This window comes from Phaeobacter sp. S60, from assembly GCF_000826845.1.
GTDB lineage: Bacteria > Pseudomonadota > Alphaproteobacteria > Rhodobacterales > Rhodobacteraceae > Phaeobacter > Phaeobacter piscinae.
Window position 1 is genome coordinate 1 of sequence record NZ_JSWJ01000017.1, and the last position, 110,871, is coordinate 110,871.

115 protein-coding genes, 1 tRNA gene and 1 pseudogene (1 of these 117 only partly in view) are annotated in these 110,871 nt (G+C 60.6%); 78 read left to right on the forward strand and 39 right to left on the reverse strand.

Annotation, left to right across the window (positions count from 1 at the left end; translation table 11 throughout):
• A pseudogene (locus tag OO25_RS15705) lies at positions 1-507 on the reverse strand (universal stress protein); the annotation flags it as partial.
• 206 nt (positions 508-713) lie between these two features.
• Between OO25_RS15705 and ccoN the strand changes: the two are divergent.
• The 9 genes from ccoN to ccoS all read left to right on the forward strand — a co-directional run bounded on the left by ccoN (position 714) and on the right by ccoS (position 9,920).
• Positions 714-2,324 (forward strand): cytochrome-c oxidase, cbb3-type subunit I, encoded by a 1,611-nt coding sequence (gene ccoN / locus OO25_RS15710; RefSeq protein WP_040174579.1) that lies wholly within the window; start codon positions 714-716, stop codon positions 2,322-2,324.
• A 14-nt stretch (positions 2,325-2,338) separates the two neighbouring features.
• Positions 2,339-3,067 carry a cytochrome-c oxidase, cbb3-type subunit II gene (gene ccoO / locus OO25_RS15715; RefSeq protein ID WP_040174578.1) on the forward strand — a complete coding sequence of 243 codons (729 nt, stop codon included), beginning with the start codon at positions 2,339-2,341 and terminating at the stop codon, positions 3,065-3,067.
• Positions 3,068-3,079: 12 nt separating this feature from the next.
• The gene (locus OO25_RS15720) at positions 3,080-3,277 is read left to right on the forward strand and encodes a CcoQ/FixQ family Cbb3-type cytochrome c oxidase assembly chaperone (protein ID WP_040174575.1); all 198 of its coding nucleotides are present in this window, start codon (positions 3,080-3,082) and stop codon (positions 3,275-3,277) included.
• Positions 3,274-4,143, forward strand: a complete 870-nt coding sequence (gene ccoP, locus OO25_RS15725; protein ID WP_040174574.1) for a cytochrome-c oxidase, cbb3-type subunit III — start codon at positions 3,274-3,276, stop codon at positions 4,141-4,143. Before OO25_RS15720 ends, ccoP begins: the two co-directional genes overlap by 4 nt.
• Before the next feature lie 152 nt (positions 4,144-4,295).
• The gene (locus tag OO25_RS15730) at positions 4,296-5,069 is read left to right on the forward strand and encodes a transglutaminase family protein (protein ID WP_040181095.1); all 774 of its coding nucleotides are present in this window, start codon (positions 4,296-4,298) and stop codon (positions 5,067-5,069) included.
• Between the two features lie 558 nt (positions 5,070-5,627).
• Positions 5,628-7,067 carry a cytochrome c oxidase accessory protein CcoG gene (gene ccoG, locus OO25_RS15735; protein WP_040181229.1) on the forward strand — a complete coding sequence of 480 codons (1,440 nt, stop codon included), beginning with the start codon at positions 5,628-5,630 and terminating at the stop codon, positions 7,065-7,067.
• Complete coding sequence (locus OO25_RS15740; protein ID WP_040181097.1) at positions 7,064-7,534, forward strand: FixH family protein; 471 nt, start codon at positions 7,064-7,066, stop codon at positions 7,532-7,534. The genes ccoG and OO25_RS15740 overlap by 4 nt, the downstream gene beginning before the upstream one ends.
• Positions 7,535-7,537: 3 nt before the next feature.
• The gene (locus tag OO25_RS15745) at positions 7,538-9,718 is read left to right on the forward strand and encodes a heavy metal translocating P-type ATPase (protein ID WP_040181099.1); all 2,181 of its coding nucleotides are present in this window, start codon (positions 7,538-7,540) and stop codon (positions 9,716-9,718) included.
• Positions 9,719-9,761: 43 nt separating this feature from the next.
• Positions 9,762-9,920, forward strand: coding sequence for a cbb3-type cytochrome oxidase assembly protein CcoS (gene ccoS / locus OO25_RS15750; protein WP_024095921.1), 159 nt, complete (start codon positions 9,762-9,764; stop codon positions 9,918-9,920).
• A gap of 85 nt (positions 9,921-10,005) precedes the next feature.
• Here the strand turns inward: ccoS and OO25_RS15755 are convergent, their stop codons facing one another.
• The 3 genes from OO25_RS15755 to OO25_RS15765 all read right to left on the reverse strand — a co-directional run bounded on the left by OO25_RS15755 (position 10,006) and on the right by OO25_RS15765 (position 13,022).
• On the reverse strand, positions 10,006-11,595 hold the full coding sequence (locus OO25_RS15755) for a D-alanyl-D-alanine carboxypeptidase family protein (RefSeq protein ID WP_040181100.1): 1,590 nt from the start codon (positions 11,593-11,595) through the stop codon (positions 10,006-10,008).
• A gap of 334 nt (positions 11,596-11,929) precedes the next feature.
• Complete coding sequence (locus tag OO25_RS15760; RefSeq protein WP_040181102.1) at positions 11,930-12,268, reverse strand: hypothetical protein; 339 nt, start codon at positions 12,266-12,268, stop codon at positions 11,930-11,932.
• A 40-nt stretch (positions 12,269-12,308) separates the two neighbouring features.
• Positions 12,309-13,022, reverse strand: coding sequence for an HAD family hydrolase (locus tag OO25_RS15765; protein ID WP_040181104.1), 714 nt, complete (start codon positions 13,020-13,022; stop codon positions 12,309-12,311).
• A gap of 88 nt (positions 13,023-13,110) precedes the next feature.
• On the opposite strand from OO25_RS15765, the gene clpS reads away from it, so the two are divergent.
• The 5 genes from clpS to OO25_RS15790 all read left to right on the forward strand — a co-directional run bounded on the left by clpS (position 13,111) and on the right by OO25_RS15790 (position 17,266).
• The gene (clpS, locus tag OO25_RS15770; protein ID WP_014875880.1) at positions 13,111-13,452 is read left to right on the forward strand and encodes an ATP-dependent Clp protease adapter ClpS; all 342 of its coding nucleotides are present in this window, start codon (positions 13,111-13,113) and stop codon (positions 13,450-13,452) included.
• 14 nt (positions 13,453-13,466) lie between these two features.
• The gene (locus tag OO25_RS15775) at positions 13,467-14,459 is read left to right on the forward strand and encodes a class I SAM-dependent methyltransferase (protein WP_040181105.1); all 993 of its coding nucleotides are present in this window, start codon (positions 13,467-13,469) and stop codon (positions 14,457-14,459) included.
• Positions 14,460-14,565: 106 nt separating this feature from the next.
• Positions 14,566-15,369 (forward strand): SDR family NAD(P)-dependent oxidoreductase, encoded by an 804-nt coding sequence (locus OO25_RS15780; RefSeq protein WP_040174557.1) that lies wholly within the window; start codon positions 14,566-14,568, stop codon positions 15,367-15,369.
• Positions 15,370-15,406: 37 nt separating this feature from the next.
• Entirely contained in the window at positions 15,407-16,300 is an 894-nt protein-coding gene (gene hemF / locus OO25_RS15785) for an oxygen-dependent coproporphyrinogen oxidase (RefSeq protein ID WP_040181106.1), read from the forward strand.
• Between the two features lie 126 nt (positions 16,301-16,426).
• A complete protein-coding gene (locus tag OO25_RS15790) occupies positions 16,427-17,266 on the forward strand; it encodes a GH25 family lysozyme (protein ID WP_040181107.1) in 840 nt (279 codons plus the stop codon).
• A 77-nt stretch (positions 17,267-17,343) separates the two neighbouring features.
• Here the strand turns inward: OO25_RS15790 and hemC are convergent, their stop codons facing one another.
• On the reverse strand, positions 17,344-18,306 hold the full coding sequence (hemC, locus tag OO25_RS15795) for a hydroxymethylbilane synthase (protein ID WP_040181230.1): 963 nt from the start codon (positions 18,304-18,306) through the stop codon (positions 17,344-17,346).
• A 110-nt stretch (positions 18,307-18,416) separates the two neighbouring features.
• On the opposite strand from hemC, the gene hemE reads away from it, so the two are divergent.
• Positions 18,417-19,451, forward strand: coding sequence for a uroporphyrinogen decarboxylase (gene hemE / locus OO25_RS15800; protein ID WP_040181108.1), 1,035 nt, complete (start codon positions 18,417-18,419; stop codon positions 19,449-19,451).
• Positions 19,452-19,550: 99 nt separating this feature from the next.
• Positions 19,551-19,718, forward strand: a complete 168-nt coding sequence (locus tag OO25_RS23000; RefSeq protein ID WP_014881143.1) for a hypothetical protein — start codon at positions 19,551-19,553, stop codon at positions 19,716-19,718.
• 1 nt (position 19,719) lies between these two features.
• Here the strand turns inward: OO25_RS23000 and OO25_RS15810 are convergent, their stop codons facing one another.
• Positions 19,720-20,820 carry a CaiB/BaiF CoA-transferase family protein gene (locus tag OO25_RS15810; RefSeq protein WP_040181109.1) on the reverse strand — a complete coding sequence of 367 codons (1,101 nt, stop codon included), beginning with the start codon at positions 20,818-20,820 and terminating at the stop codon, positions 19,720-19,722.
• A gap of 214 nt (positions 20,821-21,034) precedes the next feature.
• Here OO25_RS15810 and OO25_RS15815 point away from each other — a divergent pair, with 214 nt between their 5' ends.
• Positions 21,035-23,215: a heavy metal translocating P-type ATPase gene (locus OO25_RS15815; protein ID WP_040181110.1), complete on the forward strand. Its 2,181-nt coding sequence runs from the start codon at positions 21,035-21,037 to the stop codon at positions 23,213-23,215.
• 29 nt (positions 23,216-23,244) lie between these two features.
• Here OO25_RS15815 and OO25_RS15820 read toward each other — a convergent pair whose 3' ends face one another.
• A complete protein-coding gene (locus OO25_RS15820) occupies positions 23,245-23,439 on the reverse strand; it encodes a SlyX family protein (protein WP_014875870.1) in 195 nt (64 codons plus the stop codon).
• A gap of 205 nt (positions 23,440-23,644) precedes the next feature.
• Between OO25_RS15820 and hisS the strand changes: the two genes are divergently transcribed.
• From hisS to OO25_RS15840, 4 genes are all read left to right on the forward strand, one after another.
• Positions 23,645-25,132, forward strand: a complete 1,488-nt coding sequence (gene hisS, locus OO25_RS15825) for a histidine--tRNA ligase (protein ID WP_040174544.1) — start codon at positions 23,645-23,647, stop codon at positions 25,130-25,132.
• Positions 25,133-25,135: 3 nt separating this feature from the next.
• Complete coding sequence (locus OO25_RS15830) at positions 25,136-26,224, forward strand: ATP phosphoribosyltransferase regulatory subunit (RefSeq protein WP_040174541.1); 1,089 nt, start codon at positions 25,136-25,138, stop codon at positions 26,222-26,224.
• Entirely contained in the window at positions 26,221-26,913 is a 693-nt protein-coding gene (gene hisG / locus OO25_RS15835) for an ATP phosphoribosyltransferase (RefSeq protein WP_040174540.1), read from the forward strand. Before OO25_RS15830 ends, hisG begins: the two co-directional genes overlap by 4 nt.
• A 267-nt stretch (positions 26,914-27,180) precedes the next feature.
• Positions 27,181-27,843 carry a hypothetical protein gene (locus OO25_RS15840; protein ID WP_040181111.1) on the forward strand — a complete coding sequence of 221 codons (663 nt, stop codon included), beginning with the start codon at positions 27,181-27,183 and terminating at the stop codon, positions 27,841-27,843.
• A gap of 55 nt (positions 27,844-27,898) precedes the next feature.
• Here the strand turns inward: OO25_RS15840 and OO25_RS15845 are convergent.
• From OO25_RS15845 to OO25_RS15865, 5 genes are all read right to left on the reverse strand, one after another.
• Positions 27,899-27,975: transfer RNA gene (locus OO25_RS15845), tRNA-Pro, on the reverse strand.
• Positions 27,976-28,018: 43 nt separating this feature from the next.
• On the reverse strand, positions 28,019-28,975 hold the full coding sequence (locus OO25_RS15850) for a DMT family transporter (RefSeq protein ID WP_040174536.1): 957 nt from the start codon (positions 28,973-28,975) through the stop codon (positions 28,019-28,021).
• 213 nt (positions 28,976-29,188) lie between these two features.
• Entirely contained in the window at positions 29,189-30,292 is a 1,104-nt protein-coding gene (gene leuB / locus OO25_RS15855) for a 3-isopropylmalate dehydrogenase (RefSeq protein WP_040181112.1), read from the reverse strand.
• Between the two features lie 141 nt (positions 30,293-30,433).
• Positions 30,434-31,498 (reverse strand): endonuclease/exonuclease/phosphatase family protein, encoded by a 1,065-nt coding sequence (locus tag OO25_RS15860; RefSeq protein ID WP_040181113.1) that lies wholly within the window; start codon positions 31,496-31,498, stop codon positions 30,434-30,436.
• Positions 31,495-32,328 carry a hypothetical protein gene (locus OO25_RS15865; protein ID WP_040181114.1) on the reverse strand — a complete coding sequence of 278 codons (834 nt, stop codon included), beginning with the start codon at positions 32,326-32,328 and terminating at the stop codon, positions 31,495-31,497. Before OO25_RS15865 ends, OO25_RS15860 begins: the two co-directional genes overlap by 4 nt.
• A gap of 367 nt (positions 32,329-32,695) precedes the next feature.
• Between OO25_RS15865 and OO25_RS15870 the strand changes: the two genes are divergently transcribed.
• Positions 32,696-33,673, forward strand: a complete 978-nt coding sequence (locus OO25_RS15870; RefSeq protein WP_040181115.1) for a DUF2332 domain-containing protein — start codon at positions 32,696-32,698, stop codon at positions 33,671-33,673.
• A 69-nt stretch (positions 33,674-33,742) separates the two neighbouring features.
• Here OO25_RS15870 and leuD read toward each other — a convergent pair whose 3' ends face one another.
• Genes leuD through OO25_RS15885 form a run of 3 tightly spaced genes read right to left on the reverse strand, consistent with a single transcriptional unit; the run spans position 33,743 to position 35,918 of the window.
• On the reverse strand, positions 33,743-34,348 hold the full coding sequence (gene leuD / locus OO25_RS15875; protein ID WP_040181116.1) for a 3-isopropylmalate dehydratase small subunit: 606 nt from the start codon (positions 34,346-34,348) through the stop codon (positions 33,743-33,745).
• A 12-nt stretch (positions 34,349-34,360) separates the two neighbouring features.
• Entirely contained in the window at positions 34,361-35,764 is a 1,404-nt protein-coding gene (leuC, locus tag OO25_RS15880) for a 3-isopropylmalate dehydratase large subunit (protein ID WP_040174522.1), read from the reverse strand.
• 55 nt (positions 35,765-35,819) lie between these two features.
• On the reverse strand, positions 35,820-35,918 hold the full coding sequence (locus OO25_RS15885; RefSeq protein ID WP_241770621.1) for an isopropylmalate isomerase: 99 nt from the start codon (positions 35,916-35,918) through the stop codon (positions 35,820-35,822).
• A 152-nt stretch (positions 35,919-36,070) separates the two neighbouring features.
• On the opposite strand from OO25_RS15885, the gene OO25_RS15890 reads away from it, so the two are divergent.
• The 3 genes from OO25_RS15890 to rlmH all read left to right on the forward strand — a co-directional run bounded on the left by OO25_RS15890 (position 36,071) and on the right by rlmH (position 38,584).
• Entirely contained in the window at positions 36,071-37,432 is a 1,362-nt protein-coding gene (locus tag OO25_RS15890; RefSeq protein ID WP_040181118.1) for a mechanosensitive ion channel family protein, read from the forward strand.
• Between the two features lie 227 nt (positions 37,433-37,659).
• Positions 37,660-38,028 carry a ribosome silencing factor gene (rsfS, locus tag OO25_RS15895; RefSeq protein WP_024095960.1) on the forward strand — a complete coding sequence of 123 codons (369 nt, stop codon included), beginning with the start codon at positions 37,660-37,662 and terminating at the stop codon, positions 38,026-38,028.
• Positions 38,029-38,113: 85 nt separating this feature from the next.
• Complete coding sequence (gene rlmH / locus OO25_RS15900; RefSeq protein ID WP_040174860.1) at positions 38,114-38,584, forward strand: 23S rRNA (pseudouridine(1915)-N(3))-methyltransferase RlmH; 471 nt, start codon at positions 38,114-38,116, stop codon at positions 38,582-38,584.
• Positions 38,585-38,622: 38 nt separating this feature from the next.
• Here rlmH and OO25_RS15905 read toward each other — a convergent pair whose 3' ends face one another.
• Both OO25_RS15905 and OO25_RS15910 read right to left on the reverse strand, forming a co-directional pair.
• Positions 38,623-38,991 (reverse strand): hypothetical protein, encoded by a 369-nt coding sequence (locus OO25_RS15905; RefSeq protein ID WP_040181119.1) that lies wholly within the window; start codon positions 38,989-38,991, stop codon positions 38,623-38,625.
• Positions 38,992-39,027: 36 nt separating this feature from the next.
• On the reverse strand, positions 39,028-39,786 hold the full coding sequence (locus OO25_RS15910) for a DUF599 domain-containing protein (protein WP_040174514.1): 759 nt from the start codon (positions 39,784-39,786) through the stop codon (positions 39,028-39,030).
• Between the two features lie 90 nt (positions 39,787-39,876).
• On the opposite strand from OO25_RS15910, the gene OO25_RS15915 reads away from it, so the two are divergent.
• The 6 genes from OO25_RS15915 to OO25_RS15940 all read left to right on the forward strand — a co-directional run bounded on the left by OO25_RS15915 (position 39,877) and on the right by OO25_RS15940 (position 46,237).
• Positions 39,877-41,325 (forward strand): FAD-linked oxidase C-terminal domain-containing protein, encoded by a 1,449-nt coding sequence (locus OO25_RS15915; protein WP_040181121.1) that lies wholly within the window; start codon positions 39,877-39,879, stop codon positions 41,323-41,325.
• Positions 41,326-41,409: 84 nt separating this feature from the next.
• The gene (locus tag OO25_RS15920; RefSeq protein ID WP_040181122.1) at positions 41,410-42,510 is read left to right on the forward strand and encodes an FAD-binding protein; all 1,101 of its coding nucleotides are present in this window, start codon (positions 41,410-41,412) and stop codon (positions 42,508-42,510) included.
• 3 nt (positions 42,511-42,513) lie between these two features.
• Entirely contained in the window at positions 42,514-43,848 is a 1,335-nt protein-coding gene (glcF, locus tag OO25_RS15925) for a glycolate oxidase subunit GlcF (RefSeq protein WP_040181123.1), read from the forward strand.
• Positions 43,849-43,978: 130 nt separating this feature from the next.
• The gene (locus OO25_RS15930; protein ID WP_082035341.1) at positions 43,979-44,833 is read left to right on the forward strand and encodes a serine protease; all 855 of its coding nucleotides are present in this window, start codon (positions 43,979-43,981) and stop codon (positions 44,831-44,833) included.
• The gene (locus tag OO25_RS15935) at positions 44,830-45,645 is read left to right on the forward strand and encodes a serine protease (RefSeq protein WP_040181124.1); all 816 of its coding nucleotides are present in this window, start codon (positions 44,830-44,832) and stop codon (positions 45,643-45,645) included. Before OO25_RS15930 ends, OO25_RS15935 begins: the two co-directional genes overlap by 4 nt.
• Before the next feature lie 133 nt (positions 45,646-45,778).
• A complete protein-coding gene (locus OO25_RS15940; protein WP_040174502.1) occupies positions 45,779-46,237 on the forward strand; it encodes an Hsp20 family protein in 459 nt (152 codons plus the stop codon).
• A gap of 108 nt (positions 46,238-46,345) precedes the next feature.
• Here the strand turns inward: OO25_RS15940 and OO25_RS15945 are convergent, their stop codons facing one another.
• Both OO25_RS15945 and OO25_RS15950 read right to left on the reverse strand, forming a co-directional pair.
• Complete coding sequence (locus tag OO25_RS15945) at positions 46,346-48,535, reverse strand: esterase-like activity of phytase family protein (RefSeq protein ID WP_040181125.1); 2,190 nt, start codon at positions 48,533-48,535, stop codon at positions 46,346-46,348.
• Positions 48,536-48,667: 132 nt separating this feature from the next.
• A complete protein-coding gene (locus tag OO25_RS15950; protein ID WP_040181126.1) occupies positions 48,668-50,143 on the reverse strand; it encodes an NAD-dependent succinate-semialdehyde dehydrogenase in 1,476 nt (491 codons plus the stop codon).
• 198 nt (positions 50,144-50,341) lie between these two features.
• Here OO25_RS15950 and OO25_RS15955 point away from each other — a divergent pair, with 198 nt between their 5' ends.
• From OO25_RS15955 to OO25_RS16005, 12 genes are all read left to right on the forward strand, one after another.
• Positions 50,342-51,127 (forward strand): alpha/beta hydrolase, encoded by a 786-nt coding sequence (locus OO25_RS15955; RefSeq protein WP_040181127.1) that lies wholly within the window; start codon positions 50,342-50,344, stop codon positions 51,125-51,127.
• Between the two features lie 220 nt (positions 51,128-51,347).
• Positions 51,348-52,556 (forward strand): aminopeptidase P family protein, encoded by a 1,209-nt coding sequence (locus OO25_RS15960; RefSeq protein ID WP_040181128.1) that lies wholly within the window; start codon positions 51,348-51,350, stop codon positions 52,554-52,556.
• 307 nt (positions 52,557-52,863) lie between these two features.
• The gene (locus tag OO25_RS15965; protein WP_040174492.1) at positions 52,864-53,616 is read left to right on the forward strand and encodes a phosphatidylcholine/phosphatidylserine synthase; all 753 of its coding nucleotides are present in this window, start codon (positions 52,864-52,866) and stop codon (positions 53,614-53,616) included.
• 18 nt (positions 53,617-53,634) lie between these two features.
• Positions 53,635-54,261, forward strand: a complete 627-nt coding sequence (locus OO25_RS15970; RefSeq protein WP_040174489.1) for a class I SAM-dependent methyltransferase — start codon at positions 53,635-53,637, stop codon at positions 54,259-54,261.
• A gap of 218 nt (positions 54,262-54,479) precedes the next feature.
• Entirely contained in the window at positions 54,480-55,562 is a 1,083-nt protein-coding gene (locus OO25_RS15975) for a hypothetical protein (RefSeq protein WP_040181129.1), read from the forward strand.
• A 317-nt stretch (positions 55,563-55,879) separates the two neighbouring features.
• Positions 55,880-57,001, forward strand: coding sequence for a hypothetical protein (locus OO25_RS15980; protein ID WP_040181130.1), 1,122 nt, complete (start codon positions 55,880-55,882; stop codon positions 56,999-57,001).
• Between the two features lie 141 nt (positions 57,002-57,142).
• Complete coding sequence (locus OO25_RS15985) at positions 57,143-59,077, forward strand: ATP-binding protein (RefSeq protein WP_040181131.1); 1,935 nt, start codon at positions 57,143-57,145, stop codon at positions 59,075-59,077.
• Between the two features lie 125 nt (positions 59,078-59,202).
• On the forward strand, positions 59,203-59,463 hold the full coding sequence (locus tag OO25_RS23130; RefSeq protein WP_206778543.1) for a hypothetical protein: 261 nt from the start codon (positions 59,203-59,205) through the stop codon (positions 59,461-59,463).
• A gap of 81 nt (positions 59,464-59,544) precedes the next feature.
• Complete coding sequence (locus tag OO25_RS15990; protein ID WP_040181133.1) at positions 59,545-60,357, forward strand: hypothetical protein; 813 nt, start codon at positions 59,545-59,547, stop codon at positions 60,355-60,357.
• A 91-nt stretch (positions 60,358-60,448) separates the two neighbouring features.
• Entirely contained in the window at positions 60,449-61,834 is a 1,386-nt protein-coding gene (locus OO25_RS15995; protein ID WP_040181135.1) for a DUF6638 family protein, read from the forward strand.
• A complete protein-coding gene (locus tag OO25_RS16000; RefSeq protein ID WP_024095981.1) occupies positions 61,834-62,100 on the forward strand; it encodes a hypothetical protein in 267 nt (88 codons plus the stop codon). The genes OO25_RS15995 and OO25_RS16000 overlap by 1 nt, the downstream gene beginning before the upstream one ends.
• A gap of 10 nt (positions 62,101-62,110) precedes the next feature.
• Entirely contained in the window at positions 62,111-62,758 is a 648-nt protein-coding gene (locus OO25_RS16005) for a DUF1523 family protein (RefSeq protein ID WP_040174476.1), read from the forward strand.
• 54 nt (positions 62,759-62,812) lie between these two features.
• Here the strand turns inward: OO25_RS16005 and OO25_RS16010 are convergent, their stop codons facing one another.
• Positions 62,813-64,390 (reverse strand): DUF5928 domain-containing protein, encoded by a 1,578-nt coding sequence (locus tag OO25_RS16010; RefSeq protein ID WP_040181137.1) that lies wholly within the window; start codon positions 64,388-64,390, stop codon positions 62,813-62,815.
• Between the two features lie 141 nt (positions 64,391-64,531).
• Here OO25_RS16010 and OO25_RS16015 point away from each other — a divergent pair, with 141 nt between their 5' ends.
• Entirely contained in the window at positions 64,532-65,350 is an 819-nt protein-coding gene (locus OO25_RS16015) for a sulfotransferase family protein (RefSeq protein WP_040181138.1), read from the forward strand.
• A gap of 129 nt (positions 65,351-65,479) precedes the next feature.
• On the opposite strand, the gene OO25_RS16020 is transcribed toward OO25_RS16015, so the two are convergent.
• The 3 genes from OO25_RS16020 to OO25_RS16030 all read right to left on the reverse strand — a co-directional run bounded on the left by OO25_RS16020 (position 65,480) and on the right by OO25_RS16030 (position 69,232).
• Positions 65,480-65,947 (reverse strand): NUDIX hydrolase, encoded by a 468-nt coding sequence (locus OO25_RS16020; RefSeq protein WP_040181139.1) that lies wholly within the window; start codon positions 65,945-65,947, stop codon positions 65,480-65,482.
• 114 nt (positions 65,948-66,061) lie between these two features.
• Positions 66,062-67,906 (reverse strand): dihydroxy-acid dehydratase, encoded by a 1,845-nt coding sequence (gene ilvD, locus OO25_RS16025; protein ID WP_040174468.1) that lies wholly within the window; start codon positions 67,904-67,906, stop codon positions 66,062-66,064.
• 120 nt (positions 67,907-68,026) lie between these two features.
• The gene (locus OO25_RS16030; RefSeq protein WP_040181141.1) at positions 68,027-69,232 is read right to left on the reverse strand and encodes a benzoate/H(+) symporter BenE family transporter; all 1,206 of its coding nucleotides are present in this window, start codon (positions 69,230-69,232) and stop codon (positions 68,027-68,029) included.
• A 149-nt stretch (positions 69,233-69,381) separates the two neighbouring features.
• On the opposite strand from OO25_RS16030, the gene OO25_RS16035 reads away from it, so the two are divergent.
• From OO25_RS16035 to OO25_RS16060, 6 genes are all read left to right on the forward strand, one after another.
• Complete coding sequence (locus OO25_RS16035) at positions 69,382-69,936, forward strand: helix-turn-helix domain-containing protein (protein ID WP_040181142.1); 555 nt, start codon at positions 69,382-69,384, stop codon at positions 69,934-69,936.
• Between the two features lie 174 nt (positions 69,937-70,110).
• Entirely contained in the window at positions 70,111-70,974 is an 864-nt protein-coding gene (locus OO25_RS16040; RefSeq protein ID WP_040181143.1) for a DMT family transporter, read from the forward strand.
• A gap of 64 nt (positions 70,975-71,038) precedes the next feature.
• Complete coding sequence (gene smpB, locus OO25_RS16045; RefSeq protein ID WP_040174459.1) at positions 71,039-71,515, forward strand: SsrA-binding protein SmpB; 477 nt, start codon at positions 71,039-71,041, stop codon at positions 71,513-71,515.
• Positions 71,516-71,726: 211 nt separating this feature from the next.
• Positions 71,727-72,302: a hypothetical protein gene (locus tag OO25_RS16050; RefSeq protein WP_242407056.1), complete on the forward strand. Its 576-nt coding sequence runs from the start codon at positions 71,727-71,729 to the stop codon at positions 72,300-72,302.
• Between the two features lie 139 nt (positions 72,303-72,441).
• Positions 72,442-73,293 carry a 3-mercaptopyruvate sulfurtransferase gene (gene sseA / locus OO25_RS16055; RefSeq protein ID WP_040181145.1) on the forward strand — a complete coding sequence of 284 codons (852 nt, stop codon included), beginning with the start codon at positions 72,442-72,444 and terminating at the stop codon, positions 73,291-73,293.
• A complete protein-coding gene (locus OO25_RS16060) occupies positions 73,293-74,477 on the forward strand; it encodes an amino acid aminotransferase (RefSeq protein WP_040181146.1) in 1,185 nt (394 codons plus the stop codon). The genes sseA and OO25_RS16060 overlap by 1 nt, the downstream gene beginning before the upstream one ends.
• 159 nt (positions 74,478-74,636) lie before the next feature.
• Here the strand turns inward: OO25_RS16060 and OO25_RS16065 are convergent, their stop codons facing one another.
• Both OO25_RS16065 and OO25_RS16070 read right to left on the reverse strand, forming a co-directional pair.
• Entirely contained in the window at positions 74,637-75,980 is a 1,344-nt protein-coding gene (locus OO25_RS16065) for an ammonium transporter (RefSeq protein ID WP_040181148.1), read from the reverse strand.
• A 26-nt stretch (positions 75,981-76,006) separates the two neighbouring features.
• Positions 76,007-76,345, reverse strand: coding sequence for a P-II family nitrogen regulator (locus OO25_RS16070; RefSeq protein WP_040181150.1), 339 nt, complete (start codon positions 76,343-76,345; stop codon positions 76,007-76,009).
• A 271-nt stretch (positions 76,346-76,616) separates the two neighbouring features.
• On the opposite strand from OO25_RS16070, the gene OO25_RS16075 reads away from it, so the two are divergent.
• Together OO25_RS16075 and OO25_RS16080 are read left to right on the forward strand one after the other, a co-directional pair.
• Entirely contained in the window at positions 76,617-78,875 is a 2,259-nt protein-coding gene (locus tag OO25_RS16075) for a transglycosylase domain-containing protein (protein WP_040181237.1), read from the forward strand.
• Between the two features lie 63 nt (positions 78,876-78,938).
• A complete protein-coding gene (locus OO25_RS16080; protein ID WP_242407057.1) occupies positions 78,939-79,379 on the forward strand; it encodes a GNAT family N-acetyltransferase in 441 nt (146 codons plus the stop codon).
• Between the two features lie 58 nt (positions 79,380-79,437).
• On the opposite strand, the gene OO25_RS16085 is transcribed toward OO25_RS16080, so the two are convergent.
• Complete coding sequence (locus OO25_RS16085) at positions 79,438-80,046, reverse strand: phospholipid-binding protein MlaC (RefSeq protein WP_040174444.1); 609 nt, start codon at positions 80,044-80,046, stop codon at positions 79,438-79,440.
• Positions 80,036-80,815, reverse strand: a complete 780-nt coding sequence (locus tag OO25_RS16090; protein ID WP_040181154.1) for a VacJ family lipoprotein — start codon at positions 80,813-80,815, stop codon at positions 80,036-80,038. The genes OO25_RS16085 and OO25_RS16090 overlap by 11 nt, the downstream gene beginning before the upstream one ends.
• A gap of 185 nt (positions 80,816-81,000) precedes the next feature.
• On the opposite strand from OO25_RS16090, the gene OO25_RS16095 reads away from it, so the two are divergent.
• The 6 genes from OO25_RS16095 to OO25_RS16120 all read left to right on the forward strand — a co-directional run bounded on the left by OO25_RS16095 (position 81,001) and on the right by OO25_RS16120 (position 86,918).
• Entirely contained in the window at positions 81,001-82,731 is a 1,731-nt protein-coding gene (locus OO25_RS16095; protein ID WP_040174440.1) for a type I secretion system permease/ATPase, read from the forward strand.
• Positions 82,728-84,044: an HlyD family type I secretion periplasmic adaptor subunit gene (locus OO25_RS16100; protein WP_040181155.1), complete on the forward strand. Its 1,317-nt coding sequence runs from the start codon at positions 82,728-82,730 to the stop codon at positions 84,042-84,044. Before OO25_RS16095 ends, OO25_RS16100 begins: the two co-directional genes overlap by 4 nt.
• A 124-nt stretch (positions 84,045-84,168) precedes the next feature.
• Complete coding sequence (locus OO25_RS16105; RefSeq protein WP_040181157.1) at positions 84,169-84,627, forward strand: RidA family protein; 459 nt, start codon at positions 84,169-84,171, stop codon at positions 84,625-84,627.
• Positions 84,624-85,397 carry a glycerophosphodiester phosphodiesterase family protein gene (locus tag OO25_RS16110; RefSeq protein WP_040181159.1) on the forward strand — a complete coding sequence of 258 codons (774 nt, stop codon included), beginning with the start codon at positions 84,624-84,626 and terminating at the stop codon, positions 85,395-85,397. The genes OO25_RS16105 and OO25_RS16110 overlap by 4 nt, the downstream gene beginning before the upstream one ends.
• 46 nt (positions 85,398-85,443) lie before the next feature.
• Positions 85,444-86,631 (forward strand): GNAT family N-acetyltransferase, encoded by a 1,188-nt coding sequence (locus tag OO25_RS16115; protein WP_040174430.1) that lies wholly within the window; start codon positions 85,444-85,446, stop codon positions 86,629-86,631.
• Positions 86,628-86,918: a 4a-hydroxytetrahydrobiopterin dehydratase gene (locus tag OO25_RS16120; protein ID WP_040174427.1), complete on the forward strand. Its 291-nt coding sequence runs from the start codon at positions 86,628-86,630 to the stop codon at positions 86,916-86,918. The genes OO25_RS16115 and OO25_RS16120 overlap by 4 nt, the downstream gene beginning before the upstream one ends.
• A gap of 76 nt (positions 86,919-86,994) precedes the next feature.
• Here OO25_RS16120 and OO25_RS16125 read toward each other — a convergent pair whose 3' ends face one another.
• Positions 86,995-87,483: a peroxiredoxin gene (locus OO25_RS16125; protein WP_040174426.1), complete on the reverse strand. Its 489-nt coding sequence runs from the start codon at positions 87,481-87,483 to the stop codon at positions 86,995-86,997.
• 123 nt (positions 87,484-87,606) lie between these two features.
• On the opposite strand from OO25_RS16125, the gene OO25_RS16130 reads away from it, so the two are divergent.
• The 4 genes from OO25_RS16130 (at position 87,607) to OO25_RS16145 (ending at position 90,575) form a co-directional block, all read left to right on the forward strand.
• A complete protein-coding gene (locus OO25_RS16130) occupies positions 87,607-88,818 on the forward strand; it encodes an NAD(P)/FAD-dependent oxidoreductase (RefSeq protein ID WP_040181160.1) in 1,212 nt (403 codons plus the stop codon).
• On the forward strand, positions 88,815-89,369 hold the full coding sequence (rsmD, locus tag OO25_RS16135; RefSeq protein WP_040181161.1) for a 16S rRNA (guanine(966)-N(2))-methyltransferase RsmD: 555 nt from the start codon (positions 88,815-88,817) through the stop codon (positions 89,367-89,369). Before OO25_RS16130 ends, rsmD begins: the two co-directional genes overlap by 4 nt.
• 24 nt (positions 89,370-89,393) lie before the next feature.
• A complete protein-coding gene (locus OO25_RS16140) occupies positions 89,394-90,062 on the forward strand; it encodes an HAD family phosphatase (protein WP_040181162.1) in 669 nt (222 codons plus the stop codon).
• Positions 90,063-90,248: 186 nt separating this feature from the next.
• Positions 90,249-90,575, forward strand: coding sequence for a hypothetical protein (locus tag OO25_RS16145; RefSeq protein WP_040181163.1), 327 nt, complete (start codon positions 90,249-90,251; stop codon positions 90,573-90,575).
• Positions 90,576-90,659: 84 nt separating this feature from the next.
• Here the strand turns inward: OO25_RS16145 and map are convergent, their stop codons facing one another.
• On the reverse strand, positions 90,660-91,469 hold the full coding sequence (gene map, locus OO25_RS16150; protein ID WP_040174854.1) for a type I methionyl aminopeptidase: 810 nt from the start codon (positions 91,467-91,469) through the stop codon (positions 90,660-90,662).
• 157 nt (positions 91,470-91,626) lie between these two features.
• On the opposite strand from map, the gene OO25_RS16155 reads away from it, so the two are divergent.
• Entirely contained in the window at positions 91,627-92,541 is a 915-nt protein-coding gene (locus OO25_RS16155) for a mechanosensitive ion channel family protein (protein WP_052465689.1), read from the forward strand.
• A gap of 4 nt (positions 92,542-92,545) precedes the next feature.
• Here OO25_RS16155 and sfsA read toward each other — a convergent pair whose 3' ends face one another.
• The gene (gene sfsA / locus OO25_RS16160) at positions 92,546-93,244 is read right to left on the reverse strand and encodes a DNA/RNA nuclease SfsA (RefSeq protein WP_040181164.1); all 699 of its coding nucleotides are present in this window, start codon (positions 93,242-93,244) and stop codon (positions 92,546-92,548) included.
• A gap of 50 nt (positions 93,245-93,294) precedes the next feature.
• Between sfsA and OO25_RS16165 the strand changes: the two genes are divergently transcribed.
• From OO25_RS16165 to OO25_RS16180, 4 genes are read left to right on the forward strand one after another with little or no spacing between them, the layout of a single operon-like run.
• A complete protein-coding gene (locus OO25_RS16165) occupies positions 93,295-94,017 on the forward strand; it encodes a molybdopterin-binding protein (RefSeq protein ID WP_040181165.1) in 723 nt (240 codons plus the stop codon).
• Complete coding sequence (locus OO25_RS16170) at positions 94,014-94,757, forward strand: N-acetyltransferase (protein WP_040181166.1); 744 nt, start codon at positions 94,014-94,016, stop codon at positions 94,755-94,757. The genes OO25_RS16165 and OO25_RS16170 overlap by 4 nt, the downstream gene beginning before the upstream one ends.
• A 3-nt stretch (positions 94,758-94,760) precedes the next feature.
• Complete coding sequence (locus OO25_RS16175) at positions 94,761-95,336, forward strand: peroxidase-related enzyme (protein WP_040181167.1); 576 nt, start codon at positions 94,761-94,763, stop codon at positions 95,334-95,336.
• The gene (locus OO25_RS16180; protein WP_040181168.1) at positions 95,333-96,313 is read left to right on the forward strand and encodes an OmpA family protein; all 981 of its coding nucleotides are present in this window, start codon (positions 95,333-95,335) and stop codon (positions 96,311-96,313) included. The genes OO25_RS16175 and OO25_RS16180 overlap by 4 nt, the downstream gene beginning before the upstream one ends.
• Before the next feature lie 87 nt (positions 96,314-96,400).
• On the opposite strand, the gene OO25_RS16185 is transcribed toward OO25_RS16180, so the two are convergent.
• Complete coding sequence (locus tag OO25_RS16185) at positions 96,401-97,306, reverse strand: LysR family transcriptional regulator (protein ID WP_014875799.1); 906 nt, start codon at positions 97,304-97,306, stop codon at positions 96,401-96,403.
• Positions 97,307-97,503: 197 nt separating this feature from the next.
• On the opposite strand from OO25_RS16185, the gene OO25_RS16190 reads away from it, so the two are divergent.
• The 4 genes from OO25_RS16190 to OO25_RS16205 all read left to right on the forward strand — a co-directional run bounded on the left by OO25_RS16190 (position 97,504) and on the right by OO25_RS16205 (position 99,129).
• Entirely contained in the window at positions 97,504-97,959 is a 456-nt protein-coding gene (locus OO25_RS16190) for a DUF4399 domain-containing protein (protein ID WP_040181170.1), read from the forward strand.
• A gap of 98 nt (positions 97,960-98,057) precedes the next feature.
• Entirely contained in the window at positions 98,058-98,381 is a 324-nt protein-coding gene (locus tag OO25_RS16195) for an NIPSNAP family protein (protein ID WP_040181171.1), read from the forward strand.
• Positions 98,378-98,734 carry an antibiotic biosynthesis monooxygenase gene (locus tag OO25_RS16200; protein WP_040174402.1) on the forward strand — a complete coding sequence of 119 codons (357 nt, stop codon included), beginning with the start codon at positions 98,378-98,380 and terminating at the stop codon, positions 98,732-98,734. Before OO25_RS16195 ends, OO25_RS16200 begins: the two co-directional genes overlap by 4 nt.
• Entirely contained in the window at positions 98,731-99,129 is a 399-nt protein-coding gene (locus OO25_RS16205; protein WP_242407058.1) for a hypothetical protein, read from the forward strand. Before OO25_RS16200 ends, OO25_RS16205 begins: the two co-directional genes overlap by 4 nt.
• Before the next feature lie 69 nt (positions 99,130-99,198).
• On the opposite strand, the gene OO25_RS16210 is transcribed toward OO25_RS16205, so the two are convergent.
• Positions 99,199-99,750 (reverse strand): type 1 glutamine amidotransferase domain-containing protein, encoded by a 552-nt coding sequence (locus tag OO25_RS16210; RefSeq protein WP_040174849.1) that lies wholly within the window; start codon positions 99,748-99,750, stop codon positions 99,199-99,201.
• A 151-nt stretch (positions 99,751-99,901) separates the two neighbouring features.
• Positions 99,902-101,929, reverse strand: a complete 2,028-nt coding sequence (locus tag OO25_RS16215) for an NADPH-dependent 2,4-dienoyl-CoA reductase (protein ID WP_040181172.1) — start codon at positions 101,927-101,929, stop codon at positions 99,902-99,904.
• A gap of 158 nt (positions 101,930-102,087) precedes the next feature.
• Here OO25_RS16215 and OO25_RS16220 point away from each other — a divergent pair, with 158 nt between their 5' ends.
• Both OO25_RS16220 and OO25_RS16225 read left to right on the forward strand, forming a co-directional pair.
• On the forward strand, positions 102,088-102,570 hold the full coding sequence (locus tag OO25_RS16220; RefSeq protein ID WP_040174398.1) for an RNA pyrophosphohydrolase: 483 nt from the start codon (positions 102,088-102,090) through the stop codon (positions 102,568-102,570).
• Positions 102,571-102,609: 39 nt separating this feature from the next.
• Positions 102,610-103,125 carry a hypothetical protein gene (locus tag OO25_RS16225; protein ID WP_040181173.1) on the forward strand — a complete coding sequence of 172 codons (516 nt, stop codon included), beginning with the start codon at positions 102,610-102,612 and terminating at the stop codon, positions 103,123-103,125.
• Between the two features lie 23 nt (positions 103,126-103,148).
• Here OO25_RS16225 and OO25_RS16230 read toward each other — a convergent pair whose 3' ends face one another.
• A complete protein-coding gene (locus OO25_RS16230) occupies positions 103,149-104,018 on the reverse strand; it encodes an EamA family transporter (RefSeq protein ID WP_040181174.1) in 870 nt (289 codons plus the stop codon).
• Between the two features lie 81 nt (positions 104,019-104,099).
• Here OO25_RS16230 and OO25_RS16235 point away from each other — a divergent pair, with 81 nt between their 5' ends.
• Entirely contained in the window at positions 104,100-104,588 is a 489-nt protein-coding gene (locus OO25_RS16235; RefSeq protein WP_040181242.1) for a MarR family winged helix-turn-helix transcriptional regulator, read from the forward strand.
• Between the two features lie 109 nt (positions 104,589-104,697).
• Here the strand turns inward: OO25_RS16235 and OO25_RS16240 are convergent, their stop codons facing one another.
• A complete protein-coding gene (locus OO25_RS16240) occupies positions 104,698-105,687 on the reverse strand; it encodes an adenosine kinase (protein ID WP_040174395.1) in 990 nt (329 codons plus the stop codon).
• Complete coding sequence (gene nth / locus OO25_RS16245; RefSeq protein ID WP_024096028.1) at positions 105,684-106,328, reverse strand: endonuclease III; 645 nt, start codon at positions 106,326-106,328, stop codon at positions 105,684-105,686. The genes OO25_RS16240 and nth overlap by 4 nt, the downstream gene beginning before the upstream one ends.
• A gap of 177 nt (positions 106,329-106,505) precedes the next feature.
• Between nth and OO25_RS16250 the strand changes: the two genes are divergently transcribed.
• Complete coding sequence (locus tag OO25_RS16250) at positions 106,506-107,363, forward strand: methylated-DNA--[protein]-cysteine S-methyltransferase (RefSeq protein ID WP_040181175.1); 858 nt, start codon at positions 106,506-106,508, stop codon at positions 107,361-107,363.
• On the opposite strand, the gene OO25_RS16255 is transcribed toward OO25_RS16250, so the two are convergent.
• Positions 107,318-107,602 (reverse strand): hypothetical protein, encoded by a 285-nt coding sequence (locus tag OO25_RS16255; protein WP_040181177.1) that lies wholly within the window; start codon positions 107,600-107,602, stop codon positions 107,318-107,320. The two genes, OO25_RS16250 and OO25_RS16255, sit on opposite strands and share 46 nt — an antisense overlap.
• Before the next feature lie 103 nt (positions 107,603-107,705).
• Between OO25_RS16255 and OO25_RS16260 the strand changes: the two genes are divergently transcribed.
• The 3 genes from OO25_RS16260 (at position 107,706) to OO25_RS16270 (ending at position 109,950) form a co-directional block, all read left to right on the forward strand.
• Positions 107,706-108,413 carry a YafY family protein gene (locus OO25_RS16260; RefSeq protein ID WP_040181179.1) on the forward strand — a complete coding sequence of 236 codons (708 nt, stop codon included), beginning with the start codon at positions 107,706-107,708 and terminating at the stop codon, positions 108,411-108,413.
• 125 nt (positions 108,414-108,538) lie between these two features.
• A complete protein-coding gene (locus OO25_RS16265) occupies positions 108,539-109,198 on the forward strand; it encodes an OmpA family protein (protein WP_040174384.1) in 660 nt (219 codons plus the stop codon).
• 209 nt (positions 109,199-109,407) lie between these two features.
• Positions 109,408-109,950, forward strand: coding sequence for an NADPH-dependent FMN reductase (locus tag OO25_RS16270; RefSeq protein ID WP_040181181.1), 543 nt, complete (start codon positions 109,408-109,410; stop codon positions 109,948-109,950).
• Positions 109,951-110,025: 75 nt separating this feature from the next.
• On the opposite strand, the gene OO25_RS16275 is transcribed toward OO25_RS16270, so the two are convergent.
• Both OO25_RS16275 and OO25_RS16280 read right to left on the reverse strand, forming a co-directional pair.
• The gene (locus OO25_RS16275; protein WP_040181183.1) at positions 110,026-110,442 is read right to left on the reverse strand and encodes a VOC family protein; all 417 of its coding nucleotides are present in this window, start codon (positions 110,440-110,442) and stop codon (positions 110,026-110,028) included.
• Positions 110,443-110,465: 23 nt separating this feature from the next.
• Positions 110,466-110,871: the 3' portion of an FAD-binding oxidoreductase gene (locus OO25_RS16280; protein ID WP_040181185.1), read on the reverse strand. Its footprint extends 662 nt past the window's final position; 406 of the gene's 1,068 nt are visible here — the last part of the coding sequence; its start codon lies beyond the right edge, outside the window; its stop codon occupies positions 110,466-110,468.

Sequence of the window (110,871 nt, forward strand, 5' to 3'; positions counted from 1 at the left end):
CATGGCTTCGATGCTTTCGTTCCACGCCACCAATACGGTTTTTGGCTGCGCGGGCAGGGGCGCATCATCCGGCACCACAAGCACAGGCGCGCGGCCTTCGAAAAGGGCCGCTTCGACAATGGCCTCCGCCTCGGCGGGACGGTCCTTGCCGTAGGGCTGGCCCAGCACGACAAGATCGCAAAATCGCGCCAAACGCGCAACGTGGCGGCCGATATCAGCCATCTGTGCGACGCCCGTCTCGACGTTGAAACTGACCGCCGACTGCGCCAGCCGCTTCGTCGCGATTGCTTCGATTGCGTTTACTTCCTCCTTGGCGCGGGCCAAGGTTTCCTGCAGCACCATTGCGTTGGCACCCGCATAATAATAACCCGTCTGCGTGCGATCCACGCCAAGGCACAGCGCGTCAACATGGCCGTCGGCCAGCCGGGTCAGCGAGATCGACTGCTCCAGCTGTGTTTCGGTGTTCGCGGGGGTGGTCAGAACAGTCAGCAGTGTCTTGTAGGACATATTAACCTCGCATGTGTATGGGCGACTGCAACAAACTGGTGGTTGTGCCGCGAGTTGCGTCATTATGAAGGTGCTTCTCACATTCTGCGGCAAACTGTCTTGATACAGATCAAAGCGTTGTCTGGCGCAGTTTTGCATTTAAGGCTCAGAAAAAACTGTCTGACGCGTGCCAGAGAATCGTGTCGGGCAAGGAAAAGGGACGCAAGATGTCTAATTATATCAAGCTAATCGTGCTTGGTTTGGTCACGCTCTTTGCGATGATCGCGACCAATTACGCGCGGGATTTGGCCTATCAGGTTCACGCGATCATCATCATGATCGTGGCTGGCGGGCTGTTTCTATACACCCTTCGACACACCGATGAGCCTGCGGTTGCAACGGGATCGCTGCAGGGCGAGTACTTTGACAGTGTGGTGCGCGCCGGTGTGGTGGCAACCGCGTTCTGGGGCGTGGTCGGGTTTCTGGTGGGTGTTTTCATCGCCTTCCAGTTGGCCTTCCCGGTCCTGAACTTTGAGTGGGCGCAGGGGCTGGCCAACTTCGGGCGGCTGCGGCCTCTGCATACTTCGGCGGTGATTTTTGCCTTTGGTGGCAATGCGCTGATCGCGACCTCATTCTATGTGGTGCAGCGCACCTCGGCCGCCCGTCTCTGGGGGGGTAATCTGGCGTGGTTTGTGTTCTGGGGCTATCAGCTGTTCATCGTGCTGGCGGCGACCGGCTATCTGTTCGGGTCAACCCAGTCCAAGGAATATGCAGAACCGGAATGGCATGTTGATCTCTGGTTGACCATCGTCTGGGTGGCCTATCTGGCGGTGTTCCTGGGCACCGTGATCAAGCGTAAGGAGCCGCATATCTATGTGGCAAACTGGTTCTACCTTGCGTTCATCGTGACCGTTGCCATGCTGCATTTGGTCAACAACATGACGATCCCCGTCAGTATCTGGGGTTCCAAATCGGTGATCATGTGGTCGGGCGTGCAGGACGCGATGGTGCAATGGTGGTACGGTCACAACGCTGTGGGCTTCTTCCTGACCGCGGGTTTTCTTGGCATGATGTACTACTTCGTGCCGAAGCAGGCTGAGCGTCCGGTGTTCTCGTATAAGCTGTCGATCATCCACTTCTGGGCATTGATCTTCCTCTACATCTGGGCGGGTCCGCACCACCTGCATTACACCGCTCTGCCGGATTGGGCCTCGACCCTTGGTATGGTGTTCTCGATCGTGCTGTGGATGCCCAGCTGGGGTGGCATGATCAACGGTCTGATGACCCTGTCCGGGGCCTGGGACAAGCTGCGCACCGACCCGGTAATCCGGATGATGGTGATCTCGATCGGCTTTTACGGCATGTCCACCTTTGAAGGTCCGATGATGTCGATCCGTGCCGTGAACTCGTTGTCGCATTACACCGACTGGACCATTGGTCACGTTCACTCCGGCGCGCTTGGCTGGAACGGCATGATCACCTTCGGTGCGCTGTACTTCCTGGTGCCGGTTCTGTGGAAACGTGAGCGTCTCTACAGCCTCAGCCTGGTGTCCTGGCATTTCTGGTTGGCCACCATTGGCATCATTCTCTACGCGGCATCCATGTGGGTGACCGGCATCATGGAAGGCCTGATGTGGCGTGAAGTCGATGCCAACGGGTTCCTCGTGAACTCCTTTGCAGACACCGTGGCTGCGAAATTCCCGATGTACGTGGTGCGCGCTCTGGGTGGGGTCATGTTCCTCGCTGGTGCCCTGATCATGTGCTACAACCTGTGGATGACTGTACGGCGTGCGCCGGCCAAAGAGGCCAGCCTGACCGTCGCAGTCCCTGCTGAATAAGGAGGGCCCGAGCAATGGGAATTCTCGACAAACACAAAATCCTCGAGACCAACGCGACCCTCCTGCTGGTGTGCAGCTTCCTGGTTGTCACCATCGGTGGTCTGGTCCAGATCGCACCGCTGTTCTGGCTGGAAAACACCATCGAAGAGGTGGAAGGCATGCGTCCCTACACCCCGCTGGAGCTGGCCGGGCGTGATATCTACATCCGCGAAGGGTGCTACGTCTGCCACAGTCAGATGATCCGCCCCATGCGCGATGAGGTCGAACGTTACGGACCATATTCGCTGGCCGCAGAGTCGATGTATGACCACCCGTTCCAATGGGGATCAAAGCGAACCGGTCCGGATCTGGCCCGTGTGGGCGGTCGCTACTCGGACGAATGGCACGTCGATCACCTGCGCGATCCGCAGTCGGTGGTGCCGGAATCCGTGATGCCAAAGTACGGCTTCCTTGAGAACAACCGGATTGATGGCGAATACATCGGTGATGTGATGGCGGCAAATGCGTTTGTCGGGGTGCCGTATTCCGAAGGGATGTTGGAGAACGCACAGGCAGACTTTCGTGCGCAAAGCAATCCTGATGCCGACTATGACGGCCTGCTGGAGCGCTATGGCGAGAAGGTCAGCGTCCGGAACTTCGACGGTCAGCCCGGGATCTCCGAAGCTGACGCTTTGATCGCCTATCTGCAGATGCTGGGGACCTTGGTTGATTTCTCGACCTTTACCCCCGTCGCCAACCGCTGATTGGAGGCAGACATGGACATTTATACTCTGCTTCGGGAATTCGCCGACAGCTGGATGCTGCTCTTCCTGTTTGTGTTCTTTCTGGCCGTGGTGGTCTGGGCGTTTCGCCCTGGCAGCACCAAGGTTTACAAGGATACCGCCAACATCCCCTTCCGGCACGAAGACAAACCCGCCCCAGAAATGGGTAAAGCCAAGGAGGCGCGGTCATGAGCAAGAAAGTGAAGAAGTTCGAGGACGACCCGAACACCACCGGCCACAGCTGGGATGGAATCGAGGAATTCGACAACCCGATGCCGCGCTGGTGGCTCTGGACCTTCTATGCGACCATTATCTGGGCCATCGGCTATACCGTTGCCTACCCGGCCTGGCCGGGGATCCAATCGGCAACAGCCGGTGTGCTGGGCTGGAACTCCCGGGCGCTGGTCGCTGAGGAAATCGCAGCCGTGAACGAGGCCAACGCCCCGATCAACAGCCGTCTGGAGGAGATTGAGCTGGCGTCTATCACCACCGACCCCGAGTTGAACGGCTATGCGGTTTCGGCTGGCTCGGCGGTGTTCAAGACCTGGTGCGCCCAATGTCACGGCGCTGGCGCAGCCGGGGCGAAAGGGTATCCGAACCTTCTGGATGACGACTGGCTTTGGGGCGGGTCGATGGAGGACATCCACGCCACCATCGCCCATGGTATCCGCAATGAAGAGAGTGACGATGCGCGCTACTCTGAGATGCCAGCCTTTGGCCGGGATGAGTTGCTGGAGAAGGAAGAGATTGATCAGGTCGTGAACTATGTGATGTCTCTTTCGGGTGAACCTCAGGATGCCGCCAAGGTCGAGGCGGGGTCTGTGATCTTCGCGGACAATTGTGCTTCTTGCCACATGGACGATGGCACCGGTGACCGCTCCCAGGGGGCGCCGAATCTCGCAGATGCCATCTGGCTCTATGGTGGGGATCACGCGACACTGACCGAAACCGTCTACAACTCGCGTTACGGGGTCATGCCAAACTGGAATGCGCGCCTGACAGAGGCCCAGATCCGCGCGGTCACCGCCTATGTGCACCAATTGGGTGGCGGTGAATAGGGCTGCGCCCTTTCATACAGTATCAGCATCGAGCGGGGCTGCCTTTGGGCGGCCCCGTTCCGGTTCAGCATGTTGGCACATGGTTGATTTCCCCCTTGAAGCTACAGTCACTGTAGGATGTAGCAGGGGTGGGCAATCAAATAGGTGATCTCATGCCCGATACCCGTTTTCTTGACGTAACACCGATGCTCGACAGCAAGGCACCAGCGATAGCTGCGTTGATCTCAGAACGTGGCTGGCAGCAGCTGTCCCCTCATGAACGGATCGGTGCAGCCTATGACTACGTCCGCGATGAGATCCTGTTTGGCTATAATGTGGCCGACACGCGCCCCGCCTCGTTGGTACTTGCGGATGGCTACGGTCAGTGCAACACAAAGGCGACGCTGCTGATGGCCGTGTTGCGCGCGCTTGGTATCCCGTGTCGACTGCACGGGTTCACCATCGACAAGAGCCTACAACGCGGAATAGTGCCTGAACTTGTGTATTGGATGGCGCCACGCAACATCCTGCATTCTTGGGTTGAGGTTCGTCTGGACGCCCGATGGATCAATCTTGAGGGGTTCATTCTAGATCAGCAGGTCTTGGGTTCGTTGCAAGCGGCGTTTCCGGGCCGGACGTCGTTATGTGCCTATGGCGCGGGGACCGATTGTCTGCAAGCGCCAATGGTCAGCTGGCAGGGGCGAGATACCTACATTCAGCGAACCGGTATCAATGCCGATCTTGGTGTTTTCGACAGTCCGGATGCGTTCTTTGGCGAATATGAACAGGCACTGACGGGGGTGCGGGGGTGGCTCTACCGAAACATCATTCGTCATTGGATGAACCACCGAGTGGCTGCGATCCGGCGCGGGGCTGTGCCGACGCTGCCTGGCGGCGATAACGCGCTGATGCCGGATGTTCCGGCTCGGGTTTTTACGGATCGCTGAAATCGCAGCACCTATTTTACGGGTCTTTGATCCCTGTCAAATACCCAAGCAGCGTTCCTGGGTAATATCCCTTCTTGAGACAGTGCCGTCGGTTCGCCCTTTCCAGCGCCGATGGCTGTCCAGTTCGCCCTCCTGATTTGCAGGGGCGGACCCGGCGTCGGCTTTTCGATCTGTTCGCGCGTTTCCTGAAAAGCCGACGCCCTGACGCTCCCAGAGGACTGACAGGGCTGATGTGTCCTTGTGAACGCCGCGCTACCCAGCGCGCAGCGATCACGCTATGCTCTTTCTCAGAGAGAAGGTGCTCAGCGAATGAGCCTGCGCTCTGGTGTCACATCTGCGACGCGGCGACGCGCGGGGGCTTGTCGCAATAACATGTAAACACCTGTATTATAAGAGATTATGGTGCGTGCTGTAATTTCGGACAGAATGCCGCGCCCGGTTGACGGCGTCCGAGTAGCGGCAAAGATGCGTTCCGTATATGCGTTTGATCCACGTCAAGGTTCGTCCGTGGCGCATCTGGGACAACCGCTGCAACAAAGCAAGATTTGGAGTGAGTCCGTGAGCGATTCCGATCCCGTCCCCAGCCTGTATGCCGCCCATGAGCCGATTTTCCCTCGCCGTGTGTCCGGGCCGTTTCGAAACCTGAAATGGTATATCATGGCGGTGACGCTGGGGATCTACTACCTGACGCCCTGGATCCGGTGGGACCGGGGCCCGGCACTGCCGGATCAGGCGGTGTTGCTGGATCTTGCCAACCGGCGCTTTTATTTTTTCTGGATCGAAATCTGGCCGCATGAGTTCTACTTCGTCGCGGGCCTGCTGATCATGGCCGGTCTGGGGTTGTTTCTGTTCACCTCGGCGCTTGGCCGTGTCTGGTGTGGTTACACCTGCCCACAGACTGTCTGGACCGACCTGTTCATTCTGGTGGAACGCTGGATTGAAGGGGATCGAAACGCACGATTGCGTCTGCATCGCCAGAAAAAGCTGGATTTCAGAAAGGCGCGGCTGCGGGTTACCAAATGGGTCGTCTGGCTCCTGATCGGGCTCGCAACCGGGGGCGCATGGGTGTTCTACTTTGCGGATGCACCAACCCTGCTGCGGGATCTGCTGACGGGTCAGGCCCACCCCGTTGCCTATACCACGATGGCCATTCTGACCGGCACCACCTTCCTTTTTGGCGGCTTTGCCCGAGAGCAGATCTGTGTCTATGCCTGCCCTTGGCCGCGTATTCAGGCCGCGATGATGGACGAAGATACTTTGACCGTAGGCTACCGCGAATGGCGCGGAGAGCCACGTGGCAAGCCTCGCAAGACCGATGAGCCCGGTTTGGTGCATGGCGACTGCATTGATTGTATGGCCTGCGTCAACGTCTGCCCGATGGGGATCGACATTCGCGATGGGCAACAGATGGAGTGTATTACCTGCGCCCTCTGTATCGATGCCTGTGACGATGTGATGGAGCGGATCGGCAAACCGCGCGGATTGATTGACTACATGGCGCTGAGCGATGAGGCGAATGAGCGCGCAGGACATGCGCCCAAGAACATCTGGAAACACATCCTGAGGCCGCGGACCATCATGTATACGGCGCTATGGGGGAGTGTTGGTCTGGCGCTGTTGTTTGCCCTGTTCATCCGCTCTGACATCGAACTGACGGTTGCTCCGGTGCGCAACCCGACCTTTGTGACCCTCTCCGACGGATCCATCCGCAACACCTACGATGTGCGGCTGCGCAACAAGACTGGTGAGCCTCGCCCGTTTGAGCTGTCGATCAAGGGGGAGCCTGCAATGCAACTGGAACTGGAAGGGGTCGATGGCACGATTGTCACCGTACCTGCGGATACCAGCTTCCTTCAGCGGGTCTATATCGTGGCACCAAAAACCGCCGAGGCTGCATCTGCACGCAGTACGCCGGTGCGGATCTGGGTCGCTGATCTCGACAACGGAGAGCGCGCGTATAAGGATACCAGCTTTAATGGGCGGGGAGCCGGGCAATGAGTGAAGGTAAAACACCACGGCAGTTCACCGGCTGGCACACGCTCATGGTCTTTGGCGGGGCGTTCACCGTGATCATCGGCGTCAATATTGCGCTGGCGGTCAACGCGGTGCGCACCTTTCCGGGGCTTGAGGTGAAGAACAGCTATGTCGCCAGCCAAAGCTTTGATGCCCGCCGTGATGCGCAGCAGGCGCTGGGCTGGTCGGTCTATGCCTCGGCTATCGGCGATCAGGTGAAACTGGAAATCACCGATGCCGATGGTGCCCCGGTTGAGGTCGCTGCGTTGCGCGCGACCCTTGGCCGTGCGACCCATGTGAAGGACGACCAGACCCCGGATTTCCGGTTTGACGGCATGGCTTATGTTGCTCCGGCTGAGTTGAGCGCTGGAAACTGGAACATCCGAATGGTCGCGCGGGCGGAGGACGGTACGGAGTTTACGCAGCGTGTCATCCTGCATGTGGCGCGGTAAACGATGAGCACCGTCGTCCGCCCCCAGCTTGCGGCCTGTCCGGGCTGCGTTGCTGCACCAAATGGCACAGTAGAACAGGCGCCAACGGAGGCGCGTCTGGCGCTGTCACTGCCCAGCATCCACTGTCAGGCCTGTATCTCTACCGTTGAGCGCGGACTGAACGCGGTGCCGGGCGTGCGGAGCGCGCGGGTGAATCTCACACTGAAGCGCGCGCTGATTGAGGCGGACCCCGAAATGCGCGCATTGGATCTGGTGCCGGTGCTGGAACATCTGGGGTTCGAGGCGCATGAGCTGGACCTCGCGGCGCTAAGTGCAACCCAGACAGATCAGGCCGGTCGTGACCTGTTGATGCGGTTGGCGGTTGCCTTCTTCGCCTCCATGAACGTGATGCTGCTGTCGATTTCGGTCTGGTCCGGGGCGAGCGACGCAACCCGCGATATGTTCCATTGGATCTCTGCGGCGATCACCTTCCCGGCGATCTTGTTTGCGGGGCAGCCGTTTTTCCGCAATGCTTGGCAAGCCCTTCGGGTGGGGCGGTTGAATATGGACGTGCCGATTGTTCTGGCAATTGTTCTGGCCCTGCTGACATCGCTGTGGGAGACCTCCCTGTCCGGAGAGCATGCGTATTTCGATGCGGCGCTGACGTTGACCTTCTTCCTGCTGGCCGGGCGGTATCTGGATCATCGCACTCGCGCGGTCGCCCGATCCGCTGCGGAGGAATTGGCCGCCCTGGAAGTGCCGCGTGCGCTACGCCTGAATTCGGCGGGGCAACCGGTGGAAGTGGCGGTCGCAGATCTGGTCATTGATGACCATATTCTTGTGCGCCCCGGTGGGCGAATGCCCGTAGATGGCGTCGTGCTGGAGGGGCAGTCTGAACTGGACCGATCCCTGCTGACCGGTGAAACGCTGCCGGTTTTTGCCGAAGTCGGAAGCTCGGTTTCTGCGGGTGAGGTCAATCTGACCGGTCCCTTGGTGATCCGCGCGACGGCGGTCGGGAACGAAAGCTCTCTGCATCAGCTGGCGGATCTTGTCGCTATCGCGGAATCCGGACGCTCGCGCTATACCTCATTGGCGGATCGTGCCGCGAAGCTTTATGCGCCGGGGGTTCACATCCTGTCGGGACTGGCCTTTCTCGGCTGGTACCTCTTCACCTTCGACATGCGGGTCGCGCTGAATATCGCGGCAGCTGTCTTGATCATCACTTGCCCCTGTGCGCTGGGGCTGGCGGTGCCTGCGGTGACCACGGCAGCCTCGGGCCGTTTGTTCAAAAAAGGTATGTTGATCAAACATGCAACCGCGCTGGAACGTCTGGCTGAGGTGGATACCGTCGTTTTCGATAAAACCGGCACGCTGACCAACGGGCAGCCGCGCTGTGATGATTTTGACCAATTGTCGTTGTCGGACCAGAGGCTGGCCTATGCGTTGGCGCAGGGATCGGACCACCCGCTGTCAGTCGCAATCTGCCGTGCGGCCGCGCAGGCCGGGATCAAGGCGGCCGTTGTGACGGCACAAGAAGAAGTTCCCGGATATGGCAGTGAAGCCTTGTATGCGGGGCAACGTGTGCGTCTTGGTCGTGCGGCCTGGGTCGGAGCCGAACCGGGGGAGAAGACAGCGGCCTATCTTGATCGGGGGGCAGGCGCACCGCAGGCTCTGACGTTTTCCGACAGTCTGCGGCCCGGCGCTGCTGACGCCGTTAGGGCGCTTTTGAACGCGGGCAAAGATGTCTGGCTGATCTCCGGTGATGCAGAGGGGGCGGTTTGTGATCTTGCAACGCGTCTTGGAATTAAGAGCTGGATTGCCGCAGCCTTGCCACAAGACAAATGCGACCAAGTATCACTGTTGTCGCAGCAGGGGCATCGGGTGTTGATGGTAGGCGATGGGCTTAATGACACGGCAGCGCTGGCGGCGGCCCATGTCTCCATTTCGCCGGCCTCGGCGCTGGATGCAGCACGGGTGGCTTCCGATATTGTTCTGCTAGGGCAGGATCTGTCACCTATCGCTGAAGCCTGCACCGTTGCCCAGAAAGCCACCCGCCGCATCCGCGAGAATTTCCGCATTGCGACGCTTTACAATGTGATCGCAGTTCCCCTCGCAGTCGCTGGGCTTGCGACCCCATTGGTGGCCGCCTTGGCGATGTCGACCTCGTCGATTACAGTATCCCTGAACGCGCTGCGCCTGCGGTAGTGACCCGCGCAGGCTGCGGCTGATCCAGACCAAGAGAGTTTTGATGAGCGTACTGACCTATCTGATCCCGATATCCCTGTTCCTGGGGGGCGTTGGCCTTGTCGGGTTCCTTTATACTGTGCGTTCGAATCAATATGATGATCCTGAAGGGGACGCCCGCCGCATCCTGAGCGATGAATGGGACGACCATCCAAAGCCCTGATAAGGCCCTTTCCAACCGGTAGCAGTCAGTCACAAGAAAAGGCGCCTCAGGGGCGCCTTCTCCTGTTGGCTCTGCGATCCCGCGCTTAGGAGGGACCGACCGTTTCGCAAGTGATATTGCGGGCAGAAAGGCGGCGGCAGGCGAGGGCCGCACTCTCTTTGGTCATGCCAAGAAAATTGGCATCAAAGCCACGAGGTGTTCTGACAACTTTGCGCAGGCTGCCGTCCAGGGTGGCCATTTCGGCCAGGGCCGTACGCAGCAGCACCTTTTCGGCCTGATAGCGGCTGCCGTAGCGCCCGACATTGATCCCCCAGTACCGCCCGCCTGATGTAGACAGGCGGGTGACAACGACGGGTTCCGGTTCTGCGGTCGTCTGGTTTTCGGCCAGCCGCGCGGGACGGGCCATCGGACGCAGCCCGACAAAGGGACGCGGCTTGGCGATCGGGGTTGAGGCCTGCTCGGCGACGGCAGCGATGACTTCTGCCTCCGCAATTGCTGCGGTGATGCTGGCCTGTAGCACATCGCGATCCAGCTTTGGTGCGGCTTCGCTTGCGGCTGAAGGTGCTTCGCTGGTTGGCGCATCGGCGGTCGTGGTGCTTGTCTGCGCCTCTGCCAGCAGCGTCGATGTGTCCGGTTCGGCGGATGCCGGGCGACCTTTGGGACGCAGGCTGGTTTTCACCAGACCCGAAACGCGAATGGTTTTGCCTGCGGCACCATTTGGCGCGCTGTCACCAGCGCTGGCCAACTGCGTTCCGAGACCCCGATTGCCTTGATAAGGTGGGCGAGCCGGGCGGCGGAGTTTGGCGCGACTGGGCGCGCGGCGAAAGCCGAGATCCAGCAGTTCGGCCACTTTGGCATTGCGGGAGGTGGAGGATTTGCCACCAAAAACCGTTGCGATGACCCGTTCATTGCCACGTTCGGCCGAGGCGACGAGGTTGAAACCGGCTGCACGGGTGTAGCCAGTCTTGATCCCATCGGCGCCACGGTAGGCCGCCAGCAAGCGGCGGTTGGTGTTGGGCACCTTGCGCACGCCCGCATCCGTCGAGCGGCGCGAGAAGAGGTTGTAGTATTCGGGATAGTCATAGAGCAGATGCCGCCCCAGCGTTGTCATGTCGCGGGCAGTGGACATATGCCCCTTCTGGGTCAGGCCGTGCGCATTTTTGAAAGTGGTGCGCGACATGCCAAGCGCCTTGGCAGTGCGGGTCATGCGCCGGGCAAAAGCGGCCTCAGATCCGGCCAGTGTCTCGCCGATGGCAGTGGCGGCATCATTGGCGGATTTCACTGCAGCGGCACGGATCAGGTAACGAAAGGCAATGCGCTGACCAGTTTTCAGGCCCAGCTTGGAGGGCTGTTCAGAGGCGGCGTTGCGGCTGATTCTTACCTTGGTATCGAGGCTGATCTCGCCGTTGCGGACCGCCTCGAACGCGATATAGAGAGTCATCATCTTGGTCAGGGAGGCGGGGTGCAGCCGGGTATCAGCGTTGCGCGAGTGCAAGACCTCTCCGGTCCGGGCGTCAATCACCATCGCAGCGTATGGCGCAGCCATTGCATCGGGGGGCGCAGTTGCGACCATCGATAGGAAAATAACCAGTCCCAAGACCCAACGCCCCAGACGGGAACACGCCCGTCCTGCGCGGATCAGCGGAGTCCGCCTGACCTGCACGATATCTGCCATTTTTGCCTCTTGCCGCCGGTTTTCCGACTGACGTTTTTTGCCTGTATTAAAAAAAGCGTAACACAGGGTCTGTTCGGAATAAACAGTGAGGTTTTTAAGGGAAAATCGCGAACGGGCCAGAGGCTTCGATATCTAGTGGAAGGTCTGGAGAGTACCCACTACATCGGCGGTTGGTTAAGGAAGTGTTAGCAAAAAAAGTCGCAGAGCTTGGGGTCTTGAGCGGTTGGGCGCTGCCATCTGGTGCAGGGATGCAACAAGGTTGAGCGCAGACACTTCCTGTTGGCTCCTCGCCAGTGTGATGGGTCGCTTGCGGCACTCTTGCCCGGGCGCCTCATCAGGGGTGATGCTGGCCGGTAAAGTAGAAGGGACCTGTATAGGCCAGTTCCAGAGAAAACGCGCAGGGGGCAGAGATTCGCGCGGTGATAGCCGCCCGCAGCGCCGCAAGTAACCTGTTGGAAAAATCTGCATCGCGATGCGGCTTCACCAGCACGGAGACCTTCACCGCAACATGGGTGTGGTGATAGGCATCGGTCGGGTAACCGCGCCCCTTGCAATCGCCCGCACCGTCGTCGTGGGACAGGATGACCTGTTCGATCTCAGCAAGGATCGCAGGGATATCGAGATCGAGATCGCTGCTGTATTTTATTTCGGCATGAGGCATGGGCGTATCCATCGGGTTGGGCCATTGGGCGTTGGGTGAGGCCGGGGGCGGATCAACTGATCCGCGCCACCAGCGCGGGCAGGGCGCTCAGATCGGCAATTTCAGTATATCGGGAGCTGTGAACCGGGGCTGGGGCGTATTCCACTTCCCAGACCAAACCATGCGGTACATAGGTGCCCCAGCCGCCCGCCTCGATGATGGGCACCACGTCGGATCGCATGGAGTTTCCCACCATCATCGCATGTTCTGGACCATCGCCGTGTCGTGCAAAAATCTCGGCATAGATCTGAGGCGTTTTCTCCGACACGATCTCAACGCCGTCGAACAGATCCCCCAAACCGGACTGCGCCAGTTTGCGCTCCTGATCCAGAAGATCGCCCTTGGTGACCAGCACCACCCGGTGGCTGTCAGCCAACGCCTCAACCGCGCTTTGCGCATTGGGCAGCAATTCGATCGGGTAGGACAGCATCATCTGGCCTGCGACAATCAACTCCTGAATTACGCTTGCCGGCACGCGGGCATCCGTCACCTCAATGGCGGTTTCGATCATCGACAGGGTGAAGCCTTTCACGCCGTAGCCATAGCGGCCGAGGTTCTGCTTCTCCGCAGCCAGCAGACGTGCGCCGAGAGCTTGCGAATCGAGCTCCCGCGGGACGTGGTCCATCAGCAATTCGGCAAAGCGATCCTGAGTAATGCGGAAAAATCGTTCATTATGCCAAAGGGTATCATCGGCATCGAAGCCAATTGTTGTCAATTTTCGGGTCAATACGACACGCTCAATGCCTTTTCCTATTCACCAGAAAGGCTATATAAGCGGAACACCAAAATCCATCCACGATCGGAAGTCTGTGCCAATGCTGCCTACGCCAGTTATGATGTCGGATCACTCAGATGACGACACCGATCTCGGTGTCCTCACCAAGACCCGGCCCAAAACGCAGCGTCCGCCGCGCTATAAAGTGCTGTTGCTGAACGATGATTATACCCCGATGGAATTCGTGGTCATGGTGCTGGAGCGGTTCTTCAACATGACCCATGCCGAGGCGTTTGAAGTGATGCTGACCGTGCATAAAAAGGGCGTCGCTGTGGTTGGCGTGTTTAGCCACGAGATCGCCGAGACCAAGGTCGGGCAAGTAATGGATTTTGCCCACCGCCATCAGCATCCTCTGCAATGCACGATGGAAAAAGAAGAATAATAAGAGGCTCCTAAATGTCTGTGCGTCTGTCCCTGGCCGTCGAGACGGGTGTATTTCCCGTGCCCGAAACCGGCCGTATCGCGGTGTTTCACCCCGCCTCAGATATGGATCTGTCGGCACTGCCGAAAGAGCGGATACTGATCGTTCAGCCCTTTGCTCCTGATTATGCAGCCCTTGCGGCGCAGGGCTATGACTGTGTGCCTGAGGTGCCTGCTGAGGCACGGTTTGCGGCAGCGGTTGTGTTCCTTTCGCGTGCTAAGGCGCTGACGCGTGGCCTATTGGCGCAGGCGGCAGAGCTTTGCGACGGGCCTGTCCTGGTCGATGGCGGCAAGACGGACGGCGTCGATTCGGTGCTGAAAGCTCTGCGCGCACGCTGCGGGGTGTCAGCACCCATCTCAAAAGCCCACGGGAAGGCGTTCAGCTTCGATGCGACAGGCACCGATCTGAGCGACTGGCAGGCTGCAACCACGCAGATTGACGGAGGGTTTCAGACCGCTCCAGGGGTGTTTTCCGCCGATGGTGTCGATCCGGCCTCGGCCCTGCTTGTCGCTGCACTGCCGGAAAAGCTGGGCCGTAATGTGGTCGATCTTGGCGCCGGCTGGGGATATCTGTCTTCAGCGGTTCTTCAACGAGAGACCGTGCAGACGCTGCATCTCGTCGAAGCTGACCACAGTGCGCTTAACTGTGCACGACAGAATATAAACGATCCCCGCGCCCAGTTTCACTGGGCGGATGCCCGCAGTTGGCAGACAACCGAGCGGGTCGATTGTGTCATCTCCAACCCGCCGTTCCATACCGGTCGCGCGGCGGAGCCATCGCTGGGGCAGGCCTTCATCACCGCAGCCTCCGGGATGCTGGCACCTGCCGGGGTGTTCTGGCTGGTTGCCAATCGGCATCTTCCCTATGAGGCCACGCTTGCCGAACAGTTCGCTACGGTGACGGAGGTCGCAGGTGACAACCGCTTCAAAGTGCTGCAGGCCAGCCGCCCACGCCGTCATCGCCGCTGACGCAGGCGGACGACAAAGGATGGTTCACTTGTTTCTGTCCGCAGTCTAGGTTGCAGAAAAGAGGCTGGCCGCTGGTGCATCCTCTCGATCCTGACGGAGGTCATTTATGTCTTTTTCCATTTCCGGCAAAACGGCCATCGTCACTGGCTCAGCCAGTGGTATTGGCCTTGCGATTGGTAAACAATTCGCTGCGGCTGGGGCCAATGTGATGTTTGCGGACACAGACGAAGCAGCCCTGCTTAGTGAACTGGGCACCCAGGCAGATGAGAGCAATATTCGCTATTTTGCCGGGGATCTGCGGGAGCGGTTGACCATCGCCAACCTTCTGTCTGCAACCATCGATGCCTTTGATGAGGTCGACATTCTGGTCAACGGCGCGCGGCAAGTGGTGCCAACCGATCCGCTGGATCCGGATGACGACTCGATGGAACTGCTGCTCAATGAAACCCTGCTGCCGACCATGCGTCTGTCACAACAGGTGGCGCGGCGTATGATCAAACAGGGGGAACAGCGTGACAGCAGCGGACCCAATGGCGCGATCATCAACCTGTCATCCATCGCGGCACGTCGGTCCCACCCTGAGCTCATGGCCTATTGCGTGGCCTCGGCCGCACTCGATCAGCTGACGCGCTCTTTGTCGGTGTCGCTTGCACCGCATCGGATTCGGGTCAACTCCATTGCTTTCGGATCGGTTATGAGTGCCTCGATGCAGGCCACGCTGAAGGACAACCGCGCGTACCGGCAGGATATCGAACGGCATACGCCACTTGGCCGGATTGCTTCTCCCAGTGAGCTGACCGAGGCTGCGCAGTTCCTTGCCTCCGACGCAGCCGCCTTTATGACCGGACAGATTGTCACATTGGACGGTGGGCGCACGTTGCTGGACACGGTTGCCGTGCCGGTCCATTAAACCATCTCCCACCTCTCCTGCGGACATAGGCGACCAGATGAGCACCGATATGATCAACGAAAAGGCCCGCGCAGCGGCCTGGTTCAAGTCTTTGCGCGATGACATCGTCGCAGCTTTCGAAGCACTGGAAGACAGCCACAACAGCGGCCCGCTCTGTGATCAGCCTGCCGGCCGGTTCGAGGTCAGCGACACCGCCCGTCGCGCCGAGGATGGCAGCGATGCGGGCGGCGGCCTGATGAGCGTGATGCGCGGTGGCCGGGTGTTTGAGAAGGTTGGCGTCAACATCTCCGAGGTTTACGGCACCCTGGGGGCACGCGCCCAATCTGCCATGGCGGCCCGCAAGGGGATCCCAGGCATGCAGGACGATCCGAGGTTCTGGGCCTCCGGCATTTCCCTTGTTGCCCATATGCAGAACCCCCATGCGCCCGCAGTCCACATGAACACGCGGATGTTCTGGACCCCGCATGCCTGGTGGTTCGGGGGCGGCTCGGACCTTAACCCTTGTATTGAGTATGACGAAGACACGGCCCATTTCCACCGCACCCAGGAGCAGCATTTGGCACCGCATGGGGACACGCTCTATGAAAAGCTGAAAGACTGGGCGGATGAGTATTTCTATATCCCGCACCGCAATCGGGCGCGGGGCGTCGGCGGGATCTTCATGGATGATCGCAACACTGGGGATTGGGAGGCTGATTTTGCCCTGACGCAGGACATTGGCCGCGCCTTTCTTCCCGCCTATCTGCCATTGATTGAAAAACGACGGCCGATGGCATTTGGCGCACCGGAAAAGGACATTCAACTGGTCCATCGTGGCCTCTATGCGGAGTATAATCTGGTCTATGACCGCGGAACCAAATTCGGGCTCGAAACCGGTCATGATGCCAATGCGGTGCTGATGAGCCTGCCACCAATGGCCAAATGGATCTGACGTCGCGGTGTTTTGCTGATTGCGGCATGGGGATGCCTTGGTCATTGCTCTGATCGGTCGGTCGCGCTTTACTGAGGCAAAGCGTGGGATTGCACGCAGATCCGGGGCAGATCAGGGCAGGTCCATATGAGCAGACTTTGGCTGTTGATTGCAGCAGTATTGATGCTGGCCTCTTGCGGGTCACGCACCACATCTGTCGCGCTGCCTTCACCGCCGATCGGTCAGCCGGTCCAGCCGGGGGAGACCGCTGCCAGCCTCGCCGTGGCGCGCGCGCGGTTGATCACCCATCCCAAATTTGGCGACAGTGATCCACACCCCTGGGATGGCCGCACGCCCTGGTCCTATCCGATCCACGGGATTGATGTTTCGCGCTGGCAAGGCGACATTGACTGGCGGCGGGCGAAGGCGGCGGGCATCAGCTTTGCCTATCTCAAGGCGACCGAGGGCGGTGATCTGGCGGATCCGAAATTCCGTGATCACTGGCGCGGCGCACGGCGGGCGGGGGTGAAACGCGGCGCGTACCATTACTTCTACTTCTGCCGCCCAGCGGCGGAGCAGGCGCGCTGGTTCATCCGTCATGTCCCGCGCGACAGTCAGGCCTTGCCCCACGTGCTGGATATGGAATGGACGCCCCATTCACGTACCTGCACAAAACGGCCTTCCGGCAGTAAAATCCGTGCTGAGGCGGATCGGTTTCTCGATATTCTTGAGGCGCATTACGGACGTCGCCCGGTGCTCTACACCACCGTTGATTTCTACCGTGATACTGGCATCGGCCGCCTGAGGGGCACCGAATTCTGGCTGCGCTCTGTTGCGGATCACCCCCATGTTACCTATCCCGGCGCGCTTTGGCGGTTCTGGCAATATACCGGCACCGGGCGGGTGCCGGGGATTGAGGGGAACGTCGATCTGAATGTCTTTGGTGGCGGGCCAGAGCGGTGGTTGCGCTGGTCCGGTCAGATCTGAGGCACCACACTTGGCGCATCTTCTGGCTGAAAATATCCCGGAGCGCGAGGCAGCGCCTCGCACCCCTTGGTCAGCCCTTAGCGTTTCCAGTCAAAGAAGCCTGCCCCGGCTTGGGCCAGCAGCTTTGCCGCCATCTCACGGCCCAGTTCCGCGCCGTCTTCAACCGGGCAGAACTGCTCATCGCTGATCGCCTCGGAACCGTCTGGGCGTAGAACTTCGCCGCGCAATCGCAGTGTTCCGCCGTCAAGGGTGGCCAGCCCGGCAATCGGGGTTTCGCAGGAGCCGTCAAGTGCGGCCAGAAACGCGCGCTCTGCCGCCAGCCGCTCTCCGGTTTTGCGGTCGTGAAGGGCGGCCAGCATATCGCCGGTGCGGCTGTCATCCGCGCGCCGCTCAATCCCGATGGCGCCTTGGGCAACGGCGGGCAGCATGTCCTCAGGTGGAATGGGGGTTGCGGGCACCTGATCTGCGCCGAGCCGGTTCAGACCGGCCATTGCCAGGAATGTGCATTCCGCGACACCATCGCGCAGCTTGGTCAGGCGAGTCTGAACGTTACCGCGAAACTCCACGACCTGCAGATCGGGGCGACGATGCAACAGCTGGGCGCGTCGTCGCAGGGAGGAGGTGCCGACAACCGCTCCCTCGCGTAGATCAGCGATGGCGGTGACATCTGGCGAGACGAAGGCGTCACGCACGTCTTCGCGGGGCAGATAGGTCTCCAGCAGCAGCCCGGCAGGCTGCGTCACGGGCATATCCTTCATCGAATGCACCGCGATATCAATGGCGCCGGACAACAGATCCTCTTCGATTTCCTTGGTGAACAGACCTTTGCCGCCCAGATCCTTCAGCGGTTTATCCGCCGCGATCAGCGCCTGATTGTCGCCGCTGGTTTTGATCACCACGATCTCAAAGGCATCTTGTGGCAGATCGAACGCCGCAACCAGCCGGGCGCGTGTTTCATGGGCCTGGGCCAGCGCCAGAGGCGAACCGCGGGTGCCGATTTTCAGGGGCGAAGCGGGGGAGGGCAGATCAATCTGTGTCATGTATTGACCCTTAATCGCGACATAATGCCATGACAAGCACCGGTCCTGCTGCCCTTGACAATTTGCCGCCAAGGCTAGACCTCAGATGCAACATAGATATGAGGGTGACCATGGCCGAACAGAAGAAACTGCTGCGCGCATTGGCGGGCGAGACACAGGATGTGCCGCCGATTTGGATGATGCGTCAGGCCGGTCGCTATCTGCCGGAATATCGAGCCACACGGGCCGAGGCGGGCGATTTTCTGTCGCTATGCTACAATCCGGAGCTGGCAACCGAGGTCACCCTGCAGCCCATCCGCCGCTACGGGTTCGACGCCGCGATCCTTTTTGCCGATATTCTTCTGGTGCCGCAGGCTCTGGGGGCGGATCTGTGGTTTGTAACCGGCGAGGGGCCGCGCCTTTCGACAATCACCACCGAAGCGGATTTTGCCAAGCTGGGCCCGGTCAGCGATATTCACGAAACGCTGAACCCCATCTATGAGACGGTGCGCTTGCTCTCTTCGGCGCTGCCTTCTGAGACCACGCTGATCGGCTTTGCCGGTGCGCCCTGGACTGTCGCGACCTATATGGTTGCCGGGCGCGGCACCCCAGATCAGGGGCCTGCGCACCTGCTGCGTCAGGAGAACAACCCGCTGTTTGAGGCCCTGCTGGCGCGCATCACAGAGGCGACCATTGAATATCTGTCGATGCAGATCAAAGCCGGTGCGGAGGTGGTCAAGATTTTTGACAGCTGGGCAGGCTCGCTGCGTGGCGAGGCGTTTGAGAAATACGCGCTGGAGCCGTGCCGCCAGATCACCGATGCGTTGAAAGAGCGTCATCCGGGTATCCCGGTCATTGGCTTCCCGCGTGAGGCCGGTGACAAATATGTCGGGTTTGCCAAGGCAACCGGGGTGGATTGCGTCGCGCTCGATAATTCGGTGGATCCTGAATGGGCGGCAGCCCATGTTCAGATAGACGGCTGTGTGCAGGGCAATCTCGCGTCTCGTCATATGGTCACCGGCGGTCAGGAACTGGTGGATGACACCCGCCGCATCGTCAAAGCCTTTGGGAACGGGCCGCATATCTTCAACCTTGGTCATGGCATCACGCCTGATGCGGACCCGGACAATGTGCAGCGCATGATTGATGCGGTGCGGGGCGGCTGATCCGTCTGCGCGCCACAATGTAATGCTAGCGATAATCTTGCGCGCTGAGGCCAATTGCGGCATCAGCGCCTTTTGCGATCACGCCGAAAGGGCAAGTCGATGGACTACAAGAAATCTGGCGCCCCCAAAAAGGGCAAGAACAGCCCGCGCCACCAAGAACACAACGCCAAAGGGTCCGACAAGAACCCCTACGGTGGCCGCGAAACAAAAGCGGACCTGCTGGCGCGGATGAAGGCGGCAGCTGAGAAAGCCAAGAAAGCCGACTAACCTAGCGCCGGCGCTGCTTCAGCTCCGCCAGTATTTGGGCCGTATGCTCACCGCGTTCTGGCGCGGGAGGGGCGGTCCAATCGCCCTGACCCGAGAATCGCGGCGCGGGTGCCGCCTGCAGGCCATTGTCTGCCATGGTCCATGTCCTGCGCGTGTTCATGGGGTGGGTCACGGCTTCTTCCGGCGACAGAACTGGGGCCACACAGGCGTCGCTGCCATCGAATAGATCGGCCCAGTAGTCGCGCGTCTGGGTCGCAAAGATCCCCGTCAGCCGCGCGGCGAGCACGGGCCAAAGCCTTTTGTCATGCTGCTGGGCGAATTGCGCGTCCTCGTCCAGATCCAGACGTGACAGAAACTCCGCATAGAACTGCGGTTCCAGACATTGCACGCTGATATGGCCGCCGTCAGCGCAGAGGTAGCAACGGCTCCAATGGGGCCCATCCAGCAGGCTTGCCCCGCGCGGCGTTGCAAACTGCCCGGCCTGCTGCAATGTCATCAGCAGGTTCATCATATGGGCCGATCCATCGTATATCGCTGCGTCGACCACACATCCGGACGGGCTATCATCGTGGGCGTTTCCACGCTTCACAAGTGCCGCAAGAATACCAGCGACCAGATAAAGCGCACCTCCACCAATATCGCCCACCAGCGTCGCGGGCGGCTGGGGTGGCGTTCCTGGCGTCGCGTCATACCAAAGCGCGCCTGAGAGCGCGGTATAGTTCAGATCATGGCCTGCAGTCTGCGCCAGTGGGCTGTCCTGCCCCCAGCCTGTCATGCGGCCATAGATGAGATCAGGGTTACGGGCATGGCAGTCCGCAGGCCCAAGGCCGAGACGCTCCATCACGCCGGGACGAAACCCCTCAATCAACGCATCGGCGTTTTCGACCAGCTGCAGCAGCGTCTCCACATCGGCCGCTGATTTCAGATCCAGCATGATGGAGCGTTTGCCACGGTCGATGATCGGATGGGGTGGCATCAGACCTGCGTTGTGCCCTTTGCGGTGGACGCAGATAACGTCAGCCCCAAGATCTGCCAGCATCATCGCGGCAAAGGGCGCAGGCCCCAGCCCTTCAATTTCGATCACACGAATACCCTGCAGCACGGCGGCGCCTCCTTGGTCGTGGTGCTGGCGGATCGGCCAAGCATTCTGCGCAGCTTAGCGGCTTTCTGTTCTTTCCCAACAAGGCCGTTGCGGCACGTCTTGAGCGAGGCTGAATTTGGATCGGGTTTTCTGAAGAAATGTCTTGAAGCTCTAGTGGCTGTAGCAACTACATAGGTCGCTGACAGAATATGAGAGCAGGAAAGGCGGCGTTTAGATGGCCAGAGATACGGGTGAGCAGCTGGAGTGGCGGGTCACGGGCATGGACTGTGGGTCCTGCGCGACGAAACTGCGCGGCGCGGTTGAACGATTGCCGGGCGTCAGCGGCGTTGAGGTCGCGATGATGGCCGAACGGCTGCGTCTGGATCTGGACCCGCAAGAGGGGTCGGTGATCGCCGTGGAGAAAACGGTGCGCAAGTTAGGGTTTGATCTAAAGGCCCGTGATGATGGTTCGGGGACTGACCGGACGCCTTGCTGCGACGCCACGCAGACCGGCTCTGCCACCGCAACTGAGACACCTGCATGGTATCGCAGCGGTAAGGGGCAACTGCTCCTTGGGACCGGTTTTCTTCTGGTGCTGGCCTGGGGGATCAAACTCATGGCATCTCCTACGGTAGGTCTCTGGGCGTTTATGCTGGCAACCCTGATTGGCGTGGCCCCCATCGCACGCCGCGCCTTTGCGATGCTGCGGGCGGGAATGCCTTTCACCATCGAAATGTTGATGTCGATTGCGGCGATTGGTGCCTTGTTTATTGGCGCTGCTGAAGAGGCCGCGCTGGTGGTCTTCCTCTTTGCCGTGGGCGAAATGCTGGAAGGATTGGCCGCGAACAAAGCACGAGACGGGATTCGTGCGCTGGCCGATCTCGTGCCCAAAATTGCGTTGGTGGAGCGGGGAGATGTATTGGAGGAGGTCGCAGCAGACAGTCTGCGTGAAGGTCAGATCGTTGTGGTGCGCCCGGGTGACCGCGTGCCCGCCGACGGCGCGGTTATTGATGGCGTCTCCGGCGTCGACGAGAGCCCGGTGACAGGCGAAAGCGTTCCGTGTCTGAAAGAGCCCGGTTCCGAGGTTTTTGCCGGATCCATCAACGCCGAGGCCGTCCTGCGGGTGCGCGTGAGCCGTGCGGCGGCAGATAACACGATCTCGCGGATCATTCGCTTGGTCGAAGAGGCCGAAAGTGCCCGCGCCCCGACTGAGCGATTTATCGACCGTTTCAGCCGTGTGTACATGCCCATCGTTGTGGGGGTCGCCTTGTTGGTGGCACTGGTGCCACCGCTTGGCTTCGGTCTGGATTGGGACACCTGGATTTATCGCGCGCTTGCGCTGTTGCTGATTGGTTGCCCCTGCGCGTTGGTGATCAGTGTTCCGGCGGCCATTGCGTCGGCTTTGTCAGCTGGTGCGCGCCATGGTCTGTTGCTGAAGGGGGGCGCGGTCATTGAGGCCGCGGCGGGCACCACGCATGTGGCTTTTGACAAGACCGGGACACTGACCTGCGGGCGGCCGCAGGTCACGGATATCGTCGTCTATCATGGCAGCGAGGATAAGCTGTTGGAACTGGCCGCCGCGGTGGAACGCGAGTCGAGCCACCCGCTGGCGGAAGCGATCTGCACGCGGGCGGCGGACAGCGGCGTGGAGATTCCGTTGGCACAGGAGGCCCGCGCGGTGCCAGGCAAGGGCGCCTCAGCCAAAGTCGGATCCGTTATGATCACAGTCGGGTCCCCGCGTTTTGCCTCAGAGACCAGTGTCATGACAGAGGCCGCCCTTGCGCAGGCGGCCAAGCTGGAATCGCAGGGCAAGACGGTCGTCGTCCTGTTCAGCGAAGAGATACTCTACGGGCTGATCGCGCTGCGTGATGAACCCCGCGAAGATGCAGCTGACGCGGTGCGCGCGCTGGCGCGGATGGGGATCACCGCGACCATGTTAACCGGAGATAATGCCCGCACGGCAGAGGCAATTGCCGGGCACTTGGGCTTGGACCATCACGCGGAGCTGGTGCCGGAGGGTAAGGTTGCGGCGCTACAGGCGCTCACCCGGCGTGCTCAGGTCATGATGGTTGGCGACGGGATCAACGATGCGCCTGCGCTTGCGACCGCTCAGGTCGGGGTTGCAATGGGGTCGGGCACTGACGTGGCGCTAGAGACCGCAGATGCAGCGATCCTCCGCAACCGTGTTAGCGACGTGGTTGGCGTAATTCGGCTGTCCCGCGCGACGCTGACCAATATCCGTCAGAACGTCGCCGTTGCGCTGGGGCTTAAGGGGGTGTTTCTCGTGACCTCGGTTCTTGGCATCACCGGTCTGTGGATTGCCATTCTGGCTGACACCGGCGCCACGGTGCTGGTAACGCTCAATGCGTTGCGCTTGCTGTCGTTCAAACCGTCCCCGGCGAGCAGCGACAGCTGACAGGCGCCGCAGTCAGCCGTCCCAGAAGATCAGTAATGCGGTGGGCGTTCGTCACCGATGACAACCCCGCCGCCGCCATCCTGCTCACGGGCGGCTTCGCGCTGATACAGCATCGCGACACGGTGGGTCAGCCGGTCGATCTCTGATTGCTGCCGGTTGATGACCTCGCTCAGCTCATCGACGGTGCGCGTCAGGTGGGCGATCTGCTCTTCAAGATGTTGCATGGCTGTCTCCTTGGGGCTCACGCTCTCATATGCGCTGGCGGCGGGCGCGTCCATGCTGTCACAAGTCTGAAACACGGTGCCCGCATGTGAGGCAGCGCGGAGACGCCTTGCCGGGAGTACACCTCTGCCGCCTTGCTGTCAGCCCGCCCTTGGGCTAGACCGCCGGGCGAGTATCTGACCCATTTGACACCCCGAGGAGGCCAAGATGGCCAAAGTCAAGAAACAGCCCCGCCCCAAGGCGATCACGCCCAAGGGCTTCCGTGACTATTTCGGCGAAGAGGTGAGCCAGCGCAGCGATATGCTGCAGGCCATCGCGGGGGTTTATCATCGCTACGGGTTTGATGCGCTGGAATCTTCTGCGGTGGAAACCGTTGAAGCGCTGGGCAAATTCCTGCCCGATGTCGATCGTCCCAATGAGGGCGTCTTCGCCTGGCAGGAATACGACGAAGGTGGCAACGGTGATTGGATGGCGCTGCGCTATGACCTGACGGCCCCGCTGGCCCGGGTTTACGCCCAGCACCGCAACGACCTGCCGACGCCATATCGCCGCTACGCGATGGGGCCGGTGTGGCGCAATGAGAAGCCCGGTCCTGGGCGCTACCGCCAGTTTTACCAATGTGACGCCGATACCGTTGGCACTGCTTCTATGGCGGCGGACGCCGAGATCTGCGCGATGCTCTCTGATACGCTGGAAACCGTCGGCATTCCACGCGGCGACTATCTGGTGCGGGTGAACAACCGCAAAGTGCTGAATGGCGTGCTGGAGGCCATGGGGCTTGAGGCAGGCGATGCCAAGCGCGACGATGTGCTGCGCACCATCGACAAGTTCGACAAGGTGGGCGAGGCCGGCGTGCGCGAATTGCTGACCAAGGGGCGACTGGATGCTTCCGGTGCGTTTATCGACGGTGTTGGTTTGTCGGAAGATCAAGCCGCACCGGTGCTGGCCTTCCTGACGTCCAAGGGGGTGGATGCCGCCAAGACCCTTGCCAACCTCAGCGACGCGGTTGGCAGCAGTTCCATTGGGGCTGAGGGTGTTGGCGAGCTGGAGCAGATCGGCGATCTACTGGCCGCAGGCGGCTACGGTGCTGACCGCATCGACATTGACCCATCGGTGGTGCGCGGTCTGGGGTATTACACCGGACCAGTTTATGAGGCGGAACTCACCTTTGAGATCCTTGACGAGAAAGGCCGCAAGCGGCAGTTTGGCTCGGTCTCTGGCGGCGGTCGTTATGATGATCTGGTAAAGCGGTTCACCGGTCAGGAGGTTCCTGCAACCGGTGTGTCCATTGGCGTCGACCGTCTGTTGGCGGCGCTGCGCGAAAAGGGGCGGATCAAGGCCGAGGCCACTGGACCCGTCGTCGTTACCGTGATGGATAAGGCCCGCATGGCGGATTATCAGACCATGGTGGCTGAATTGCGCAATGCAGGCATCCGGGCTGAGGTCTATCTGGGCAACCCCAAGAATTTTGGCAATCAGTTGAAATATGCGGACAAGCGCAATTCGCCGATCGCCGTGATTGAGGGTGGTGAAGAAAAGGACCGCGGTGTGGTCCAGATCAAGGATCTGATCCTTGGCGCTCAGATTGCTGAAAACGCCACCTTGGAAGAGTGGAAAGAACGCCCCAGCCAGTTTGAAGTGCCACGCGGTGATTTGGTCGCCAAGGTGCGCGAAATCCTTGCAGGGCAGGGCTGAACGATGGGGGATCGTCTAAGTGCCCTGACGCTGGCCGCCCGGCTGCGCATGAGTTTTGAGGCTGCTGGCGCACGGGTGGTGGAGCCGCCCTTCCTGCAGCCTGCGGAGACCCTGTTGGATCTCTATGGTGAGGACATCCGTGCCCGCGCTTACGTGACCTCAGACGCGCTGCGCGGAGAGCAGATGCTGCGCCCCGATTTCACCGTGCCAGTGGTCGAGATGCACATGCGCGACGGTGCAGAGCCTGCGCGTTATACCTATGCAGGCGACGTATTTCGGCGTCAGGAACACGACGAGGACCGCGCCAACGAATATCTTCAGGTCGGGTATGAGGTCTTTGAACGCCATGATCCGGCGGGATCCGATGCCGAGGTTTTTGCGCTGATTGCGCTGCAACTGCGCGACTTGCCCGTGCGCGCGGCAACCGGCGATATTGGTATCCTGATGGCAGCAGTCGAGGGCCTTAATACCACGTCGTTGCGCAAGGCAGCCCTGATGCGCCATATCTGGCGACCGCGCCGGTTTCGGGCAATGCTCGACCAGTTTGCCGGACGCAGCCCAGTTGCGGAAAGCCGTCGCAAGCTGCTGTCTACCGAAGGGGTGCTGACGGGGAAGGTGCCCGCCATTGGCAAACGTCGCCCGGCGGAGGTGGATGCCCGTGTTGAGGCTCTGCGCGCTGATGCAGCAGCCCCGCCGATTGCGGAGAATGAGCTGACCGCGCTAGAGGCGCTGATGGCGGTGCGTGAGACCATTCCGTATGCATCTGAACAGCTGCGCGATATCGCGGTGGACCTGCCTGCGATCAACCCTGCGCTAGACCGGCTTGATGCGCGTACCGCGGCGATGAAGGCGCGTGGCATTGATGTCGACAGCCTTGATTTCGAAGCTTCTTACGGTCGCACGTCGATGGAATACTACGATGGCTTCGTGTTCGGCTTTTACGCCGATGGGCGTCCAGATCTGCCGGTGATTGCCAGCGGTGGTCGCTATGACGCGCTGACGCGGCAGCTGGGACAGGGGGCAGAAATTCCCGCCGTTGGCGGTGTGGTTCGTCCCGATCTGATGCTGCTGCTGGAAGGGGCAAAGTCATGAGTCTGAAGCTTGGGGTGCCGTCCAAGGGGCGGCTGATGGAGAAGACCTTCGAATGGTTCGCCAAACGCGGAATTACCCTGTCGCGGACCGGATCGGATCGTGAATATGCCGGCGCAGTCGAGGGGATTGAGGGGATCGATCTGGTTCTGCTATCCGCAGGGGAGATGCCCCGCGAACTGGCCGCCGGGCGCATCCATCTTGGGGTGACCGGGACCGATCTGGTACAGGAAAAACTACCCCTCTGGGAGCAGCAGGTTGAAGAAATCGCAGGGCTCGGCTTTGGTCATGCCGATCTCATTCTGGCGGTGCCACAAATCTGGGTCGACGTGGAGACCATCGACGATCTGGATGCGGTCGCCGCCGCTTTCCGTGCGAAACACGGCCATCGGCTGCGGATCGCGACGAAGTATCACCGTCTTGTGCGTGAGTATCTGATGGATGCAGGTGTTGCGGATTATCAGCTGGTAGATAGCCAAGGCGCGACCGAGGGCACCGTTAAGAACGAGACGGCTGAAATGGTTGCCGATATCACATCAACCGGGGAAACCCTGCGGGCCAACCACCTAAAGCTGATGTCAGATGGCCTGATCCTGCGCTCGCAGGCCACGCTATGGCGCAGCCGGGTGGCGAAATACAGCGCCGAGGAAAAGGCCACATTGGGCGACCTGTTGGAACGCCTGCACGGGTAATCCGGGCAAGAGATTCGAGCCTAATTGGCGGATCAGAGCCAAACTCGCGATATGAGAGACAAGGCCGCACTGACATCACTCAGTGCGGCCTTGTTTTGTTATGACGCTCACTCTTGGCGGACATGCTGGCCTTTGTTTGAAAACCTTCTGCGGGCTTCTACCTAAAGGACTGGGAGGCGTATGCGCGCGTGGGGCAGGATCCATGACTGTAGTTTCTGTCGGGAGGCGGTCAGGCGCCCCGTTCGATACAACAGGGGAGACCATAAGATGACAGTGACCATAGCTGCGGCCAAAGCCGCGCTGATCTCTATTCCGCTGCTCTTGAGCGCCGGTGGGGCTGCGCTGGCACAGGACACCAGCATGAGCTTTTTCGTGACCAGCGTCGGCTCAGGAAAAGGCGGCGATCTCGGCGGACTGGAGGGAGCAGACGCACATTGTGCCAGCCTCGCCGAAGCGGCCGGTATCACGGGCAAAACCTGGCGCGCCTATCTCAGCACACAGGAAGAGGGCAAGCGCGGGACTTCAGCGCGTGACCGGATTGGCAGCGGTCCATGGCACAATGCCAAGGGCGTACAGATCGCGGGCAATCTGGATGAGCTGCATCTTAGTCCCAATATTGTCAAATCCACTGGGCTGGATGAGAAGGGTAATCTGGTGAACGGCCGGGGTGATCGCCCGAATGTGCATGATCTGCTGACCGGCACCATGGCGGATGGCACCGCTTATTTCCCGTGGATGGAGGGCGATAAGACCTGTAGCAATTGGACCAGTTCCGGTGAGGGCAGTGCCACGGTCGGACATCATGATCGCCATGGTGGCGGCAATACATCTTGGAACGCGGCCCATGACACGCGTGGCTGTTCGATGGAAGCTCTTGCCATGACAGGTGGCGCCGGACTGTTTATGTGCTTTGCCACGAACGGCGGCTAAGGGCGGATCACGAACCTGAAAACACAAAAGGCGCCCAAGGGCGCCTTTGCATATTTGGTCGGAGCGAGAGGATTCGAACCTCCGGCCCCTGCCTCCCGAAGACAGTGCTCTACCAGGCTGAGCTACGCTCCGACCGTGGCGCGGAATTACACGGCAGGGCTTGGATATGCAAGCCCTATTCCGCCGGATTATCCTCGCTTTGCCGTTTCAGCATGAGTGATACATTGGTGCCGCCCGCAGTATATCCACGGCTCCGGGTGCGCAGAACCGGAGTATTGTCGGAGCGCCCGCCAAAGGCTTCACGCAGCACAATAAAAATGCCGCTGGCGATGATGATGGCAGCACCGACCAATGTCATTAAATCGACCTTTTCGTTGAAAAGAACCACGCTGAAGATGGTGGCCCAGATGATCTGGGAATACTGCATTGGGGCGACGATCGCCGCCTCGCCGATGGTATAGGCGCTGACTGTCAGCAACGTCGCGCAAAACCCAAACAGGGCCACAATCGCGATGCCGCCGAAGGTCACACCTTCCAGTGGGACATAGACCAGCGGCAGTGCCAACCCCATGACGGCAAAGGTCATCAGCATCGGATAAATCATCAGTACGACCCGGCGCTCATCCGCGCTGATTTTGCGCAGAACAACCGACTGAAAAGCGGCGCAGAAAGAGGCAAAAAGCGCTGCCGCATGACCGAGGCCAAAGCTGGTCGCACCGGGGCGCAGCACCACCATCACGCCGATAAAGCCGACCACGACCGCCGCCAGTCGCGGCAGACCGACGCGTTCGCCCAAGATCGGGATCGACAGCAGGGTGATCAGCAGCGGCGTGGCAAAAAGCAACGCATAGGTTTCCGCCAGCGGCAGTTCGGAAAATGCATAAAAGGCACTTGCAGGGATCACAGCCATGGTTGCCGACCGCGCGGCCATCCACCAAGGGTGGACCGGGCGCAGATGGCCGGGGGTCGCATCCTTGATCAGCATCAAAACCAGTAGCGGAAAGGACAACAGGCTGCTGAAGAACACCAACTGAACCGGTGACACATCCGCGCCGAGGATCTTGACCACCACATCATGGGTGGAAAAAATCGCATAGGCCAAGAGGGCAAGCAAAGCGGCTTTTATGTTCATAGGGTCATCCGGGTCGGCGCAAAAATACGGCAGATGGCCTGCACTATAGCGCTAACACTGTCAGGGAAATACTAAAAAAGCCGTCAGTTGTCGCGGATCGAACCGTCAGTCCACGCGCGCAATCTGGGCTGTTGCCTGCCAGGTCTTAGATCGGTCTGAGCAGGATGCGGCGGGGCCATTGGTGGCCCGCACCGCGATTATATACCGAAGCCCTTAGAGGCTGGCGTCGAGGGCGGCGATGATCACATCGCCCATTTCAGACGTGCTGATCGGCGAGACGCCTTCTTCGCCCAACAGATCGCCGGTGCGGTGACCATCAGCCAGAACCTGCTCCACCGCAGTTTCCAGACGGTCCGCCTCGGCCCCCTGATCAAAGCTGTAGCGCAGCGCCATCGCAAAGCTGAGGATACAGGCAATCGGATTTGCCTTGCCCTGACCCGCGATATCCGGCGCGGAACCGTGTACCGGCTCATACAGTGCCTTGGGTCGGCCGTTTGCCATCGGCGCGCCGAGCGAAGCAGACGGCAGCATGCCCAGAGAGCCGGTCAGCATTGCGGCACAGTCGGACAGGATGTCGCCAAAGAGGTTGTCGGTGAGGATCACGTCAAACTGCTTGGGCGCGCGCACCAGCTGCATCGCGCCATTGTCGGCATACATGTGGGACAGCTCGACCTCTGGGTAGTCGGCGGAGACGCGGGTTGTGACTTCGCGCCACAGGATGCCGGACTCCATCACGTTGGCTTTTTCCATCGAACAGAGTTTTTTGTTCCGGCGCATGGCCAGTTCAAACGCAGACCGTGCGGCGCGTTCGATTTCACTCTCTGTATAGCGCTGGGTATTGATGCCGACGCGCTCATTGCCTTCTTCGAAGATGCCGCGTGGTTCACCGAAATAGACACCCGAGGTCAGTTCGCGCACGATCATGATGTCGAGACCGGCAACGATGTCCTTCTTCAAGGAAGAGAAATCCGCCAGCGCGTCAAAGCATTGCGCCGGGCGCAGGTTGGAGTAGAGATCCATCTCCTTGCGCAGACGCAGAAGGCCGCGTTCCGGTTTGACGGAGAAGTCGAGATCGTCATACTTGGGGCCGCCCACGGCGCCCAACAGAACCGCATCGACTTCTTGTGCCTTCTCCATGGTCTCATCGGCCAGCGGTTTGCCGTGCACATCGTAGGCGGCACCACCAACAAGATCCTCGCTCACATCGAACTGTAGATCGCGCTTTTCGCCATACCAGGTGATGACCTTGCGGACCTCGGCCATGACCTCGGGGCCGATCCCGTCGCCGGGCAGAATCAGAATCGATGGGTTGGACATATGGGTACTCCTTGAAAGCGTTGCAGCCGGGGTAACGGCACATCGCTCTTGGGTCAATGTTCCGGGCGCAGATAGCGGCTGATCGCTTTGTTTTTATGGCTGAGAGGGCGGTTTTCGCGCCATCTTGTTGCTACAGAACAGCTACGGAATTTGCAGATCTGTCCAGACCAGCGCATGACGGCTGGCAGGGCGGTCCGCGTCGCCGTCTCTGGCCGGGATGTTAGCAGGCCATATCAGCCCTGACGCAACAACCTGCAACGCTTGTGAGGGCAGGACGTAGTCGACACGCATCGGACCGGATGTGCCCCAGTTGACGGTATCTGTGTGTCCTGCACTATCCCGTGGTCGTGGGTCTTGCAGGCGCGGATCGCGGAGCAGATCGGCGATGGCCGCGCGGCGACCGGCGCCTTTCTCCGGGTCGAGGTTGGCCCCGCCAACGATGACCCATGGGTCGGCTGGTATGGGACCAAGCCCGCCATCCAGCAGGATCTGCCAAAGCCTGATTTCGTCTTGGTTGCGCAGTCCGTTGCGGTCTTCCGGCCCGTCAAACAGCGGGGGTGTTGCCTGAAATGCCAGAACTGACAGCGGCTCACCACTGGGCAGCAGGACAGGGACAACCCAGTGCCCGGTTGTCGACAGGCGCTGAGCTGCCAGCGCGTCACGGCTAGGGAAGGGCGTACCATCGGGGTGTGTTGGCAGCGTGGCGCCGGGTAGATCCTGCCAGAGCAACGCAGACAGTTCTCTCACGTCATCGCGCAGAATGGGCAGCCGAGAGAGGATGGCCATGCCGTCCTGGCCGGTGAACCGGCCATAGCCCTGTGCATCCCGCGCGGTGCCCAAACGCCCATCGCCGTCCATGTCGTGCCCGGTCTGCATGCCAGTATTGGGCCGCGCGGCGTAGATATGACCATAACTGGGGATGCGTTTGGCCAGGAGGTTGCGTAGTTCGGCCAGGCTGCGACCTTCGTAGTCCCAATCAATCCCCTGCAAGACAAGTACATCGGCGTCGGCCTCGGTGAGTGTTTGCAAAATGGCGGCTATCTGCGGATCCTTGCCGCGTTGCAGATCCCGCAACAACAGGCCGGGTCCCTTGCGGGACAGCTCCGTATTGAAGCTGGCGATGCGCAAGGTCTTTGCAGGGTCCGCGTCGGCAGGGTTGATCAATGGAAGGAGAACGGCCAGCAGGAGCGAGGCCAGCGGTCTCATGCGGTTTGCAATGCCTCTGAACTGGCATAGGCGGCACGGCGCTTCTGGGCGATCAGATCTGAAATCCGCAGCATTGCAAGCCCACGCATGATCATCGACGCAGGAACAAAGGCCCAGGCCGAAACGACCCAGACCAGGGTCTGCGGGGCCGCCAGCAGGCTAGGGTCCACGACACCGGAGGTGAGCTTCACCATCGCAGGCAGCGCGAAGGGCAGAAGCACGCCACCAACGATATTGATCCGGGCATCCCGTTGCAGCCGTTCAACCACATCGCCGCCGGTCGTCGGGTCGAAGAGAGGCAGGTTGGTCCAGACATTGAAAGGCCCATTACTGAGCGGCCAGTCCCGAAGCCGGATCGCCAGCGCAAAACCAAGGATGGTGATGAGGGCAATCATATAGCTGAGCGCCGCTGCCGCCATCACCTGTGAGATAAGATCTGGCGCCACATGGGCGGGCATCATCAAACCGGTCAGCTGGATCGGGGAAAACGCGAAATCAAGTGTGTCGCCCAGCCCTGAGGCCAATTCATGCACCAGAGAGGTGAGGGCAGTTGCTTCCATTGGATGGCGGGCCACCAGGCTGACCAGAATGACGATCAGGGCCAGCGATATGAACCGCATTCTGTTCAGCGGAGGAGCCTCGCGAAACTCCACGAAACTTGGATAGCTTGAGAAATACTCGGCGAAGGTCAGTGCTGCGGCGAGGATGGCAAGCAGGGCGATCACCTCGGGTGACCGTGTCGCTGCATCCGGCAACAACAGCGATGGCATTGCAATCAGCAATGCAACAAAGATGCCGCGGATGGCCGCGCCTGTAATCCGTGCTATCACGCCTCGATCCCTTCAAACTGGACTGGCCGGTGCATTGCCGTGCCGTTGTTCCAACTTGATGCCCGCATGCATTTCTTGGTGAAATGTCTCTGCTGAGCGCTGCCTCATTTCCGCCTTATTTGTGCCTGTCAGCGGGATATTGCTCAAGTTCGCACCAGAGTTTCAGCAGGGTTTTGTGTGTTTTGGGTGGTAGGGTGGTGCTGGTTTGCATCAGTGATCGTGGCTGCGTGTGAGTAAAAACAAGGGTTTATGCGGGGGTCCACAATATGTTGTGGGAGAGCCGCGCAACTGGGATAGTGGGGGTCAGGGCAGATTTCGGCGCAGGTCAGTCGCCTGCGTGCTGCTCGCGGTTTGGTTGGAGACTGGGATGATCCCTCACATTGCAGAACGCTACATCAGATTCGCGCAATGGGAGGCCGCAGGTCGGTCGCCCATCTATGAGAGGCTGGCGCTGCATGTGGCTCACTCGCAAAACTGTCTCGGCTTTCTGTCGGCGTTGCCTGCGGATCGTCAGCAACCCAATTTGCTGTTTGCGGCAGTGCGCCACGTTGCAGGCAACATTTCCGGTCCGGAAGCATTTGACAGGGTCATCCACGACCAGGCCGAGGACGTTGCCGCGGTAATGCGAAGACGGACGACGCAGACGAATGAGCCGGGACGCTGTGCTGTCTTGCTGCCCCTTTTGGCACAGATCACTGGGCCGATCGCGCTGATTGAGGTGGGCGCCTCCGCTGGTCTGTGCCTGTTGCCAGATATCTATGGGTACGATTGGGGCGATCATAAGCTGCCCCCACCGCCGGAGTTTGCAGGTTGTGCCCCGATATTTCAGTGCAGCGCGTCACCGGGTACACCGCGACCGATGGCGCACCCTGATATTATCTGGCGGGCGGGGCTGGATCTGAACCCTCTTGATGTCAGTTGTGATGCTGACGTGGCTTGGCTGGAACAGTTGGTCTGGCCTGAGCATCAGCTGCGCCTCGGTCGGCTGCGGTCTGCGATTTCGGTCGCAAAGCACTGTCCGCCACATGTGGTCTCCGGAGATTTGATGCAGGATTTGCCTGCGCTGATCGCTGAGGCACCGGGCAATGCAACCGTTGTCATCTTTCACACCGCAGTTCTGACCTATGTCGCCGATCAACAGCAGCGGGATGCCTTCGCCAAGCAGATGCTTGAGAGTGACGCAATCTGGATCAGCAACGAGGGGCCGCGCGTCTTCCCTCAGTTTTCTGCCCGTGCAGGTCAGCCTCGGGACGATATGTTCCTACTTATGCAGAATGGCCAGCCCTTGGCATGGACCGGCCCGCATGGGCAGCAGATCGCGTGGCTGTCTGCAACTGGAGCATAGCCTCACGACAAAAAAGCCGCCCATGGGGGCGGCTTTTCGCGGCGTTATCAAAGGTTACCTGATGTCGGGTCAGACCCAGGGGCGCTCTTGCGCAGCCTTGTCTTCAAAGCTGGCGATAGAGGCGGATTTCTCCATGGTCAGACCAATGTCGTCGAGCCCGTTCAGCAGGCAGTGCTTTTTGAACGCGTCGACTTCGAAGGAGATTACCTCACCATCGGATGTGGTGATTTCCTGCGCTTCCAGATCGACAGTCATGCGCGCGTTTGCGCCTTTTTCCGCGTCCTTCATCAGCAGATCCACCTGCTCTTGCGGCAGGACAATTGGCAGGATGCCATTCTTGAAGCTGTTGTTGAAGAAGATGTCGGCAAAGGATGTCGACACAATGCACTTGATGCCAAAGTCGGCAATCGCCCAAGGCGCGTGTTCGCGCGAGGAGCCGCAGCCAAAGTTGTCGCCCGCGATCAGGATCTCTGCATCGCGGTACTGCGGCTTGTTCAGCACGAAGTCCGCAATCTCGGTGCCGTCGCGGTTATAGCGCATCTCGTCGAACAGGTTCTTGCCGAACCCGGTGCGCTGAATGGACTTCAGGAACACCTTCGGGATGATCATGTCGGTGTCGATATTGACCAGCGGCATGGGGGCAGCGATGCCTTGGATTTTTGTGAATTTTTCCATTTTGCTGGCTCCTTAGTTCAGCTCGCGCACATCGGTCAGCTTGCCTGTCAGGGCAGCAGCGGCAGCCATGGCAGGGGACACCAGATGGGTGCGACCCTTGTAGCCCTGACGACCTTCGAAGTTCCGGTTTGAGGTTGCGGCACAGCGCTCGCCTTCGGACAGCTGGTCGGGGTTCATCGCCAGGCACATGGAGCAGCCCGCAAGACGCCATTCAAAACCGGCGTCCTGGAGGATCTCGGCAATGCCTTCTTCCTCAGCTTGGGCACGGACCAAACCGGAGCCCGGAACGACCATGGCGCGCATACCGTCCTTGACCTTCTTGCCCTTCACGACCTCAGCCACGGCGCGCAGGTCTTCGATGCGGCCGTTGGTGCAGGAGCCGATGAAGACGGTATCGATCTCAATGTCGGTCAGCTTCTGGCCGGGAGTGAGCCCCATGTATTCAAGCGAACGGCGGGCCGCCTCAACCTTGCCGCCGGTGAAATCCTCAGGTGCGGGCACCACACCGGTGATCGGCAGCACGTCCTCAGGGCTGGTGCCCCAGGTCACAACCGGCTGGATGTCTTCGCCCTTCAGCGTGACGACTTTGTCGAAGTGGGCGCCTTCGTCAGTGAACAGGGTTTTCCACCAGGTCAGGGCGGCTTCCCACTGGGCACCTTTCGGAGCGTGCGGGCGGCCTTTGACATACTCGAAAGTGGTCTCGTCCGGGGCGATCAGACCGGCGCGGGCGCCGCCCTCAATGGCCATGTTGCAGACGGTCATGCGGCCTTCCATCGACAGATCGCGGATCGCTTCGCCGCAATACTCGATGACATAGCCGGTGCCGCCTGCGGTGCCGGTCTCGCCGATCACGGCCAGGGTGATGTCCTTGGCGGTCACACCCGGCTTCAGCTTGCCGGTGATCTCCACCTTCATGTTCTTGGACTTCTTCTGGATCAGCGTCTGGGTGGCCAGCACGTGCTCCACCTCCGATGTGCCGATGCCATGCGCGAGCGCGCCAAAAGCACCGTGGGTGGCGGTGTGGCTGTCGCCGCAAACCACGGTCATGCCGGGCAGGGTCCAGCCCTGTTCGGGGCCGACAATGTGCACGATGCCCTGACGAACGTCATCCACCGGGTAGTAATGCACGCCGAATTCGCGGGCGTTCTTGTCGAGCGCTTCGACCTGGATGCGGCTTTCCTCGTTCTCGATGCCTTTGGCGCGGTCAAGCGTGGTCGGCACGTTGTGGTCCGGCACCGCGATGGTTTTGTCGGGCGCGTGTACCTTGCGACCTGCCATGCGCAGGCCTTCGAACGCCTGCGGGCTGGTCACTTCGTGAACCAGATGGCGGTCGATATAGAGCAGGCAAGTGCCGTCCTCGGCTTCATGCGCAACATGCGCATCCCAGATTTTGTCGTAAAGCGTCTTGGGGGACATGAGTCCTCTCCCGTAGTTTTTGGAATGTAGCTGGCAAAATGGCTTGGCGGCAGCCTTATAGCCGCGCCAGGACCGTGCGGGCGGCACCAAAGAACCGTTCGCGCAGGCGTGCGCGGTCTTGCAGCTCGATATGATGGGCCAAAACGAGGGTCATGGCTGTCAGATACATCCGCTGGGCGTGGCAATCAAGATTCGTTCTGAAACGCAGTCAACAGTATGGTCGCACTTGGAATTGCGATATCACCCAAAGTCGCGCCTTGATTGGAACCTGAAGGCGCGTCAGACTCGCAAACAAAAGGGAGCGTCATGGATCCGGACGAACAGATCGAGACCAAAGATGCGCTGGCCGAAAGCACGGCTGAGGCAATTGAGCTGGGGCAGCAGCTGTGGGATTTCCTGACCAACACGGCGGAGGTTCTGCTGCGCCCCTGGAATGCCTATCAGCTCGGGATCGCAGTCGGCCTGTTGGTCCTGGCCGCGGTGTTGGCCAAACCCATCGCAGGGGCTTTTCATGATTGGCTGCGTGGCCGCACCGGCTGGCCGCGTTGGCGTATGCGGGCAGGGCTGGTCTTGCACAGGCGTATTCGTGGCATCCTTTTTGTTTTGCTGATCTGGACCACGGTTTTGATCATGCAGGATATCACTTGGCCCAGCCGATCACGCCTATTGGTGGTGATCGCAAACCTGTCTCTGGCCTGGCTGATCGTGTCCTTTGCGACGCGGCTGGTAGCCAATCCCCTGCTGCGAAAGCTGGTAAAATATGGCGCCTGGATCTGGGTCACCCTACGCATCCTCGGCATTACAGCTGAAGCAACGGCGTTTCTCGACAGTGTGGCGATTGATTTCGGGGATTTGCGCATCTCGCTGTTCTTGATCGTTCAGGCGGTGGTCATTCTGGGTGTCATGCTCACGCTGGCGCGTGCGATTTCATCCGTTGCCGCGAACCGGATCCGCAACAATCCGGATATCTCACCGTCAATGCAGGTGCTTGGTGCCAAGCTGGCGCAGATCCTGCTGCTTGGCGGTGCCTTCTTTATTGGGTTGAAGGCGATTGGAATAGACCTGACGGGCCTTGCGGTTCTGTCTGGTGCCATTGGTGTCGGTCTTGGTTTTGGTCTGCAGAAAGTTGTGTCCAATCTGGTGTCAGGCCTCATCATCCTGCTGGATAAGTCCATCAAGCCGGGGGATGTGATTTCGCTGGGCGAGACCTTTGGTTGGATCAATTCCCTTGGCGCGCGCTATGTGTCTGTGGTGACACGCGATGGGCGCGAATACCTGATCCCGAACGAGGATTTCATCACCAATGAGGTGGTCAACTGGTCCCATACCGACCGATTCGTACGGCTGGATCTGAAGTTTGGCACCGGCTACAGCGATGACCCGCATGAGGTGCGCCGTGTCGCGATTGAGGCGGCCAAAACCGTGGGGCGTGTGCTGAGTGGCGGCAACCGGGCGCCGGTCTGTCACATCGTCGGATTTGGGGACAGCAGCGTGGACTATGTGCTGCGGTTCTGGATCAGCGATCCGACCGGCGGGCTGACCAATATTCGCGGCAATGTCTATCTGGCGCTCTGGGACGCCTTCAAGGAGGCCGGAATCTCGATCCCCTTCCCGCAGCGGGAGGTGCGTGTGCTGAACGAGGCCTTGCCGGTGGCGATGCAGGACTGAGACGCGTTCTGGCACGGCAGGAGGCAGTTACATTGTCATTTCACGCTGATCTTACGCCTGCGCGGCGCGCATAGCAGCCGGCCGTCAAGGTTCATTGAAAAACCGCATATGGCTTGCTACATTAAGTCAACCCCAGCGCCGGGGGACCGGCGGCGCGTTACAAGGAGGACAATGTCCTGTCACCCGAACCTCAGGCGGCCCCAGATGCTGGCCGCGGAGTGGCCGTAATGGCTACCAAATCACAGCCAACCAGCGATGAGCTGCTGGCGCGTGTTCTTTCCTCGCTGAATGACGACAAGGCTGAAGATGTCGTGCAGATCGACCTGCGCGGCAAAACGGCTATTGGCGATCACATGGTTATTGCCTCGGGTCGCTCCACCCGTCAGGTGGCGTCTATGGCTGAAAAGCTGGCTGACCGCCTGAAGCAGGACTACGGCATGGTCTGCAAGGTCGAAGGCAAAGACACCGGCGACTGGGTGCTGATCGATACCGGCGATATCATCGTCCATCTGTTCCGTCCGGAAGTGCGCGAATTCTATCAGCTCGAAAAAATGTGGCTGCCTGCGGGCACGTCACCTGCCCAGAGCGAGAACTGATCCCCAGATCGGATCCGGTTCCATCAGATCGGCCCGTGCAGAGCGTAGTATGCGCCTGGCGCGGGCCTGTATCGAAAGTGTCCTCATGAAAGTTCATTTCTGTGTGGTCGGGCGGCTGCGGGCCAGCCCGGAAAAGCAGTTGATCGACGACTATATTGAGCGCTTCGACCGCACGGGCCGGGCCCTTGGTCTGGGCCCTTGTCGCATTGTCGAAGTCGAGGACAAGAAAAACGCAGGCATGGCCGCCGAGGCGGAGCTGCTGCGCAAGGCAATCCCCAAGGGGGCTGTCATCTGCACATTGGACGAACGCGGCAAGCTGCTGAGTTCGCCTGATTTCTCAAAACGCCTTGCCGATTGGCGCGATACCGGTCGCCAAGATGTAGCCTTCGTGATCGGGGGAGCGGATGGGATTGATCCCAGCTTGCGTGCTGAGGCGGATTTCTCAATCTCACTGGGCAAGATGGTCTGGCCACATATGCTGGTGCGGGTGCTGTTGGCAGAGCAGATCTATCGCGCCGCCACTATTCTTGCAGGCAGCCCGTATCACAGAGTCTAGCCTAAGGGCTCCGCAGCAGAGCTGTGCCATCGATGGCGTCAGCAGGAGGAGCAGGCAAGAGGCAGCACATAGGTTGCTTCGGACCAGCCATCGACATTGCAGCGGGCCTGGATCAGCACTGTGTCCAATCCCTTCGGTATTGCCACACCAGCCAATGACCGGGTGAAGGGCTGTTCGGTTACATGCGGATGGGCAAGTTCACGCAGGCCGAGCACATTGCCGTTGGTGTCCAGCACTCGCCAGCCGTCCGCATAATGGTCCCAGCCGCTGTCCGGGTGGGTGAGTGTGACACTGATACGCCAGCTGTCGCCCGTCTGCTGCGCGGTCGCGTCGGCTATCTGCGGATCATCAGCCAGCGCCACTGCGGGCAGCCAAATCAGAGAGAGAAGAGTGATGCATCGGATCATGGCCCGAGTATAGGCGTGACGTGCATTTCGTCGCTGTCACATCTGCGTGTTGCCCCGATCGGTACTTGTGGGAGTGTTTGGCGCAGGTGGCGTCGTATTTGCGGGTACACGTTGCAATATGCTGCGAGATTGTGAGGCAAACTCGCGGCGGTAGAGCACCGCAAAGGTCACAAGGCTGGCTGCAATCAGCGCCCAGGAGCCGATCAGCCAAGCCACGGCGGCAAGGGCGAAATAGGTGGATCGCATGGCGCGGTTGAAACTGCGTGCCGCGGTGATACTGAGATCCGCGGCCTGACTGGCGCGCGGGTATGCACGTGCGTCTGCGTCGGTGTTGGGCACCGCCGCCATCAGCACAAAACAATAGCCGAACAGCCGGTGCGCCCAGACATATTTCAGAAAAGCGTTTGACAGCAACAACAGCACCATCAGGATCTTCACATCCCAGACAAAGGCGGGGGCGCTTTCCAGGCTCAGGTCCTGCGCGACCCCGGCCAGTTGATCTGTATTGCCAATCAGCGCAAGCCCGCCGCCTATCGCGATCATTGAGGCAGAGGCAAAGAACGCACTGCCTTGCCGCAGGTTTGCGATCAACTGCGCGTCGAAGATCCTCGGATCGCGTTGCACCATCTGAATCATCCAGGCATGCCGGAACTCAGCCATCAGGCCAGAGACGGAAGGATGCTCTGCCGTGGCGTTTTCGATGCGCCATCCAATGCCAAGCCAGCACAGGATCAAAAGCACGCAGGCTGCCAGATCAGCGGGCGAAAACAGGGCGATACGATCGAGCAAGGTCATGTACTGATCCTAGCTGTGGAACAGCGGACTTGCCAGTTGTGAAAATTGGTAATATTAGTTTACCAAATATCGCATCCACAGGAGAGCCCCATGGACATGCCCATCCCAGATCAGACAGTGCTGTCACAGAAGGCTGAGCTGGCATCGCGGCTTGCGGCGGTCTTGCCGGATGATGCGCTGGTTCAGGACCCGACGGAGACTCGCGCCTATGAATGCGACGCGCTGACGGCATATAAATGCCCGCCAATGCTGGTTGTCCTGCCGCGCACGACCAAGGAAGTTTCCGATGTGCTGCGGATCTGCCATGCGGCTGGTGTTCCGGTGGTGCCGCGCGGCGCGGGTACTTCGCTTGCCGGTGGCGCTCTGCCGACAGCTGATTGCGTGATCCTTGGTGTCGCGCGGATGAATGCTGTGCTGGAGACGGACTACGACAACCGCATTATCCGGGTGCAGACCGGGCGCACCAATCTGAGCGTGTCAGGTGCGGTTGAGGAGGAAGAGTTTTTCTATGCGCCGGATCCGTCGTCGCAGCTGGCCTGTGCAATTGCCGGCAATATTGCGATGAACTCGGGCGGTGCCCATTGTCTGAAATATGGCGTCACCACCAACAACCTGATGGGGGTGACCATGGTGATGATGGATGGCTCCGTTGTGGAAATAGGCGGCGCCCACCTGGATGCTGGTGGGCTGGATCTGCTGGGTGTGATTTGCGGCAGTGAGGGACAGTTGGGGGTGGTGACCGAGGCCACCCTGCGCATTCTACGCAAACCCGAAGGGGCGCGCCCCGTGCTGATTGGCTACGACAGCAACGAAGTCGCCGGTGCCTGTGTCAGCGATATCATCAAGGCAGGTGTGCTGCCGGTCGCGATTGAGTTTATGGACCGCCCTTGCATCGAGGCCTGTGAAGCCTTCGCCAAGGCGGGCTATCCGATGTGCGAAGCCCTGCTGATCGTCGAGGTCGAAGGCAGCGATGCGGAAATCGACCACCAGTTGCGGTTGATCACCGAGATCGCCCGCTCCCATAATCCGGTGGAACTGCGCGAGGCCCGCGACAGCGATGAGGCGGCTCGCATTTGGCTGGGCCGGAAATCAGCCTTTGGTGCGATGGGGCAGATCAATGACTACATGTGTCTGGACGGCACGATCCCTGTCACGTCATTGCCCCATGTGCTGCGTCGCATTGGAGAGATGAGCCAGGAATTTGGCCTGGATGTCGCCAATGTGTTCCACGCGGGCGATGGCAATATGCATCCTTTGATCCTGTTTGATGCCAACAAACCCGGCGATCTGGAAACCTGTGAGGCTTTTGGTGCTGAGATTCTGAAACTCTGTGTGGAGGTCGGAGGCTGTCTGACAGGGGAACATGGTGTCGGGATCGAGAAGCGCGATCTGATGCTGGATCAATACGGCGCTGCGGATATCGAGGCACAGCTGCGGGTGAAGGATGTGTTCGATCCCAAGTGGTTGCTGAACCCGGCCAAGGTTTTCCCCCTCTCGACCACGCAAAGCCGTCGAACCCCGGCAGCGGCCCCCCTGTGACCGTGGCCCATGGCAGACCCTGTGCGGGTCTGCAGCGGGGGCTTTGCCCCCACGACCCCCAGAGTATTTTGGAAAGGTGAAAGAATGACACCTCAGAGCGAGGCCGAGCTGGCCGAAATCATCGCAGGGGCAACAGCGCCTCTGGCTGTCAACGGCGGAGGCACCCGTGGTCTGTCGATGGGCGGTGAGACGCTCAGTGTGGCGGGTCTCAATGGCGTCACACTTTATGAGCCCGGCGCCCTGACACTGGTTGTGCAGGCGGGCACATCGGTGGAGGAGGTGCAGGCGCTGCTGGCGGGGGAAAATCAGCGTCTGGCCTTTGAGCCGATGGATCATCGCGGGCTGCTTGGAACCACAGGAACGCCAACCATGGGCGGGGTGTTTGCTGCCAATATCTCTGGCCCCCGGCGTATTCAATGCGGCGCGGCGCGGGATTTCCTGCTGGGGGTGCGTTTTGTCGATGGGCGCGGCGCGGTGCTGAGCAATGGCGGCCGGGTGATGAAGAACGTGACCGGTTACGATCTGGTGAAGCTGATGGCCGGCTCTCATGGCACTCTGGGAGTGTTGAGCGAGGTATCGCTGAAGGTGCTGCCGTGTTCGGAGGCCTGCGCGACGGTGACGGTGCATGTGGCGGATCTGGGGTTGGCGGTTGCTGCGATGTCGATGGCACTCGGCTCGCCCTATGATGTGACCGGCGCGGCGTATGATCCGGCTTTGGCCACGGTTCATATTCGGGTCGAGGGGTTTGAGGCCTCCGTCACTTATCGCGCAGAGGCCTTGAAAGAGGCGCTGGGTCGATTTGGAGAGGTGAGCCTTGCCCTCGGCGCCGGGGATGCCTTGTGGGATGGGATCCGCGATGTCGCGGCGTTTCATGACCAGCCTGGCGACGTCTGGCGAATTTCGGTCAAACCGTCGGATGCGATTGCGCTGGCGCCTGCGTTGCAGGCGGAGGGCTTGCTGTTCGACTGGGGCGGAGGGCTGATCTGGGCGCTGGTTCCGGCAGGGAGCGATCTGCGATCCCGGCTGACCGTGCCGGGTCATGCGACCTTGGTGCGCGCCAGCACGCAGACACGGGCTGAGCTGGGCCAGTTCCAGTCACAACCGGGGCCACTCGCTGCGATATCTGAGGGGCTGCGGCGCCAGTTTGACCCGCACGGCATTCTTAATCCGGGACTGATGGGGTAGACGATGCAGACGACATTCAGCGAAAAACAACTGCGCGACCCGGGCACCCAGCGTGCCAATGAAATCCTCAGGTCATGTGTGCATTGCGGCTTCTGCACTGCGACCTGCCCGACATATCAGGTGCTGGGCGATGAGCTGGACAGCCCCCGCGGTCGAATCTACCTGATCAAGGATATGCTGGAAAACGAGCGGGTTCCGGATGCCAAGACCGTGAAGCATATTGACCGCTGCCTCAGCTGTCTGGCCTGCATGACCACCTGCCCGTCGGGGGTGCATTACATGCATCTTGTGGATCATGCGCGCGCCTACATCGACAAACACTATGACCGGCCATGGAGTGATCGTGCCCTGCGTTGGCTGCTGGCGCGGATCCTTCCGTATCCGGGGCGGTTCCGTCTCGCCCTGATCGGGGCCAAGCTGGCACAGCCTTTCAAGGGGCTCATGCCGGATGCTCGTCTGCGTGCCATGCTGGATATGGTGCCGCGGCATATCCCACCGGTCAGCCGCAACGACGACCCCCAGAGCTTTGCCGCGAAGGCACCACGCAGGAAACGCGTTGCCCTGATGACAGGTTGTGCGCAGAAGGCGCTCAATACCGATATCAATGATGCCACCATTCGTCTGCTGACCCGGCTGGGATGTGAGGTGGTTGTGGCTGCGGGGGCGGGCTGCTGCGGAGCGCTGACCCATCACATGGGGCGCGAGGCGGAAAGCCATGCCACCGCCGCAAAGAACATCCGTGCCTGGACAGACGAAATTGACGGGCAGGGGCTGGATGCAATCGTCATCAACACCTCTGGCTGCGGCACCACAGTCAAGGACTATGGTCATATGTTCCGCAATGATGCGTTGGCAGCGGATGCGGCGCGGGTTTCGGCAATCGCTATGGATATCTCCGAGCTGTTGATGCAGCTGGACCTGCCGGAAGGGGAGGATAAGGAAACAACAGTGGCCTATCACGCGGCCTGTTCCTTGCAGCACGGCCAGCAGATCAAGACCCACCCGAAAACGCTCCTGAAGCGCGCAGGCTTCACGGTGGTGGAACCTGCCGACAGTCACCTCTGCTGCGGTTCGGCCGGAACTTACAATTTGCTTCAGCCGGAAATTTCGGCTGAATTGAAGGCCCGCAAGGTGACGACATTGGAAGCCAGGCAACCGGACCTGATCGCAGCGGGCAATATTGGCTGCATGATGCAGATCGGCTCCGCCACGGACATCCCAATCTTGCACACGGTGGAATTACTGGATTGGGCCACCGGAGGTCCGAAACCACAGGCACTGGTGGCGGGTGGGCCGGGCGCTGATCCCCGCGCGGGAGAGATCCCGATCCTTAGATGATGCAGCTCGGCAAGATGTCGCTGCCGACCGCCCACAGGCCGGGTGCATTCCGGATCCTGCTGCCGTAATTTCGCCCCAAGCAAAGCATACCCTGAAACGGGAGCGATTGGGACATGGGGCTGGCAGGGTGATGAGCGTAAAGAAACCGATCCGGCAGCGGATGCTGCCACTGGCGGCAGCGCTGGTCTCCATCGGGCTGGTCTGTATCGCCGCGCCGACGAGTGCAAGCGCTGACGACAGCCGCCTGCAACGGTTGGAAACCACAGACGCGGGGCGGGATTGGCAGGCGGTCGGACGGCTTGACGTCAACGGAGAAGGCTTCTGTACCGGTGCATTGATTGCGCCTGATCTGGTGCTGACAGCGGCGCATTGTCTTTATGACCGCGACAGTCGGACCCGGATCGCACCGCAGACCATCGAATTTCTTGCGGGATGGCGCAACGGGCGCGCTTCGGCCTATCGCAGCATCCGCCAGGCGGTCATCCACCCCAGCTACATCTACGATGGCAAAGTCTCGACAGACCGGGTGCGCAACGATATCGCGCTGCTGCAGTTGCAGCGGCCCATCCGCAACACCACCGTGATGCCATTTGAAACCGATCAGCGCCCACAAAAGGGCGCGCGGATTGGTGTGGTGTCTTATGCACATGACCGCTCTGAGGCGCCGTCGCTGCAGGATGTCTGTGCGGTGATGGCTCGTCAGGAGGGCGTGTTGGTGATGTCCTGCGACGTGGACTATGGCTCGTCCGGTGCGCCGGTGTTTTCCTTTGACGCAGGGCGCCCCAAGATCGTGTCGGTGGTCTCTGCCAAGGCGGAGGTTTCCGGTCAGCAGGTCGCTCTTGGCTCGGCTCTGGCAGAGGAATTGGCGCTGTTGCGTGCGCAGCTCACCGGCAGTCGGATCGGCGGCCAAATGCCCCCCGGTGTTGGCCGCGTGAAAGTGGGTGAACGTCGGAGCAATTCCGGCGCAAAGTTCATCAGCCAATGAGACTCGGCGCGCTTGTCCTAACTGTTGTGACCGCGCTCTATGCGACTGTGGCAGCCGCACAGGATACCGGGTTGCGGCGTCTGACCGACCGTGATGACCTCCTGGGGTGGGAGGCAGTCGGGCGGCTGGAGCTGAACGGACAGGGGTTTTGCACCGGCACGCTGATTGCGCCGGATCTGGTGTTGACTGCGGCGCATTGCGTCTATGATCAGCGCCACAACCTGCGCCCGGCTGACCAGATCACCTTTCGCGCGGGCCTGCGCGATGGCGTGGCCATTGCCGAGCGCCAGGCCTTGCAGATTGCAGCGGACCCGGAGTTTCGATCAGGTGGGCGGCTTGATCTTGAGAATATCCGCCATGATGTCGCATTGATCCGGCTGGCGGCCCCTGTGACCAGTGGTTTGGCGAGTGCCTTCGCGCTGCATTCCGGCCGGGACTACGGACGCGATATATCGGTGACGTCCTACGGGATGGGCCGTGCCGAGGCCTTGTCGCGCCAGCGCCATTGCAATCTGATGGCCGAACGTGCGGATGTCTTGATGATCGATTGCAACGTCACCTTCGGCTCTTCCGGTGCGCCAGTGTTCTCGCAGGTGGGGGGACGAGGGCGTATTCTAGCGCTGATTTCCGGCGGAGGCCTATACGGTGGTAAGCAGGTGGCCTTTGGCATGAAACTGCCGCAAAGGGTGGCCGAGCTGAAAGCACGGCTGCGCCGCAGTCCAGTGGCGGCACCAGATCGGCGAATTAAGCGTATCCGCGTGGGCAGTGGCACGTCGGCGGGCGGTGCGAAATTTGTCCGTCCCGGCGGATAAACCACCTCTTGAACCGACAATTTCAGCCCTTATCTCAGTTCTGTTCGGATCGCCGATGATCGGGGTCCGACATTCCAAACGCCTGTCCCTGATGGGAGGGCACGTAGAAATCGCTCACGAATGAGGATGACACATGCGTAGTTTTGATTTTGCACCGCTGCACCGGGCCACCATCGGCTTTGACCAGATTGCCGACCTGATGGATCGCGCCCTGAGTTCTGACGTCGCGCAGCCGAGCTATCCCCCTTACAATATCGAAAAAACCGCTGCAGATGCCTATCGTATCTCGATTGCCGTTGCGGGCTTTTCCGAGGCTGATCTGGGTGTCGAGGTGAAAGAAAACGCGCTGGTCGTTTCGGCGAAGAAGTCCGAAGACGACGGCGACCGTACCTACCTGCACCGTGGCATCGCCACCCGCGCATTTGAACGCCGGTTTACCCTGGCCGACCATGTGCGCGTCACCGGTGCCAGCCACTCCGACGGTATGCTGCACATCGATCTGCAGCGCGAGGTGCCAGAGGCACTGAAACCGCGCCGGATCGAAATCGCAACCGGCAAGGCACCGGAACTGGACGCCAAGACCGTCAACTAATTCAACTAAGCTGCCCTGATCTTCCTGATCTGACAGCTTTGAATGCAGCAGCCCCCCGATGCTATCGGGGGGCTGTTTTGGTATGTCGGACACGCGGAGTGGATGAGGTCAGTTGACGGTCGGCATGTTCATCTGACCGATGGAAAAGAACATCGTCTCGCCGGAGGCATCATCGACGCCATCATTATCGGTAACGATGAACCCTTCGCCCTCGGCGGTGATGGCCAGCCCTTCGACCTTATCCAGAACGTAGCCGCCGGTCGCGGTCAGATCCGGCAGCAGATCACGCACCAGTTCTTTGCTGACCACCGGCAGATCACCACCCAACGGGGCCGGTGTCATCTCGGCCAGCGGAATGCGATAGACCTTCTTGGTGACGGCACGAAAATCATGCTGGTTGTCGCGTTCAATCACATAGACATAGTCGCCATGGGCCACGATCTCCGACAGGCCAACCCATCCGGTGTCCGGTTCTGCCTTGGGATAGTGGACGGCGCCCCATTCATTGGTCTCAAGGTTGTAGGCTACCAGTTTGACGTAGTTTTTGGGGTCGTCTATCCATTCGCGCTGTACTGCCATCCAGAGCGTGTTGCCGACCTTGGTGATGCCTTCAAAACCAAAGCGTTTTTCAACGGCCATCAACTCGGCAGGCAGCCCGATCTCGCCACTCTTGGCTTTGATGAGCCCGTCTTTGGAGACGTGGTAGATGGCATGTGGGGTCACCCGATCAGTGCGCCCTTCAGAGGCAACATAAAAGCCACCTTTGCCGTCCAGTGTAATGCCTTCCAGATCCAGTTTCTGGGCCGGGTTGCCGTCTTGGCGATGGATGCGGATCACGTCGGTGATACGGGCAGGTGTCGGACTGGGATCAATTTTGAAGATCGACGGCTGGAAGCCATAGAAACTGTCGTTGACCGCGTAGATCATGCCATCCGCATCCGCCACCATGCCAGAGAGCGCGCCCCAGCCGATCAATTCATCCGCTCCGGCAGAGGTCAGATGCGGATAGGTCGGCGCGCCGTCTTGCAATTCATACATCATGACGTGGGCGCGGGGGCCCTTGTCTTCGATCAGATCCTTCTCATTGGCCGAAACCAGCAGATTGCGTTCGGGAATGACGGCGTATCCTTCTGGCCCAACCCCAGACGGTAGCAGCTGGGTGAGAACCGGATTGGCAGGATCCGTAACATCATAGACCCCCACCACCGACGCGCGTTCTGCCCCGACAAACACATAGGGTGTGCCGTCGAATTCGGCGAAGGTCACGCTTTCGGGTTCAACCCCTTTGGCATCAGAGCGTTTGTCCGGGTAGTGTCCGATCTGCACGATGGCGTGTTCAAAGGAGGTGCCGCTGTCGTAAACGATGGTGCCGTCCTTGTTGAAGATCGTCCAACCCCGCGATCCTCCCTGATAGTCGCCTTCGTTTGCGGTGGCGAAGTGCGTGTCGTCAATCCAAGTGACGGCATCGGGTTCACGCAAGCGCTCTGTCTGGCTTTCGCCAAATATCAGCGCACCGCGTTCGTCCGTGGCATCGATACTGTCAAGGTCCACAGAACCGGCAGAGAAATGGTTCAGGATCTCGCCGTTCTTCGAGACGATCACGAGGTGGTTGTTTTCCTGCAACGTGACGACGGTTTCCCCAAGCCCGTTGATCGCGACATATTCAGGCTCCGGATCCTCGCCTGCGATATCTGCAAGACCCGTGAGGCTGACAACTTTCATCGACGCGCAATCAAGGCCCTCCTTGGTGGCGTTCACCAGCACCAGATTGCCCGCAGGCATCTGTGGCAGCATGCCATCGTTCAAGTCTTCGTCCCGCTCGTTTTCAATCGCCACAGCGAGAAATTCGCCGTCCTTGGATTTCGCGACAGAGTCCGGCTGGCCACCCAGATCACAGGAGCCCGTTTCAGCGCTGGTTTCCGTGTCGATAGATTTCAGCAGGCCCGAGGGCTGTGTGTAGCTTTCGGAGGTATTGATGCCGACATAGGCGGTGCTGCCAATGACTGCGACCGATGTCGGCTCACCCGGCAGTGCGATATTGCCCTTGGGCGCTGGGGTGGCCGGATCGGTGATATCAATCAGCCCCAGAGCCTCCAACGGACTGTCGGTGTAGACCAATGTCATGCCATCGGCTGCGACGTCGATGATTTCTGGCGAGGTTTCGCGTGATGTATCTTCTCCGGCGGCCATGTTCTGGACCACCGGGAAGGCGGCGATGCGGTTAAAGGATTTTTCTGCCTGGGCAATACCAGCGGTAAGGGCCAGCGCAGAGGTCAGGCACATGAGACGCGGAAACATCGGCTACTCCGAAAATTGGACAGTTGATTGCCCAACCTCCTGCCGTGCCCGCGTAAAAGGACTGTGACGGTTCGATGTCGTTTTGACGATGATCGGCCCCGGCTGCGGTCAGCCGAGGCCTTCCGATGCGGATCAGACCGACATGCAGATGTATTTCATCTCCAGATAGTCTTCGATGCCGTGATGGCTGCCTTCGCGGCCCAGGCCCGACTGTTTGACGCCACCAAATGGGGCCACCTCTGTCGAGATGATGCCGGTGTTGACGCCGACGATCCCATATTCCAGTGCTTCGGCCACCTTGTAGACCCGGCTCAGATCCTTGGCGTAAAAGTAGGAGGCCAGGCCAAAGATGGTGTCATTGGCCATGTCGATCACGTCATCTTCGGTCTCAAACTTGAAGAGAGGCGCCATCGGGCCAAAGGTCTCGTCCTGAGAGAAAACCATGTCTTGGGTCGCGCCCGTAAGAATGGTCGGCTCAAAGAAGGTGCCGCCCAGCTCCGATGGATTGCCGCCTAGGATCACCTCAGCGCCTTTTTCCTTTGCATCGGCGATATGGGCTTGCACCTTTTCGACGGCTTTCTCGTTGATCAGTGGGCCAAATTGGGTGCCCTCAGCGAGCCCATCGCCCACGGTCATTTTGGCCACGGCTTCTTTCAGCTTCGCAGCAAAGGCATCGTAAACACCCGCCTGTACATAGATCCGGTTGGCACAGACACAGGTCTGGCCGTTGTTGCGGAACTTGCACATGATCGCGCCCTCGACCGCGGCGTCGAGGTCAGCATCATCAAAGACGATGAACGGTGCGTTGCCGCCCAGTTCCATCGAGCATTTCATAACGGTATCTGCCGCCTGCCGCATCAGGATGCGGCCAACTTCGGTGGAGCCGGTAAAGGTCAGCTTGCGCACAGCGTTGTTCTCGCAAAACTCCTTGCCGGTCTCAGATGCATTGGAGGAGGTGACGACGTTGAACACACCTGCCGGAATGCCCGCGCGCTCTGCCAGGACGGCCAATGCGGTCGCAGACAGCGGTGTCAATTCGGCAGGCCGCGCAACAAAAGCGCAGCCCGCAGCCAGTGCCGGACCGGCCTTGCGGGTGATCATAGCGTTGGGAAAATTCCAGGGCGTGATGGAGGCGGCCACCCCGATGGGCTGCTTCAGCACCGTGATGCGCTTGTCGCGCTGATGGCCGGGAATGGTCTCGCCATAGATACGTTTGGCTTCTTCGGCAAAGAACTCAATGAAGGACGCGCCATAAGCGATCTCGCCGCGCGACTCGGCCAGGGGTTTGCCCATTTCGGCGGTCAGGATGACGGCCAGGTCTTCCTGATTCTCCATCATCAGATCAAACCATTTGCGCAGAACATTGGCACGCTCCTTGCCGGTCCATTTGGCCCAACCCTTCTGAGCAACTTCAGCCTGCGCGATGGCGCCTGCCACCTGCGAGCGGCTGACGTCCGCCACATTGGCAATCACATCGCCACGCGCCGGGTTTTTCACTTCGAATGTGCCATCCTGGCCATCGACAAAACCGCCGCCAATATAGGCACGCGGTTCCAGCAGGCTGGGATCGGTGAGCAGTGATTTCAGATCAGTGGTTGCGTCGAGCATTGCGGACCTCCCGTATGTCATTTGCGAAATGCAAATCAGCTGTGACTTGATATGTCCAGAAAGATAGGTGAGTCCAGAATTTGATCAAATTCAGGGCGCGACCTCCACGGCATCGCTGCTCAGCAGGGAGCGGGTCATTTGACATGTTCTGTGCCAGACTGTCAGGTAGCGGCAACAAGAAGAACAGGGAGACTGGGCATGGAGCTCGACGACGCGTATTCAAATGGCGCCTATATCGAAAACGCTGACAGCTACCCGCCGCGCTGGGCAGCCTCGGCCGAAGATTTTCGCAACGCAATGCGGGACCGGTCCCGTCTGGATGTGCCCTACGGCGACGGTCCCCGGCACCGCTATGATCTGTTTCTTCCCGAAGGGGCTGCCAAGGGGCTGATGATCTTTGTGCATGGTGGCTATTGGTTGGCGTTTGATAAATCCAGCTGGTCGCATCTGGCGGTGGGGGCGTTGGCGCATGGCTATGCGGTTGCCATGCCCTCCTATGATCTTTGCCCGGAGGTAAGGATTTCTGATATCACCCAGCAGATCGCCGCGGCTGTCACCGCTATCGCGGCTGAGGTAGAGGGTCCGATTGCGCTGGCGGGCCATTCTGCAGGCGGGCATCTGGTCGCGCGCATGTTAGACCGGGATCTTTTGCCGAAGGAAGTGGGTGAACGAATTACGGCGGTTGTGCCAATCTCGCCGCTCGCGGATCTGCGGCCACTGCTGCGCACCTCCATGAACGGAAAGTTCAAACTGGACGCAGCAGGCGCTGCCGCAGAAAGCCCAATTGACATGGAACATCGCTACCCGGCGGAGGTCACAGTCTGGGTGGGCGGTGACGAGCGCCCGGCCTTTCTAGATCAGGCTGTCTGGCTGACCGAAGCCTGGGGAGCCGATCACGTCATTGCGTTCGGCAAACATCATTTCAACGTGATCGAACCCTTGGCTGATCCCGAAAGCGATCTGGTTGCGGTATTGGTCAAGTAAGCCGACCCTTCAGAAAAAACACGACAAACGCCGTAGAAACCTGCGGCGTTTGTCGTTTTTCGACCCTATCGCGGGGAATCAGACTTGCCAGCATCGCAGCTCTGCCGCATCCTTTGCGCCAAGGGCCAGGCGATGGCGTCGCCGCATGAATCCATGCTGCCCTCACTCACAACATTGTCCTGAACGCCGGGACCTTTCTTGTAAGATGGAAGGGTCGACTATGACTGCACGTCCTGAAATGTATCGTTTTCACAATGGTGAAAAGGCGCCGCTGCAATTTGCTGTCTCCGAATATGAGGCGCGGATCGCAGGTCTGCGAAAAATCATGGCAGAGACCGGCGTAACCGCCGCTGTCTTCACCTCGATGCACAATATCTCCTACTATTCGGGGTTCACCTACTGCGCGTTCGGTCGCCCCTATGGCATGGTGGTGACCGCATCTGAGGCAGTGACAATTTCAGCCGGCATTGACGCAGGCCAGCCCTGGCGCCGGTCGTTCTGCGACAACATCACCTATACCGACTGGCAGCGCGACAACTTCTGGCGTGCGATCAAATCGGTTTCGGGCGATGGCGCGGTTGTCGGCTATGAGAGCGATCACCTGACCCTGCTGCAGAAGGCAAAACTGGAACATTTCCTAGCGCCATCTCGGCTGGTTGACCTCTATGAACCGACGATGCGCCAGCGCATGGGCAAATCCGCCGCAGAACTGGACATGATCCGCGCCGGGGCGGCGGTGGCTGACGTCGGCGGCTTCGCGATCCGGGATGCGGTCAAGGAAGGCGCGCGCGAGATCGACGTGGCGATGGCCGGTCGCGATGCGATGGAGTTGGAAATCGCCAAACGCTTCCCGGATGCGGAATACCGCGACAGCTGGGTCTGGTTCCAGTCCGGGATCAATACCGATGGCGCCCATAATCCAGTGACCGCCCGCAGGCTGGAACGTGGCGATATCCTGTCGCTCAACACCTTTCCGATGATCTCCGGCTACTACACCGCGCTGGAACGCACCATGTTCGTGAAGGAAGTGGATGCCGAGTCCCTGCGCATCTGGGAGGCCAATGTGGCAGCCCATGAGCTGGGTATCTCGCTGCTGAAACCGGGCGCGAGCTGTGCGGAAATCACCCATCAGATCAACGCCTTCTTTGAAGAGCAGGATCTGCTGCAGTATCGTACCTTCGGCTATGGCCACTCCTTTGGTGTGCTGTCGCATTACTACGGCCGTGAGGCCGGGCTGGAGCTGCGCGAGGATATCGACACGGTGCTGGAGCCGGGGATGGTGATCTCCATGGAGCCGATGTTGACCATCGCGGATGGTCAGCCCGGTGCAGGCGGTTACCGCGAGCATGACATTCTGATCATCCATGACGATGATAATGAGAACATCACCAAATACCCCTATGGGCCGGAATTTAACGTCGTCGGCTAAGGGCGCTCCTAGGGACTGTGACAATTGGCAGGCGGGGGCTCCCGCCTGGTCTTCGCCTCCCTTGGGGGAGGCAATCCCAGTTGGGCGTGGCACCGTGCATTGCACGGTGCTTTCGCATTCTTACTGAGAGGTGGTGCTCAGGCCGCCATATCGGCACCAGCGTCCTGCCGCGGGTCGCAAAGATTGCACCAGCGCCTTGGTTAAGGCATATGTGCGCAAAGGCGACACCTGATCCTGCGATTGTGCCCCGCTTCGGGGAGCTGGGAGCGTGGTGGCTCTCTGCCGTGAACAAGGAAACACCACCGCTATGCATCACCCACCGGAAAAGCGAAAATCCGAATACGCGCTGATCCAGCTGTTGCCGAACATGATGACCATTGCGGCCATCTGTGCCGGGCTGTCTGCGATCCGCTTCGGGGTGCAGGGCAATTATACCCTGGCGGTGCAGCTGATCCTGGCGGCGGCGATCCTGGATGGGTTTGACGGGCGTTTGGCGAGGATCCTGCGCAGCGACAGCAAGATGGGTGCAGAACTCGACTCGCTGGCAGACTTTCTCAATTTCGGCGTCGCCTCACCACTGGTGATCTACTATTGGGCCCTTCAAGACATGCGTGGCTTGGGGTGGCTGGCGGTGCTGGTGTTCTCGGTCTGCTGCGTGGTGCGGCTGGCGCGGTTTAACGTCTCGACCAAGTCCGAGCAGAAAGTCACCGCAAAAAGCGTTTATTTTGAAGGGGTCCCATCCCCAGCCGGCGCACTTCTGGCGATGCTGCCGATGTTCATCTCCTTTGCCTTTGCCGATGCGCCGGTCATTCCGGATATTTTGATCTGCCTTCATATGGGTGTCATCGGATTGCTTATGATCAGCCATGTGCCAACCTGGTCGCTGAAGGCAGTCAAAATTTCGCGCGAAAACGTGAAGTATTTTTTGGTCGGTTTTGCCTTTGCGGGGGCAGCCGTCCTGATTTACGCATGGATTACATTGGTGATCCTGTGCCTTGGCTATGCTGCGATGGTGGCCTGGGGATTGGTTAAAAAGAAAACGCCGGAGACCGGCGCATAAACGAGTAAGGGTGGATAATTGGATATTAAGGCTGTTGAATCGTCGTATGCCCGTTGGGCCCCTGTCTATGACAAAACATTTGGGGCAATCACCAATGTGGGCCGTCGCCGTGCTGTCGGCTACGTCAACGAACATCGCAGCGGTCGGGTGCTGGAGGTGGGTGTCGGCACCGGACTGTCCTTGCCTCTCTACAAATCCCACCTAAAGGTCACCGGCATCGACTTCAGCGAGGATATGCTGAAAAAGGCGATGAAACGAGTGGAGGAACATGATCTTGACCACGTCGAAACCCTCCGCCAGATGGATGCCCGTGCGCTGGATTTCCCCGATGCCACCTTCGACACTGTTTCAGCCATGCATGTGCTGTCCGTTGTACCGGACCCGGAACAGGTGATGGGTGAAATTGCCCGCGTGCTTAAGCCCGGTGGCAAAGTGGTGATTACCAATCATTTCCTGCGCGAACAGGGCGTGCTGGCGTTCCTCGAACGGGTTTCCGCGCCGTTTGCCAATGTGCTTGGCTGGCACTCGGATTTTGAGATCGACACCGTGCTGGGCGCGGATCATCTCTCGGTGGAGCATCACCAGCCCTTGCCGCCCTTCGGTCTGATGACCTTTCTGGTGCTGTCCAAAATCAAGCCGGTCTGAGGCGCGACAGCATCCCGCCGATGAGCACCTGCGGACCGTAACCGGTCGGTCTGCGGGCCGGTCTTCCCTTTGCGGGGCGGCTCTGCAAAACTGCTTTCAACTGACCTGAGCGGTGCTGCGCAATGGCTGCAGCAAGAGCGGGTTTTATTTACATAGGGGATGTAAATCATGTTCACATTGCCCATATGACACACAAGACATTGCAGAAAGGGCACTTTATGAGCCAATCACAATTTGACGAGATGGTGCGGGCGTCGCAAGCCAAGGTGAGCGAGTCGCAGCAGAAGATCACGGCGCTGACCTCGCGGATCGAAACCGCGCGGGCCAAAATTTCGGCCGGTGAAGATGCCAGCATCGACATTGAGAACGCGACGCTGGATGACGTGCACGCTCATACCGAGGTGATGAACGCCAATATCGCTGAGCTGATCATGGGTCTGGATGATGTGACCACGGCCTTCTCCAAGGATTTCGACGAGATGCGGTCGAAAACCGGCTGGGAGAGCTTTGTCGGTTTCTTTTCCAAGGGGAAATCGGACTCTCTGCGCCAAGAACGGATGCGCACCGCCAATATCGACGACAAGCTGCAGGATCTGATCGCCAAATCGGATGTGATCGTGAAGTTGCTGGAGGGCCAGCTGGCCACGCTGGAAGATCAGCGCGAGAAGGTTCAGGTAAACCTTACGTCCACGCTGGACGACCGCGAGCTGACCGTGCAGGAGCTGGAGGCCGTCCGCGCCGAGATCGTGGCCCTGGATCCGCAGATCATCGAGCTGGAGAACAAGATCTCAGTCGAGCAGGACGCCGCCGCGCGCACCAAGCTGGAGACCGAACTGGCGGATCTCAATGCAAAATACAACGCCTTGGTGCAGGAGGAGCAGGTGAAGCTTGCGAAATCCCAGACGCTGGAGCGTTATATCGAGAAGGGCAAGACCTGGGTCGACTCCCTGCAGAACCAGGCCGCGACGCAGATGGTGCTGATCAACAAGCTGCAGACGGACACGGCGCAGCGGGTGGTGCTCTATGACGCGCTGACCAAATCGCTGAAGACCGCGCAGCAACAGGATGTGGCGCACCGGATCAACGAGATCGGGGTGCAGACCGACAAGGAAGCCCAGACCGCCATGGCGGCGATTGGCACTGCGACCAACCAGAAAATGGCCGACATGCTGGAAGCGCATGAGGACAACATGGTGTTTGCCCGCGACGTACTGGAGAAGAAGGCCAAGGCCGACGAACGCTTCGCCCGCCGGTTCGCCGCGATTGTCGAGAAGCACGATAAGAACCTCTATGGGGGGTGAGTGTGGATTGGCTGGAGTTCCTGAATATCCCATCCCCACCGAACTGGTTTTGGTGGAGCATGCTGGCGGTCGTTTTCGGAACTTTGGCCACTCTCTACTACGCCGTTGACGGCCCTTTTTCAGGTTGGGTTGCCGTTGCAGTTGCTGGGGTATTTGCAGGCTTTGCTTGGGACCTGTGTGAGGCACAGGACGGTTAGACACATCGGGTCACTAACTAGTGGAATTGAGATGATCAGGAAATTCATCAGAGGATTGCGCCCGGCCCGCGGACGGGCGCTGTCCTTACCGCAAGCTACACGTCCGGAAAGCGGGCCGGTATGACTGATCCCGCACACGACCACGCAGGCCTCTCTGACACCTTCGCCTCGCGCCGGTACTTCAAAAAGTTCGACACCATCATCCGGCATCTGACCCGGGTGGCGGCGGCGATGCAGGCGGAGGGGCGGCTCTCGAAATCCGATGTGAAGGTACTGACCGCATATCTGATGCGGCTCAACTTCACCTTCCGCGCGCTGTCGATGAAATACTTGATGGCCGGGCGTGATACGGGGCGGTTTTTTGGCAGCTTGGCGATGGATAAGCGCGACAGCGGCTTTCCGGTTGCGGCCGAACTGATGACCATGGCCAACGACGCTATGCAGGCGGAGCGGCATCTGGCCAATATGGCCGGTGAAGACGCGCTGAAGGACGATATGGTGCGCACCATTATCGCTGACCGCACGGTGCCGTCGAAGCTGCAATTCGCCCTGTCGCAACGGCTTTATTATCAGGAGCTTCTGAAAGGGCAGCTGTTCTGGACCCAGAACGATCCGGTTTGTGAATGGCTGGAGAACATCGGCGAGCGCCGCCGCCGCTTCCTGCTGCATTGGGCCGCCTATGACAGCCAGGTGAACCTGCCGGTGATCTACCTGATGGAGCTGGAAGACAGCGGCAAGGTGGCGCTGCCGAAGGACGAACGCCGCTGGCCGGAGGTGCAGGCGCATCTGATGGCGCAGGCGCTGGCAGGGCTGAAGCTGGTGACCATCGCCAAGGGGTTCGACGAGGATTTCGACGATCTCCACCCTAAACATCTGCGCCGCTTTCATGTGGGGCCGATGTATTCCTCCGCCTATACCGAACAATCCGGCCCGCTGCACCAGGTGCTGGAGCAGGCAGAGTCACCAGCGGGCCACGACTGGGCGCTGGCCTGGACGTTGGAGGAGCTGGAGAGCGAGGACGTGCGCGAGGAGCGCTCGGGCTGGTTCGGCACCGTGGAGCGGGAGATCTTTGCGCTGGATCCCTTTGGCGGCCGCGGCGCGGATACCGGGGCGACCCGGACCCAGCGCGCCATCATCCTGCCGCAGCGCCCGTTTCAGGTGCTGGCAGAGCTGGACCCGCCGGGGTTCGCCGATGTGCAGAAATTCGTGGTGAGTGAGGCCGGGCAAGTGCTGCGGTATTGAGCGCCTGCGTTTGTTGAAGCCGGGGGAGCCTCCCCTCTCGGCGGCAAAGACGCCTGCCGGGTAGCGGGGCGGGGATATTTTTAGCCAGAAGATGGGCGGGCCGGATTTTTTGCCGGCGATGAGACGAATTGAGAGGGTGAGATGAGCATTTCAGGCAATCAGATGGAGCTGCGGGAAGAGGATATCCGCAAGCATTATGCGGCTGCGGCGGCGATGCTGGAGGGGTTTGACCACACGCCGCGCATTGCCAAGCCTGCGGTGGAGGCGAAGACGCCGGAGCGCTCCTCGGGGCTTGGCACGCGGCGGCGCTTCCGCTCGACCACGCCGGGGCTGGTGACGCGGTCCAGCGCGCGGCCCGAAGGGGTGCATCTGATCGCCCGGATTGAGGCGGCGGATGACGATGACCCGCTGACCTCGCCCCTGCAGGCGACCTTGCAGCATGCCTTGCGCCGGGCGCTGGCAATCTCTTTGGCGATGGGGGAGGCTTATGCGGATGTCTCTGGCCTCGCCGATCTGAAACGGGCCAATCTGGCCGGGTCATTGGACGGCGCGCGCAAGGGGGAGTTTACCGAGCTGCTGGCGGCGGAGGCGCTGATTGCGGCGCATGTGTTTGCCAATGCCGCCGCCTATCTGCTGGCACCGCATGGGTCTGAGGCGCAGGCCGAGGTGGGCGAGGCGGAGGAGCTGCTCACAGACAATGCGCCCCTGGCCCTGCACGGGGCGCTGTGGGAGTTGGACCAGAAGCTGGCGCAGCATGGCACCGATGATGTGCATCTGATTGCGGCCACGGCGGCCTATGCCGAGCAGCTGATGGAGAAGGCGGCCCTGCGGGCGCAGACCGCGCCACGTCTGGAAGGGTTCACCGCTGCCGCTTGGCGGGTGGAGACGGATGATCTGACCATCAGCGGCTTTGAACCCGCCACCAAGGCGAAGTCCACGACCCTCACCATGGCGTTCAAAAAACCGCATGAGGTGGTCGGCAACCATATCGCCAAGTATCAGGCCTTAAGGCTCTCCAAGATGCTGATGGCCTATGATTTTGACCGGCGCCTCAATCCCTTTGCCGAGATGGGCGGCTTCATCTTCACCTTCATGGGCGACGGCAAGCCGGGCACCGGCAAGACGACACTCATTCAGATGATGGCGGGCCTCATCCATGATTATTGCCAGAATGCGGGCTATGCCTTTCGCTATCAGAATTTCGGTATCGACAATATCGACAGCTATCAGGGCAAGTCCGGCCAGAACGCCAAGAGCTTCATCCAGAATGTGATTGATCCCGGCGTGATCGGTTTTGGCACCATCGACGACATCGACCAGATCGCAGGGAAGCGCGGCGACCGCCAGTCCAGCGCGGGCCAGCAGGAGGTGACGGCGGTGTTCATGGAGGCCTTTGCAGGGGCAAACACCGTGGTGCGCGGCAACTGCACCTTTGGCATGTTTTCCAACTATCCGGAGAATGTGGACGATGCGCTGCGCCAGCGGGCCGGCGCGCGGTTCCTGGTGGACGGGCCGCAGACGCGGGAGGATTACATCGATATCTTGACGCTTCTGATGGGCAAAAACCATGAGATCCCGCTGGGCGATCATGACCTATACGGCGCGCAGGAGATCAAACAGGCCGTCGCGCGGTCGTTTGAGGCGCACAACCGCCCGCAGGAGCCGGGGCTGGCGGAGGTCTTTGGCCGGGTCCATGATCAGATTGGGGAATTGGACAGCCTTGCCAAGCTGGGCACCTATCTGAAGGCCATTCAGCAGGCGGATGAACGCTTCACCGGCCGCGCCATCAAGAACATCACCGATGCGGTGAAGGTGCGCGCGATGGATTTCGAACTGCCGGATGACTGGATGGAGAACCCGGAGCTGTTCCTGTTCCAGGACTACGACACCAAATCCGCGATGATTGCGGAGCTGCGGGTGCCGATCACCATCGACATGGTGGTGCAGGAGATCAACCGCTACGCCGACTCTGAGTTCCGCTATGCCGACAAGTCGGATGAGGTGGCGATTGACAATATGGTGCGCGATTTCGGGCGGCAGGAAGAGGCCAAGCGGCGGTATCTGGAGGGGAAGTGACCTTTGGGTATCGTCTTGTTATACGTTGGCATCGGAGTGACGGCTCTGGCCGCATTCTTCACCATCCCTGTCGCGTGGGCCTATGGCGACAGAGTGGGAAAAAGGAGGCGGTTTGGTGGCGTGCAGTGGGCTTTTCAATCCTGCCTTCTGCTGTCATTTGCTTCGTTGCCTATGGAGCTGTAGGACTGACAATTTTGCCTGATTTGTCTCACAATGAAATTGATTTTATTGGATTTTTAAAGTTCTCGGTGGCGGGGGTAGCCGCTTCTGGCACAGTTCTGGTGCCGCTGGCAGCTCTTGTTTTTGGTGGGGGCTGTTTCTTTGGCAGAAGGTCCTTCAACCGCATTCGAAGGCAAACTGGGCCAGGTGAAGGGAGGGACGTTTGATGCAATTTTCGCGCGACATGCGGGCAGAGCCTGTCCGCGGGCGCTGCCCGAACCGCAAGCGCCTCGGGCGGGGAGGTTTGAATGGGTGAGAAATCCCGTGATCCGTTCTGGCGGCGGAATAACCCGATTATGTGGGGCGTACTTGCGACTGCGGCGGTGATTGCTTTTGGCGCCTGGGCGGCCAATCAATCGGTTTGCCAAACGGATTTCTGGGGCAATCAGAGTTGTGTTGGTAGCAAGTGGAGTGCGTTTTTGGCAGCTGCACCCAATGAGGTTGGGGATACTTTAGCTGGATTTGCTGGGGCGCTGGCCTTTGTTTGGCTGATTGCGACTGTCTGGCTGCAGGGGCAGGAGTTGGCGGCCCAAAGAGAAGAGTTGCGAGAGCAGCGGGAGGCTACGCAAGATATGGCGCGTGCTCAAACTGAGCAGGTCAAGCTTCTCAAGTTACAGGGTCGGATTTTTGAAGAAGAGCAACGCCAAAGAGAGCAGTCTCAGGCTTGGGAAGAAGCCGAGGAGATCGTGGAGAACATTAAGGCAATTGCTAGCAGTAGAGAGGTACGCGCCCTAGAAATTAACTGGTCGCAGGCAAATATTCGCGGAGCGATGGAAAATAGTGCACCACTTGTTCTTTCGAATGCTATCGAGAGCCTTCCATTTGATATGGTATATCAATTCGCTAGCAGATTTCGAAAACTCGCCCTGTTATCAGAAGACCCAGATAAGACTGTTTTAAGAACAGTTGGAGAAAAACACGCATACGTAGCGTTGCTAGCCGTCTTGAAGCGACTATCAGGCGTTTATCCGCATCTGTCTGCTGCCAAGCAAATCAAGATCGACCGTTCAAATCTAGTTCAAGCAATTGACGCACTAACAGAGTTGGAAAAACACTTTTGAAACTTGCAGCGTTAGATCAACGATGCGCTAGTGGCAGCCGCAAACACAGTACCGCTCGCACTACAGAACGGGAACCAGAAAGGAGAGATGCATGAAACGCCTCATCCAGCATGGCCTGATGTTCGGCAATCTCTTCCATGTGGCCTCGCCCGCATTGGTGGAGCGGTATAATCGCGCGCTGAAGCATCTGACGGGCAAGACCACGCGCCTCACGGATTTCCACGTTGATATCTCTGGCTACTCCCCCGAAGTGGGCGATGAGCTGGGGGATGACCACTATCTGAACCATGCGGGTGTGAACCGGCAGTTCATTCTCTTGAGCACCGAACAGAAGCGTTGCCCGCTTCTGAATGTGAAATTCTCCACCAGCCGGGACATCCTGCGCCGGTTCATTGCCGCAAATGAAAGCCAGCTGTTTGCGCTGACCGCGACCGATGCGGTTGCGGGTGAATTGGTCAATTCGGTGTTTGAGGTCGCAACGCCCGCGCAGCTTTTTGACATCCGGCAGGTCAGGGTCGAGGCGGATACCACAAAGGGCACGCTGCGGCAGGCCGATCAGCTGGCCGAACTGGTGGACCGGTTCAAGAGCGAGGAAGACGGCTGGTTTGACGACGCGCTGATCGCTGAGATGATCGCGACGGCGGAAAAAACCGGCGATGTTACCCGCAACCCGGTGCGGTTGAAGCACGAGGTGTTTGAGCAACAGAATTTCTGGACCGCGCATTTTGGCGGGCTTTATGTGTTTCAGGATGTCGAGCATCCGGCCCTGATCGCCAGTGGGGAAAAACCCGAAGGCGTGCCGCTGGACCGGGTGTTCGACCTAACGCAGGACAATGCGATTGCGAAGTTTCTGGAACTGAACGGGCTGGTGGAGCCGATCATCCGCGCGCGCGGCGTCGATGGTGCGGCCATCCTGCGTCAGAAGATGGGGTTTCTGGCCATCAGCGTGCTGGCCGACAAGGGGATGGACCTCTCGGGCCTGTCGCGCAGCGATCTGCGGCGCATGGCGGCCCGCCACGCAAGCGAGCTGCCGGCGGAGTTCGAAGGTATGGCGGCGATGGTTCGCTGGGCCGAAAGCGGTGGCAAATGGCCCCGGATCAAATCGGATCACCCGGCCTATTTCTACTGCCTGCGGGCCACCAACACGCCGAACCGCGATCTGGTCAATATGCTGCTGGCAGAGCTGACGCCGCTGGATTTCCGCCAGCTGTTCATCTGCCACAAGGAAGCGTTTTATCAGCAGTATCGCAGCTGGCCGGAGGCGAAGAAGGACCACGTCGTCGCCTTCCTTGCGCGCGAATACGCGATGGACAAGGCAGGCGCGCGGGCGGCGCTATTTGGCCATGAGCCGGACATGAACGGTCGCAGCACGGACGCGCAGGATCAACCGAAGCAGCGCCGAACAGACAGTCTGGTCGTACGGGTCGGCCCCTGGGGCGCTGTCAGCAGCAGAGCTGGCAACAGGGGGCGCCGCTGATGTTTGCCTTTATCCGCCTGATGGCGATTTTGCTGGTGGTGCTGACTGTGATCTACGGCATTGTCTCGCTCTACTCGCGCGAGGTGCGGCGCGCCAAGCTGAAACGTCGTTGGGCCGAGAAGGGGTTGACCGGAGACCGTTCCGCCTTCATCCAGCGCGGATTGCACCAATATGACAGGTCACTGCGGCGCAGATTGATCCTGTTGGTCTATGTCGTGCCGCTGGGGGCCATTGCGCTTCTGGTCTATGTCATGAATTTCATGTGAGGTCGCTGAGATGCGTTATATCAAATGGGTGTTCATTCTCACCATCTGGCTGCTGGCAGGGGCCTTTTTGCATTACACGCTGCCACAGAATGATGTGGTGCGCGTGGTCAAGACTGAGGTGCGCCGAGTTGATTTCGGCGAAAACTCGATTTTCTGGGCGCAGCAGGACACGGCACAGGAAAGCGCGACCAGCGTCAATCGCGATGTCCGCTTCGTGGAGGCGTTCCTGCCCAATGGCCGCCCCATCGTCTACCGGAACGAGGACACCGGCTGGGGCTGGCCGCCCTATTTCAAGCTGGACAGCTCCAACCTGCAGGCCGAGCTGACCGATCTCGCCTCCACCAAGGCTGATCCGCAGTGGGTGCTGCTGCGCCACTATGGCTGGCGCAATGAATTTCTGTCGATCTTCCCGAATGCGGTCGCGGTGAAGCCTGTGAGCGGGCCGGAGTATAGCCAGGTGAATTGGTTCAATATCATCTTCCTGACCATGTTGGCGGCGGTGATCTGGGCGCTTTACGTGCGCTGGCGCCGCTTCCGTCGCGCCCGCATCGACCCGATGGTCGAGAATGTCGAGGACAGTCTTTACGCTGCGGGTGATGCGCTCTCGGAGCGGCGTGGCCGGGTCCGGCGCTGGCTGGACAGCTGGAAACAGAAATAACCAACCGCACGCGGACCATGACCCAGACCGGGGCGGCCTGATGATAAGGCTGCCCTAGTCTGAGAAGAGATGCTCGGTCCGCGCGAGTGTCAGAGCGGCCTCATGATCCAACGCCAGAAACGGCATCAGCTGTTCGGCGATCTGCTCATCACTGTCGCTTTCGCGGATCAGGCTGTGGTGGTCAAACCCAACATCGCGGATACGGTCGGATTCGTGCTGGATATCGTTGCGAATGGCCGGCAGCAACCGTTCCAGCGCGGCGGTGGCGGTCTGTTGGCCGGCCAGCCCGATGCGCTCGGCATGGCCGGTTAAGTAGTCGTCGCTGAGACTGCATTCGATCTGCAGGATGCGCGTGATGGCCCGATCCGCACAGAAATCCTGCATCAGCTCCAACGCTGATGGATCAAGGCAGATCACCAGGCGATCGGTTTCATAGTAATCAAACAACATCCGCACCAGCGCGCGACGGTGGCGCGTGCGCTTCCAGAGCGTCGCCTCGATGCCGCCAAGATCGGGCATGTCGGTGCCTTCCTCGTCAAAGAGATAGGCCAGCGCCGGGACGTTGCTGACCTCGCGCAGCCGCTCAATCAGGCGCTTGGCGACATGCCATTTCTTGCAGCTGATGATCAGCAGTTCGCGGTTGCGCCCCAGCGTACTTTCGGTTTCCCAGAACCGGGGGGCAAAGCGCAGCCCGTTGCGCCCGCGTTTGGTTAGAAACCCATAAAGATTGCGCCCCTCATTGGAGATCTGAAATTCAACACCCTGCTCGGCATACAGCGCGCCAAGACGGGATTTCAGCTCCTGCGCTTCGGGGCTGATCTTGCGGGCAAAGAGGAAATCCTGCCCCATCAGCATGTCGTAGTGATCATTGTAGAACTGCACCGGCATCCCGTAGTCCGAGAACATCAGCAATGTCAGTGTGCGGCTTTCGATTTCCTTCGTGGGGACCAGGTGACGCACCAGGGTCTGAAAGAAGGTCTCATCCGGGATCCAGGTGGTGCGAAAAAATCGCAGCACATCGCGCCGCTCACTCAGGAAGGACAGGATCCACTCGACGGTGCGGCGACGCAGGCACCACCATTGGCTGCCGATCTGGATCTGCATGTCCTCAGGCAGGGCGCGGGTCAGGCCCAGGCGCTTCTGCAGGCTGTGGCTCAGATCGAAGAGGCGCTTGTTTTTGCGTTCGTTGAAGACATGGCGATAGATCAGCCGGTCCTCTTTCATACCGGTCTTGATCCAGTTGCTTTCAAAGAAATCGAAACTTTCGATATAGTCACAATCCCGGCTGTCGAGCAGCTGATGGGCATATTCCGCGGTCTTGATCGCCATGCAGTCGCCCGACACCATGTAAAAATGTGTCGCCCGCCGGAAGGTGGCGACCGCGCTTTCCAGCGCATAGAGCGTTGCCTGAACCAGCGACCATTCCCCCCAGCCGCATTTGACCCGCTTGCGGGCAAAGCAGATGTTGGGATTGTCCTTCAGGGCGGTGCGGATCTGCTGATAATCGCTGGCCGGAGAGCGCCCATCGAAGTGGATCGCCATATAATCACCGGCTGCGGTTAGTCGCTCTGCCTGCTGAATAATCGCCTCTGGGTCCTTATGGCACAGCAGAACATATGCGATTTTTGCCATGACAGCGCCTCGGTGTCGTATTTTGATTGATTGTTTCCTTGATACTGACGAATTCTCACTGAATAAACCGCATTATTTCGCTTTTAACGACTAGAGTCGTACGTGGCGCCAATTGCGGCGCATGGGGACGGGGAGAGACAGATGGGATTTCCAGGCACCTGGATGACGGAGAGCGAAAGCGTGGTCTATCGCGTGGTGCCCAAATGTGCCTGCTCCACCATCGGCCAGATCATGTATTACTCCGACCACGGGCAGTTCTTTGACGGTGATATTCACGATGCCAAGGGCGGTCTGCACAAATGGGCGCTGCCTGACAGCCAGCCGTTGATCACCAGCAATGTTCAGGCGCAGAAATCCTACGCATTTACCTGCGTGCGTAACCCTTACACCCGCGTGCTGAGTTCCTTCTTCGACAAGATTTGCGGCATTCAGCGCAATGGCAAACGTTACCGGGGCAATCTGGTGCCGCGGCTCACCTATAACTACGGGATTGATGTGGGCGGCGATGACGGCGAAGAGCCGTTTGATCAGATCAAGAGCTTCCGCCGTTTTCTGTTGTTTGTCCGAGACACGGTGAAGTTTCGCCGCCCGATGGAGCCGGACATCCACTGGTCAGCCACATCGGGCCATGTCTCGACCTTCATCTGCAACGGTGGCCGGTACGACAAGGTGATCTGGACCGAAGCCTTCAATGAGGGCATGCAGCATGTGCTGGACGCGATCGAGACACCGCATCAGGTGGATCTGACCCAGATCCCGCGCTTTAACGAAAGCGAAGGCCACGGCCCCAAACGCGCCCATCCGGTCGAAGACTATTTCGACGACCTCTCGATGCATCTGATTTATGAAATCTATAAGCGGGATTTCGAAGTGTTCAAATATGACTTCGAAAACCCCGCCAACAAGATGCCGGTGGGTGAGATCGATCTGGATGAGGTGCACGCCAAATTGGGTGAGTGATCCCAAGCCGCGCGATGCTCCCGCCCGGGGTGGCGATCATTGATATGATCTGACCCGGTTGGGCCTGGCGCCGCTGGCGCGGCGCGCCTCCGGCGGGAGTATTTCGGGAAAGGTGAGGGGGTTCGTGCCTTATGCGCGGGTCGAGGATCCCAGATCTTGCAGATGCGCTTTTAATCCGGTTGGAAACAGTTCTGTCCCGCCAGTCTCCAGCGCGTCGGGATGAAACCATCTGGCGATACATTTCAGGCCGTTGTCTTCGAAAAACTCAATTGTATCGCCTGCCAGATGCTCGGTGTTTGGCCAAGTAACCTGTGCGGCGAAGATGATCTCATGACCGATCTGGCCTTCGTGCTGATAGATGTTTTCCAGTACCACCGGCGCGCCGATTGTGGTGATCTCCACACCGAGCTCTTCCTGAAACTCCCGTTGCAGCGCCTGTTGCCAGGTCTCGCCAAATTCAACCGTGCCCCCCAGAGGGCGGACACCTTTGGTTTGGCCGCTGTCATCGGGGACCTCCGCCGCGAGAAAATGGCCTTTGCGCCAGGGCAGACCAATGGTTTTCACGCGAATGGATTGGGCGGGGCGCCAAATGGTCATGTCGGATCTCCAGCGATGCTACGGTGTGTCGAATAGGGTCCGTTTCCTATGATAGAAAAAGCCCCGACATCCAAGATGCCGGGGCCTTAAATGCGAATTGCCTGACAGCGTCGATTATTCGTCGTCAGGCAGGGCGCGCACGGCGCCTTTGGCGGCTGATGTGGCCAGCAGCGCATAGGCCTTGAGCGCGGTGGAGACTTTGCGTTTGCGCGGCTTTACCGGTTTCCAGCCAGCTGCGTCCTGAGCGGCGCGGCGTGCGGCCAGTTCTTCGTCCGAAACCGCCAGATGGATGGTGCGGTTGGGGATGTCGATCTCGATGGTGTCGCCCTGTTGGACGAGCCCGATGATGCCGCCCTCTGCCGCTTCGGGTGAGACATGCCCAATCGACAGGCCCGAGGTGCCGCCGGAGAAACGGCCATCGGTCAGCAGCGCACAGGCTTTGCCGAGGCCCTTTGATTTCAGGTAGGATGTCGGGTAGAGCATCTCCTGCATCCCGGGGCCACCGCGCGGACCCTCATAGCGGATCACCACCACGTCGCCCTCTTTCACCTTGCTGGTCAGGATGTCGTTCACCGCCTGGTCCTGGCTTTCGCAGACATAGGCGGACCCGGTGAATTTCAGGATGTTCTCATCCACACCGGCGGTTTTCACGATGCAGCCGTCACGCGCGATATTGCCGAACAGCACCGCCAGACCGCCATCCTGGCTGAAGGCATGGTCTTTGGAACGGATCACGCCCCCCTCACGGTCGGTGTCCAGCTCCTTGTAGCGGTTGGACTGTGAAAACGCTTCGGTGGTGCGCACGCCGCCGGGGGCCGCCTTGAACAGCGCTTCGGCGTCGGGGTTGTTGGCGACCTTGATGTCCCATTTGGCGATCGCTTCACCCATGGTGCTGGAATGCACCGTGCTGCATTCATTGTGCAACAGGCCCGCACGGCTCAGCTCGCCGAGGATGGAGAAGATGCCACCGGCGCGATGGACGTCTTCCATATGCACATTCTCGATGTTCGGTGCGACCTTGCAAAGGCAGGGGACCTTGCGGCTGAGGCGGTCCATGTCGGTCATGGTAAAATCAACCTTGCCCTCATTGGCGATCGCCAGAAGATGCAGCACGGTATTGGTGGAGCCGCCCATGGCGATATCGAGGCTCATGGCGTTTTCAAACGCATCAAAGGTGGCGATCTCACGCGGCAGCAGGCCTTTTTCCTCGCCGACATAGTGGCGCTTGGTGATGTCGACGATCTTGCGGCCTGCTTCCAGGAACAGATGCTTGCGGTCGGCATGGGTGGCGAGGGTTGAACCATTGCCCGGCAGCGCCAGCCCCAGTGCTTCGGCCAGGCAGTTCATCGAGTTTGCGGTGAACATGCCGGAGCAGGACCCGCAGGTCGGGCAGGCGTTTTCCTCGATGTGCTGCACTTGCTCATCGGTCATCGTGTCGCTGGCGGCGGCGACCATGGCGTCCACCAGGTCGATCTTTTTCATATCGAGATCGGCGATGTCGATCTTGCCAGCTTCCATAGGACCACCGGAGACGAAGATCGCCGGAATATTGAGGCGCATGGCGGCCATCAGCATCCCCGGCGTGATCTTGTCACAATTGGAGATGCAGACCATGGCGTCGGCACAATGGGCGTTGACCATATATTCGACGCTGTCGGCGATCACCTCGCGGGAGGGCAGGGAGTAGAGCATGCCGTCATGGCCCATGGCGATGCCGTCATCCACCGCGATGGTGTTGAACTCCTTCGCGACACCACCGGCCGCTTCAACTTCGCGGGCGACCATCTGGCCCAGATCCTTCAGGTGGACGTGGCCGGGCACGAACTGGGTGAAGGAATTGACGATGGCGATGATCGGCTTGCCGAAATCATCATCCGTCATGCCGGTGGCGCGCCACAGGCCGCGTGCGCCGGCCATGTTGCGGCCATGGGTGGAGGTTCTGGATCGGTACATTGGCATCTGGCTGGTTCCCTTGTCTTTGCCCCTCAGGGACACGATTTGCGCAACAAAGGCAACATGTCGGGGCGGTCTGCGGTAATTATCTGGTGGTTTCTGCGAAATTTTGCAGGCTTTGGCGGATCATGGTCGGGCCGGATTCGCGGCAGTGCCCGCTGTTGCCGTATTTGGTGGCGGGGGTGTGATCAGGTGATTCACGGCAATACCCACCACAAGCGCCCAGAACGCAGCGCCAATTCCAAAGAAACTGACGCCGGATACCGTGACCATGAAGGTGATCAGCGCAGCGTCGCGCCCCCGTGCATCCGCCAGTGCCGCCGAGAGGCTGTTGCCGATGGTCGACAGAAGCGCAAGCCCTGCCACAGTGGCGATCAGCGCCGTGGGGGCGATCAGGAACAGGCTGATGACCGTTGCGCCACCAAGCCCGACGAGGATGTAAAACACCCCCGTCATCACCCCGGCCATGTAGCGGGTCTTGGGGTTTTCATCCGCCTCCGGTCCGCAACCGATGGCGGCGGTGATGGCGGCGAGGTTGAAGGCAAACCCACCAAAGGGCGCCAGCACGAAAGAGGCGGCACCAGTCACGATCAGGCTGGCGGAGACCGGCGGCGCATAGCCTGCGGCCTTCAGCGTGACCACGCCGGGCATGTTCTGCGAGGACATGGTGACAACATAGAGGGGCAGGCCAACGCCGATCAGCACAGGCAGTGAGAAACTTGGTGTCATTAACACTGGCTGGGCGAGTGTTAGGTCCAATAAGGCCGTGTCGGTGAAACTGCCATCGCCAAGGCACCACAGAATGCCCACAGCCAGCACAGCCGGGATGGTATAGCGTGCAAACAGCCGCCGTCCGGCCATAAAGGTGACCGCCATGGCCGCGACCAGAGCGGTGTCGGATTGAAACGCGCTGAAGGCCGCCAGCCCAAAGGGGAACAACAATCCGGCCAACATGGCATTTGCCAGCGCATCCGGGATCAGCCGGGACAGCGCGGCAAACCAGCCGGTCACCCCGGTGAGGATCAGAAGGGCAGCGCAGAACAGAAACGCGCCAATCGCATCGCTCAAGGGCACGTCTGTCAGACTCACCGCGAGCAGAGCAGCACCCGGCGTGGACCAGGCGGTCAGGATCGGCATCCGATACATCAGTGACAGCGCAAGGCTGGTCAGCCCCATGCCAAGCCCCAGCGCCAGCATCCAGCTGTTGGCCTGTGCCTGACTGGCGCCGGAGGCCTCAATCGCCTGAAAGATGATCGCGACAGACCCGGTGTAGCCCACCAACACGGCAACCGCGCCTGCAACAATATGCGAGAGTTTCAAGGAACTGAGCATCCGGGTTTTCCTGAGGTGACGGATCCGCTAGAGATCGGAGGGGCGTACGTTATAGCGCACATTACTGCTTGTGCGTTATAGCGCACAAGTGTTTTTTGAGCGGCGGCCTGAAACGCCGTGTGACCGATAGAACAGCGACGGGCAGGACAATGAGCGAAGCGGGCATCACTCTGAATTTGCGGAACATTCGTCAGGATGCGGGGCTCAGCCTGTCCAAAGCGGCTGAGGTTACGGGTGTGAGCAAGGCGATGCTGGGCCAGATCGAACGAGGCGAATCAAGTCCAACAATTGCGACGCTGTGGAAGATCGCCAAAGGGTTTCATCTGCCTCTGACCGCGCTGATCGGTGAAGCCTCGCAGCCCGAAGGCAGCAGTGGCCGTAGCTTTCGCTCGGTGCAGTTCCCCGGTTCTATCGCGGTGAAAATGGTGTTCCCCTTCGATCCTGTGCTAGGGGCGGAGACCTTTCATGTCAGCCTGCGACCCGGCCAATCGCATCAGTCGCAGCCCCATGATACCGGCGTCACCGAAGAAGTCTTTGTGCTGGAGGGCGCCATGGAGGTGCTGCGGGATGGCAGCTGGGTACCGCTGGAGACCGGCCAGGGGTTGCGGTTCGCGGCCGATCAGCCGCATGGGTACCGCAGCGGCGACAGTGGGGCAGCATTCCTGAACATGCATCACTATCGTCGTGTGGGTCGCACTGACTAGGCTGTTCTGGCGGATCAATTCGCCGCAGGCGCGCGGCTTGTCCCTGGGCCGCGGTCTGCCTAATGCTTGCACCATTGCGCACCGCAGTTGCCGCCTTGGGGAACGTGCGAATACCGACCTTTTATGACCCATTGCCGGTGCATTTTCCGGCCCTTTAGGAAAGCGATTTGATCCATGGATACACTGCGCGGCAGCCTCCTGATGGTGCTGGCCATGGCGGCCTTCGCGCTGGAAGACATGTTCATCAAATCCGCCGCCCGCAGTCTGCCTGTGGGCCAGATCCTGATCCTGTTCGGCGCAGGCGGCATGGTGATTTTTGCAATTGTGGCGCGTGCGCAGGGGCACCGCCTGTGGAACCCGGTGTTCTGCACGCGCGCGCTGCTGGTGCGCTCGGTTGCGGAGGTTGCGGGTCGGCTTTGCTTCACGCTGGCGATCGCGCTGACACCGTTGTCTTCAGCCTCTGCCATACTGCAGGCGACACCGCTGGTGGTCTCCGCCGGGGCGGTGGTGTTTTTTGGCGAGCATGTGGGCCTGCGCCGCTGGCTTGCGATTGCGGCGGGATTCATCGGGGTGCTGATGATCCTGCGTCCGGGTGCAAGCGGATTTGAACTGGCTTCACTTTTTGCGGTGGCGGGAACGCTGGGGTTTGCCGGGCGCGATCTGGCCACGCGGGCGGCGCCTGCGGGGCTGTCGAATGCGCATCTGGGGCTGGCAGGTTTTGCCATGCTGGTGGTGGCGGGCCTGATCGCGCTGCCTTTTGGGGCGCCGATGAAGACACCGGACGGGGCGACCACCATTGATTTGGTCGCCGCAACGCTGGTGGGGGTGGTGGCCTATCAGGCCCTGACCGGGGCCATGCGGGTTGGTGAAATTTCTGTCGTGGCGCCCTTCCGCTACACCCGGCTGATTTTTGCCATGGTGCTGGGGGTCGTGGTCTTCCATGAGCGTCCGGATATATGGACCTTGGTCGGCAGCACCGTGATTGTGGTCAGCGGTGGCTTCACCCTGATGCGCAGCAATCGCCGTCAGGCGGCCTGAGGCCGACCCCTCATCTGCATCACCATCTTGCACCTCTGTCTCCGGCACCTTACATCTGCGCCCCATGGCCAAGCAAAAATCAGACCCGAACTACAAAGTGATCGCAGAAAACCGCCGCGCGCGGTTCGACTATGCGATTGAAGACGATCTGGAATGCGGGATCCTTCTGGAAGGGTCCGAGGTCAAATCCCTGCGCGTGGGCGGCACCAATATCGCCGAGAGCTACGCAACGGTTGATGATGGCGAGCTTTGGTTGGTGAACTCTTACATCGCGCCTTATGAACAGGCGAAGATGTTCAAACATGAAGAGCGCCGCCGCCGTAAGCTTCTGGTGTCCCGCAAGGAGCTGTCGACCCTGTGGAATGCAACACAGCGCAAGGGCATGACCCTGGTGCCGCTGGTGATGTATTTCAATCATCGCGGGCTGGCCAAGATCAAAATCGGCATCGCCAAGGGCAAGAAGAACCACGACAAGCGCGAGACCGAGGCCAAACGCGATTGGTCACGCCAGAAGCAGCGCCTGCTGAAAGATCACAGCTGATCCGCGAACAGCCGACAACTTTCGATATATCTGCTGCGTGGCCCCGTCACGGAGGCATGAGTGATACCCACTACCGAGGTATCGCAGCGACAACCGCTGCAAGCCACAGCGGAGCGTTGCAATATCCGACTGAATAAGTCAGATAAGCCGCACCCAGCAGACTCATCCCTCGGTCAGGCCCGGCATCCTTCGTGTTCCTGTTTGAAAGAGGATGACTTCCGTGCCGATTTCTGAGCCTCAGACCCCCGCGCAATCTCTACCCGCCGCACCCGCCGCCGCAACTGTTTCACCGGGAGAGGCCGCGCTGGCAGATCTTGGACTTGATGCGTTTGAGGTGGCCCTGCTGCCGCAGCTGCGCCATTTCAACACCTGTCTTCAGACGCCGCAGAGCCAGGCCTGGCAGTTGGCCTATCGCAGTGCGTCAGAACGCTGGGGGGATACATTCGGGCTGGCTGTGGCCCATGCGCTGTTCAAGGTGGTGCGTTGCCTCTATGACCTGCGTGGTGATCACTACGTGGGACATGACGCGCTGACACTGGAAACACGCACAGTGGTGACTGCGGATGAGGCGGCGTTTCTGCGCATGATCCACCACATGCGCCGTGATGATACCCCGGCCGCGCGGGACGCGGTTGCGGATCTGACCGGCGGCTGGATGGATCCCCATGTGATCCGCGCCGCGCTGTCCTTTGCCGATCGGTTTCCGGCTGGCAAGGCACAGCCGACTGAGATACCGCAGGCCAACGCCAAGATCGATCAGCCGCCCCGCCTGCGGGTGGTCCGCTGACGAACGCCGTTTCAGGACCTGTAGGGTAACACAGACGGTCCCTTGAGACAGATTGTTGCGCTACGGCTCCGGCGTCCCTTGCGACTCTGCCCGCACGGTTGTACGGATGCCTCAGCACATATGAGGGGAGACGGTAACGTTGGACGATCCTAAAACGCTTGTGTCGACAGACTGGCTTGCTGCGCATCTGAAGGACCCCGATCTGAGGATCCTCGATGCCTCGTGGTATATGCCGCAAGAGGGGCGCGACCCCAAGGCTGAATACGCTGCGGCCCATATCCCCGGCGCGCGCTTCTTTGACATTGATGATATCGCTGACAACCGCTCCGACCTGCCGCATATGGTCCCACCGGTGGAGAAGTTCATGTCCCGTCTGCGGGCCATGGGGGTCGGTGATGGCCATCAGGTTGTGGTCTATGACGGCACCGGTCTGCGCTCTGCGGCGCGGGTGTGGTGGCTGTTTCGCCTGATGGGGCAGACCAATATCGCGGTTCTGGATGGCGGTTTGCCGAAATGGCAGGCCGAGGGCAATCCGGTTGAGGATCTGCCGCCGGTGATCCGCGACCGCCATATGACCGTGCGGGTGCAGAACCACCTGCTGCGCGATGTCACACAGGTCTCCTCCGCCGCCAAGCTGGGCGATCACGAGATTATCGACGCCCGCGCGGCAGAGCGCTTTCAGGGTGCCGTGGCCGAACCTCGCGAAGGCCTGCGTGCAGGTCACATCCCCGGGTCCCGGAACGTGCCCTATACGGAGCTGTTGAACGCCGATCAGACCATGAAATCGCCGGAGGTTCTGCGCGCGGTGTTTGAGCAAGCCGGCGTCGATCTCAGCAAACCAGCCATCACCACCTGTGGGTCAGGTGTCACCGCTGCTGTCCTCAGCCTCGCCATGGAGCGTTTCGGCAAGACCGATCATGCGCTCTATGACGGTTCCTGGACCGAGTGGGGCGCCTTCCCGACACTGCCCGTTGCAACCGGAGAAGCCTGATGTTCGAAACCCTCAAACCCCAGCCAGCGGATAAGATCCTGGCGCTGATGCAGATGTATCGCGACGATCCGCGCGACAGCAAAATCGACCTCGGCGTCGGCGTCTACAAGAACGCCGAAGGGGTGACGCCGGTGATGCGCGCCATCAAGGCGGCAGAGCATAAGCTCTGGGAAGAGCAGACCTCCAAATCCTATGTCGGTCTGGCCGGGGATCCAGCCTATTCCGACGCCATGATCAAGCTGATCCTCGCCGACAGTGTCGCGCGCGCCAATGTCGCTGCTGCGGCCACCCCCGGTGGCACCGGCGCTGTGCGTCAGGCGTTTGAACTGATCAAGATGGCCAACCCCGGCGCGCGTGTTTTCGTGTCGAACCCCACCTGGCCGAACCACATTTCGATCCTGAACTATCTGAACATCGAAACCGTCGCCTACCGCTATTTTGACCGCGAGACCTGCGGCGTGGATTTCGACGGCATGATCGCAGATCTGAAAACCGCCAACAAGGGCGATGTGGTGCTGCTGCACGGCTGCTGCCACAACCCGACTGGTGCCAACCTCAATATTGTGCAGTGGCAGGAAGTCGTGGCCATCCTGAACGAACGTGGCCTGATCCCGATGATCGACATTGCCTATCAGGGCTTTGGCGACGGGCTGGAAGAGGACGCACAGGGCGTGCGCTATGTCGCGGCCAATACGCCGGAATGCCTGATCGCGGCCAGCTGTTCGAAGAATTTCGGCATCTACCGCGAACGCACCGGTCTGTTGATGGCGGTCTCCCAAGACGGCGGCGCGCAGGCGCTGAACCAGGGCACTTTGGCCTTCCTCAACCGTCAGAATTACTCCTTCCCGCCGGACCACGGCGCGCGTCTGGTGTCGATGATCCTGAATGACGACGCGCTGCGTGCCGATTGGGCGGCTGAGCTGGAAGAGACCCGCCTGGGCATGCTGGCGCTGCGTCAGCAACTCGCGGATGAGTTGCAGCGCCTCACTGGCTCTGACCGCTTTGGCTTCTTGGCGCAGCACCGTGGCATGTTCTCGCTGCTTGGCACCACGCCTGAGATGGTCGAGAAAATGCGTGCTGACAGTGGTATTTACATGGTGGGCGATAGCCGGATGAACATCGCAGGCCTGAACACGCAGACTGTGCCGATCCTGGCTCAGGCGATTGTCGACGCCGGCGTCTGACGCTGAGAAAACCCAGAACGACATGAAGCGCTCCGCCACAGCGGGGCGCTTTTTCGCGGCGTGGTCCCAGACTTTTGGGCAAGATCAGGCGGTGGGCGCCACACACAAAGGCGGCCCCCATTTCCGGGAGCCGCAGTGATATCTCAGGATCTGGTCGGATCAGCTGGGAGAGAATTCGGGATAGGCTTCCATCCCCAATTCCGCCATATCCAGCCCGTTCACCTCATCTTCCTCGCCAACCCGGATCCCTGTCAGAGCCCGCAGGATCAGCCAGACCACAGCGGAGGAGATCACGACGAAGAGCGCAATCACCACGATCCCGGTCAGCTGGGTGACGAGGCTCGCTTCGGGGTTGGTCAGAACCACCGCAAGGGTGCCCCAGATCCCGGCAACCAGGTGCACAGGGATAGCGCCGACCACATCGTCGATCTTCATCTTGTCCAGCATCGGTACGACGAAGACCACGATAACACCGCCAACAGCGCCGATTAGGGTCGCCATGCCAAGGCTCGGGGTCAGCGGCTCAGCGGTGATTGACACCAGGCCAGCCAGCGCGCCGTTCAGCACCATGGTGAGGTCGGGTTTCTTGAACAGCAGCTGGGTCAGCAGCAGGGCCGCAACCGCACCACCTGCCGCAGCGGCATTGGTGTTGGCAAAGATCCGGCTCACATCGGCCACATCGCCCACGGTGCCCATCGCCAGCTGCGATCCACCGTTAAAGCCGAACCACCCCAGCCACAGGATGAAGGTGCCCAATGTGGCCAGCGCCAGATTGGAACCCGGCATCGGGATGGTTTTGCCCGCTTTGTATTTTCCCAGACGCGGGCCAAGGATCAGCGCGCCGGTCAGCGCAGCCCAACCGCCGACCGAATGCACCACTGTGGAGCCTGCAAAGTCGAGGAACCCCATCTCATCCAGGAAGCCGCCGCCCCATTTCCAGCTCGCTTGCAGCGGGTAGATCACGGCGGTCAGCACGATGACAAAGGCGAGGAACGGCCAGAGCTTCACCCGCTCCGCCATTGTACCGGAGACGATCGAGGCGGTCGTGGCGCAGAACATCAGCTGAAAGAAGAAATCGGACCCGGTGGAGGCATAGGAGTAATCATCTGCCTGCTCGGCGGTGATGCCGACCGCTTCCAGCACGCCCGGCCCCCAGACACCCGACAGCACACCGTCAATCGACCAGGTGCCCAGCGGATACATCAGGTTGTAGCCTATAAGGTAGTAAAAGATCGCCGCGAGCGAGAACAGCGCCACATTCTTGGTGAGCTGCATGGTGACATTCTTGGAGCGGACAAGCCCAGCTTCCAGCATGGCAAACCCGGCCGCCATCCAGAAGACAAGGAAGCCGCCCACCAGAAACAGCAGCGAGTTGAGGATAAACACAGTGTCGGTTGCCGCAGCACCGGCAGGGGCGGCGGTTGCGGTCTCCTGCGCAACGGCGAGGCCGGGCAGCGCCAGCGTCGCCGTCACAGCCGCAAGGGAGAGGGGTGATTTACGCATAACTGATTTCCTTCCTTTGCGCGTTTTCACAGCGCGTCGTGATTGGTTTCGCCGGTGCGCACGCGGATTGCCTGCTCAACGTCGAGAACAAAGATCTTGCCGTCACCGATTTTGCCGGTGCGGGCGGTCTGGGTGATGGTGTCGACCACTTGGTCAGCGTGTCCGGAGGGCACCACCAGATCGAGCCGCATTTTCGGCACGAAATTCACCTCGTATTCCGCACCGCGATAGATTTCTGTGTGGCCTGATTGGGCGCCGAACCCCTTGATTTCCGTGACCATCAGCCCGGACACGCCGATGGATGTCAGCGCTTCGCGGACCTCTTCCAGCTTGAACGGCTTGATGGTTGCTATGATCATTTTCATCCCCGAACCCCTGTCATGATGACGGCGCGTGATGAGAGCGCCTGAACTGTTTGCAGGTGCAGCAAATCCGCAGAACCGAGTCGGTGGAACGTTTTGAGGGCGGTTTTAGGGGGATGTCGCAGCGGGACGGTGAAAAAATAGGCGGTCTTTTGCTGGTGCGCTTAAAAAACACCCGGCTTGCGGAGGGGAATTGCTGTCAAACTGCCCCTCAACAAACCGGATGGGACGCGGTATTGTTCGCAAAACGGGCAAACCGGGCAGGATCTGGAAGATGGCACAAGGAACGCGGCGCCGACCTCTGGTCGCAGACAAGCGCTACGCGACAGCGGGGCGCGGCACGCAGGGCAAACCCTCTGCGCGCAAGGCCAAACCACGGCCAAAATCCACCACGACACGGCGCAAATCCGGCTGGTTTGGCCTGTTCGGTGGCGGGCGCAAAACCGGTGGTAGAGCTGGCGGGGGCGGTGGCCGGGGGCCACGCAAACCGCAGAAGCCCAAGACGCTGCTGGGGCGGCTCCTCGCGCTGATCCTGGCCCCATTCCGTTGGGCATTCCGGCTTGCCTGGGGCTTTACCTGGCGTGTCGGCATGATCTCGACAGCGCTTGTGGCGTTGGCTGTGGGGTATCACTACATGAAACTGCCGGACGCCTCAGCCCTGCTCGACGGGCGCGCACGCGGCTCCGTCACCCTGACCGATCGCAACGGTGAGGTCTTTGCCTGGCGCGGCGATCAGTTCGGCGGTGTCGTCACCAGTGACACGGTGTCGCCCTTTCTCAAGAACGCCATCGTCGCGACTGAGGACAAACGGTTCTACCGCCACTTTGGCGTGTCGCCCCGCGGTGTCGCCAGTGCTGTGCGCATCAACTTGCGAGAGGGACGCGGTCCGCTGTCCGGTCATGGCGGCTCCACCATCACCCAGCAAACCGCCAAACTGCTTTGCCTTGGTGTCGTTTATGATCCCACAGAATGGGAGAGCGAGCGGGCGTATGAGCGCGACTGTCGCCAAGGCTCGCTTTGGCGCAAGGCCAAGGAAGCCATCTTCGCGATGGCGATGGAGGCCAAATACACCAAGGATGAGATCCTCTCGATCTATATGAACCGCGCCTATCTCGGGGGCGGCGCCTATGGTGCGGAGGCTGCGGCGCAGCGCTATTTTGGCAAATCTGCCAATCAGGTGGATGCAGCGGAGGCGGCGATGCTGGCGGGCCTGTTGACTGCGCCATCAACGCTGGCACCGACCAACAACTTGCAACGTTCGCAGGATCGTGCCGCCACCGTGCTGCGGCTGATGCAGGAGCAGGGCTATCTGACAACGGCTGAGATGCGTTCAGCCCAGAACAGCCCCGCTGTGCTGAGCGAGGCTGCCGCCGCCCGTGCGGGGGGGTATTTTGCCGATTGGGTCATGGATACCATTCCGGACTTCTTTGGCAGTGAGACAACAGAAGATGTGGTGATCCGCACCACCATCGACCAGCGCCTGCAACGCGCCGCCGAGGACGCGCTGAACCATGTGTTTGATACCAAGGTCCGCAAGGGATCGAAGGCACAGGCCGCCATCGTGGTGATGAGCGCGGATGGTGCAGTCCGTGCCATGGTGGGCGGGCGCAAGTCTCGTGTGTCGGGCGTGTTCAACCGCGCCACACAGGCCAAGCGCCAGACCGGCTCGGCCTTCAAACCCTTCGTCTATGCCACGGCGCTGGAGCTGGGGTATTCACCGCTCGACCGGGTTCTGGACGCGCAATATTGCCTGGATGTGCCGGGTTCTGGCCAATGGTGCCCCAAGAACTACACCCGGAAATTCTATGGCGAGGTGACGTTGGCGCGGGCTCTGCGCGACTCGCTGAATATCCCGGCCGTCAAGGTTTCCGAGGCCGTGGGCCGCGATCTGGTGCGCCGCGTCGCGGGCGACTTCGGACTGGACAGTGAGCTGGCCGCTGGTCCTGCACTGGCGCTCGGCGCATCGGAAAGCACGCTGATCGATATGACCGGTGCCTATGCAGGCATTCTCAACGGTGGCTCATCGGTGACCCCTTACGGGGTGACGGAGCTGACATTGATCGGTGACAACACACCCATGATGGGGGCCAGTGGCGGTCTTGGGGAGCGGGTGATCCAGACCAAGGCCGCGCGGGAGTTGATCTGGATGATGGAGCAGGTGGTCTCACAGGGCAGCGGTCGTCGCGCCCAGATCCCCGGCTGGCAGGCCGCCGGCAAAACCGGCACCACGCAGGCCGCACGCGATGCCTGGTTCGTTGGTTTCACCGCTGACTACGTGGCCGGTGTCTGGATGGGCTATGACGACAACACGCCGCTCTCCGGTGTGACGGGTGGGGGCTTGCCCGCTGATATCTGGCGCGAGGTCATGGTGCGGGTGCATGACGGGCTGACGCCCAAACCGCTGCCGATGATTGCGCCCAAACCCATCGCCCCGCCGCCGCAACCGCAGCCCCGACGCCGCCAGCGTCCCAATGTCGGGCAGGAGCTGGGTCGTGCGGTGGATGGCCTGCTGCGCGATATCTTCGGGAACTGATCAGACATGCCCCTAGCGGATCACCTATCCATCAGATCGGCCTGTCCCGGTGACGAAACCGGGATGAGCATGGTGCTAATGGAGGTGTTGATCGATTGGAACAGCACCCGCCCCGGAGACCCCGCGCATGTGCTGGCCGCCTATATCGGCCATCCTGAACGGATCGAGTGCGCGGTTTGCGAAGGTCCTGACGGGATCGTCGGGTTTCAGTCTCTCAGGCTGGCGGTTCCCGGCAACACCTATGAGGTTGAGCCAGGATGGGGGATCATTGGAACCTATGTGCGGCTCAATCTGGGGCGGCAGGGCATCGGTCAGGCGCTTTTTGCCCATAACCTGCGCGCTGCTCAAACGGCGGGGCTAAGCTGGATCGAAGCAACCATCGGTGCCGACAATCTAGGAGCGCAGGCGTATTATGAGGCAATGGGGTTTCAAACCTACCGAACAGAGAAGGGCGCTGTGCGCAAACGCTGTACGGTGCCACCTCTGTCTTTAACCCTGACATGACAAAGGGGCCGCTTGGCCCCTTCTTTTTGCTCTCATTGGTGCTTGAGGTGTCAGCCGCTCAGCTCAACCGCTTCAGCTCAGCGATCAGCTTGTTGATGTCGCCCTTGTTGCGGTCAAGGATGGCGCCGATCTCGGTCCGCTCGGTCAGCAGCAGGTTCACGCCTTCGATGAACATGTTGTAAAACTTGTCGCGCCCGGATTTATCCGACACGAGGAAGGTCACCTCGAACGGCGCCTGACCTTTCAGCTTGGCCAGTGATTTGATCTCATAGCCAGCCTTGATCTTGCGTGCGGATTGCACCTCGACTGAGCCACCGATGAATTCGCGGAACCGTCTGCCGTATTTACGGGCGATATAGCTCTGGAATGCGCCCGAAAAGGCGCGCATCTGTGCTGCGCTGGCCCGGCGGGCATCCACTCCCAGCGCATAGCGGGCCATAATGTTCACATCTGCATAGCGGACAAAGATCTTTTCAAAGTCGCGGATCATCGCGCTTTCGGATTTTCCGGAGGCAATGACCTTGTTGATATCGCCTACAACGCTGCCAACAAGGGTGCGCGCACCAGCTTCGGTCAGGGCAAGTAGCTTGCCTGGCAGGGCGGCAAGCCCGACAAAGGCAATGCCAGCGGCCAGAAAACTGCGACGGGTCAGAAAATTACTCGGCATAGATGTCCTCATACGGATCTGAATAGGGATCGCCATAGATCCCTTCGTATTCGCTTTGATCGCCGCCCAACTCAAAACGGCGGTTTTGCAGGTAGATCAGCCGCGCCTGCGCGTAGCTGTCTGCACTCTCATACAAAATCGAGTCGATGGTGTCGGAATATGTGCCACGATCCCCCAGACGGCGCACCACCTCGGCGTAAACGCCGATGTTGTCGGCTGGATTATGCCGAGCATAGCTGATCGGGTTGGTGAAGAAATCGACCAGAATGCCGGTGCCATCGCGCGCGGTCGACGGGCCAAAAAACGGCAATTCCACATACGCCCCTTCGCCAACACCCCAGACATGCAGGGTTTCGCCGAAATTCGTATCCACCCGCGGCATATTGAAATCCGACGCCGGATCGCCAAGACCACCAATGCCAAAGATCGTGTTGACCACAAACCGCGACAGGGCAATGCCGGATTCCTTCAGGTTGCCTTGCAGCAGCGCGTTTACCGCCTGACCCGGCATCGACAGGTTCTCGGCGAAGTTGTTGAAACTCTTCACCATATCCGGAGGGACAACCGCCACGTAGCCCTTGGCAGCAGGGCGAAAGGCAAAGCGGTCAACACCGCGGTTGAAATTGTGGATCGACCGGTTGGTGTTCTCATAGGGATCAAACACCTCACCCGAGTTGCGGGAGACGCTATCTTGGGTTGCACAGCCTGCCAGTGCCGACGTAACAGTTACCAGGGCCATCAATACAAAAGGTCGCAGCGGGAAGGTCATGCGCTTCGGTGTCCAATCTGTCTGCTGTGGGCATACCGGACCCACTTATTATGTTTCTCGTCTCTGCCTAGTCGGAGACTGAGCTTGTTTACACTGTTGTGGCAGATTTGGAACATGTGAAGGTCCAGATTTCTGCGCGCGTGGCTGATACATAGGGCATATCGATAGGGAATTGCAGGCCTCTCATGACGAAAACCTCTCATAAATCCGGATTGGAGGAGCTGCGCGCGCATCGTCGCCGCAGTCGCGGCCTCTATTGGTCGGTCGGCATTTTCAGTTTCTTTGTGAACATGCTGATGCTGACTGGCCCTCTCTATATGATGCAGGTCTATGACCGGGTACTCGGCAGCCGATCGGTAGCGACCCTCATCGCGCTGTCGCTTCTGGTGGTGTTTCTCTATGGCACTATGGGGGTTCTGGATTACGCGCGGGGCCGCATTCTGGCGCGTGTCGGGGCGCGGTTTCAGGCTGGGCTGGACCAACGCGTGTTTGATGCGATGATCCGCCGTTCTGCGGTGGCGCAGGATCCGGTGGCCCAGACCGGCCTCAGCGATCTGGAATCTGTACAGCGACTGATCGCCTCGCCGGTGCTTGGGGCTGCATTCGACCTGCCGTGGACGCCTATCTTTCTCTTTGGCATTGCCCTGTTTCATCCCTGGCTGGGGCTTCTTGCCCTTGGTGGCGGCGCGGTTCTCATTGCCATTGCAGTGCTGAACCAGTTCCTGTCACGCCGCCCGCAGATGCAGGCGGGCATGTCCGGCCACCGTGCCAATCTGATGTCAGAGGAAATCCGCACCGAGGCGGAGATGATTCAGTCGATGGGCATGCGCCACGCGGCCTTTCAACGCTGGAAGGCAGGCCGTGACGCCGCATTGGTCGACAGTGTCACCGCCAGTGACGTCGGGGGAGGCTTCACCACACTGACCAAGACCCTACGCCTGTTCCTGCAATCGGCGATGCTGGGTCTGGGCGCTTATCTGGTGCTGCAGAACCAGGTCACCGCCGGGGCGATGATCGCAGGCTCCATTCTGATGGGCCGGGCGTTGGCACCAATCGAACTGGCGCTTGGTCAGTGGGCCATGGTGCAGCGCGCTCTCAAAGGATGGCGCAATCTTGCCGAGTTGCTCGACAAGGTGCCGGAAGAGGCCGAGCGGACCGAATTGCCCAAGCCCACCGCCAATCTGGAGGTGCAGGCGCTGGCCGTGGTGCCCCCCGGTGACAACCGCCCGCAGCTGCGCAATGTCAGCTTCCGGGTGCAGCCGGGACAGGCAATTGGCGTGATTGGTCCGTCCGGCTCGGGCAAATCCACCCTCGCACGGGCGCTGACCGGGGCCTGGCGCCCGGCGGCGGGCACTGTCCGGCTGGATGGGGCTTCGCTCGATCAATACGCGCCGGAGGTGCTGGGCCAGAACATTGGCTATCTGCCGCAGCGGGTGCAGCTGTTCGAAGGCACCATCGCGCAGAACATTGCCCGCCTGTCCTCCAACCCGGATTCCGCCAAAGTGGTCGCCGCGGCGAAGAAAGCCGCCGCCCATGACATGATCGTGCATCTGCCTGACGGCTATGACACCCATATCACTGCCGGGGGCGGGCGGCTGTCCGGTGGGCAGATGCAGCGGGTCGCACTGGCCCGCGCCCTTTATGATGATCCAGTGATTGTTATTCTGGATGAGCCGAACTCAAACCTCGACAATGACGGATCGGTAGCGCTGAACCGCGCGATCAAGCAGCTGAAGGCCGATGGCCATTCGGTGCTGATCATGGCCCATCGCCCCGCCGCGATTCAGGAATGTGACCTGCTGTTGGTGATTGATCAGGGGGTTCAGACCGCCTTCGGGCCCAAGGATAAGGTGCTGCGCGAGATGGTGTCCAACCACCAGAGCATTCAACAGGCAGCGCCAGGAGGTGTGCGATGAACCAGAGCAAACCTGAGACCAATTCCTGGTCCGCCCGCCGCCCGCTGATCATCGGGCTGGTTGGGGTGCTGATCCTGCTTGGCGGTTTTGGAACATGGTCGGTTGCCACGTCGATTGCCGGCGCGGTTGTCGCCTCAGGCCGGATCGAGGTTGACCGCAACCGGCAGGTTGTCCAGCATCTGGACGGCGGCATCGTGCAGGAAATTCTGGTGGAGGAGGGCGACACCGTCGCCGAGGGGGAGGTTCTTCTGCGTCTGGATGCGAAGGAGCTGCGCTCTCAACTGGTCATCACCGAAGGACAGCTGTTTGAGCTGATGGCCCGCCGTGCCCGCCTTGATGCGGAACGCGACAGCGCTGAGACGGTAGAGTTCGACGCTGAACTGCACGACCTGGCGGAAACCCGACCAGAGGTGGCGGATCTGATGCAGGGGCAGGTCCGCCTGTTTCAGGCCCGCAAAGACTCCGTCGCGCGGGAAATTGACCAGTTGGAGAAGCGGCGTACCCAGATCCAGGATCAGATCACCGGCGTCCGTGCCCAACAGGCCTCGCGCCGCACCCAGCTTAACCTGATCGAGGAGGAGCTGGCCAACCAGCAGTCCCTGCTGGACCGTGGATTGGCGCAGGCCGGCACCGTCCTGAACCTGCGTCGGACCGAGGCCGATTTACAGGGCTCGCTGGGCGAGCTGATCGCCACCGAAGCGCAGGCCGAGGGGCGCATCACCGAGATTGATATCGAGATCCTGAAACTCGGCACCCAGCAGCGCGAAGAGGCGATCACCCGCCTGCGTGATTTGCGCTATCAGGAGTTGGAACTGGCCGAGACCCGCCGCGCGTTGAAGGACCGCCTGGCGCGGCTCGATATCACCGCGCCGGTCTCCGGCATCGTCTATGGCCTGCAGGTGCATACGCCCCGCTCGGTGATCCGGGCGGCGGATCCGGTGCTGTATCTGGTGCCACAGGATCGACCGCTGGTAATTGCCGCGCAGGTGGCGCCCACGGATGTTGATCAGATCTTTGTCGGTCAGGCGGTGACCCTGCGCTTCCCGGCGCTGGATCAACGTTCGACGCCGGAACTGTTCGGCTCGGTGAAACAGGTTTCCGCCGATGCGTTTGAGGATCAGTCCAGCAAGCTCTCCTACTACCGGACCGAAATCGAACTGAACCCCGGTCAGCTGGAGACCCTGCCCGAAGGCACCGTGCTCATTCCCGGCATGCCAGTTGAGGGCTATATCCGCACCGCTGACCGAACCCCGCTTGGCTATCTGGTGAAACCGCTTGCGGATTACTTCGTGCGCGCCTTCCGGGAAAGCTGAACAGCACGGCGCCGACCAGTGTGCCCCGCGTCGCAAAACCGTCCCTTCAGGGGCGGTTTTTTGCTTTCCGCCCTGCCGCTTCCCGGTTAGCGTTCCGCAAAACCCGACGCAAAGGACCACATCCATGGATATCGAAGCCAAACTCAAAGATCTGGGCATTCAGCTGCCAAGCGCACCGGCCCCCGCAGCCAACTATGTGCCCTATGTGGTGGTCGACGATATGGTCTATATCTCCGGCCAGATCTCTGCCGGGCCTGAGGGTCTGATCACCGGCAAACTGGGTGCGGATATGGATGTAGCCGCTGGTCAGAAAGCCGCCCGCCAATGCGCCATCGCGCTGCTGGCGCAGCTGAAAGCTGCCTGTGGCGGTGATCTGAACCGTCTGAAGCGCGTTGTGAAACTGGGTGCGTTTGTCAATTCTACCGACAGCTTCACTGACCAGCCGCAGGTGGTGAACGGGGCGTCTGACCTGATGGTTGAGGTGCTGGGCGATGCTGGTCGCCATGCCCGTGCCGCCGTCAGCGCGCCCTCGCTGCCGCTGGGTGTGGCAGTGGAAATCGACGGCGTCTTCCAGATCTCATGACCTCAGATCTGCCTGCCGCATTCCTGCGCCAGCCCATCACCCATCGCGCGCTGCACGACGTGCGCGATGGTCGCCCGGAGAACAGCCGCGCCGCCATTCTTGCGGCGATTGAAGCGGGCTATGGCATTGAAATGGACCTGCAACTGTCCTCCGATGGGCGCGCCATGGTGTTCCATGACTACAATCTGGAACGGCTGGCTGAGGGGGCTGGGCTTGTTGCGGATCACACCCGCGACCAGCTGCGCGCCATCCCTCTCAAGGGCGGTGATGGCGAATGCATCCCGGATCTGGCTGAGGTCCTCGACCTGGTTGATGGGCGGGTGCCCCTCTTGATTGAGCTGAAGGATCAGGACGGCAATATGGGGCCAAATATCGGCGCGCTTGAGGCCGATACTGCGGAACAGCTGAAAGACTATAAGGGCGAGGTCGCGCTGATGTCTTTCAATCCGCATACCGTGGTCGAACTGGCGCGCTTGGCGCCGGGTCGGCCGCGTGGCATTACCACCAGTAGCTACAGGGTTGAGCATTGGCCCGAGCTGACGGCGGAGGTCTGCGACCATCTGCGCGCAATTCCGGATTTTGACCGCTCGGGCTCCTGTTTCATCAGCCATGAGGTGGCCGATCTCGCCAGCCCGCACGTCGCGGAACTGCGCGCCCGGGGGGTGCCGGTGCTGTGCTGGACCGTGACCTCCGCCGCGATGGAAAAGGAGGCGCGCAAAATCGCGCATAATGTCACCTTTGAACGCTATCTTTCTGATATCCCGGCTTGATCCCATCCGCGGCGGACCCAGATACTGTCTGTCGCGGAGGAACTGAATGGAACAGGCGCAGATTGAAATCGAAGTGCTCGGCGCGCTGTCGCAGCTATCGGCCGAGGAATGGGACGCCTGCGCCTGTCCTGAGGCCGCTGACGGCGGTGCCCCACGAGATCCCTTCACCACGCACCGGTTTTTGAGCGCGCTGGAGGACAGCGGTTCCGTCGGGCGCGGCACCGGCTGGCAGCCGCAGTATCTGACCGCGCGCCGCGACGGCGAGCTGATCGCCTGCGCGCCGATGTATGCCAAATCCCACAGTCAGGGCGAATATATCTTCGACCACAACTGGGCACATGCCTATGAACAGGCAGGCGGGCGCTATTACCCCAAGCTGCAGATCGCAGCGCCTTTTACCCCGGCCACAGGGCGGCGTTTTCTGGCAAAGCCGGAATTCGAAGGCCTGGGCCAGTCCGCACTCGTGCAGGGGGCTGTACAGCTGGCGGCAGACAACCGCGTCTCCTCCCTGCATGTGACCTTCTGCACCGAGGATGAGGCGCAGATGGGTGCCGAAATGGGGCTGATGGCCCGTGTCACGCAACAGTTTCACTGGCTGAACGACGGCTACCGCAGTTTTGACGATTTCCTTGGCGCACTCTCGTCGCGCAAACGCAAGACCATCCGCAAGGAACGCGCGCAGGCGCAGGGCTTTGGCGGGGAGATCCGCGCCTATCACGGCAGCGATCTGCGCCCCGAACATTGGGATGCCTTCTGGACCTTCTATCAGGACACAGGCGCGCGCAAATGGGGCTCGCCCTATCTCAGCCGCGCCTTTTTCGACATCGCGCATGACACCATGGCGGACGACATGGTGCTGATTCTCGCCGAACGTGGCGGGATGCCGGTCGCGGGTGCGTTGAATTTCCTAGGCCGTGACACGCTTTACGGCCGCTACTGGGGGTGCCAAGAACACCACCCCTGCCTGCATTTCGAACTGTGTTATTATCAGGCCATCGATCAGGCGATTGCCCGCGGGCTGGACCGGGTCGAGGCGGGCGCGCAGGGGGAACACAAGCTGGCGCGTGGCTATCTGCCGACGCAAACGCATAGTCTGCATTGGGTGGGCGATCCGGGATTTGCCGATGCCATTGCCCGCTATCTGGAGGCCGAACGCGGCGCCATCGAAGAAGAAATCGAGATCCTGACGGACTACGGTCCGTTCCGCAAACCCCATGTGGAGGAGCAACAATGACCGAGAAACTCTCAGACGCCACGCGCGGCCCGCTGCTGGATCCGTTGTTCAGCGCCGGTTGGCAGGTGGTCGACGGCCGCGATGCCATCACCAAGACCTATAAATTCGACAGTTTTGTCGATGCCTTCGGCTGGATGACCCGCGCCGCAATCTGGGCCGAAAAATGGGATCACCACCCGGAATGGAGCAACGTCTACAACTCCGTTACCGTGACCCTGACCACCCATGATGTCGGCGGCATCAGCGCGCTGGATGCAAAACTCGCCCGCAAGATGGAGAGCCTTTAGCGGCCACCACCCGACAGATATGAATAGACAAAGGCGCGGCTTGGATCCGCGCCTTTGTTTGTTTGATACTTGCGGCTCAGCCGATGGAGTCCAGCAATGCCTCACCCGCAGACAGTTCACATTGGCCGGGATTGTCTTCGGCGTTCATGACTTCAACCTTGCCATCGCGCGCCAACATCGCATAGCGCAGCGACCGCCCGATCAGACCCGCCGCAGGTGCATCCAGCCGCATCCCGATCGCATCGGTAAACCCGCATTCGGCGTCCGACAGCATGGTGATACCGGCAGCACCGGCACCCGTGGCCTCCGACCAGGCCTGCATCACAAAGGGATCATTGCCCGCAATGCAGATGATTTCATCTACGCCTTTGGCGGCCAACGCGTCCTTATTGCGGATGAAACTGGGCACATGGGCCGAATGGCAGGTCGGGGTAAACGCGCCCGGCACCGCAAAAATGGCAACCGTGCGCCCCTTGGTGAGCTCCGCCATGCTCACCTGTTCAGGGCCCTCTGCCCCCATGCGGGTCAGTGTCGCCTCAGGCAGGGTTTCTCCAACGGAAATCATGATCTGTTCCTCTCCCGTGATTGTGTTTTATATCCCCACACATATAGGGTCGGGCAGCTGGCATGCCAGAGGCGTGTGACAACCAGCAGCCGCAGACCGGGACAGCAGAAAGAGAGGGGAACCATGACCCATTTCGTCGTGATCGGGGCAGGGCAGGCCGGCGCCTCGCTGGTGGCTCAGCTGCGCAAGCAGGGCTTTGACGGGGAAATCACCCTGATCGGCAGCGAACCGGTCGTGCCCTATCAGCGTCCCCCTCTCTCCAAGGCCTATCTGCTGGGCGAGATGGAGCTGGAGCGGCTCTATCTGCGCCCTGAGAGTTTCTACGTCGATAGCAATATTGCCCTGAAGCTGGGCCGACAGGTGCAGGCCATTGACCCAGCGGAGAAGACCGTCACCCTCGCGGATGAGGTGCTGCACTACGACCAGCTGGCGCTCACCACCGGGTCCAGTCCGCGCCGTCTGCCTGCCGCTATTGGTGGTGATCTGAACGGCGTTTACGTGCTGCGCGATCTGGCAGATGTGGACGCCATGGCGCCCGTGGTCAAAGGCGGCGCGCGCACGCTGATCGTGGGCGGTGGGTACATCGGGCTAGAGGCCGCCGCCGTCTGTGCCAAACGCGGGGTCTCCGTCACGCTGGTGGAAATGGCCGACCGTATCCTGCAACGGGTCGCTGCGCCGGAAACCTCGGACTATTTCCGCAGCCTGCACACAGGCCATGGTGTCGAGATTCGCGAAGGCATCGGACTGGAGCGGCTGGAGGGCGAGGGTGGGGCCGTCAGCCGCGCCGTGCTCAGCGATGGCTCAACGGTTGAGGTGGATTTCGTCATCGTCGGCGTTGGCATCACCCCCGCATGTGATCTGGCAGAGGCGGCGGGCCTGACGCTGGAGAACGGCATCAAGGTGGACGAGCAGGGGCGCACTTCTGATCCCGCGATCTGGGCCGCCGGGGATTGCGCCTCCTTCCCCTATCGCGGCAGCCATATCCGGCTCGAAAGCGTGCCCAACGCCATTGATCAGGCAGAGGTCGCTGCCCGCAATATGCTCGGCGCGGGGGAGACCTATGTGGCGAAGCCCTGGTTCTGGTCCGATCAATATGACGTCAAACTGCAAATCGCGGGCCTCAACACCGGCTACGACAATGTCGTCACCCGCGCGGGACAGGATGGCACCATGTCCTTCTGGTATTACACCGGCGATCAGCTGGTGGCGGTGGATGCGATGAATGATCCCCGCGCTTATATGGTCGCCAAACGCCTGATTGAGGCGGGACGCACCGCCGACAAAACCGTGGTGGCTGACCCTGAGGCGGATCTGAAACCGCTGCTGCGCGCATGAGGATCATCGCCGGAGATTTCCGAGGCCGCGCGCTCACCAGCGTGGGCAAGGGGGATGCAGGCGCCCATCTGCGCCCCACCACCGACCGGGTGCGCGAAAGCCTGTTCAACGTGTTGAGCCATCTGGTCGATTTCGATGGGCTGCGGGTGCTGGATCTGTTCGCGGGCACCGGTGCCTTGGGGCTTGAGGCGCTGTCGCGCGGCGCGGCGGATGCGGTGTTTGTCGATGATGGCCGGGTCTCGCAGGGGCTGATCACCAAGAACATCGACCTGCTGCGGATTAAGGACCGCGCACGGCTCATCCGCCGCGATGCAACCCGCCTGCCGGTCAATGATGGCGCGCCTTGTGATGTGATCTTCCTCGATCCACCTTATGGTAAATCTTTGGGGCAGAAGGCGCTGACAGCAGCGATCAAGGGCGGCTGGCTGACTGAGGATGCGCTGGTGATCTGGGAAGAAAGCAGCCCCATGCAAGCCCCCGCAGGATTTACCCTGCACGACAGCCGCAAATACGGCGACACGCACATCACCCTCCTGTGGCGCGAGAGCTGAACACCAAAACAAAGGACGCATTGCATGCCGATCACATATCCAACGCCGAAACTGGTGATTTTCGACTGTGACGGCGTTTTGGTCGACAGCGAAACGCTCAGCAATCAGGTGCTGGTCGACAACCTCGCGCGCCACGGACTTCAGCTGTCACTTGCGGAATGTATGGATCTCTTTGTCGGTGGCACCATAGCAGATGTGCGTACCAAGGCCATCGCCCGTGGCGCTGACCTGCCCCAAGATTGGATCGCAGAGATCTACGAGGAAACCTACACCCGTCTGCGGCAGGGGGTCGATCTGGTGCCGGGGGTGTTCGATCTACTGGCGCTATTGCAGGCGCGAGGCATCGCCTTTTGCGTGGCCTCCAACGGCAGCGAGGAAAAGATGCGCATCACCCTTGGCCAGAACGGCCTCTGGGATCTGTTTCATCCCCACGCCATGTTCTCCGCTCATACGCTCAAGACCGGCAAACCGGACCCCGATCTGTTCCTCGCTGCCGCCTGCCATTTCGATGTGCAGGCCCGCGACTGCCTGGTGATCGAGGACAGCGAAAACGGCGCCATCGCCGCCGCCCGCGCCGGCATGCGCTGCCTCGGCTTTGATCCCCACGGCACGGGCCACCGCCTGACACCGCATAACGCCGAGCATATTACCACCATAACAGACGTCCCACGTCTGATCGGCCTGCGTCCCTAACGGTACTCTCAGGTAGAGTGCGACATTTTCACAGCAATCTATGCGTTTTGCCTGGCGGAACTCCCCGCAGTCCGACCGCAGGTCTTACACGCACCCATGTTCGCCATATTCGGCCTGGGAAACGGACGATCAATCGGCCCGTTCAGCATCTCAATTCAGATGCTCAGAATTGAAGTAGGACACAATATGAAATTCAATCTCCGCATCGGCCTGGCTCTCGCCAGCGCCTTGGCCCTGTCGGCCTGCGTATCGCCCGATGTTGTCACCAAAACGCAGGTGGGTGATGCCAAGCTGACCTGCACCGAAATCGCGGTGCAGCTGAACCAGCTGGAAGAGATCCGCAAAGAAGCCAAGAAGGGCAAGAGCATGTCCGGCGAGAATATCGCAGCCGCGCTGTTGTTCTGGCCCGCGGTGATCGGCAACCATTCTAACGCCAAGCAGGCGCTTGAAGCCGCGAATGAGCGTCACGAGGTTCTGGTTGCCTTGGCAGAGCGCAAACGCTGCAAGCTCTGACACCGGTACGGGGCAATCTGTATCGCTGAACGACAAAGGGGCGCGCCAGATGGCCCGCCCCTTTTTTAGTGGAGTGATACGGTCTCAGCCGTAGGTCGGGTGAAACTTGCCCGCAGGCGACAGCGTGAAGATCTCAGCACCATCTGCCGTCACCCCGACCGAATGTTCAAACTGCGCAGACAGCGATTTGTCGCGGGTCACGGCGGTCCATTCATCGGCCAGAATCTTGGTTTCCGGACGGCCAAGGTTCACCATTGGCTCGATGGTAAAGAACATGCCTTCCTCCAGCACCGGACCGGAGCCCGCGCGGCCATAGTGCAGCACGTTGGGCGGGGCATGGAACACCTGACCCAGACCGTGGCCGCAGAAATCCCGCACCACGCTCATGCGCTGCGCTTCGACGTAGGACTGGATGGCGTGGCCGATATCACCAAATGTGTTGCCGGGTTTCACCGCCTCGATCCCCTTCATCAGGGAGTCATGTGTCACCTGGATCAGCCGTTCGGTTTTGCGCGACAGCTTGCCGGCCACATACATCCGGCTGGTATCGCCAAACCAGCCATCGACAATCACGGTGACGTCGATATTCAGGATGTCGCCATCCTTCAGCTTTTTCTCACCGGGGATCCCATGGCAGACCACGTGATTGACGCTGATGCAGCTGGCGTGCTGATAGCCTTTGTAACCTATGGTCGCTGAGGTCGCGCCTGCGTCCTCCACCATCTGGGTGATCAGCCGGTCCAGCTCACCGGTGGTCTGGCCGGGCACGACATGGGCGGCAATATCGTCAAGGATCCGGGCCGCCAGCGCCCCGGCCGCGTGCATTCCGGCAAAATCGCCGGGCTCATAAATGCGAATGCCGTCTTTTGTGGTGCGGCCGTCTTTCGATCTCATCAGATGAGGCTCCATCGGGTGTCTTTGACATAGCTATGTAAGCGGTTCGCGCCCAAAGGACCAGAGCCGGCACACCCCCGTGCCGGGAACTTTTTACCGGTGGCATGCGTTCTCCTTTTTGACGAATTGCAACCGCACCACGGAGGGAGGCGCACATATGGACAGTCTGAATGCCCTGATGCAGACCGAAATCTACAACGGCAAATCGCTGGCTGATCTGGTCACGCTGGAGTTTCTGGCCCAGGCCATGGGCAGCGTGCTTGCCGCCATCGTGATCCTGCTGGCCGGGTTTATCGTTGCCAGCTGGGTCAAACGCCGCATCGTGCAGATCGGTGACAGCCACGCCAGCCTCGATGTGACCCTGTTCCACTTCCTCGGCAATCTGGCACGCTATGTGATCCTCGCCTTTGCGCTGTTGTTTGTGCTCAACACCTTCGGGGTTGAGACCACTTCTATCATTGCCGCTATCGGTGCTGCTGGCCTCGCTATTGGTCTGGCAATGCAGGGCGCGCTGTCCAATGTGGCGGCCGGCATCATGCTGATCCTGTTCCGCCCGTTCAAACTGGGCGATTTCATTGAGGTGAATGACGAAATGGGCACGGTGAAGGAAATCACCCTGAACAACACCGTGATCGCCAGCCTCTCTAACCTGAAGGTGATCATCCCCAACTCAGAGGTTTGGGGCAACACGATCACCAACTATTCCGAATTCGACACCCGCCGGGCCGAGTGGAGTTTTGGTGTGGGTTACGGTGCCAATCTTGCCACCGCCGAGCAGGTGATCCGCGACACCATCATGTCCGACAGCCGCTCTCATGCAGAGCCGGAGCCGTTCATCCAGGTCAATAATCTGAACAGCAGTTCGGTTGATTTTCTGGTCCGCGTCTGGGTCGATGCGGCAGAGTATTTCCAGTATCAGGCCGACATGAAACGCAAGGTGAAAGAGGCGCTTGATGACGCCGGGATCGATATTCCATTCCCGACCCGCACGCTGGTTCAGGCGGCCCCCGATGCCTCGCAGGACGTCGCGGACACATCTGACGCCAATGCCAAGGAGCGAAGCGCCGCCTGAGGGATCAGCCCTCGATCATACCTGCGATCTCAACGCCTTGCGGGCTGATGCGGGTGCCGATCACCAGACGTTCCACACCTGACGCCGCCGCCGCCTCCCAGGCGGCGGCATAGGTCGGGTCGATGTCGCGGGCAATCTCAAAACGATCACAATCCTCGCGCTGCACCAGATAGAGCAGCACCGCCCGGTGTCCGGCGCGGCACATATCCGCCAGATTTCCCAGATGTTTGGCGCCGCGCGCGGTCACACTGTCGGGAAACTCCGCCAGACCGGGCTGCCGGGATAGGGTCACGCTTTTCACTTCAACATAGCAATCAGGCAGGCCGGGCTGGCTCAGCAGGAAATCAATGCGGCTCTTCTCGGCGTATTTCACCTCGGCCCGGACCGTTCCGTATTGCGCTAGGGCCGGGATCTCGCCTGCCTCCAGCGCCGATTTCAGCGCGCGGTTTGGCACAGATGTATCCACGCCGACCAGAGCCCCGCCCGCAACCTCAACCAGCCGCCAGCCGTATTTCAGCTTCTTCTTGGGGTCGTCATTGGGCTCCAGCCAAACCGGGTTGCCAGGCTCGGCCAGTCCCAACATCGATCCGGGATTGGCACAATGGGCGGTTACTTCGCGCCCATCCGGCAACTGGCAGTCCGCCAGAAACCTTTTGTAGCGTCGGATCAGCACGGCGGACAGGAGAGGGGTTTGAAAGCGCATGTGACTGGGCCTATACCTGCGCTATCATTGGATCAAGAGGAGGAGCGCAGATGGCAAACCCAACCGCCGCAATGCTGGTGATCGGAGACGAGATTCTGTCCGGGCGCACCCGCGATGCCAATATGTATTACCTCGCCGGTGAGCTGACAAAACATGGCATCGACCTGCAGGAGGTGCGGGTGATCAGCGACAACGAGCCCGCGATCATCGCGGCTGTGACGGCGCTGTCTGATAGCTATGACCATGTCTTCACCAGCGGCGGCATTGGCCCCACCCATGATGACATCACCGCTGATTGCATCAGTAAGGCCTTTGGTGCCCATCTGGACGTGCGCGACGATGCCCGTGCGCTGCTGCAGGCCCATTACGACAAGTCCGGGCAGGAGCTGAACGCCGCCCGCCTGCGGATGGCACGGATCCCCGATGGCGCGACGCTGATCGAAAACCCGGTCTCCACAGCCCCCGGTTTCACCCTGCGCAATGTGCATGTGATGGCCGGTGTGCCCAGCGTGTTTCAGGCCATGGTCGCCTCGGTGCTGCCCACGCTCACCGGCGGCGCGCCGCTGTTGTCGCAGACCCTGCGTGTGCAGCGGGGCGAGGGCGATATCGCCCCCATCCTGACCGCCATTGCCGAGGCCTATGATGACCTCTCCATCGGCTGTTACCCATTCCAACAAAACGGTGCCTTTGGCGCCAATGTGGTGGTTCGGGGTTCCGATGGCGCGCGGGTGGATGCGGCGATCACAGCGCTGGCGCGGGATCTTGATCTTTGACGACTGCTCACTCTCTGACCGACCCCAAGTATTACGACGTCACCGACCACACATGGCCCGCCGCTGAATTGCGGCAGCTTGGCCCGGTAACCCTGCGCCGGGGCGCTGGCGGCGGCAGCCGCGTGTCAGCGGCCACTGTCACCACAGGTCACGCCAGCGAGGCGGAGATCACCGCCGCCGAACAGGCCATGGGCGATATGGGACAGGATCCTCTGTTCATGATCCGCGATGGTCAGGACGCCCTTGATGCGCAGCTCGCCGCGCGGGGCTATGTGATCAAGGATCCAGTGGTGCTTTGGACGTGCCCGGTTCAGCAGCTCTGCACGGTGGAGATCCCGCCCGTGACAGCCTTCTGCGTCTGGGAGCCGCTGGCGATCCAGCATGAAATCTGGGCCGAGGGGGGCATCGGCCCCAAGCGCTTTGCAGTGATGCAACGGGTTGCAGGGCCGAAGACTTCGCTGCTGGGCCGGTGTGACGATTCTCCGGGGGGCAGCGGCTTTGTGGCGATCCACGACAGCATCGCCATGATCCACGCGCTGGAAATCCTGTCTCATCAACGCCGCAAGGGTATGGGTGTTTGGCTGATGCACCGCGCTGCGCAGTGGGCCGCCGATCAGGGCGCACGCGAATTGGCGGTTCTCTGCACCGAGGCCAATGCTGGCGCAAACGGTCTATATGCCTCACTTGGCATGCAGCGCGCCGGGCGTTACCACTATCGCCACAACCCAGAGGGAGTGTAACCCATGACACGCGATACCAACGCACCCACCGCGCTTGACCTGCCGATGGTGGACCCGCTTCCGCCCGAGACGCAGAAATACTTCGACATCTGCCAGGAGAAGCTGGGCATGGTGCCCAACGTGCTGCGTGCCAATGCGTTCGACATCGACAAGCTCAACGCCTTTACCGGGATGTATAACGACCTGATGCTGGCGGACAGCGGGTTGTCAAAGCTGGAACGCGAGATGATCGCGGTGGTGGTCTCCGCCATCAACAGCTGTTTCTATTGCCTAACGGCCCATGGGGCGGCAGTGCGCCAGCTGTCAGACGATCCAAAGCTCGGCGAGATGCTGGTGATGAACTACCGCGTCGCCCCGCTGGAGCCGCGCCAGCGTGCGATGCTGGATTTTGCCGTAAAGGTGACCAAAGCCAGCGCCGAGATTGAGGAGACCGACCGTCAAATCTTGCGCGACCATGGGTTTAGCGACCGCGACATCTGGGACATCGCCAATGTGACCGGCTTTTTCAACATGTCCAACCGGGTTGCCAGCGCCACCGGCATGGTGCCCAACGACGCCTATCACGCGCAGCACCGGTGATCCGTCGCGCCGTTCTGACCAGCCGCTGGCTGGCGCCTGTTCTGACGGGCCTGTTTTGCGCAGGCCTGCCGTTGGGCGTTGCCGCACAGGGGATCAATCTGCCCGCCGGCGCGCGCCAGCTGGCCGAGCGCGCCACCGCCCTTGGCAGCTATGCAGTGCCGCTGGGCCCCGCCAGCGACGACGGTGTGCCCGAACGCCAGGTCGAGGGGCAGATCCTGCGCCGCAGTTGGCGTGTGTCCGGCGATTCCACAGTGTTGCAGATACTGGCACCGCTCCGCGCACAGTTGGTCGCGGCCGGGTATGAGCTGCTTTATCAATGCCCTGCGCGCAGCTGCGGCGGCTTTGATTTCCGCTTCGATATTGAGGTGATCCCCGCCCCGGACATGACCGTCGATGTCAGCAACTACAGCTTTGTCTCGGCGGAACATCCCGATGGGCGCATCGTTACGCTCTTGGTCTCGCGCTCCGGCAACGCCACCTTTGTGCAGGTGATCGAGGTCACGCCTGAAGGGGACAGCGCGCCGGTCATCACCGATGGCACCAGCCCGGCAGACGGCGGCTCCGACGCAGCCCCGACTGCTGCGCTGCCACTCATTGGCGCGGCAGAGCTGATCACCGGGTTGCGCCGCAATGGGCGGGCCGTGCTGGCGGACCTGGAGTTCGAAACTGGCGCCGTGACACTGGGGGCCAAACCTTATGACAGCCTTACGGCGCTCACTGAGTTCCTGAGTCAGAACCCGGATTTCGATGTGCTCTTGGTGGGTCATACCGATACGGTGGGGTCGCTGGCGCAGAATATTGCGATTTCTGAACGCCGCGCCGATGCGGTTCGTCGCCGCCTGCTGGCCGATAGCGCCCTGAACCCCGCGCGGATTGCCGTAGCCGGGGCCGGGTTCATGGCGCCGCTGACCACCAACCTCACCCCAGAGGGGCGCGAGGCCAATCGCCGGGTTGAGGTGGTGCTGATCAGACGCTGATTTGGTGCGGTCCCGCTCAGCCTGTCGGACAGATACAGAAAACCCGGCACAACGGCCGGGTCCTGTCCAATCCCAAAGAGGCGCGCCTCACCAGGTGATGCCATCCTTGTCGGCAAAGGCATTGGCGAGGAAGTCGATAAAGGCCCGCACCTTGGGTTGGGTGAAGCGGCCAGGAGGGTAGACCGCATAGATGCCTTGGGTCTCCATCGGCAGTGAGGGCATGACGTCCTCAACCAGCCCTTCGGCCATGGCATCTGAATAAAGGTAGCTCGGCAGATAGGCGATCCCCAGACCGGAGATTGCCGCATTCAGCAACGATTGTCCGTCATTCACTGACAGCCAGCCGGAGGTTCGCACCTGCCGCTTTTCGCCGGACGGCGCAGTGATCTTCCACATGCTGCCACTCGATTGGTTGGAATAATGCAGCAGCTTGTGCATGTTCAGATCGTCGATCTTCTGAGGGCGGCCGAATTTCTCCAGATAGGCAGGAGAGGCGATCATCCGTTTGGTGGTCTCGGTCAGCTTGCGCGCCCGCAGGGAGCTGTCTTCCAGCTCACCAATGCGCAGCGCCATGTCGAACCCTTCAGAGATCAGCTCCACATAGCGGTTGTTCAGCACCATATTGACGGTGATATCGGGGAAATCGCGCAGGAAATCCGACAACACGGGCGACAGGTGGTTGACGCCAAAATCCGTCGCAACAGAGATCCGCAACAGTCCCGAAGGCGCAGATTGCATCGAGGTCACCAGCGCATCCGCCTCCCCGGCATCATTCAGCACCCGGCGCGCCCGGTCGTAATAGGCGAGGCCGATTTCTGTGGGGGACACCCGCCGCGTGGTCCGGTTCAGCAGCCGCGCGCCAAGACGGGCCTCAAGGCTGGACACATGTTTGGACACCGCCGATTTGGAGATCCCCATCTTCTTGGCCGCATCGGTGAATCCGCCCTGATCCACCACATTGGCAAAGGCCTCCATTTCGGTCAGTCGATCCATAGCACTCGCGTCCTTATCCATCCGTGTTCCCCTATTTTTCGCGGTGAAATCGGGCAAGAACGGGGCAGGGATGGGATAATTGCGAGGTTATTCACCCATAGTTTACCAGCTGGAAACACCTGCCCGCGCGACGGAAGATCGAAAACCCGCCCGCTTCCCCTATGTTGAAAGAGGTTATGTCAATGGGAGGACATCTTATGAATGCGATGATCAGATCCACACTGGCGGCTGTGGTGGCTTGCGCCTTGCCCGTCTCTGCGGCCGTTGCGGGTGGCGAAACCCCGGCGCCGGAGGGGGCAGAGGTCTATTTCGTGACCCCCAAGGATGGTGAGGTGGTGTCTGCGCCGGTAACCGTGGTCTTTGGCCTGCGGGGCATGGGGGTGGCACCGGCCGGGACTGAGAAAGAAAACACCGGCCATCACCACCTGCTGATCGACCGCCCGCCACTGGGGGAGGGCGAAGACGGTGCGGATGAACTATCCTACGGCCTGCCATCGGATGAAAACCACATTCATTTTGGTGGCGGACAGACCGAAACCACGCTGGATCTGGCGCCGGGAGAGCATACGCTGCAGCTGGTGATGGGCGACTACGGTCACGTCCCACATTCGACACCCATCATCTCAGAAGTGATCACCATCAAGGTCGAGTAGGCCTGTAAGGTAGGTGGGACACTTCGGTGCAGGGCGAAGCATTCCCCAGATCCTGCCTGCTAGATCGGGGGCGTATTTTCCAAGAAAGGACGCCCCTGATGCTCACCTGTGTCATCCGCTATCATATTGACCCCACCAAACGGGACGATTTCGCCACCTATGCCCGCAACTGGGGGCAGGCGATCCCGCGCTGCGGCGCCAACCTGATCGGGTATTATGCCCCGCACGAAGGCTCATCAACGCTGGCTTATGGCATCTATGATGTGGCAAACCTTGCCGGATACGAAGCCTACCGCGCGCGGCTGGCGGCGGATCCGCTGGGGCGCGAGAACTATGCCTTCGCTCAGGAACGCCGCTTTATCCTGCGTGAGGACCGCACCTGGCTGAAAAAAGTCTCTGACCCGGAAGGATCTACAGGATGATTGCCGTTATCTTCGAGGTTGAAATCAAGGACGGGGCCAAGGACCGTTATCTGGAGATCGCTGCCGATCTGAAACCCCTGCTGCAGGAGGTTGAAGGCTTTATCTCGGTCGAACGGTTCCAGAGCCTTACCACACCGGGCAAACTTCTGTCGCTTTCCTTCTGGGAAAACGAGGATGCGGTCGCCAACTGGCGCTGCCTCGGCGCCCACCGCGCCGGGCAGACGGAGGGCAGGGAGGCCGTATTCAGCGACTACCGTCTGCGGGTGGCAGGTGTGTTGCGTGACTATGGTATGACCAACCGTGATGAGGCCCCCGCCGATGCCCGCGCCGTCCATGATCCTGTTGCCACGTGAAACACCAGCTGCGCAAATTATGCCGCTGGGACTATGCGGTGATCGGTATGGTCCTCGTCACCTCACTCGTGGGCATGGCAGGAGCGCAAGAGGGCAGCGCGGCGATCCTGTCGCCCCGTGACGGGGACATCGTCTCCTCTCCCGTGACAGTTGAACTCCAACTGCCGGAAGAGGGCGCATATCACCTCTATATTGATGGCGCTGCTTTCAGTCCCGAGACATTGCCGATGGGCGGAGTCCGTCTGACGTTGGATATGCCAACCGGGATCCACCAGATTGATCTGCGCCGCGGAGGCACCGCCCCCGGGGATCATGCCATCACCGTACTTGTTGATCGGGTCACTTTGCCGGACGACAAGAACTGCCTCAGCTGTGGTGGTCTGCGCCGCCCCTGATCGAGACGGTAAAGACCCCGGTTCCGTACCGGGGCCTTTGTAGAGGTAGACGCTTGATCTGTCGTCGGATCAGCGCGCGTGTTGGCCTTCTTCGATTTCCTCGACAATCTTGCTGACGAAGGCTTTCAGATCATCGGGGTTACGGCTGGTCACGATGCCTGCGTCGGCCACCACTTCGCTGTCCTGCCAATCGGCCCCGGCGTTGATCATATCGGTTTTGATAGACTGGAACGACGTCATGGTACGGCCCTTGACGACCCCAGCCTCGATCAGGAGCCAGGGCGCATGGCAGATCGCGGCGATGACTTTGCCTTGATCGTAGAAACCGTTGATCAGCTCGATCACATCGTCATTGATCCGCAAGACATCCGGGTTGATCTGGCCGCCGGGCAGAACCAGCGCGTCATAGTCTTCAACCCGCACAGCCTCCAACGCCAGATCGGCTTCGGCCTCGCGGCCCCAATCGTCGCCCTCCCAGCCCTTGATCGGCTTGCCGTCCAAACTGGCAACCGCGACTTCGGCGCCTTTGACTCGCAGCTGATCGCGGGGAAATTCCAGTTCGGACTGTTCAAAACCATCGGTGGCAATCATCAGGATTTTGGCGTCACTGATACGGGGCATGGGAAACTCCTGTCTGTTGTCAACATATGACACCGCAAAGGCGGCGCCGTTCACGAAGAAAACGCAAAGGGGGCGCGCAGGGTTCCAGACAGAAACCCCCACCCCGCAGGCACGGGGAGGGGGAGGGCATCGTTTCACTATTTCGCAGGGGTCAGAGGCTGGCGGCCAGCCGTATGCCCTGATTGATGGCGCGTTTGGCATCGAGCTCGGCGGCCAGATCTGCCCCGCCGATCACATGGCAGGGGGTGCCCTGTGCCTCCAGCGTGTCGGCAAGGGAGCGTTCCGACAGCTGGCCCGAGCACAGCACCACAGTGTCCGCCGCAATCACGGTCGGGTTTTCGCGCGCCTCGCCAAAGCTGACATGCAGCCCGTCATCATCAATCCGTTCATAGTTCACGCCGCGAACGAAATTCACGTCCTTCATCTTCAGCGTTGCGCGGTGGATCCAGCCGGTGGTCTTGCCCAGCCGTTTGCCGTGACGCTCCGCCTTGCGCTGCAACAGAGTCACCTCGCGCGCCGGCGCCTCAGGCTGCGGGCCTTCGGGGGACAGACCGGCACGGTGCTCGGCGGGGTCGGCAACACCCCATTCCTTCATCCACAATGGCAGGTTCTCGGTTGCGCTGTCGCCTGCGTGCAGCAGGAATTCCGACACGTCAAAGCCGATGCCACCGGCGCCGATCACTGCAACTCGCTTGCCGACCTCGGCCTTGTGGCGCAGCACGTCGATGTAATCGACCACATTGTCACGATCCTGACCGGGAATCTGCGGATCACGCGGCACGACGCCGGTGGCAATCACCACCTCGTCAAACCCCTTGAGATCGCTCGCAGACACCTCGCGGTTCAGTTCCAGCGTGACGTCGCTGTCGGCCAGCATGGTGCGGTACCAATCGACCAAGCCCCAGAACTCTTCCTTGCCCGGCACTTGTTTGGCCATATTCAACTGACCGCCAATCTCGCTTGCGCGGTCAAACAGCGTCACCTTGTGGCCGCGCTCAGCCGCCGCCAGCGCGGTCGACAGCCCCGCCGGGCCCGCGCCGACAATGGCAACAGTCTTGGTCGTTTCGGCAGGCGTCAGCACCAGCTCGGTCTCGTGACAGGCGCGCGGGTTCACCAGGCAGGAGGTCAGCTTGCCACTAAATGTGTGGTCGAGACAGGCCTGATTGCAGGCAATACACGGCGCGATTTGATCGGCTTTGCCCTCGGCGGCCTTGGCCACAAAATCCGCATCCGCCAGCATCGGTCGCGCCATCGACACCATATCGGCGCAGCCGTCGGTCAGCACCTGCTCGGCGACCGCCGGCGTGTTGATCCGGTTTGAGGTAATCACCGGAATGCCGACCTTGCCCATCAGCTTCTTCGTGACCCAGGCAAAGGCCGCGCGGGGAACCGAGGTGGCAATTGTCGGGATCCGTGCCTCATGCCAGCCGATCCCGGTGTTGAGGATGGTCGCCCCGGCTTTCTCGACCTCTTGCGCCAGCTGAACCACCTCATCGTAGGTGGAGCCATTGGGCACCAGATCAATCATCGACAGGCGGTAGATGATGATGAAATTCGTTCCCACCGCCTCGCGGGTGCGGCGCACCACCTCAATCGGCAGGCGCATCCGGTTCTCATAGGAGCCCCCCCAGCGGTCTTCGCGCTTATTCGTATGGGTGACCAGGAACTGGTTGAGGAAATACCCCTCGCTGCCCATGATCTCAACGCCATCATACCCCGCCTGCTGCGCCAGTACGGCGGCGTTGACGATATCCGCGATCTGCTTCTCGATGCCGTCTTCGTCCAGCTCATTTGGCGGGAAGGGGGAAATAGGCGATTTCACCGGGCTGGGCGCGACACATTTTGGTCCGTAGGAATAGCGCCCCGCATGCAGGATCTGCATGGCGATCTTGCCGCCGGCCTCATGCACGCGATTGGTGACGATGCTGTGGTTTTCCACATCCTGATCGCTGGTCATCATCGCCGCCCCGGGCAGAACCGAGCCTTCGAGGTTGGGACCAATGCCTCCTGTCACCATCAGCGCCACGCCACCGCGTGCCCGGTCCGCATAGAACTCCGCCACCCGGTTCCAATCCTTGGTTTCCTCAAGCCCGGTGTGCATGGATCCCATCAGCACGCGGTTTTTCAACGTGGTAAAGCCGAGATCCAGCGGCGCCAACATTTTCGGGTACGCAGTCATGACACTCTCCCTGGTAGTTCTCTGATACGTCTTAATATCTGGGTTTGCGCGAAAATGGCCCAGCCATAAAGGGATTGTCACTTCGGACGCGGCGTCACCCTCTTGCACGACGCTGGGGCATGGGTGCACAAGGGGGCATCCAACCGAGGAGAGCCTTGATGACGCCCGAAGAAATCGCCGCCTTGCCCTATCGGCCCAATGTGGGTGTGATGCTGCTGAATGCAGCGGGGGAGGTTTGGGTCGGGCAGCGCATGGACCGTCACAAGGACGCCTGGCAGATGCCACAGGGCGGCATTGACGCAGGCGAAGATCCCCGGCGCGCTGCCCTGCGTGAGCTGGAGGAAGAGACCGGCGTCACGCCTGATCTGATCGAGATTATCGCCGAAAGCGACGGCTGGCTGCCCTATGATTTGCCCGTCGATGTGGTGCCGCAGTTCTGGGGCGGGAAATATCGTGGGCAGGAGCAGAAATGGTATCTGATGCGCTTTCTCGGGCGCGATGATCAGGTCAATATCGCCACTGATCACCCGGAATTCTCCGCCTGGTGCTGGCAACCGGTGGATCAGCTGGTGAGCAAAATCGTGCCATTCAAACGCGAGGTCTACGAACGGGTTATTCAGGAGTTTCAGGACCATCTATGATGGTTCGGACCTAATTTGCGTCTGACAAAGGACAGCCTGATGCCACCTCTTCGCACGCTTATCGCGCCAGCTGCCATCTCCGTCGCACTCATCGCGACCTTGGCGGGACCTGCATCCGCCCTCAGCTGTCTGCCCTGGGGGCCGTCGGACGCCTATCTTGAGGCCGCGAAATCCGACAAGAGCTATATCGTTGTCGATGGCGTGCTGAGTTTTGATGAGGGCGCGCTGCCCAAGGCCCCGCAGGACAATCCCAATGACGCGCCGCCGCGCAGTCTGATTCCAGCGCAGATTGAGGGCAAGCTGATGACGGCGCAGGGGTTTTCAAAAGACGTTGATCTGGGCATCACATTGGAAATCCTCTGCTTTGGGCCGTGGTGTGCTGGCGCAGCAGATGGCGTGAACTATCTGGCGTTTCTGGAAGAGCGCGCGGATGGCTATGTCCTGCGGATGGATCCCTGTGGCGGCTTTGGCTTCGGGGGCACCGATGGTGCCGCCCGAGATGAGGTGCTGGCCTGCCACGCGGGCACATCCTGCACCCCCTGGTCCGAACGCTAACCCGCAGCCAGTTTGGTGGCGGGCTAGGCGCCGGCCACCCGCCGTCTGCGCCAGCGCAAACCGCTTTGCCCCAGCCACAGGCTGAACAGCGCAAGGCCCGCGCCAATGGCCTGTTTTGCCGTCAGCACCTCGCCAAGGATTACCCAGCCCAGGATCACCGCTGACAGCGGGCTGAGCACCCCCAGAAGCGACACCACCGATGGTTCCAGCCGGGCAATGCCACGAAACCACAGGACATAGGTCGCAGCGCCGCCAATCAGGCTCATATAGGCCAGCCCAAGCAAGTTCTCGCCGCTCAGCTGCGGCACGGCGGGCAGGGACCACAGGGTGACCGGGATCAGCAACAGCCCGCCCGCCGTCAACTGCCACGCGGTGAAGGTCAGCAGCGACACAGGCGGCTGCCACTTGCGGCTCAGCACCATGCCAGCCGCCATCGCAATGGCCCCGGCGAGCCCCGCAAAAACACCGATCCCGTCCAGCTCTGCACTCGGCGTCAGAACCAGCAGCGCCACGCCAAGGATGCTCAGGCCCGCCGCCAGAACCGCCGCCATCCGCACCGGTGTCTTCAGCATCAAAGCCGACAGAAACACCACCACCAGCGGCTGCACAGCGCCCAGCGTCGCGGCCACCCCGCCGGGCAGTCGGTAGGCGGCGACAAACAGCAGGCTCCAGAAGATCGAGAAGTTCAGCGCCCCCAGCACCAAGAGCCGTGGCACCCAGTTCAGTGGCGGCAATTGCCGCACCATCAGCATCAGCAAAAGCCCCGCAGGCAGGGCCCGCAACAGGGCGACCAGCAGCGGCGACTGGCCCGGCAGCAGGCTGGTGGTGACAATATAGCTGCTGCCCCAGATCACGGGCGCCAGCGCAGTAAGGATCAGATCGCGGCTCTGCATGGCAGGCTCCTTTTGATTTCTCGACATCAAGATAGAATGGTTTTTCTTGACGTCAAGATATCATCCGATAAAACACGAGCCATGGACCATGTAGATTTTGTGACCCAGCAATGGGAGCGGGAACGTCCCGACCTTGATGTATCGGCGATGGCCGTGATCGGGCGGGTTGGACGATTGGCGCAGGCCTATCAAAAGGAAATGCAGAAAACCTGGGCGCGTTATGATCTGAACGGCGCCAAATTCGATGTGCTGGCCACACTGCGTCGCGCCGGGGCACCGTATCGCCTGTCGCCGGGGGATCTGTTGCAGGCCACCATGGTGGCCTCGGGCACCATGACCAACCGCATTGACCGGCTGGTGGATGCCGGGCTGGTCGCGCGCAGCGTCAACCCCGAGGACAGTCGCGGTTTTCTGATTGAGCTGACCCCGGAGGGGCTGCGCCTGATCAATGAGGTGGTAGAGGCGCATGTCGCCACACAGGCGCGCCTGCTTGATGGTCTTGGTGCGGAAGAGCAGAAGGTTTTGACCGAGCTGCTGTCAAAGGCGCTGACCTCCGCCGACAACGCCTGATCCCGGTCAGCCCACGAACGGGGACAGCCAAGGTTGTGCCCGATGAAAAAAGCCGCCCCCGATCACTCCGGGGCGGCCTTGCTATCAGGTCTGCGGGAGAGTTCCCGGCTCAGATCAGCCCTTCGCGGCGCAGCACCTGGCTCATCACCGCTTTGGGGCGGGGGCCGATATGGCTGATCACCTCAGCCGCACAGACATTGCCGATCTTGGCGCAGGTCTCGATATCCAGCCCCTTGGCCATGCCAAACAGGAACCCGGCTGCAAACTGATCGCCAGCCCCCGTGGCATCCACCGGCACCACCCGTTCGACCGGGACTGAGACGCGCGTGTCGCCCTCAACCACGGTGACCCCATCGCCGGAGCGGGTGCAGACCACCAGCGGGCAGATGGCAGCGGTCTTGGCCAGCGCCTCTTCCAGATCGTCGGTTTCAAACAGGGATTTGATCTCGGCCTCATTGCCGATCACGAAATCCAGATCGTTTTCGATCAGCGACAGGAAATCGGCACGGTGGCGTTCCACACAGAAGGGATCGGAAATCGCGATGCCGCATTTGCCGCCACCCTCGCGACAGTCCCGCGCCGCCTCCATGAAGGCGGTCTTGCCCTTGTCCTTGTCGAACAGATAGCCCTCCAGGAACATCAGCTGGGCCTTGCCCGACACCACGTCCGGCACATCCGAAGACGACAGCTCGGAGGAGATGCCCAGATAGGTGTTCATCGACCGCTCACCATCGCCGGAGACAAAGATCATCGAGCGCGAGGTGGGCAGCTCACCGCCCTCAACCGGCGGGTTCACAAAATCGACGCCATCATCGGCCATCGCCTGCGCGTAAAACCGCCCCAGCGCGTCATCATGGACCCGGCCGATAAACGCCGCCTCAAGCCCGAGGGCACCAGCCCCTGCAATGGTGTTCGCAACCGAGCCGCCGGGCGTCTGTACCCGTTCCTGCATCGCTGCATAAAGCACCTCGCCGCGATCGCGTTCGATCAGCTGCATGATGCCCTTTTCAATGCCCATATGCTCCAGAAAGCTGTCGTCGCATTGGCTGATCACGTCCACAACGGCATTGCCGATCCCGACGAGCTGGTAGGTTTTCATAGAGTTTTATCCTCAAACTGGCAGAGATCGCGTATGATGCAGGTGGGGCACATCGGTTTGCGAGCTTTGCAATGGTAGCGTCCGTGCAGGATCAGCCAATGATGGGCATGGAGCTGAAAATCTGCCGGAATATTGTCTTCGATGGCGCGTTCGACTGCATCGACATCCTTGCCCGGCGCAATGCCCGCCCGGTTGCCAACGCGAAAGATATGGGTGTCCACCGCCTGTGCGGGCTGGCGCCACCACATGTTCAGAACCACATTTGCCGTCTTGCGCCCGACGCCGGGCAGCGATTGCAAAGCAGCGCGGGAATTGGGTACCACGCCGCCGTAATCCTCGACCAGAATGCGCGACATCTTGATCACGTTCTTGGCCTTCTGACGGTATAGGCCAATGGTCTTGATATGTTCGGTCAGCCCCTCTTCACCCAGATCCAGCATTTTCTGCGGGGTATCTGCGATCTGAAACAGCGCGCGGGTTGCCTTGTTGACGCCGGCATCCGTAGCCTGTGCCGACAGCGCCACCGCCACCACCAAGGTGTAGACGTTGACATGCTCCAGCTCCCCTTTGGGTTCTGGATCCGCTGCCTGAAACCGCGTGAAGATCTCACGCAGGGTGTGATAATCGAGTTGCTTTGCCATCGCGGTCCTTAATGCCGCGCAGGTCCCGTCGGCGCAAACAGAAAAGCCGCGCTAGGTGAGCGAAGCGTTCCCCTGTGGTTGCTGACCCATAGTCCGCTGTTCGCGCAAGATCCGGGTCGCGCAGCCGGGGTGTGACCCTATACTGAGGGGCAGCAACACAGGTCGGGAGGGGTCCCCATGAACATGCAGGCTCGCGAACAGAGCTATCACTACGGCGTCATGCGCCGCGCGATTGAGCTGATTGACGAGGGCGGCGAGGCTTTGACCCTGGCCGAACTGGCCGCCGCCATGGATATGAGCCCGGCGCATTTTCAACGCCTGTTCTCGGCCTGGGTCGGCGTCTCCCCCAAGCGCTACCAGCAGTATCTGCGCCTTGGCCACGCCAAGGCCCTGTTGCAGGAGCATTTCACCACGCTGGAGGCGGCCCATGCGGTTGGTCTTTCCGGCAGTGGCCGTCTGCATGATCTGTTCCTGCGCTGGGAGGCGATGAGCCCCGGTGAATATGCCCGCAAGGGGGCCGGTCTGCGCATCCTCTGGGGCTGGTTTGACAGCCCGTTTGGACTGGTCCTGGTGATGGGCACGGAGAAGGGGATCTGTGGTATGGGCTTTGCCGCAGAAACCGGGGCGGAGCCGACCATGGCCGATATGCGCAGCCGCTGGCCCGATGCCGATTTTGTCGAGGATCCGATGGCCCTGCGCGCGATGGTGGAGGCGATTTTTGATCAGCGGGGCGAGGCCGCGCTGCATATGATCGGCGCGCCCTTGCAGATCAAGGTCTGGGAGGCGCTGTTGCGCATCCCCTCGGGGCAGGTCACCACCTATTCCGAGATTGCCCACGCCATCGGCGCGCCCCGTGCGGTGCGCGCCGTCGGCACGGCGGTGGGGCGCAACCCGGTCAGCTGGCTGATTCCCTGCCACCGTGCGCTGCGCAAATCCGGCGCCCTTGGTGGCTATCACTGGGGTCTGCCGGTCAAACGCGCGATGCTGGCCTATGAGGCGGCGCGCGATGAGGGGCAGCAGGACGGCGCGGCCTGATCCGCACCCGCCGCGCCCTGATCCGCGCGCCGCGCAAACAGGCGCCGCAGCAGTCCGGGGCGTTTGGCGGTCGACATCGGTTCTGCCTCCGCGCGCGCTGCGGCTTTGGCGGCTTCCTCAGCCGCACCCCGAATCTGTGCGGCGTCTTGCTCCAATTCGTAAGATTTGGGAAACCGGCGCTGTGCCTCCCATTTGTCCTTGCCCAGCGTGATCAGAACAATCCAGTCATAGGTCAACATGGTGTCTCTCCTTCTGTCTGAAACGAGAAAACCACAACGCTGCTGACACGCTTTGTCAGCGGGGCGTGCTAAGATGTCAGCAGCCTGTCAGTGGAGAAGAACCATGGAACGCACCGGTCGCCTGTTCGAAGTCATCCAGATCCTGCGCGCCGCCAGTTCCCCGATCCGGGCGGAGGATCTGGCGGAGCAGCTTGAGGTCTCCAAGCGGACCGTCTACCGCGATATCGCCGCACTCCAAGGGATGCGCACCCCGATCGAGGGGGAGGCAGGCATCGGCTATATGTTGCGCAAAGGCTATGACCTGCCGCCGCTCAACTTTGACGATGAAGAGCTGGAGGCGCTTTATGTGGGTCTGTCGATGCTGATCCGCACCGGGGATGGCGCCCTGCAGGAGGCCGCCATAAGGGTCTGCCGCAAAGTGATGGAATGCCGCTCACCGGGGGATCGGCTGCAAGTGGCCCCCTGGGGGGGCGCCCCGCCAGATGATCCCGAACTTGGCTGCGTCTCCAAGGGGCTGCTGCGTCAGGCCGTCCGCGAAAGCCGCAAACTGCGGCTCACCTATCTTGGTCCGGACAGTGGTGAGACCCAGCGGATCCTGCGCCCGCTGGCGCTGATCTACAATGTCGAAACCACTTTATTGGCCGCCTGGTGCGAGTTGCGGGGCGGCTTTCGTCACTTTCGCACCGATCGGATGCTCTGCGCCGATCTGCTGGAGGACAGCTTCGTCGGCGAGGCAGATCTGCTGCGCAAACTCTGGATGGAACAGGAGGGCGGTGTCAGCGGCGACGAGGACCAGGTCCCTTCAATCTAAAGCGGAAATTGGGCAGGTTTTCGCCGAGGCAAAAGGGCGTTACCTTGTGATGGCAGCGCCGCAGCACGATATTCTACCGGATGCACGGGCGCTGCCCGGATTGAGCAAGCAAAAGGCAGATTTTGATGATGCAGATGAAACTTACCACCGCCGCCATTGTGGCCGCTGGCCTTGGCCTGACCGCCTGTACCGATCCCGCAACCATCGGAACCCCTGGCAGCAAAACCCAGAACGGCGCGTTGATTGGCGGCCTGATCGGGGCGGGCGTTGGCGCAGCGACCAATGATTCCGACCGGGGTCTGGGCGCTGTCACCGGTGCGCTGGTCGGGGCTGCGGCCGGCAGCGTGATTGGCAACCAGCTAGACGCACAGGAACGGGAGCTGCGCCAGTCAATTTCCAACGACGGCATTTCCATCGTCAACACTGGCGACCGCCTGATCGTGTCGCTGCCCAATGATTTGACCTTCGCCACCGACAGCGCGGCGATTTCGCCTGCGGTGCGCTCCGACCTGAACAAGGTGGCCAGTAGCCTGGTGCGCTACCCCAACAGCCAGGTGCAGGTGATCGGTCACACCGACAGTGATGGCGACGCGGGCTATAACCAAGGCCTGTCCGAGCGCCGCGCCAATGCGGTCGCCGATCAGATCCAGGCCGGCGGTGTGCCCTACAACCGCGTGCAGATCATTGGCCGCGGTGAGAGCCAGCCGGTGGCCTCCAACCTCACTGCCGAGGGCAAGGCCCGCAACCGCCGCGTCGAAATCGTGGTGATCCCACAGGGCGCCTGATCCCCAGATCGGCGAAATAGCCGCGACACTCAGAAAGACCGCGCTGAAGGGTGCGGTCTTTTTTGTGCAAAAATGTGCAGTTTTGACGCTGGTATGTGCGCATTGTGAACTTATGCACATCGGTTGCGCAGGGTTTGGGCTTTTCTTGCGGCTGAAGCGGAATAGGTTGGGGCCAGACAAACATTGCCAACCGAAAGAGGCCTCCTTCCATGTCCGACCCTAAAATTCTCACCATCTCCGGCTCGCTGCGCGCTGGGGCCACCAATCGCAAACTGCTCGCCGAAGCGGTGCGCCTGTTTGGGCCCGCCGAGGTGAGCGAGGCCGATCTCAACCTGCCACTCTATGACGGCGATGACGAACAGGCGAATGGCATTCCCGCTGCGGTTCAAACACTTGCCGATCAGATCGGGGCGGCGGATGCGGTGATTATCTCCACCCCGGAATACAATGGCGCGCCGTCAGGTGTGTTGAAAAACGCTCTCGATTGGGTCAGCCGCACCAGCAATAAACCTTGGCAAAACAAACCCGTCGCCATCATGTCCGCCGCTGCGGGTCGCGCCGGCGGCGAGAAATCCCAGATGCTGCTGCGCACATTCTTGGTGCCCTTCCAGCCCCGTGTCCTGACCGCGCCGCAGGTGCATCTGGCGGCCTCTTATTCTGAGTTCGACGAAGGCGGCCGACTGCTGAGTGATCTCTACACCGAAACGCTTGAGGCACTGATGACTGCGCTGCGGGCCGAAATCGCGCGCTAAGTCAGACGAAGATCCAGCAGACCCGGTGCGAGCTGATCGCTCCGGGTTATTTGCTGCCTGATGCGAGGTGTCGGGCTAGCCGTCGCGGCTCGGCTCATCCGGGTTACTGGAGAAAAGTGCAATCTTATTGCCCTGCGGGTCGCGCAGATATCCCACGTAGAACCCTGCACTATAAGCCGCGCGAAACCCCGGCGCGCCCTCATCCGTTCCCCCTGCCGCCACTGCAGCGGCATGCAGGGCGCGCACCTGCGCCTGCGTGTCGGCCTGAAAGGCCACCATTACCCCATTGCCCGCCGCAGCGGGCGCGCCGTCAAACGGATGTTTGACATAGACATCCGGCGCGGTCGGAACCTCTCCCTCCGCCACCGGCAGGGCAAAGCTGAGGCCGTCGGACCCTTGGCTGAAATCATAGCCAAGTGCCGGCAGGAACGCGGTGTAGAACGCCCGGGCGCGGGTCATGTCATTGGTGCCGATGGTGATATAGGCGATCATCTCTCTGCCCCTTGGCCAGTCATTCAGAAGTTATCCTCAACCCGGAAACCTTCGGGGATATCATCCCGCCCGTCCAGCAGAAGATCGGCCATGGTCTCGGCCATCTTGGGCGCCATGCCAAAGCCGATCTTGAAACCACCGTTGGCGATGAAATGACCGCGCCGACCCGGCCAGCCACCCAGCATCGGCGCGCGGGAGCGGGCACGGGGCCGCACCCCGGCCCAACGTTCGATCACCTCAGCCCCGTGCAGCACCGGCAGCGCAGCCCGCGCCCGGTCGATCACCTCGTCAAGCTGCGCATCGGTGCTGGCGGGATCTTCAAACTCCCGCTCGCTGGTAGAGCCTATGGCCAATGTGCCATCCGCATGGGGAATGATGTGCAGCCCATCGGCATAAAGCTGTGGCACCTCCGGGCCTTCGGCAAAGCGC

Bases quoted from the DNA above. Each gene is read 5' to 3' on its own strand.
- OO25_RS15775 (WP_040181105.1), top strand. From the start codon at position 13,467: ATGTCTGTGCGTCTGTCCCTGGCCGTCGAGACGGGTGTATTTCCCGTG.
- OO25_RS16125 (WP_040174426.1), bottom strand. From the start codon at position 87,483: ATGATTTCCGTTGGAGAAACCCTGCCTGAGGCGACACTGACCCGCATG.
- OO25_RS15860 (WP_040181113.1), bottom strand. From the start codon at position 31,498: ATGAGACCGCTGGCCTCGCTCCTGCTGGCCGTTCTCCTTCCATTGATC.
- OO25_RS16050 (WP_242407056.1), top strand. From the start codon at position 71,727: ATGACTTCCGTGCCGATTTCTGAGCCTCAGACCCCCGCGCAATCTCTA.
- OO25_RS16130 (WP_040181160.1), top strand. From the start codon at position 87,607: ATGACCCATTTCGTCGTGATCGGGGCAGGGCAGGCCGGCGCCTCGCTG.
- OO25_RS16215 (WP_040181172.1), bottom strand. From the start codon at position 101,929: ATGACTGCGTACCCGAAAATGTTGGCGCCGCTGGATCTCGGCTTTACC.
- glcF (WP_040181123.1), top strand. From the start codon at position 42,514: ATGCAGACGACATTCAGCGAAAAACAACTGCGCGACCCGGGCACCCAG.
- OO25_RS16015 (WP_040181138.1), top strand. From the start codon at position 64,532: ATGGGATTTCCAGGCACCTGGATGACGGAGAGCGAAAGCGTGGTCTAT.
- OO25_RS15975 (WP_040181129.1), top strand. From the start codon at position 54,480: ATGAGCCAATCACAATTTGACGAGATGGTGCGGGCGTCGCAAGCCAAG.
- nth (WP_024096028.1), bottom strand. From the start codon at position 106,328: ATGGCAAAGCAACTCGATTATCACACCCTGCGTGAGATCTTCACGCGG.
- OO25_RS15905 (WP_040181119.1), bottom strand. From the start codon at position 38,991: ATGATCCGATGCATCACTCTTCTCTCTCTGATTTGGCTGCCCGCAGTG.
- OO25_RS16005 (WP_040174476.1), top strand. From the start codon at position 62,111: ATGCGTTATATCAAATGGGTGTTCATTCTCACCATCTGGCTGCTGGCA.
- OO25_RS15995 (WP_040181135.1), top strand. From the start codon at position 60,449: ATGAAACGCCTCATCCAGCATGGCCTGATGTTCGGCAATCTCTTCCAT.
- OO25_RS15760 (WP_040181102.1), bottom strand. From the start codon at position 12,268: ATGGATACGCCCATGCCTCATGCCGAAATAAAATACAGCAGCGATCTC.
- OO25_RS16250 (WP_040181175.1), top strand. From the start codon at position 106,506: ATGAACATGCAGGCTCGCGAACAGAGCTATCACTACGGCGTCATGCGC.
- leuD (WP_040181116.1), bottom strand. From the start codon at position 34,348: ATGGAAAAATTCACAAAAATCCAAGGCATCGCTGCCCCCATGCCGCTG.
- sfsA (WP_040181164.1), bottom strand. From the start codon at position 93,244: ATGCGCTTTCAAACCCCTCTCCTGTCCGCCGTGCTGATCCGACGCTAC.
- ccoN (WP_040174579.1), top strand. From the start codon at position 714: ATGTCTAATTATATCAAGCTAATCGTGCTTGGTTTGGTCACGCTCTTT.
- hemF (WP_040181106.1), top strand. From the start codon at position 15,407: ATGAGCACCGATATGATCAACGAAAAGGCCCGCGCAGCGGCCTGGTTC.
- OO25_RS15885 (WP_241770621.1), bottom strand. From the start codon at position 35,918: ATGACCCTCGTTTTGGCCCATCATATCGAGCTGCAAGACCGCGCACGC.
- OO25_RS16000 (WP_024095981.1), top strand. From the start codon at position 61,834: ATGTTTGCCTTTATCCGCCTGATGGCGATTTTGCTGGTGGTGCTGACT.
- OO25_RS15820 (WP_014875870.1), bottom strand. From the start codon at position 23,439: ATGCAACATCTTGAAGAGCAGATCGCCCACCTGACGCGCACCGTCGAT.
- OO25_RS16175 (WP_040181167.1), top strand. From the start codon at position 94,761: ATGACACGCGATACCAACGCACCCACCGCGCTTGACCTGCCGATGGTG.
- OO25_RS15720 (WP_040174575.1), top strand. From the start codon at position 3,080: ATGGACATTTATACTCTGCTTCGGGAATTCGCCGACAGCTGGATGCTG.
- OO25_RS15780 (WP_040174557.1), top strand. From the start codon at position 14,566: ATGTCTTTTTCCATTTCCGGCAAAACGGCCATCGTCACTGGCTCAGCC.
- OO25_RS15930 (WP_082035341.1), top strand. From the start codon at position 43,979: ATGAGCGTAAAGAAACCGATCCGGCAGCGGATGCTGCCACTGGCGGCA.
- leuC (WP_040174522.1), bottom strand. From the start codon at position 35,764: ATGTCCCCCAAGACGCTTTACGACAAAATCTGGGATGCGCATGTTGCG.
- OO25_RS16220 (WP_040174398.1), top strand. From the start codon at position 102,088: ATGACGCCCGAAGAAATCGCCGCCTTGCCCTATCGGCCCAATGTGGGT.
- OO25_RS15790 (WP_040181107.1), top strand. From the start codon at position 16,427: ATGAGCAGACTTTGGCTGTTGATTGCAGCAGTATTGATGCTGGCCTCT.
- OO25_RS16080 (WP_242407057.1), top strand. From the start codon at position 78,939: ATGAGCATGGTGCTAATGGAGGTGTTGATCGATTGGAACAGCACCCGC.
- OO25_RS16030 (WP_040181141.1), bottom strand. From the start codon at position 69,232: ATGCTCAGTTCCTTGAAACTCTCGCATATTGTTGCAGGCGCGGTTGCC.
- OO25_RS15915 (WP_040181121.1), top strand. From the start codon at position 39,877: ATGGACATGCCCATCCCAGATCAGACAGTGCTGTCACAGAAGGCTGAG.
- OO25_RS16115 (WP_040174430.1), top strand. From the start codon at position 85,444: ATGGAACAGGCGCAGATTGAAATCGAAGTGCTCGGCGCGCTGTCGCAG.
- leuB (WP_040181112.1), bottom strand. From the start codon at position 30,292: ATGTCCAACCCATCGATTCTGATTCTGCCCGGCGACGGGATCGGCCCC.
- OO25_RS16110 (WP_040181159.1), top strand. From the start codon at position 84,624: ATGACCTCAGATCTGCCTGCCGCATTCCTGCGCCAGCCCATCACCCAT.
- OO25_RS16255 (WP_040181177.1), bottom strand. From the start codon at position 107,602: ATGTTGACCTATGACTGGATTGTTCTGATCACGCTGGGCAAGGACAAA.
- OO25_RS16100 (WP_040181155.1), top strand. From the start codon at position 82,728: ATGAACCAGAGCAAACCTGAGACCAATTCCTGGTCCGCCCGCCGCCCG.
- OO25_RS16165 (WP_040181165.1), top strand. From the start codon at position 93,295: ATGGCAAACCCAACCGCCGCAATGCTGGTGATCGGAGACGAGATTCTG.
- OO25_RS16235 (WP_040181242.1), top strand. From the start codon at position 104,100: ATGGACCATGTAGATTTTGTGACCCAGCAATGGGAGCGGGAACGTCCC.
- OO25_RS16275 (WP_040181183.1), bottom strand. From the start codon at position 110,442: ATGATCGCCTATATCACCATCGGCACCAATGACATGACCCGCGCCCGG.
- OO25_RS16260 (WP_040181179.1), top strand. From the start codon at position 107,706: ATGGAACGCACCGGTCGCCTGTTCGAAGTCATCCAGATCCTGCGCGCC.
- OO25_RS15815 (WP_040181110.1), top strand. From the start codon at position 21,035: ATGGCCAGAGATACGGGTGAGCAGCTGGAGTGGCGGGTCACGGGCATG.
- OO25_RS15935 (WP_040181124.1), top strand. From the start codon at position 44,830: ATGAGACTCGGCGCGCTTGTCCTAACTGTTGTGACCGCGCTCTATGCG.
- OO25_RS16120 (WP_040174427.1), top strand. From the start codon at position 86,628: ATGACCGAGAAACTCTCAGACGCCACGCGCGGCCCGCTGCTGGATCCG.
- OO25_RS15910 (WP_040174514.1), bottom strand. From the start codon at position 39,786: ATGACCTTGCTCGATCGTATCGCCCTGTTTTCGCCCGCTGATCTGGCA.
- OO25_RS16195 (WP_040181171.1), top strand. From the start codon at position 98,058: ATGCTCACCTGTGTCATCCGCTATCATATTGACCCCACCAAACGGGAC.
- OO25_RS15890 (WP_040181118.1), top strand. From the start codon at position 36,071: ATGGATCCGGACGAACAGATCGAGACCAAAGATGCGCTGGCCGAAAGC.
- OO25_RS15955 (WP_040181127.1), top strand. From the start codon at position 50,342: ATGGAGCTCGACGACGCGTATTCAAATGGCGCCTATATCGAAAACGCT.
- OO25_RS15755 (WP_040181100.1), bottom strand. From the start codon at position 11,595: ATGGCAGATATCGTGCAGGTCAGGCGGACTCCGCTGATCCGCGCAGGA.
- OO25_RS16240 (WP_040174395.1), bottom strand. From the start codon at position 105,687: ATGAAAACCTACCAGCTCGTCGGGATCGGCAATGCCGTTGTGGACGTG.
- clpS (WP_014875880.1), top strand. From the start codon at position 13,111: ATGCTGCCTACGCCAGTTATGATGTCGGATCACTCAGATGACGACACC.
- hemE (WP_040181108.1), top strand. From the start codon at position 18,417: ATGGCCGAACAGAAGAAACTGCTGCGCGCATTGGCGGGCGAGACACAG.
- OO25_RS15740 (WP_040181097.1), top strand. From the start codon at position 7,064: ATGAGTGAAGGTAAAACACCACGGCAGTTCACCGGCTGGCACACGCTC.
- OO25_RS15920 (WP_040181122.1), top strand. From the start codon at position 41,410: ATGACACCTCAGAGCGAGGCCGAGCTGGCCGAAATCATCGCAGGGGCA.
- OO25_RS16190 (WP_040181170.1), top strand. From the start codon at position 97,504: ATGAATGCGATGATCAGATCCACACTGGCGGCTGTGGTGGCTTGCGCC.
- OO25_RS23000 (WP_014881143.1), top strand. From the start codon at position 19,551: ATGGACTACAAGAAATCTGGCGCCCCCAAAAAGGGCAAGAACAGCCCG.
- hemC (WP_040181230.1), bottom strand. From the start codon at position 18,306: ATGACACAGATTGATCTGCCCTCCCCCGCTTCGCCCCTGAAAATCGGC.
- OO25_RS15940 (WP_040174502.1), top strand. From the start codon at position 45,779: ATGCGTAGTTTTGATTTTGCACCGCTGCACCGGGCCACCATCGGCTTT.
- OO25_RS15850 (WP_040174536.1), bottom strand. From the start codon at position 28,975: ATGAACATAAAAGCCGCTTTGCTTGCCCTCTTGGCCTATGCGATTTTT.
- OO25_RS15945 (WP_040181125.1), bottom strand. From the start codon at position 48,535: ATGTTTCCGCGTCTCATGTGCCTGACCTCTGCGCTGGCCCTTACCGCT.
- OO25_RS16065 (WP_040181148.1), bottom strand. From the start codon at position 75,980: ATGCGTAAATCACCCCTCTCCCTTGCGGCTGTGACGGCGACGCTGGCG.
- OO25_RS16200 (WP_040174402.1), top strand. From the start codon at position 98,378: ATGATTGCCGTTATCTTCGAGGTTGAAATCAAGGACGGGGCCAAGGAC.
- OO25_RS15840 (WP_040181111.1), top strand. From the start codon at position 27,181: ATGACAGTGACCATAGCTGCGGCCAAAGCCGCGCTGATCTCTATTCCG.
- OO25_RS16075 (WP_040181237.1), top strand. From the start codon at position 76,617: ATGGCACAAGGAACGCGGCGCCGACCTCTGGTCGCAGACAAGCGCTAC.
- OO25_RS16060 (WP_040181146.1), top strand. From the start codon at position 73,293: ATGTTCGAAACCCTCAAACCCCAGCCAGCGGATAAGATCCTGGCGCTG.
- OO25_RS16010 (WP_040181137.1), bottom strand. From the start codon at position 64,390: ATGGCAAAAATCGCATATGTTCTGCTGTGCCATAAGGACCCAGAGGCG.
- map (WP_040174854.1), bottom strand. From the start codon at position 91,469: ATGAGATCGAAAGACGGCCGCACCACAAAAGACGGCATTCGCATTTAT.
- rlmH (WP_040174860.1), top strand. From the start codon at position 38,114: ATGAAAGTTCATTTCTGTGTGGTCGGGCGGCTGCGGGCCAGCCCGGAA.
- OO25_RS16270 (WP_040181181.1), top strand. From the start codon at position 109,408: ATGTCCGACCCTAAAATTCTCACCATCTCCGGCTCGCTGCGCGCTGGG.
- OO25_RS16085 (WP_040174444.1), bottom strand. From the start codon at position 80,046: ATGCCGAGTAATTTTCTGACCCGTCGCAGTTTTCTGGCCGCTGGCATT.
- OO25_RS15830 (WP_040174541.1), top strand. From the start codon at position 25,136: ATGGGGGATCGTCTAAGTGCCCTGACGCTGGCCGCCCGGCTGCGCATG.
- OO25_RS15965 (WP_040174492.1), top strand. From the start codon at position 52,864: ATGCATCACCCACCGGAAAAGCGAAAATCCGAATACGCGCTGATCCAG.
- hisG (WP_040174540.1), top strand. From the start codon at position 26,221: ATGAGTCTGAAGCTTGGGGTGCCGTCCAAGGGGCGGCTGATGGAGAAG.
- ccoP (WP_040174574.1), top strand. From the start codon at position 3,274: ATGAGCAAGAAAGTGAAGAAGTTCGAGGACGACCCGAACACCACCGGC.
- OO25_RS15980 (WP_040181130.1), top strand. From the start codon at position 55,880: ATGACTGATCCCGCACACGACCACGCAGGCCTCTCTGACACCTTCGCC.
- smpB (WP_040174459.1), top strand. From the start codon at position 71,039: ATGGCCAAGCAAAAATCAGACCCGAACTACAAAGTGATCGCAGAAAAC.
- OO25_RS16230 (WP_040181174.1), bottom strand. From the start codon at position 104,018: ATGCAGAGCCGCGATCTGATCCTTACTGCGCTGGCGCCCGTGATCTGG.
- OO25_RS16070 (WP_040181150.1), bottom strand. From the start codon at position 76,345: ATGAAAATGATCATAGCAACCATCAAGCCGTTCAAGCTGGAAGAGGTC.
- rsmD (WP_040181161.1), top strand. From the start codon at position 88,815: ATGAGGATCATCGCCGGAGATTTCCGAGGCCGCGCGCTCACCAGCGTG.
- OO25_RS15730 (WP_040181095.1), top strand. From the start codon at position 4,296: ATGCCCGATACCCGTTTTCTTGACGTAACACCGATGCTCGACAGCAAG.
- ilvD (WP_040174468.1), bottom strand. From the start codon at position 67,906: ATGCCAATGTACCGATCCAGAACCTCCACCCATGGCCGCAACATGGCC.
- OO25_RS16225 (WP_040181173.1), top strand. From the start codon at position 102,610: ATGCCACCTCTTCGCACGCTTATCGCGCCAGCTGCCATCTCCGTCGCA.
- OO25_RS15990 (WP_040181133.1), top strand. From the start codon at position 59,545: ATGGGTGAGAAATCCCGTGATCCGTTCTGGCGGCGGAATAACCCGATT.
- OO25_RS16105 (WP_040181157.1), top strand. From the start codon at position 84,169: ATGGATATCGAAGCCAAACTCAAAGATCTGGGCATTCAGCTGCCAAGC.
- OO25_RS15985 (WP_040181131.1), top strand. From the start codon at position 57,143: ATGAGCATTTCAGGCAATCAGATGGAGCTGCGGGAAGAGGATATCCGC.
- OO25_RS16035 (WP_040181142.1), top strand. From the start codon at position 69,382: ATGAGCGAAGCGGGCATCACTCTGAATTTGCGGAACATTCGTCAGGAT.
- OO25_RS16090 (WP_040181154.1), bottom strand. From the start codon at position 80,815: ATGACCTTCCCGCTGCGACCTTTTGTATTGATGGCCCTGGTAACTGTT.
- rsfS (WP_024095960.1), top strand. From the start codon at position 37,660: ATGGCTACCAAATCACAGCCAACCAGCGATGAGCTGCTGGCGCGTGTT.
- OO25_RS16185 (WP_014875799.1), bottom strand. From the start codon at position 97,306: ATGGATCGACTGACCGAAATGGAGGCCTTTGCCAATGTGGTGGATCAG.
- OO25_RS16020 (WP_040181139.1), bottom strand. From the start codon at position 65,947: ATGACCATTTGGCGCCCCGCCCAATCCATTCGCGTGAAAACCATTGGT.
- OO25_RS16155 (WP_052465689.1), top strand. From the start codon at position 91,627: ATGGACAGTCTGAATGCCCTGATGCAGACCGAAATCTACAACGGCAAA.
- hisS (WP_040174544.1), top strand. From the start codon at position 23,645: ATGGCCAAAGTCAAGAAACAGCCCCGCCCCAAGGCGATCACGCCCAAG.
- OO25_RS16140 (WP_040181162.1), top strand. From the start codon at position 89,394: ATGCCGATCACATATCCAACGCCGAAACTGGTGATTTTCGACTGTGAC.
- OO25_RS15950 (WP_040181126.1), bottom strand. From the start codon at position 50,143: ATGCTCGACGCAACCACTGATCTGAAATCACTGCTCACCGATCCCAGC.
- OO25_RS16145 (WP_040181163.1), top strand. From the start codon at position 90,249: ATGAAATTCAATCTCCGCATCGGCCTGGCTCTCGCCAGCGCCTTGGCC.
- ccoO (WP_040174578.1), top strand. From the start codon at position 2,339: ATGGGAATTCTCGACAAACACAAAATCCTCGAGACCAACGCGACCCTC.
- OO25_RS16040 (WP_040181143.1), top strand. From the start codon at position 70,111: ATGGATACACTGCGCGGCAGCCTCCTGATGGTGCTGGCCATGGCGGCC.
- OO25_RS15870 (WP_040181115.1), top strand. From the start codon at position 32,696: ATGATCCCTCACATTGCAGAACGCTACATCAGATTCGCGCAATGGGAG.
- OO25_RS15745 (WP_040181099.1), top strand. From the start codon at position 7,538: ATGAGCACCGTCGTCCGCCCCCAGCTTGCGGCCTGTCCGGGCTGCGTT.
- OO25_RS16095 (WP_040174440.1), top strand. From the start codon at position 81,001: ATGACGAAAACCTCTCATAAATCCGGATTGGAGGAGCTGCGCGCGCAT.
- OO25_RS16210 (WP_040174849.1), bottom strand. From the start codon at position 99,750: ATGCCCCGTATCAGTGACGCCAAAATCCTGATGATTGCCACCGATGGT.
- OO25_RS15960 (WP_040181128.1), top strand. From the start codon at position 51,348: ATGACTGCACGTCCTGAAATGTATCGTTTTCACAATGGTGAAAAGGCG.
- ccoS (WP_024095921.1), top strand. From the start codon at position 9,762: ATGAGCGTACTGACCTATCTGATCCCGATATCCCTGTTCCTGGGGGGC.
- OO25_RS16265 (WP_040174384.1), top strand. From the start codon at position 108,539: ATGATGCAGATGAAACTTACCACCGCCGCCATTGTGGCCGCTGGCCTT.